Genomic DNA, 113,542 nt, shown 5'->3' with positions numbered 1-113,542 from the left:
CTTCCTGCGACAATTGGCGCTGCAGGCTGACTGGCAGCCGTTCTCCCCGGGCAACCAGTTGCGAGCCGAACAGCTCAGCCAGAAGACCAATCAGTTCAACCTCTCCGGCCGCCGCTATCAGGCGGCGGAGCTGGCCCGGCTGGCCGCCGAGGGGGGCGACGTCTGGCTGGCCAGCCTGCGAGACAGGTTCGCCGATCACGGCATGACGGCCCTGCTGGTGGTGCGCTCGCTCGATGAGGGCAGGGCGCTGCTGGATACCCTGGCCATCAGCTGCCGGGTGCTGGGGCGCGGTTTTGAATACTGGCTGCTGGCGCAACTGGCAAACCATCTGCGGGCACAGGGCGTGACCGAGCTGGTCATCAGCCTGGTTGCCACCACCCGCAACCAGCCGGCACGGGATTTTCTGGCGAGCCTGCCAACCCGGCCGATAACCACTCCAGCGGGGTTGCTGCCGCTGGCGGACGAGGTTTTCCTCAGTCTGGATCTCTGCTCTCTTTCTCTCCCGTTTTTGGAGTTCTACGCCCATGAATGACCTTATCGCGCTGGCACACCAGCAGTTCCCCCAGGCCAGCGTCAATGCACAGTCTGCCCTCGGCAGTTTTCCCGAGTGGGATTCTCTGGGTCACTTCAACCTGCTGTTGCTGGTCGAACAGCACTATGCCGTGCGGTTCGAGCCGCACGAGCTGGCCGAGTTGAAGAGCCTGACCGACATCCAGCAAGCCCTGTTGCACAAAGGAGTTGCCGTGTGAAACAGGCGCTCGAGCAGGCGCTGACCGAGCTGGGGATCCCCAGAGGCGGCGCCCTGATGGTGCACTCGGATGCCATGGTGGTGGCCCAGTTTGCCGGCATGGGCAACGCCGTAGGCATCGCGGCCTTCTGGACATGCCTCGAGCAGTGGCTGGGCGGGCACCTGCTGGTGCCGACCTTCAGCTACAGCCCGATGGCGGACGAGTGCTTCGACCCTGCGCAGACCCCGAGCAAGGTGGGCTTGATGACGGAGCTGTTCCGCCAGCGAGAAGGGGTGGTGCGCACACTGGATCCCGTCTTCAGCATGGCGATCAGCGGCCCGCAGGGGCCTGCACTGGTGGCGCGGGAGTGTCACGACTGCTTCGGTCAGGAGAGCCCGTTCGGCTGGCTGGCTGAGCAGGATGGTTGGCTGCTGGGGCTGGGTTGCCACCCCGACCGCATCACCTTCACCCACTACGTGGAGCAGCGGCTGGCCGTCTCCTACCGCTATCACAAGATGTTTGCTGGCCGGGTGTGCGTAGACGGCGGCGTGCGGGAGTGGCAGGCGGATTACTATGTGCGCGATCTGTCGCTGGCCAGCGAAATCGACCTCTCCCGGCTGGTGGCCCTGTTGCAGGAGCGGGGTGCCTGGCGCCAGACGCTGTGCCAGCGGGTGCCGGTCTGGGCGGTGTCGTGCCGCGACTTCATCCTGGCTGCCAGCGAGTTGCTGGCGGCGGCCCCATACGCCCTGATCCGGGCGGGAGGAGAGTCCCATGCAGTTTGATCACATCGGACTGGTGGTGCCGGACCTGGCGAGCGGTGTGGCCTATTGCCGCGACGTGCTGGGGCTGAGGCGCTGCTCGGTTGCGGTGGAAGATCCGCTGCAACGGGTCTGGGTGCAGTTCGTGCATGACGACCATGGCCTCTGCTACGAGCTGGTCGCCCCGGCCAGCGAGGAGAGCCCGGTCGCCCAGGTGCTCAAGACCCGGCGCAACGTCATCAACCACCTTGCCTATCGGGTGAGCAATCTGCAGGAGAGCGCCGAACGGCTACGCACACAGCGCCACCTGCCCCTCGGACCCAGCCAGCCTGCCATCGCCTTTGGCGGCGCCCACGTCCAGTTTTTCCTGAGCCCCCTTGGCCACATTGTCGAATTGATCGAGGCATCCACCCCATGAGTTTTTCACCCAAGAGTGGCTATCTGCCCACTGACTGGGACGACCAGGCACAAGTCGGTGAGCAACTGCATCGACTGCTCACCCTGCTGTTTCCGCTCAACCGCAGCCTGACCGGGGACGGGGTACGGCAGTCGCTGGCCCTGTGGCGCGAGCACTGTCTGCCCGAGCTGAAGATCCATGAAGTGGCCAGCGGCACCGAGTGCTTCGACTGGACCGTGCCTGACGAGTGGAACGTGCGGGAGGCCTACATAGTGGGGCCGGATGGACGCAGGGTGGTGGATTTCCAGGACCACAACCTGCATCTGGTCGGCTACTCGGAGCCGGTGCGCTGCACCCTCTCGCTGGCCGAACTGCAGCCCCATCTTCACTCTCTGCCCGAGCAACCGGACGCCATTCCCTATGTGACCTCCTACTACAAGCGTCGCTGGGGATTCTGTCTGCCCCATCGGCTGCGTGAGGCGCTGCCGGAGGGGGAATATCAGGTGGTGATCGATGCCACCCTGGCACCGGGCTCGCTCACCTATGGCGACTGGGTGCTGCCGGGGGAGAGCGAGCAGGAGATCCTGCTGTCGAGCTACACCTGTCACCCCTCCATGGCCAACAACGAGCTCTCCGGCCCCTGTGTCGGCGTCTTCCTGATGGCCTGGCTGGCGTCTCTGCCCACACGTCGCTACAGCTACCGGCTGATGCTGGTGCCTGAAACCCTGGGGGCCATCGTCTATCTCTCCCGCCATCTGGACCAGCTCAAGCAGCGCACCTTGGCCGGCTTCAACCTGACCTGCCTTGGCGATGATCGCAGCTACTCCTTCCTGCCCTCACGCCAAGGCAACACGCTGGCGGATCGCATCGGTCGCCATGTGCTGGCTCATCTTGCGCCGGGCTACAAGGCTTACAGCTTCCTGGAACGGGGCTCCAACGAGCGGCAGCTGTGCGCGCCCGGCATCGATCTGCCGGTCACCTCGGTGATGCGCAGCCGATATGGCTGTTATGCCGAGTACCACACCTCGCTCGATGACCTCTCACTGGTAACGCCGGCCGGTCTGGCCGGCGGATTCCTGGCGCTGCGCCGCGCCATCGAGTGTCTGGAGCTGGACGAGCGCTGCGAGGTCACCGTGCTGGGCGAGCCCCAGCTCGGCAAGCGGGGGCTCTATCCGGACTTGTCGACCCGCTATTCGGGCTGGCAGGTGAGAGAGATGATGAATCTGCTGGCCTATAGCGACGGCAAGCTGACCCTGTTCGAGATTGCCGAGACCATAGGGGCGCCGTTCTGGCGGGTAGAGCCGCTGGCGCGGATGCTGCTGGATGCCGGGCTGCTGCGTCGCCTCAGCCCGCAACCGGACTACTCGATCACCAGATAGGCCGGGCCCGGGTTGTGCGGGGTGCGGCGGATGGCGTAGCGATCCAGCCCCAGCACCTCCTTGAGGGCCAGGGTCTCCCCCGGAAAGGCGGGCCAGTTGAGCTCATCGAATGCCAGCACCGAGCCCTTGGTCAGGTGCGGCTTGATGAGCTCGAGGCAGCGGCGGGTCGGCTCGTAGAGGTCAAAGTCAAAATAGGCCAGTGCAACCATGGTCTCCGGCTGACGAGCCAGATAGGCCGGCAGCGTCTCGGTCACATCCCCCTTCACCAGCTCATGCTTGACGATATGGTCCAGCGGACTTTCCGCCTCATGGGCGGCGAGCAGTTGGGCCAGATGCTGCTCATAGCCCGGCGTCACCCCGTAGGCACCGGGCTGGATGGCGGCGTCGCTGCCATCCTGCGGAGCGTGGGAGGGGAAGCCGCTGAAGGTATCGAATCCCACCAGCTTGCGGTTGTAGTTGTAAGGCTCATACATGCCGCGAAACGAGGAGAAGAGCGCCAGGTTCTGACCCCAGCGGGTACCGAAATCCATGATGACGCCGTGGACCGGCACGATCTTCTGATACAGCTCGTGCATGAACAGGATGCGGGAGAGCGACTGGCGCTTGAGGTAGAGGCCCAGGTTGTTCTGCAGCTCGGCCGCGGGCAGCGGGCTGGCGTGCAGCAACTCGCTGAAGGTCTGGCGGCGTGACAGCTCCTGCTCGGAAGCGTTGGACATGGCCTTGATCATCAGTGGTCTCCTGTGGTGGTGTCGCCGGCCGGGGTCGACAGGCAGTGCACCACTTCATATTCGAGGTAGTCAGCCAGTCCCAGCCAGTCCTGGCGCTCCTGGCACTGCAGCAGGGCGGCTACCAGTCCGGGCGGCAGGTTGCCCTGCTCGGTGAGCACCTCTTGCAGCAGTTCCGGCAATGCCTGACTCGCGGCGACCGACTGCCCCAGTCGAAACTGGTGCGCCAGGGCGGTAATGCGGGTGATCTGGCCGTTTTTCATTGCACGTACTCCGGGTGATAGCGGCAGCCGGCGATCTCCGCGCCTTCCCGGCTGCAGTTCCAGAATTGCACCTCGGGGTGGCGCGCTATGTAGCGTTCGAGCTCGGTGCGGTAGGCTGAAAAGTTCGGATTGGTCTTGACCCGCCGGCCATGGCCGTCGAGGGCCCAGCTGAGTGCCAGCGCGGCGCTGGGGCCGAGCGCACCGTCGGCCCAGCCCGAGTGGGTGAGCTCGCCGGGAAAGGCGAAGTCGGTGCCCAGCAGGATGACCTGGCGGCAACCCATCTGCACGGCGAGATCCACGGCGGGATGAATGACGCTGCCGCCCGAGTGCAGCAAGCCTTTGGGGAGCGTTTGCCGCAGCTGCTGATACATGGGGCTGCGGGAGTAGGCGGTCTTGCGGGGCCCCTGCCAGGCCAGCAGGGCTGCCGTGGGAACCGTGGGGTAATAGACCAGGGTGGTCTGGGCCGACTGGGCGGCGGGCAGCCGGTTGCCGTCGATGGCGTCATCTATGGTGACGACGATGTCGGGTCGGATGCCGTGGCCAAGCAAGAACGCCAGTGCGGTATCGACGCTGATCAGCAGGTAGTCCTGCCGACGGCGCTGCAACTGGGCCTGCAGGGTAGCCAGGTTGTGCTGCAGGGTCGGGCCGCTCGCCACGATCAGCGCCTGCTTGCCCTGAGCCAGACCAAACAGGGACGCCACATCGCCGTCGCCGGCCAGCAGCTCGCGGTTTTCGGCCAGCCGCCGGATGACGTCGGGGTGCTCGGCGTCAAATCTGGCCCGGGCGAACGGCAAGTCTATTTCACTCACCAGCCGGTCGCGGATGCGGGCGGCGGCATCTTCCACCAGCAGCAGCTCGGGCGGCAGGGCGAAGAAGGGCAGGCGCACCTCTCCCTCGTCGCCGGCCATCATCAGCTCGACCCTGGGGTCCGCCAGCCAGTCCTGCTGATCCAGCAGCCGCAGCACCAGGGCAAACAGGGCGCCATTCATGATCTTCACTTCCAGCCGCTTGAGGCTGCTGCGCCCCAGCAGAGCGCGCGGCAGATCGCCGAGCCCGGTACCGTAGAGGTGCAGCACCGGCTGCTCTGGCAGGCTGGCGGCCTGCAGCTCGGCTTCCTTCACCCGGTCGTGTCGGCTGGTGAGCTGGATGCCGTGGAGGCTGAGGGTGGAGCCGAGCCCTTCGGTCAGCTCGGCCGGCAGGCTTTCCACGTCCTGTGCCAGCAGACGGGGCCAGAGGGCGGGCCAGCGCTGGCTGATGAGCCTGCCGTGCTGGTTGAAGAGATCATCACTCATCGTTGTCTATCCACTCCCAGCTCAGCGGTTGATTGGCACTCAAGCTGCGGTTGACCCGCTTGCCGATGAGCCGATCGTAATCGGCGGGGGGCAGGCCGAGGGCGGGGCGCACCGACTTGATGTGCGCTGCGGTGAGCACCTCGCCGGCGGCCATCTCCTTGACCAGATAGAGGGAGCGGCGAAACGCACGGTTACCCTGTTCACTGGCGGTGAGCTGGTAATCGGCCACCCCGAGGGCGGCATGGGCGGTATTGACCGAGGCTACCAGCTCGGTGAGTTCGGCCGGTTCCATGGAGAAGGCGCAATCCGGCCCGCCGTCGGCGCGGGCCAGGGTGAAGTGTTTCTCGATGAGGGTGGCCCCGAGCGCGGTGGCGGCGATGGCCGTGGCCGATCCCAAGGTGTGATCGGAGAGCCCCACCTCGACCCCGAAGCGCTGGCGCAACATAGGGATGGTACGCAGGTTGTATTCGGCCGCCGGCGCCGGATAGCCGCTGACGCAGTGCAGCAGGGCCAGCTGGCCGTTGCCGTGCTTGAGCGCCATCTCGACCGCGGCGGCGATCTCGGCCTCGTTCGCCATGCCGGTGGACATGATGAGTGGCTTGCCGGTCTGGGCGGCGTAGCGGATGAGGGGCAAGTCCACCAGCTCGAAGGAGGCGATCTTGTAGGCCGGGCAGTCGAGGGATTCCAGCAGATCCACCGCGCTGAAGTCGAACGGACTGCTGAAGACCGTCAGCCCCAGCTCGCGCCCCTTGGCAAACAGGGCCTGATGCCACTCCCAGGGGGTGTGCGCCCACTGGTAGAGATCATAGAGGTTGTGGCCATCCCACAAGCCGCCATGGATCTGGAACTCGGGCCTGTCACTGTTGAGGGTGATGGTGTCGGGCCGGTAGGTCTGCAGCTTGACCGCACTGGCCCCGGCCTCCTTGGCGGCGGTCATGATGGCCAATGCACGCTCCAGGTTACCGTTATGGTTGGCCGACAGCTCGGCGATCACATAGGGAGCCTGCGCCGGGCCGATGGATTGATGGGCGATCTGCATCTGTGTTCAGACTCCTGTGCCAAGTTGCCAGCCTTGCGGCGCCGGCTGCCAAGGGGCAGGGGGCGCTATCTGCGGTGGCTCGGCAAGATAGAGGGGAAATTGGGAGAAAATTGTCTGCAAGCGATGTGCCAGCTCTTGCCACTGCGTGGGCTGAAGTGGCCGGGTGGCCTGCCATGTCAGCTGCTGGCCGCTCAGGGTCAGGGTGAGTAGCGGCTGGTCATCATGGCGTAGTTGCCACTGTTGGCCATCTGGTATCAGTTGATAATCGGGTTGTGGTAGCAACCAGGCGGTGAGCCGATCCAGCCCCAGCCCGTCCACCTGCTGCTGGCCGCGGCGGCGGTAGTCGTCTGACTGTTGCTCAAGCCGGTGCAGGGCTTGCAGCAGCCGCTCAGGCTCGGCCAGCTCGCTCAGGGTCAGCCGCTCAGCCAGCTGGAAGCGGGCGATCACCTCGTCGTTGAACTGCTGGTTGTCGACGATGGGCACTGCCAGGGTTGGCAGGCCGAGACAGGCCCGCTCCCAGGTCATGCCGCCGGCGGCGCCGATGGCGAAGTCGTGCCGGCTCATCAGGTCGGCCATCTGGTCGCTCTGGCGCAGCAGCACCAGGTCGAGGTCGGCCAGTTCGGCCACTCTCTGCTCCAGCTCGGGCCAGAAGGAATTGGCGCCGCCCGCCACCAGGGTCCACTGGATAGTGCGGGCCCAGGGCAGCCTGGCCAGGCTGTTGAGGGTGACGAGGCTGGCGCCGGCCGGGTCGGCGCCGCCAAAGCAGACAAGGCCCCGTTGCCACTGACTGGCGTGTTGCCGCGCCAGCTGGCGATAGGCGGGGCGCAGCAGGGCATAGTCGGTGCCCAACAGCAGCCGGCAATCGGATGGGGTGAGGAGCTGGTAATCGGCGGTGCGGCGCAAGGGGCCCTGATCCAGCAGCAGCTGGCAGTGGTGCGGCCGGTCGGCCAGATCATCGATCACCAGCACGCGGCCGCAGTGGGCGGCCAGCTGGGTTTCGAGCCGCCGGTCAATCTGGTAGTGATCGAACACCAGCCAATCCGGCAGCAAGCCAGGCAACGGGCCAGCGTCATCGAGCGTGCTCAGGGGATGATGGTGATGGGGCCGCAGCAACGCCAGCAGGTGCGCCGGCAGATCGTGGCAGAGGAAGTGGCATTCGGCCCCGGCGGCGAGCAGCCGATCGGCGATGGCCAGACAGCGCATCAGGTGGCCCAGCCCGATCTCGGCGCCGGCGTCGAGCCGGAAGGCAACCTTAAACGTCATCTTGGGCCAACACTTGATAGAGCAGTTCGGCCAGGTGCCAATCTTCCGGCGTGTCGATGTCGACCACCCTGTGCCTTGGCAATATGTGGCCAATCCCTTCTCCCCCCACCGGGCTGATGCCTCCCAGCCAGGCCGCGCGACTGCCCCAGTAGAACTGGCCGGCATCCTGATAGGCGGGCTCGAGATCCTGGGAGCGTTTCGCCATCTGCTCCGGCCAGAACGGCGTGACTCGGCCTTGCGCGTCCATGCGTACCGCCCGCTGGATCGGGAAGCCGAATTCGGCCACCGTGTAGACGAAGGGGGCCTGGCTGGCGAGCAGGCGGTTGTGGGCGGCGCGCAGGTCGGCGGCCTGGATCAGCGGCACGGTGGCATAGATGCAGCAGTAGTGCTCTGCCTGGATGCCGAGCTGGTCGAGCCGCTGGATGGTGTCGATCACCACAGGTGTGGTGCCGGTATGGTCATCGGCCAGCGTGGCGCCCCGCAGGAAGGGCACGTCAGCCCCGAGGCGGCGGGCCACCTCGGCGATCTCGGGGTCATCGGTGGAGACCACCACCCGACTGAAACAGCCCGAGTCTCTGGCCGCCTCAATGGCGTAGGCAATCATGGGCAAGCCGCAGAAGGGACGGATGTTCTTGCGGGGAATGCGCTTGCTGCCGCCCCGTGCCGGGATGATGGCGATGGCCATGATGCTCTCTCCCTGAGGAGCCCGACGTGGTCGCCGGGCCGGATAATTGATGACAACTCGTTGATTATTTTTGAGATTATACCGAGTTTTCATCTTATATTATTGAGCTTTGCTACGGAATTGCCCGGCGATGGTCGATAACATGGGCAAGTGATGGGACGTCATTGGTATTGAACATGAGTTATGGTGTCGAATTGCGCCCGCTCCAGCCTTGGGATCTGCCCACTCTGCGACGCTGGCGCAACCAGGACGAGGTGCGGTTGCAGATGGTGGAGCAGGCGCTCATCTCCCCCCGCCAGCAACGGCAGTGGTTCGTCAGCAGCCTGGAACGGCCTGACCAGCAGCACTGGGTGCTCTGGTGCCGTGGCCTGCGGGCCGGCTACGTCAACCTGAAAGGGGAGACGAGGCAATCGCTGCAGGGGCAGCCGGTGGCCGATGCCGGCCTCTATCTGGGCCGCTCCAGCGTGCGCCACCCCATGTTGGCCGTCGCCGCCGCCCTGTCACAGCTCGATCAGGGCTTCGATACCTTTGAGCTCGGCTGCATCCGCACTCTGGTGCGCACCGGCAATGACGCCGCTTTGCGACTCAATGCGCAGCTCGGCTATCGCCAACAGGGGCAACAGGGCGACTTCATCGCCCTCGAACTGCAGCCCGCCGACTATTATGCCGCCCGAGAACGGCTACGGAGATTTTTCAGATGACTACAGCGTTGGAACAGGTTTTTGCCGATGCCCTCGGCATCGACGTCGGCAGTATCAGCGACCAGCTGGCCTACAACAGCATTCCCCAGTGGGACTCTGTCGCCCACATGGGCCTGATCGCCCAGCTGGAGGACTGCTACGGCGTGCTGCTCGATACCGATGACATCATCGACATGAGCTCGGTCGCCAAGGCGCGGGAGATCCTCGCCAAGTACGGGGTCGCCCTCTGATGCAGGGGCTGCTGCAAGGCAAGCGGGTGTTGATCACCGGCGCCGGGCGCGGCATCGGGCTCGCCATTGCCCGGTTGTTTGCCGCGCAGGGGGCCGAGCTGTGGCTGGCGGGGCGTGACGAGGCGGCCCTGAGCCGGCTGGCCGATGAACTCGGCGCCGAGTTCGGCGTGCCTTGTCACTATCTCTGTGTCGACGTGGCGCAGCCGCAGGCAGTCAAGCAGGCCTTTCAGCAGCTGTTTGCCCAGACGCGCCAGCTGGACGTGCTGGTCAACAATGCCGGCATTCTGGAAGAGGGGCTGCTCGGTATGGTCAACCAGGCCCAGCTGGAGCAGACCTTCAGTCACAACACCTTCAGCGTGGTCTATTGCAGCCAGTATGCCGCCCGCCTGATGCAGCGCAGCGGTGGCGGCAGCATCATCAATTTGGCCTCCCTGATGGGGCGGGTCGGTGCCGCCGGCCTTTGCAGCTATGCCGGCAGCAAGGCGGCGGTGATCGGCATCACCCAGTCGCTGGCCAAGGAGCTGGCCGCCAGCCGGATCCGGGTCAATGCCATCGCCCCCGGCTTCATCGACACCGAGATGGCCCACGCCATCCCGGACGACAAGTTTGCCGAGCGGCTCGCCAGCATTGCCATGGGGCGCATCGGCACGCCGGACGAAGTGGCCAAGGTCGCGCTGTTTCTCGCCTCCGACCTGGCAAGCTATGTGACCGGTCAGGTCATCGGCGTGGATGGAGGCATGACGGTCTGATGGATCACGCACACGCACTGCTCGCCCACCTGCGGGAAGACAACCCGGCGCCGGCCTGGCGCGACCCGCAAGAGGGCTGGCTCTCCTACGGCGAGCTGGCACGGCGGGTGGCGCGGCTGGCGGCCAGCTATCCGGACGAGCGCAGCCTGGTCTATCTGCCCTTTTTCACCCGCACCGCCCACCTGCTGCACTATCTTGCCGCGCTCAAGCTGGGGCATGTCGTGATGCTGGCAGACCCGGCCCTCCCAACGAGTCAGCGCGATGCCAGCTGCCGGCAGTTTGACGTGAGCTGGCGGGTCAATGACGCCGGCCAGCTGGAGCGGCTTGCCGCGACGACGCCCGCCCTGCACCCTGCGTTGTCAGTAATGCTGCCGACCTCGGGCAGCACCGGCAGCGCCAAGTGGGTGCGTTTGTCGGGGCGCAATCTGGCAGCCAACGCCACCTCCATCGCCGACTATCTGGCGCTGACGGCGGCCGAGCGGGCCATCACCAGCCTGCCGCTGTATTACTCCTACGGTTTGTCGGTGCTCAACAGCCATCTGCTGGTGGGCGCCTCCCTGGTGCAGCACGAGGGGAGCGTGCTGGAACGCGACTTCTGGCAGCAGGTCGATCTGCACGAGGTGAGCAGCTTTGCCGGGGTGCCCTTTACCTATCAGATGCTGGCCCGGCTGCGCTTTGACTGGGCCCGTTACCCCTCGTTGCAGACCCTGACCCAGGCGGGCGGGCGTCTCGAACCCGCGCTGGCGCAGCAGTTTGCCGAGCAGGCCCTGCGGCTGGATCGGCGCTTCTTCGTCATGTACGGCCAGACCGAGGCCACCGCCCGCATGGCCTGGCTGGCGGCACCCGAGGTGGCCGCCTATCCGGATGCCATCGGCCGCGCTATTCCCGGCGGCCAGTTCGCTTTGCGCGCGCTGGAGGGGGGTAAGCCTGGGGAGGGGGAGCTGGTCTATCGCGGCGACAACGTCATGCTGGGTTACGCCGGTGCGGCTGATGATCTGGCGCTGGGTGCCCAGCTGCAGGAGCTGGCCACCGGCGATCTGGCCCGTTGCGATGAGGCGGGCCGCTACTACATCTGCGGCCGGCTCAGCCGTTTTCTCAAGCTGTTCGGCAAGCGGGTCAGCCTGGCGGAGGTCGAGAGCCAGCTCCATCGTTGGGGCTGGACGGGGGCCTGCGGCGGGCGTGACGACTGCCTGTTGGTGGCCGTCGAGCCTCGCGATGACCAGATGGCCGACGGCTTGCAGCGCGAACTGGCGCAGTGGCTGCAGGCCCCGCCGCGGGCGGTGCAGGTGGTGCAGGTGACGCAACTGCCGCGCACCGCCAATCACAAGATTGACTACGCCGCTCTGGCCAGACTGGCGGGGGAGGCGTGATGGAGCACTTGCTGAGCGCGCCGGTCTTCGCCCTGCCCCAGGCCGCCAAACAGGCGCTGCTGCTGGCGCGGCTCAACGCGCTGACTGCGCACCATCGGGCACACTGCACGGCCTATGACAATGTGCTGCAAGCCTTCGGCTGGACGGCTGCGGCGACCGACTACGATGCGCTGCCCTACCTGGCGGCCCGGCTGTTCAAACTGGCCCAATGGCAGAGCGTGCCACAGAGCGAGGTGTTCAAGGTGCTCACCTCGTCGGGCACCACGGGCTCGCCATCACGGATCGTGCTGGACAGGGAGACCGCCGCCCTGCAGAGCAAGGTGCTGGTGAAGATCCTGCAGGAGTTTGTCGGCAAGCAGCGCCTGCCCATGCTGATGGTGGAGCAGCCCGCCCTTATCCAGAGCCGCAGCGGCTTTTCGGCGCGCGGCGCGGGCGCGCTGGGGCTCTCTTTCCTCGGCCGTGACCACACCTATGCCCTCGACGAGCAGATGCGGCCCAACTGGCCTGTCATCGAGGCCTTCTGTGACAAATATGCCGGCCAGCCGGTGCTGCTGTTCGGCTTCACCTTCATGGTCTGGCAATGCCTGCTGGAGCCGCTGCGCGAGCGCGGCCTGCAACTGCCGCTGACACAGGGCATTTTGTTTCACAGCGGTGGCTGGAAGAAGCTGCAGCACCTGGCAGTGGACAATCCCGCTTTCAAGGCCCGCTGCCGTGACCAGCTGGGGCTGGGCCGGGTACACAACTTCTACGGCATGGTGGAGCAGGTGGGCTCCATCTTCGTCGAGTGCGAGCAGGGTCACCTGCATGCTCCCGTGTTTGCCGATGTACAGGTGCGTGACCCGCTAACCCATCAGCCGCTCGGGATTGGCAGCCCAGGCTTGCTGCAGGTGCTTTCCGCCATTCCCGGCAGTTATCCCGGCCACAGCCTGCTGAGCGAGGATCTTGGCGTGCTGCTGGGAGAGGATGATTGCCCTTGTGGCCGCCATGGCCGTTATTTTCACGTAGCGGGACGCCAGCACGGCGCCGAGGTGAGGGGATGCAGCGACACCTTTCAATGACCCCATCCGGGGCGACCACCGGGCTCTGGCAGGAGGGGCCGGTGGTCAGCTTCGTGGCCCCGACGGCGGGCTGGCAGACTTTCTGCCCGCAGCCCTTGCCCTGCTTTGCCCCCGTCATCTGTGACTTCGTGGCGGCGCTGTCGGCCCGCCTGCAACAGGAGGGGCGTCGTCACCCCGATCTGGCTGCGTTCGGTTTCTGGCTGCGACCGCGTCAGCTGGCCAGAGAGCAGCAACGCTTGCAGGGACGAGGGCCGCTGGGGGTCACTTTTCACCTGGTGCCCTCCAATGTGCCGACGGTGGCCTTCTACTCCTGGTTGATGGCTCTGTTGATGGGCAATCCCTGCGTGGTACGGCTGTCGTCACGCCGCGATCCGCAGCAGGAGGCCATGCTGGCGATCCTCAACGAACTGTTCAGCCTTGGTGAATGGCAAGAGATCGCTGCCCGTACTCGCTTCATTCGCTATGACCACGACGAGGGCATCACCGCCTGGCTGTCGGCGCGCTGCCGGCTGCGTATCATCTGGGGCGGCGACGAGACCATTCGCCAGGTGCGGGCCATTCCCCTGGCCCCTATGGCACAGGAAGTGGTGTTTCCGGATCGCCGCTCGATGGCTGTGCTCGACAGCCGCTGGCTGGCCGGACTGGATCCGCAAGAGTGGCAACGGACGCTGGATGCCTTGCAGCAGGACTGTACCCGTTTCAACCAGCAGGCCTGCGCCTCGCCAACCACCCTCTGCTGGCTGGGCGAACCCGATGAGGGGCTGCGCCGCCGCTTGCTGGAAGCCCTGTTTGCCCCCTTTGCCACCGATCCAGCCTTGGCGATGGAGAGGCTCATCCACAGTCAACAAAATGTCGCCGAGCAGGGGGCAATGAAGGTGACCAGCTTGCCCGGCGTCACCTTATTGACTCCGATCAGCACGCTGCGGCTCGCACACGTCGGAGGAGGTACAGTTGCCGAATTTGTGGCCGATACCATGAATGAGCTGCTGGCACAGCCCTGGGACATGCAGACCTGCGTCTGGGTCGGCGGTGACAGGGCCGGGGTCGAGGCGGCGCTGCCGACTGCCTCCACCTGCCGGATTGACCGGGTGGTGGCGCCGGGACAGGCACTCGCATTCGAATGGCTCTGGGATGGTATCGACATGCTGCAACTGTGCAGTCGTGGCCTCAGCCGACGCGAATAATCGGGTGTGGCTCACATAAATCCAGCAGCTTCAATGGATTAGCTTGGTCAGGCATACCTCTTGCAGTAAAACCTGACAGAGAGGGAGAAGGGTTGACAGGGACCGTGCGGTAGCCTTGCCCATTTTCTCCCATCCGCTTCTTTTCTATTCATTTTCCCTTGGATTTCCCTATGAAAGTCAGCGTATTGGTGCCCGTCTACAATCTGGCGCGCTTCATCGAACCCTGCCTGCTCAGCCTGCTCGAGCAGAAGACGGATTTCGAGTTCGAGGTGATCGCCATCGATGACGGCTCAAGTGATGACTCCTGGTCCATCATGCAGCGGCTGGCAAGGCAGTGGCCGGCCCTGCGGGCTCTGCAAAACAAAAAAAACATAGGGGTGTGCCTGACCATACGTGCTTTGCTGGAACAAGCTCGGGGAATGTATATGGTTTATGTCGATGGAGATGATTTGGCTCTCCCCGGCAAGCTGCAGGCGCTAACCAATTATCTGGATAGGCATCCCGATTGTGGTTTCGTTTATCACGAGGCTGAAGTATTTGATAGCGACTCAAATCGTACCACCTCGCTATTCAGCAGGGATTATTACAACGCGAAATATATCCCTGAGCGAGCGGGTCCGGAACACCTGGTGCAGTACGGACTCTTTTTCAATACCAGTTCCTGTGCTTTCCGTCGTCATGAAAGAATGTTGGATGCAGTGAATCTTGATTGCCATGTAGTGAATGACTACTCCTGGCATATTCTCAATTCATTTTATTTGGGAGGAAGAATAGACCGTATTTCGCAGGTGTATGGGCGTTATAGAGTCCATAGCGGTAGCATTTGTGGAACTATTCGTGCTTCAGATGAACGTCGTAAGCTTGCCTTGCAAGATATGCTGGCCGCATGTGATTTGGCGCGTGAGGCAGGAATGGATGAGCTGTTGGTGAAAAAGGGGAAAAGCCATCTTTGGTTTTCCACTGCGCTGTATTTTTTACGCGCCAGAAACTGGGCGTTGTTTGATTCGTTCATCACGGACTCGGTTCAGTCTCAGTGGTTCTTTGATGAGCGTCATGAATTTGCGTGGCAACATAGAAATGAACCGGAACGAGTATATGAAAAAATTTTTGTAAAATAGACAGCATGTCGCATGAACTTGAACAGGTAACCAAATGAAAAAAACGATCCATGTTGCCTTCTGCATTGATAATGGTTTTGCTATTCATTTAGCTGCTTTGATCCATAGTCTAGGGACGCATCTTAAGCACGATTTTCAGCTAAAATGCCACATTTTAGGTCGACTTAATAAAGAAAATATATCTAAATTATCGTCATTAGTTTCCAATGATTTGAATGTTATATTTCATGAAAATATACCTGACTATAAAAAAATTCCTATCAGTAGCCTCTACAATAATCGATTGAATGAGGTTACTTATTATAGATTTGCCATACCTGAAGTCTTGCATAATGTTGAGAAGGTCTTGTTCATTGATGCAGACATGATTGCGGTGGGGGATATCAGTCCACTTTGGTCGGTAGATATGGGGGGCTCCATTGCTGCCGTAGTATCTGATCATATTTTGGGGGGTGATAAAAAGAAGCAGCAGGAGCGAGGAATATTATCTGGTAGATATTTCAATGCAGGCTTTATTTTGATGGATCTTAGCAAATGGCGGGGAAATAATATCAGTCAGCAGGCGTTGGACCTGCTCATTGATAATAATGGTTTTGAGCATAATGATCAGGATGCCTTAAACATTATTTTGCAGAATAAGGTTCTTTATCTCGATGAGAAGTGGAATGCTCAACCTAATCACATTTTACAAAAGGACATGCTCGTACCCATCCTCGTACATTTCTGTGGTCAGGAAAAACCTTGGCACGCATATTGTGCTCACCCTTTTAAAGATAGTTATCTAGCAAGTAGGGCTGAGACTGAGTATGCAGGTGAGCCACTGCAGGCATATCTTGACCAAGATGATATGGATATTTTGTCTCGTCTTAAAAAAATATTCCCTAATGGAGCATGTATCGCCGTCTGGGGGGCTGGCCAGAGAGGGCGGCGCCTGTGCTATGAAATAATAAATAACATGAATGAATACTCAATAATATATATTGTTGATAAAAATGTGGGTGGTGAGTTTATGGGGATAGAGATAAAGCCACATCTTGTAAAAATAGAAGGCGTTGATGCAGTAATAATTGCTTCAATCCCTTATAGAGATGAAATAACAATGGAAATAAATGCTGTGACAACTTATAAATCAGTAATTATTTAGTTCATGGTACAAAAATGGGGCGAAAATGCAAAAAAAAGAGTGGGCGAAAGGGGTTTTATCTGAAGTGCAATTTTGGTCTTCATGGGTAAGAGAGCGTGGGGGATTGTGGCCACGGGATTTTCTTGACAGACTAGATCCTGATCTTCCTCTGCGTGGGACGCTACATGATCTTGTCAGTTCTTGTGATGGAACTGATATTACTATCCTAGATTGTGGCGCTGGGCCACTCACCATCTTAGGAAAGAAGCATACTAATAAAAGAATAAAAATAACGGCGATAGATGCGTTAGCAGACGAATATCATAAATTTAACTATCCATCTCCTCCTCCGATACTGACAGAACTATGTGAAACAGAACATATACTGGATAGCTTTGCTAAGAATTCATTTGATATTACATATGCTAGGAATACATTGGATCATAGCTATGACCCGATTAGATGTATCATGAATATGATAGAAGTTACTAGACCTGGTGGCTATATATATATTCAGCATTCAGCTAATGAGGCTGAGCATGAGAAGTATAACGGAATGCATCAATGGAATTTTTGTATAGAAAATGGAAGTCTATATGTCTGGAATAAGAGGGAGAGAGTGAATATATGTGATTTAATAAGATGTCTTGTATGTGTAGAAGCAATTTCAGAAAATGGCTCTATACATGTTGATGTGATCTTTAGAAAGCTGTAGTAGTTATCATAAGGGTTCAAGTATGCGCGTATCAATAGTAATTCCATGCTAGCAGCAAGAAGAGTATTTAAACCGGGTGCTCGAATCTATTGATAAGCAGGTTTATCAAGATATAGAAATCATTGTGGTTGATAATGGTTCCCTGAGTCTGGTCTATTCATGGGATGCAATGCTGCATTCTTCATGTAAGAGTCTTGGATTTATGGAGCCTGAATATCGGTGGACGAAGTAATATCTCGAAGGATAATATATCCTTTATCGCGAAACATCATGGATTTGAAGTGATCAGCCAGACGGCAATCAATTGGGAGGGGGAACATAGACTGTATTAGTGTGTTGAAAAGGTTATAAGAGTATATGATGCACTTGTGACTTGCTAAAGTTGTGATCACATAAAGACACATTTAAAGTTACCTATACCAAGAGTGTGTTTTTTGGGGTTATGTAAATATTTGCATATATAAGAGACATGTTGTCCTGAATGGAATAGCCTATGTTAATATCCATAATTATCCCCTGTTACCAACAAGAAATATATCTTTCACGGGCGCTTGACTCTATTAAGCTACAAAATTATTATCCTTTGGAAGTGATCGTTGTTGATGATGGTTCAGTCGAACCGATCACCCTTTCTGTGAGAGAGTATGATTTTCCCATAAAATTGATAAGACAATCAAACCAAGGGCTCTCTGCAGCTAGAAATACTGGAATAAAGCACTCCAAAGGAAAGTTGATAAAATTTCTTGATGCTGATGACACGCTTTTACCTGGATGTTTGACCGCGCAAGCTACATGTATGGGCCAATCATCAGGCGCTATCTGTATAATCGGTTATAAAGAGATTGATGAAGAGAATGATACTCATCGTGATGTATATCCTGCCTTTGGTGATGTCATTCCAGCGCTGATGATTGATAACTTAGCTCCGGTACATTCCTTCTTATTTCACAAGCATGATTTGATAGCAGTGGAGGGTTTCAATACCACAACAAGGACCAATGGGGGATGTGAGGACTATGATCTGATATTTAGAATGGCTCTGAATGATTGCTTTTTTGTCAATTTACATAAGATAGGTGTAGCATATCATCGACGAAGTGGTTCAATGTCAACCAACGTCGAAAAAATGAAAAAAGCAATGTTAGATGTATGGTTATATAATATATTAACTTTGCTAAAATCTCACAATAAAATGCATGAATTATACATTCTTCCCATATTGTCGGGATTGTCATTGAGGTTAGACAACAGACCAATAGCTATACCTTGTGAACTTGAGCTCTTAGTTGCTGAAATTATACGATATCTGGCTCATATAGAGAATGGAATTAACCAGGGAGGATTACAACTCTTGCTTGGTTTGATGCAGAGACATGTGGAATTATCTGCGCTTTCTCAATTTCTGAAATCAATATCAACGCCGACAAGCTCATCTCTTTCTATAAAGCCACAAGAACTGCTTGATTATAGAATGTATCTGCTAGGTACAGGCTATAGGTTTGATGACCAGCGACTATATAAGATATTATCTCTTGCCAAGACACACAATCATCGATTCGCCATATATGGTGCGGGTGATATTGGTTATAGAATTTATAGCCTGCTGCAGACAGTAGATCTTACCCCCGCATTTTTATTAGATCGAAATACAACCAGGTCCGATTATAAGTACAATATCCCTCTATTGCCACCAGATAAAATTAACATTATTAATGTTGATGCCATTATTATTGCATCTGATGCCTATTATCAAGAGATATATGAATTACTGATGTCGATCCGTTCTGATATTGAGGTGGTGTAATGCCAGTAGTTATATATCACTACAATAATAGTGTATTTTTACAAATAGATTTACTATTGGTATAAGCACATGGATAAAGAAAACCATGATATATTTTTCTCGGAGCAATGTGCTCTAGTCTCTGTGCTATGTCTATCATTCAATCATGGGAAATACTTGAGATATGCTCTTGATTCTATCGTCATGCAGGAAACCAATTTCAAGTATGAGGTACTGGTACATGATGATGCTTCCCTGGACAACTCGCAGGAGATTATATCTGAGTATGAGAGTAAGTATCCAAATAAAATAAAAAGTTTGAAAAGAAAAAATAATGTCTACTCTAAAGGAGATTTACTCTCCATTTGGAGATTTTTTGTAGAGAATGCTAATGGTAAATTCTATGCATTTTGTGAGGGTGATGATTATTGGTGCTCTAGACATAAGCTTCAAGAGCAGATATCAGCCTTAGCTATGAGTGACGGTTGTGATCTGTCATTTCATCCCACAACAAGACTTGATACAAAGACTGGAAATATCTGTGGAGTTTATGGAAGTTATGATGATAATGTCAATGTTGGTTTTATTCCATTCTCTTTGTTAGGTGAGCTATTCATATCCAGTACTATACATATATCATCGATTATTGTCAGAGCATCCACATTTTCTATGTTTTATGACTTTTTCATTCAACATCCATGGCTTGATGTTGGCGATTACTTCATAAAACTAATGAGTCTCTCTGCTGGGGCAGTCTACTTAAACGAATCTATGTCTGTTTATAGAGAGTCGGTTACAGGATCGTGGACGTCTAATAGAAATAATAACGTGCCACTACAACTATTACACTGTATAAAAATGTTGGCCGCATCAAAAGATATAATGAAGTTACATAACCAAAAATACCATGTACTTGGTCATCGTCATCTTCAAAGATATACTTTGGAACTCCACACTCTTTTGTATGGAATTCAAGAGAAAAGCTATACTGAAAGTTTTTATTCCGGTTTGAAGAGGCAAATAGACTGTGAGCTGGAAAATAGATCGTTGAAAAGAATAATTTACTATGGTGCGGGTAGTATATTTAATTCAATAATAAATTTTGCTGGTGTAAATATTGCTATTGACAAAGGTGTTGTTATGGTAATAGATAATGGGAAAGTGGTCTCTAAGACACCAATTGAGGATTACTTATTTCAGTTTGATGACGTGATTATTATAACACCTTTGTTCAGAGGTTGGTCAATTCGTGATGAACTGATGACAAATTGGGCGCCTAGCTGTCACTATATTGTTCTAGATGATTTACTCTCAGTTAATTTTGTAAACGATACTATCTTTTCTTCGGCAAAAGAATATCTTCGTATAGGACTAAAAATGGAAAGTGTATCAAATTTATCGATGTACTAGTTTTAGGAGAGTCACTGATGAAGATAATTCCCGTAACAAAACCATATTTACCTCCTTTAGAAAAGTTTGTCCCATATCTGGAGAAAATATGGGATAATCACCAATTAACAAATAATGGTCCTTTCCATCAACAGTTGGAAACAGCTCTTTGTGATTTTCTAGGTGTTGAACATCTATCTCTTTTTACAAATGGTACCTTGGCCTTGGTTACTGCACTACAGGCTTTGAGAGTGAAAGGGGAGGTGATTACAACACCATACTCATTTGTCGCAACCAGTCATGCATTAATATGGAATAATCTAACCCCTGTGTTTGTTGATGTTAAACCTGGTACTTTTAACATTGATCCAGACAGAATCGAAGAAGCAATCACACCAAATACAACAGCTATTCTGCCTGTGCACTGCTATTCAACACCTTGTGATATAGATAAAATACAAAACATAGCAGATAACTATGGTCTACATGTAATCTATGATGCTGCCCATGCGTTTGGTACTCTATTCCAAGGAGAGAGCATCTTGAAGCATGGCGATATGTCGGTTCTTAGCTTTCATGCAACAAAAGTATTCAATACTTTTGAAGGCGGCGCCATCATATCCTCATCTTCAAAACTAAAAAAGCGCGTAGATTATCTGAAAAATTTTGGCTTTGCGGATGAGGTCACGATTGTTGCTCCTGGCATAAATGCGAAGATGAGTGAGGTCAATGCTGCATTTGGTTTGTTGCAACTAGAATATGTTAGTGATGCACTGCAGCAACGTAAAGAAGCATTCTTAAAATATTGTAAAGCATTAAATCAGGTTGAAGGGATTACCGTACCTTTACATGGAATGGAAGAACAAATCAATTATTCTTATTTTCCTGTCATCGTGAATGACCGTTATGCCGTGAGTCGAGATACTCTGTATGAAAGGCTAAAAGCTGAGGGAATACATGCTAGGCGATATTTTTATCCATTGATTAGTAATATGCCAATGTATAAAAGCATACCATCTTCATCACCAGCAAACCTCCCATTTGCAAATGAGTTATCAGATAGGGTTATATGCCTACCATTGTACCCTGGTATCGGTGATCATGATCTTGATAGAATCATTGCCCTTGTTAAATCTGGGGTAGGAGGCGTACATGAAAAAAATATCTGAGTTTGACATACATGCTTATAATATTATCAGAGAAAGTGTCAGTTCCTTTCTGAAGGAGCAAGCTGATAAACTAGATTCACCGAATGTTATGCTACTTGATATTGCCCCCCAAGATCACTTAGGTGCAGCAGAACATTTCTTAAAGGCAAAAATAGAAACTGCAGACTTGAATAAAGATGCGAATGCTACCTATACAATTGACATTACAAATAACAACTCAGAAATTATTCCCAATGACAGTTTTGATATCGTTGTATGTACCGAGGTGTTGGAGCATACATTGAATCCATTTTCCGCTATTTCAGAGATTTATAGAATTCTGAAAAAAGATGGTATATTACTACTAACGACTCCTTTTAATTTTAGAATACATGGCCCGTTACCTGACTGTTGGCGATTTACTGAGCATGGAATAAATGCTCTATTAAAAGAGTTTACATCCATAAGTATCACCTCAGTTGAGGATGATATGCGCTTCCTGATGCCATATCATTACACAACCATAGCCATAAAGTGAGCCCATTATGACAAAGGTTTTGGTATTCCCATGTGGTTCTGAAATAGGCTTGGAAGTACAGCGTGCGCTAGGTAAATCTGTTCATTTTACTTTGATTGGTGGTAGTAGCTGCCAAGATCATGGTCGATATTCATATTCCAACTACATAGGTGATATGCCTTATGTAAGTGAGCCAGATTTTATTGAAAAACTAAATGAAATAATAATAGATGAAGATATAAAATATATAATCCCTGCTCATGATGCTGTATTAACATTTTTGTCTGAAAATCAAGAAATTGTGCATGCTGATATCGTCTCCTCCATCTCAGAGACCTGTATTTTATGCCGCTCTAAAAAAGCAACATACGAATACCTATCATCATTAATAAAGACACCACGTATTTATATTGATGATATACCAGAGCAGTTCCCTATATTTATGAAGCCTGATGTGGGGCAGGGTTCAAAAGGAACCAGAATTATTAATAATTCCAAGGAAATGAGCTTTTTCAAGGAATTAGAGCCTGATGCATTGATGTTAGAATATCTCCCGGGGAAAGAATATACCGTCGATTGTTTTACAGATCGCCATGGTAGCTTGAAAGTCTGCTCGGCGCGTGATAGGGGGCGAATTGCAAACGGTATATCTGTGAACACCAAGTTGATCCACAGGCGAGATTTTTTAGAGATTGCAAATATTATCAATGATGCGCTCAAGCTACGGGGTGCTTGGTTTTACCAAGTAAAAGAGAATGCTAAAGAAGAGTTAGTGTTACTTGAGGTTGCTCCGAGAATAGCTGGAACTAGTGCTATTACGGGTGTGAATGGTGCTAATCTTATTGAATTAGCATTGTATGACAGAATGGGTATCGATATTGAAATTTACTGTAACAATCTAGATGTTGAAGTTGATCGTTCGTTATCCTCCAAAATACTGATAAATAATGATTTCGAACATATATATTTAGACTTCGACGAAACTCTTAGCATTGATAATTTGGTCAATTGCGAAGTGATTGCGTTTATATATAAAATGAAGAATGAAAATAAGAAAATATATCTTATCACTAAGCATCATGGAGATATATTTGCAGCCCTTGATAATTTGAAAATATGTCATAGACTCTTCGATGATATCATTCATTTAAATGATTCAGATAACAAAGCGGATTATATTGAACATATCTCATCTATATTTATTGATGATTCTTTTAGTGAACGTAATAATATTTCAAAAAGACTCGGGATACCTTCATTTTCAGTTGATGTAGTTGGGATGCTTATCTGAAATTTAAAGACGCGGTGACTAATTTCACCGCAATCAACAGGAAGATTTTAAATGTCAATGAATGAAAATATCTTCTCTTGCTGATTTTTATAACTACACATATTTGAGAAGTATTTTCTGCATTCCTCTCCCCACCGGAATAAATTTTCTCTATCTTCATCCATAGTCTTTATCAAATCAAGAATATAAGTTGTATTTAAAAGATCAAAGATTACTAGAGATCTACTTGGAATATCGTAATGATGCTGTATTTTGTTAGGATCGGTGGTTGCCAATAAAACACCAGTCAATGCAGCTTCTATTCCTAGTGGCCATCCATTAAATGCAACGCCGGTATCAATACTGACTAAAATATCGACATGTCTATAATAGAACTCCATCAGTTCCATCATTGGCATGGGCTGATAAATAGTAACACCTTCGTTTGCAAATGGGTAGTTACCAATTGCAATGAAGTTTACAGAGTTGGATGGATATTTTTTAGAAAATTCATTTGCTATTTTATGATATATGCTTGCTCCCTTCTCAATGGAATGACCTAGGCTCGCAAAGGCGACTGTGAGTTGTCCACCATGCTTTGCGGATTTCTTATATGGATAAATATCTGTTTTAGTAAAAAAAGTTCCTCCTAAACATTCTAAATAATCAGTGATGCCTTCACTCTCCAGTAGTGAACTGGTTTTGGGATTTGTTGATATCAATTTTACCGAACGTGGGAGATCATGTTGCATAGATTTTGTCCCAGAAAAACCACCACCTGGATATAGGTGGATTGCTTGTTTCTCTCTGGGATATTCAATCAGTCGATTGAATTCACGATAGCAATGAAGGAATATATGATAGATGAGGTCATACTCATTTATATCAAAGCTAGAGTTTTTTGTAAAAACGTAGCTTGCCGGAAATTTTCCATTCCACTTGGTACCATCAACTTTTGTATTGTATTCGTTGAGATTATTATATTTTGGATCGAATATCAGTATGTTGTATCCTTCATAACCTAAAATATCCTTCATCTCTTCAAAATCTATGTTGTATGTTATTCCTGCAAAGCCATCTATTTTGAAGACCATTATGTCGGCATTTTTCTCCTTTATAAACGAGGCTGTTTCACATATTCGCCATAGAGATAGTTTGGTTGGAAATACAACATCAGTGACTAACGTTTTCTTCATGATTATTTATCTATAGCGGAGTTATTAATTAGGAATAAGATCGCATGAATTATCGAGTCTTGTTCTTGTGGCATTAAGTTTGGATATAGTGGGATGGATATTACACTAGAGCTGAAGGCGTCACTCTGTTTCAACCTTGGAGTAGGATGAATCAGGTGGTATGGCTGAGATGATATGGAAATGTAATGAACATTGGCAAGAATACCCATTTTTTGTAGATCTTTAACAAATTTTCTACGGATAGCTGGATCAATTTTCATTACAAAGAGATGTCTAGCACTAGATCTATATGTTCTTGTCTCGATGTGTTGAATGCCAACAGCATGAAGTTCTTTCTGGTACCGTGTCGCGAGGATATTGCGCAGGAGCAGAAACTCTTCTAAGCGAGCCATTTGGCTCAACCCCAATGCAGCATGAATATCGGTCATCCGGTAGTTGAAGCCCAGCATTTGCTGCTCATAGTACCAGGGGCCGTCCGGCTCATTGATGAAGTCTTCCGGATCCCGGGTGATGCCGTGACTGCGCAACATGCTCATGGTTTTGGCAAGCGCAGGGTCATTGGTCATCGCCATGCCGCCCTCGCCGGTGGTGATGATCTTCACCGGGTGGAAGCTGAAGACGGTGATGTCACTGTAGCGGCAGTTGCCGGTGGGTTCACCGTGATAGCGGGCACCGAGGGCATGACAGGCATCCTCGATGATCCGAAAACCGTACTCTTGTCCCAGGCGATGGATCTCCTGCATATCGCAGGGCAGGCCCGCGAAGTGTACCGGGATGACCACCTTGGGCAGACATCCTTGAGCCTTGGCTGCTACTAGCTTGCGCTCCAACTCCATGGCGCACATGTTGCCGGTATCGGGCTCGATGTCGACGAAATCGACTTGGGCTCCGCAATAGAGAGCGCAGTTGGCCGAGGCGACAAAGCTGATGGGGGAGGTCCAGACCCAGTCACCCGGGCCGACACCCAGTGCCAGACAGGCGATATGCAGGGCGGCCGTACCTGAGTTGACCGCCACCCCGAAGCGGGCATCACAGTAATCCGCTACTGTCTGTTCGAAGCGCGGCACCACGGGCCCCTGGGTCAGAAAATCGGACCTTAATACTTCGACCACGGCTTCGATATCCGCTTCGCTGATCGACTGTCTGCCGTATGGGATCATTCCATTACCACCTTGCTGTTCAATTCTTTCAGCTGTTCAACCGTCAGGAAATCCTCGTTGTCACGGGAGTTGTACTCGAATCCCTGAGCCACCATAGTTCCCTTCTCACCTGAGGCGGTGACAGAGAAGTCATTGTTGCGATTGTTGAAGTTGATGGTCGGTCCGATGATGAAGAAGTCGTCGAACTCGAAGGTGTGGTAGGAGTCGTCACAAGGGCACATCACTTCATGCAGTTTTTCACCCGGGCGGATGCCGATGATCTCCTGGTCCAGCTGAGGGGCCATGGCGGTAGCCAGGTCGGTGATCCGCACTGAGGGCAGCTTGGGCACGAAAATCTCACCCCCCTTCATGCGCGGGAAGTTGTTCATCACGAAGTCCACCCCCTGCTGCAGGGTGATCCAGAAACGAGTCATCTCGGTGTGAGTGATGGGGAGGGTGGTGGCGCCCTGATCGATCCGTTTCTGGAAGAAGGGCACCACAGAACCGCGCGACCCCACCACGTTGCCGTAGCGCACCACCGCAAAACGGGTTGGATCCTGGCCGGCGATGTTGTTGGCTGCGACGAACAGCTTGTCAGAGGCCAGCTTGGTGGCGCCATACAGGTTGATGGGGTTGGCGGCCTTGTCGGTGGAGAGGGCGATCACCTTCTTGACCTGATTGAGCAGGGCGGCCTGAATGACGTTCTCGGCCCCGTGGATATTGGTCTTGATGCACTCCATGGGGTTATATTCGGCGGCTGGCACCTGCTTTAGCGCCGCCGCATGCACCACATAGTCGACCCCGCGCATCGCCATGGTGAGCCGATTGGCATCCCGCACGTCGCCGATGAAATAGCGCATGCAGGGGGCATTGAAGACCTGCTGCATCTCGAACTGTTTCAGCTCGTCGCGGGAGTAGATGATCAGCCGTTTCGGCTTGTATCGTTCCAGCACTGTTTTGACCAGCATTTTGCCAAACGAGCCAGTGCCGCCGGTAATCAATAGGGTTTTATTGTCGAACATGACGGATTCTCGCTAGTGATGCCAAGTGACAAGCAATTTATGTGCCTTGGGCCAGTTTAGCCGAAAAGGGTCGGAAGCGGTCTTGTATGATGCCAGTTTTATTCCACTCTGAGGGAACTAACTAGATGATTCATAGAGAAATCCAACCCAGCTCAAACAACTTTATGCGATCTCGGGGGCTTTAACAAAAAGCGGAACACAGGGTTCCGCTTTTTTGACGCCTAGCTGGAGAGCAGCACTCTGGCCGAGTTGGCGGGGATGGTTAGCTGCACCTCGCCCTGTACCACTTCGAATTTGTCGCCGTTGAAGGCGTCGGTGAAGCGGCTGGCGGGACTGGCGGTCTGCCACAGGGGCAGGCTGATGGTGCGCGGCTCGCTGGGGTGACGGTTGCAGGCTACCACCACCTGATCGCTTTGCAGGGTGCGGGCGAACACATAGCTGTGCGGGCCAGCATAGAGGGTCTGGATGTCGCCGCGGCGCAGGGCCGGACGTTGCCGGCGGATCTGGATCAACCGGCGGTAGTGGTCGTGCAGCACGTGATCCCAGGCGGTGGTCTCCCACGGGAAGCAGCGGCGGCAGTCCGGATCGTTGCCACCGGAGAGTCCCACCTCGTCGCCGTAGTAGATGGACGGCACGCCGATGTAGGTGAGCAGCAGGGTGGCCGCGAGCCGCATCCGCTGCTTGTCTTCCCCCAGCAGGTGGAGGAAGCGGGCGGTGTCGTGGCTGTCCAGCAGGTTGAACTGGGCTAGCTGGTTCTTGAACGGGATGTGGGCCCGCGCCAGCTTGAGCCAGCGATCCAGCTCTTCGGCGCTGATCTTGATGGGGTGGTAGGCGATGTCCTGCCCTGCCAGGAAGGCACGAATAGGGTGGGCGAAGCCGTAGTAGTTCATGGCGCCGTCCTCCTGATCCCCTTGCAGCCACTGGCTCGCCTCGAAGAAGTGCTCGCCCAGCACGTAGGCGTCCGGGTTCTCCTGCTTCACCGCGCCGCGAATGGCGCGCACGTGGCCGCGGTTGCCCTCGGCGGTGCCGCGCTCCCCCAGCATGTGGATGACGTCGAAGCGCCAGCCGTCGATCTGGTAGGGGGCGCGCATCCAGTAGCGCAGGATGGCATCGTCGGCGCGATAGACGGCGTCCTGCAACTGTTCGCTGGAGAAGTCGAGCTTGGGCAGGCTGCGGATGCCCTTCCAGCTGACATAATCCCCTTCGTTGTCAAAGGTGTAGAAGCTGCGCCACGGTGAGTCCGGGTTGCTCTGGGCACCCAGTGGGGGGCAGAACCAGGGGGGCTCGGTCGAGGTGTGGTTGACCACCGCATCCAGGATGATCTTCATGCCGCGCTGGTGCAGGTTGCGGGTCAGCTCGGCAAACTGGGCGTTGGTACCCAGATGCGCATCCACCTTGAAGTAGTCCTGGGTGTCGTACTTGTGGTTGCTCGGCGAATCGAAGATGGGGTTGAGATAGAGCGCCGTCACCCCGAGAGATTGCAGGTAGTGCAGCTTGGCGTCGATGCCCGCCAGGTCGCCACCGTAGAATTCGCAGGCGCCGTGGCCCTCTTCGTGGCGGCTGACCGGCTCGCCCCACGCCTTGCTGATCACCGCCTTGCCACGGTACTCGTACTCGTGATGTTTGACGCTGAGCGACGGATCGCCGTTGCAGAAGCGATCGGGGAAGATCTGGTAGAACACCTGGTCCTGCACCCAGGCCGGTGGCTGGTGCAGGCTGTTGAAGCGAAAATGCTGCTCGCGCGGCGGCATGGCGGCACTGACGCCGGCCCCGTGCAGCCACCACTGCTCCTCATCGGTGAGACACTTGAAGCAGTAGAGGTGAATGTCCTGCCCCTTGATGAGCGGCAGGGTCGCCTGCCATACCTGCAGCCGGTCGCGGGTGGAGACCGCCGTCATCGGGATCAGGTACTCCTCGTTGTCCGGCTCGTGGCGCAGCCACACCTCGCGGATCGGGGCATCCAGCTCGCTGAACAGGGTCAGTTGCAGGGCATCGGCGCTCTCTTTGAACCAGGGCGCCACCTGGGGATGAAACAGAAATGGATGGGTCATGATGCTTATTGAGTCAGAAGGTCGGCGAGGGCATTGCCCTGTTCATGCAAGGTTTCGAGCTGGCATGCGAGCGACTTGGGATCCAGCCCCAGCTGGTCAGCCAGTGGCTTGGGAAAGCGGGCGATGATGGCCTGGGCCGGCACTCCCGCGTTCCAGGCGAAGGAGATGAAGACCGCCAGGCGGATCAGCACCGCCTCCTTGCTGACCGGATCGTGGGAGAGGGGATCCAGCTGCTGGGAGATGGCATCGACGAAGGCCTCGGAGAGGTTCCAGCGCCGTGCCAGCTCGGCGCCGAGCTGAGCGTAGTCGTACCCCAGCATCTCGCGCTGGGCCTCGACCCGGCTGCTCCCCTTCTGGATCGCCAGACTGATGAGCTCCGCCTCTTCCGGTAGGGTGCTCTGGATCAGCAGTTCGCCGATGTTGTGGATGAGGGCGCAGGTGAAGGCGGTCTCGGGGTCGAGCACCTTGGCCTCCTGGGCCAGGGTCTTGGCGATGGTGGCTACCTGGAAGGTCTCGGTCCAGAACTTGTTCTTGTCGAAGCTGGGAGGCGCCTTGAAGCTGCCGATGATGCCGGAGGCGACCACCACAGAGCGCAGCCGGTTGAAACCGAGGCGGATCACCGCCTGTTCGATGGAGGTGACTTCGTTGCCGCGGCGCAGGGCGGCCGAGTTGGCCATTCGCAGCACCTTGACGCTGATCACCTGGTCCATGGCGATCTTGGCCGCAATCTCGTCGATGCGGGCATTTTCATCGCTGAAGCTCTGCATCAACTCATGCAGCAGTTGCGGGATAGTGGGGAGTTGTTTGATCTTGTCAAACAGACGGTCCATCGACATGGCTGAGGCAGCCTCCATTGCGAGCACTGCCTCATATTGTGCCACAGGCGGGGCACATGTTCCTGTTTGTGATGCCGGTTTGTGAGCCCTAGAGCACCCAGTCGCGCAGGGTGTATTCCAAACGATGCCGTTTGCCCTGCAGGATCAGGGTCTGGGTAGTGCCGTCCAGGGTGGCCCCTTCGGTGAGGGTGGTCAGTACCGCCTGCTCCACCGCATCGAGCGGAGCCAGACAGGCCATCTCGGTGCTGCCCAGACTGGTCACCCAGAACTTGTTCCCCTCGAGGTGGCCCTGACCGAAGTAGCGATTGCAACCGGCGATGCCGTTGACGGTGAAGTGCTCACCTATCTCGAAATCGGGTGGGTTGTCTCGCGGCGCGGCAACGGGCTGGCCATCCAGCTTGTCGAGCACCCAGTGGTGGTGCTGCAGGTCTTGCGAGGCGAAGCGGGGAGTACTGCTGCAGGCGCTGAGCAGAAGCAGGGCGAGCAGCAGTAGCAAGAATCTGGGCATGAAAGGGCTCCGGTAGTGGGAGTGACAAGCATACCCTCTGTGCGCGCCCTCAGGCAGGGCGAGAGGGAGCGCCCCCGACTGCTTCTGTCGCCCTGTGGGTGGGGCCTGTGTCGTTAAATGGCAACACAGCCCCCATGCCTAGCTGCATTTGGGTCAGATCGGGGTGGGTTGACCGTTGCCAAACAGCCGCTCGGCGTAACGGGCCAGACCGGAGGCGACCGAGCCGAAGTCATCACCCCCTTCCAGCGGCACCTGGGGCAGCTTCTGGCGGATGAAGGCCTGGATCAGCGGGGAGCGAGCGCTGCCGCCGGTGATGAAGACCCGATCCGGCTGCACGCCGGCGGCGGCGATGGCCTCATCCATCAGCTCGCCAATCTTCTCCAGCAGCAGGGCAGAGGCATTGGCCAGCTGTTCGCGGGTCAGCTCCGCCTCCAGCCCTTTTTCCAGCTCGCTCAGCGATTGGTGATTGGACTCCTGCGTCGAGAGGGCGATCTTGCCCTGCTCGGCACGCCACACCAGCTGGTGGCTCAGCTTGTGAGCGCGCAGGCTGGCGAGGCGGCCCAGCTTGCTGCCGGGCTGGCTGTCGAGTTGCAGATCCTGCAGCTGGCGGGCGGTCTCCAGACTGTAGAAGCGGCTCTGGGCGCTGACGTCGTTGATGGCGGCGGCATCCCAAAACAGCGGGTGGGGGAGCGGCTTGCCGGTCTTGAGGGTCTCGTGCATGCCGAGCAGGGGCATCATGCCCTCCACCGTCAGCCGGATGTCGAAGTCGTTGCCGCCGATGCGCTGGCCGCTGTGGCCGAGCAGATCGCCGTCGCGATCGAGCCTGTCGCGGTGACTCGGGCCCATCCGCAGCACCGAGCAGTCGGTGGTGCCGCCGCCGATGTCCACCACCAGCACCACCGCATCCTCGGTCAGGCGGGCCTCGAATTCGAAGCCGGCCGCTACCGGCTCATAGAGAAACTCCACCTGTTCGAACCCGGCGAGCCGGGCCGCCTCGCTCAGGATGGCGATGGCCTGACGGTTGCTCTCTTCTCCCGCCAGCCCCTGGAAGTTGACCGGGCGACCGACCACGGCCCGGCGGATTGGCGCACCGAGCTGCTGTTCCGCCTCGCGCCGCACGTGCAGCATCATGGCGCAGACGATGTCTTCGAACAGGGCGATCTGCGGTGCCTTGAGGCCATAGGCGCCGAGGAAGGATTTCGGCGACTTGAGGTAGTAGCCGTCGTCCGGCTCTTCCAGATAGCGCTCCAGCGCCGCGGCGCCGAAGCTCAGTTCGTCGATCAGCCCCTCTTCACGCATCTGGCGGCGTACCGCCTGGGCCCGGGTGACCACGGGGCCGCGCAGCTTGAGGTACTCGCTCTGCTGGGCGGGTGCCAGCCCTTCTGCCAGCAGGCCGGCGATGGCATCCCGGTGAGGGGCATGCAGGGTGGAGGGAAGGTAGTGGGCACCGCTCAGGTTCAGCAGCCTGGGGCTGCCTTGTTCCATCACGGCGACGGCACAGTTGGAGGTACCGTAATCAAATCCGATAAACATGGGCAGCCAGACTCCTGAGCAAAAAAGGGCTGGTAGCCTACCCGAAGGCGCCGGGTCTCACAACCCGGCGCCTCGCTTATTGCGCGGTGGTTTACTCCACCTCGTTGTCACAGCGACCCTGGCTGTCGATGGCGCGGATGTTGCTGAGGGTGGTGTCGGCGATGGCGTGCAGCGCCTCGCGGGTCAGGAAGGCCTGGTGACCGGTGAACAGCACGTTGTGGCAGGCCGACAGGCGGCGGAACACGTCATCGGTGATCACCTCGTTGGACTTGTCGGCGAAGAAGAGATCTTCTTCTTCCTCGTAGACGTCCAGCCCCAGCGCGCCGATGCGGGCGGTCTTGAGCGCCTCGATGGCGGCGTTGGAGTCGAGGAGGCCGCCCCGGCTGGTGTTGATGATCATCACCCCGTCCTTCATCTTGGCGAACGCCTCCTTGTTCAGCAGGTGGTAGTTCTCCTTGAACAGCGGGCAGTGCAGGCTGATGACGTCGGACTGGCGGAACAGGGTATCGAGATCCACGTACTCGGCACCGAGATCGATGGCCGCCTGGTTCGGATAGGGATCGCTCACCAGCAGGCGCATGCCGAAGCCCTTGAGGATGCGCAGGGTGGCGATGCCGATCTTGCCGGTGCCGATGATGCCGGCGGTGCGACCGTGCATGTTGAAGCCGACCAGCCCCTCCAGCGAGAAGTTGGCGTCACGGGTGCGCTGATAGGCTTTGTGGATGCGACGGTTGAGGGTCATCATCAGGCCCACCGCGTGCTCGGCGACCGCTTCCGGGGAGTAGGCGGGCACTCGCACCACCTTCAGCCCCAGCTCCTTGGCGGCGGCCAGATCCACGTTGTTGTAGCCGGCGCAGCGCAGGGCGATCACCTTGGTGCCGTTGGTGGCCAGCTCGGTCAGCACCTCGCGGTCGGCATCGTCGTTGACGAACAGGCACACCACGGGGAAGCCGTGGGCCAGCCGGGCGGTCTTGGCCTCCAGCCGCACGTCGAAGAACTCCAGTTCATAACCGTACTGGCTGTTGGCCTGATTGAAGTGCTCTTTGTCGTAGCTCTTGGTACTGAAAACGGCGACTCTCATGGTGCGCTCTCCGCAGATAATGATGTAGTTAAATTACAACAAATATGGGCCGTCATCACGGGATAAATGGTGGGGATTCAGCCCCACGGCATGATGGGCACGGCGCTGACCGCGCTCTTGTAAGAGCCATCCACCAGCTTGGTGCTGTAAGTCAGATAGACCAGCGCGTTGCGCTTCTGATCGTAAAAGCGCACCACTTTCTGCTCCTTGAACACCAGCGAGGTGCTGACGTCGAACACCTCTTCCCCCGCCTTCAGCTTGGCGGGCAGGGTGATGGGGCCAATCTGGTGGCATGAGAGGGAGGCGTGGGAGGGATCTTCCGCCAGCCCGAGCCCGCCCTTGACGCCGCCGGTCTTGGGGCGTGCCAGGTAGCAGGCGACGCCGTCGATGCGGGGATCGTCGAACGCCTCCACCAGGATCTTGTGGTTGGGGCCAAACAGCTTGAAGGCGGTGCTCACCTCGCCGACGGGGTCGGCCTTGTCGGCCAGCGCCGGGCCGGCAATCAGTGCGCCCAGCAGCAGGGCGCGAGCTAGGTTCTGAGAATGTCTCATGGTCTCTCCTGTTGGCTTCCCTCAGTAGGGAATGCCCAAACGACGATAGAGGCTGGTCAGCACCCAGGCGGGGCCGATCAGCAAAAACTGCAGGTCGGTGAGGAAGGAGGGGCGCTTGCCCTCGATCTTGTGACCGACGAACTGGGCGATCCAGAGCAGCACGAACCCGGCCAGCGCCGGCCACAGCAAGGGGCCTTGCCAGCTGTGGCAAATGACCAGCCCCAGCGCGGTCAGCACCGTCATGCCCACAAACAGCGCAAACGACAGCCGCAGGTAGAAGGCCAGCACCGGAATGGCCGCCAGCGCGGCCCAGTTGAGCGACGGCGGCATCGGCCCGGCTGGCAGGCACCAGAGCAGGGCCAGGGCGCAGAGATAGATGCCGGGCACCGCCAGCTTGTGGATCGCCACATTGACCGGGTGCCGGTGGCTTTGGCCGTACAGTTCAAACCACTCCTCGATTCCCTTCATGGCACCTCCCTGGCGCACTGTTGGTGCCACCCCGGTTGAGGCGGCCGACTCTTATCCCTGCGGGGGATACTCCCAATATTGGGCCGGAATGGATTTTAGCAACGGTGTCATGTCGGGATTGGGCAGGGAGATGGTGACCCGCCGTTCGAGATTGGCACTGGCCAGGGCCTCGCGGATCTTGGGGTTCTCCCGAAAGAACTTCATGAAGCTGCCGTCGGCATAGGCCCGCTCAAGCCCGGTCTGGATCGCCTTGGCCAGCTTGGGGGATTCCGGGCTGACGAAGAAGAACTCCGCGAAGGGATAGCGGATCAGCAGGTGCTGATCGATGACCAGGTTGGGATATTGCGCCACCAGCTCGCTGCGCTCGGCGAAGATCTCCACCAGATTGCGCGGGAAGAAGTCCAGCTTGTCGCCGTCGTTGATCAGCCGAAACAGGTTACTGTAGCGCCCCGAGTAGGTGGGGATGCCGGCGTTTTCGAGGATCTTGTTGTCGGCCCAGCCCACCCCTTGCGCCGCCTTCAGCTGCTTGAGATCGGCCAGCGAGTTGATCTGGTTGAACTTCTCCTGGGCATCGGCGTGGATGAAGGAGAGCCGCAGCCCTTCCAACCCGCGAAACAGCGGGATCGGCACGGCGATGAGCGAGGATTCGAGGGCACTGGAGGTGCCCATCCAGAACACATTGATGGTTTGGCCCTTGCTCAGCTGTTGCTGCAGGCTGTACTGGTTGAGGTTGAGTTCGACCTGCTTGATGCGAAACGGCTGGCCAGCATGGGTCAGCGCCAGTTCCAGCAGCTTGAGCTGGTACTCTTTGTCGAGGTCGTTGATCGGCCGGCTGGGAACCTTGACCGTGAGGGTCTGTGCTTGTGCCAGCAACGGCAGACACAAGCACAGTTTGAGGAACCATTTCACTCTCTGCTCTCCTGTAGATTCCGGGCTTGCCCGGAGTCTAACAGAACTTGTCACTCTGTTGCTGCGTAGCCGTGATCCGCCAGGGTGAGCAGCCTGGTGTCCTCATTGTCACCTGCATGCCCACTCCGCTGGCGACGCTCGCCGCACGAATGTGAGCAGGCAGCGAGGCATCAGGCGACGCGACGATACACGTGGGTATCGTTGAACTCCTTGGTGCTCTGGCATTCGACGCAGAAGCGGGACTCGGGCCGAGCCTGCAACCGCTTGAGGGAGATCTCGTCACCGCAGGATTCGCAGTAACCGAAATCCCCTTCGCTGATGCGCTTGAGGGCACCACGCAGCTTGCGCAGATGCAGCTTGTCATGCTCGATGCGGTTCAGCTCCAGACGACGGGCTTCCTCGATGCTGGCACGGTCAATTTCATCAGCCATCTCGTTGGTATCGGTGGCGATGGCCTGGCTGGCCTGGGAGTTGAGGCGATCTTCGAGTTCGAGGATCTGGCGCTCGATCTGTCCCTTGTAAAAGGCCAGTTGGTCTTCAGTCATGAAATCACACATACGATTTACTACCAGTCAGTTTACTAACCCAATTATCCCTGTTTATGGGGGCTGTCTGCCTGCAGACCAAGCCCTGTGTCCTGAATTTGCACCAAATCCAAGCAGGAGAGTGCAAATCAGGGCGGGCCTTGTACCAAAAAAATGCAGGCATGCAAAGCAAAGAGGACAAGTATTGTGCGCCCTTGCAAAAAAATGACCCGATTCAGACAGGGTCTGACTGAGAACATGGGGGATCCTGCACGCTTGTTGGCACCGGGCTTGCAGTGAGTCGTTACCACGCCAGGGTGTTTAGTATTTGTCCCCGCGATGGTCATTATATGCGCCGTTATTTATAGTTTTTTAAACACCACCGCTTGACATTGCCCCTGATGGCGGGCTTTTATGGTGGTGTTGATTACAATTTGATAACAAGGGTGTTCCATATATTAGACACCCTTGCCAATGGCAACCGTAGAGTCGGGGTTTAACATGGACAGTATCAAGGGCTGGATGGAGAGCAATCGCATCACGGAAGTGGAGTGCCTGTTTCCGGATTTCACCGGCAATGCCCGAGGCAAGATCATTCCAGCCAACAAGTTTCTGCGCGAGGGGGGCATGCGCCTGCCCGAGGTCATCTTCACCCAGACGGTGACCGGCGAGTATCCGGATGACGACAGCATGATCGACCCGCTGGAGCGGGACATGCAGCTCTATCCCGATCCCAACACCATTCGTTTCGTACCCTGGGCGCTGGAGCCGACCGCCCAGGTGATCCACGACTGTTTCGACATCAATGGCAAGCTGATCGACATCGCGCCGCGCTCCGTGCTGCGTCGGGTCCTGTCATTTTACGAGAAGCAGGGCTGGAAGCCGGTGGTGGCCCCCGAGCTGGAATTCTATCTGGTCAAGCGCAACGAAGACCCCGACTATCCGCTGGTGCCGCCGGTAGGGCGCAACGGCCGCCCCGAGACGGCCCGCCAATCGTTCAGCATCGACGCGGTCAACGAATTCGACCCCATCTTTGAAGACATGTACGACTACTGCGAGGCGCAGGAGCTGGAGGTGGACACCCTGATCCACGAGTCCGGCGCTGCCCAGATGGAGATCAACTTCCTGCACGGCGACGCCGTCGATCTGGCGGATCAGGTGTTCCTGTTCAAGCGCACCATGCGGGAAGCGGCCCACCGCCACGGGATTTACGCCACCTTCATGGCCAAGCCGATGAGCGACGAGCCCGGCTCCGCCATGCACATCCACCAGAGTCTGGAAGATGTGAACGGCCGCAACCTGTTCGGCACCGAGAACGGCGGCCACTCCGAGCTGTTCATGCACTTCATCGCCGGCCTGCAGAAATACACCCCGGCGGTGACCGCGCTGCTGGCCCCCAACGTCAACTCCTACCGTCGCCTCACCTTTGGCGAGAGCGCGCCGCGCAACGTGCAGTGGGGGGTGGAGAACCGCACCTGCGGGCTGCGGGTGCCCTTCTCCGAGGCCAGTGCCCGCCGGGTGGAGAACCGCTTCGCCGGCGCCGATGCCAACCCTTATCTGGCGCTGGCTGCCACCCTGGCCTGCGGCTACCTCGGCATGATGGAGAAGCTGGAACCGCTGCCGGAGATGAAGTCGAGCGCCTATGAGCTGCCCTACAGCCTGCCCCGCTCGCTGGAGGAGGCGTTGAGCCACCTGGAACAGTGCGACCCCATCAAGGAGATGCTGGGCGAGCGCTTTACCCGGGCCTTCGTGGCGGTCAAACGCAAGGAATATGAGACCTACTTCGGGGTGATCAGCCGCTGGGAACGGGAGTTCCTGCTGCTGAACGTGTGACCCGGATGCGCGTCGGTCGCGCATCACCCTGCCCGGAGGGGCCGCAGGCCCCTCCCGCGTGAATCGAGACAGTTGGGGCGTAGGCACTGCATGACACCCGGTGCGTCACCGTGACCGGGGGGGAGAGTTTGCCCCTCATCAACTGACCAACAAACATCGCTTAAATCGAAGGAACCGAGGAGCAAGCAATGCAGCATACCACCCGTGAGTGGCAGCAACTGGAAGCCAGCCATCACCTGCATCCGTTTACCGATTTTCAGGCACTGAACAAGAAAGGCAGCCGCATCATCACCCGGGCCGAGGGCGTCTATCTGGAAGACTCCGAAGGCAAGCGCATTCTGGATGGCATGGCCGGCCTGTGGTGCGTCAACCTGGGCTATGGTCGCCAGGAGCTGGTGGACGCCGCCACCCGCCAGATGCAGCAACTGCCCTACTACAACCTCTTCTTCCAGACCAGCCATCCGCCCGCTGCCGAGCTGGCGACCCTGCTGGCCGAGATCACGCCGCCGCACCTCAACCACGTCTTCTTCACCGGTTCGGGCTCCGAGTGCAACGATACCGTGCTGCGCATGGTGCGCCACTACTGGGCCAGCAAGGGGCAGCCGGACAAACAGGTGATCATCAGCCGCCACAACGCCTACCACGGCTCCACCGTGGCGGGGGCGAGCCTGGGTGGCATGAAGGGGATGCATGCCCAGGGCGGGCTGCCGATCCCCGGTATCGTGCACATCGACCAGCCCTATCACTTCGGCGAGGGGCAGGGGATGAGCGCCCACGAATTCGGGCTGGCCCGTGCCCGTCAGCTGGAGGAGAAGATTCTGGAGCTGGGGGTGGACCAGGTGGCCGCCTTTATCGGCGAGCCGATCCAGGGCGCCGGCGGCGTCATCATCCCGCCCGACAGCTACTGGCCGGAGATCCAGCGCATCTGCGACAAGTACGGCATCCTGCTGATCGCCGACGAGGTGATCTGCGGCTTTGGTCGCACCGGTCACTGGTTCGCCAGCGAAGGCTTCGGCATCAAGCCGGATCTCATGTGCCTGGCCAAGGGCATCACCTCCGGCTATCTGCCGATGGGGGCCGTGATGGTGGGGGACAGGGTCGCCAAGGTACTGGTGGAAGAGGGAGGCGAGTTCAACCACGGCTTCACCTATTCCGGCCATCCGGTGGCCTGCGCCGTGGCGATTGCCAACATTACGCTTATGCAAAACGAAAGCATAGTTAAGCGAGTTCATGATACCATCGGCCCCTATTTGCAGCGCCGCTGGGCGGAGCTGGCGGACCATCCGCTGGTGGGCGAAACCCGTGGCAAAGGCCTGGTGGCCGCGCTGGAAATAGTGCAGGACAAGCAGACCAACAGCCGCTTCCCGGCTGGGCTGCAGGCCGGTATGACCTGTCGGGAGTTCTGCTTTAACAATGGCTTGGTGATGAGGGCGGTCGGCGATACCATGATCATATCGCCCCCCTTGGTGATCACCGAGGAACAGGTGGATGAATTGGTCAATCTGGCCAGGCTCAGTCTCGATCTGACGGCGGCAAAGCTGCGGGGATAGGCGGGCGCCGGGCAGGTTGGCTTGCGCATACAATTTGCTTAGGAGACAAGGACGATGTCTTTCAAAACGGGAATGATTGCAGCCTCTGTGGCACTGGTCATGATGAGTACCGGGGCGATGGCCGAGGACAAGGTGTTGCACGTCTACAACTGGAGCGACTATATCGCGCCAAACACGCTGGAAGACTTCCAGAAAGAGACGGGCATCAAGGTGGTCTACGACGTGTTCGACAGCAACGAGGTGCTGGAAGCCAAGTTGCTGGCCGGCAGTTCGGGCTATGACATCGTCGTGCCGTCCAACCCCTTCCTGGCCAAGCAGATCAAGGCGGGCGTGTTCCAGAAGCTGGACAAGTCCAAGCTCTCCAACTGGCAAAACCTGGATACCTCGTTGCTCAAGGCGCTCGAACCGAGCGACCCGGGTAACCAGTACTCCATTCCTTACCTGTGGGGCACCATCGGTTATGCCTACAACCCGGAGAAGGTGAAAGCCGTGCTGGGTGACAAGGCGCCGGTGGATTCCTGGGATCTGGTGTTCAAACCGGAAAACATGGCCAAGTTGAAGGAGTGCGGTGTCTCCTTCCTCGACTCGCCGACCGAAATGCTGCCGGCCGCCCTGCAATACTTGGGCTTCAAGCCGGACAGCCAGAAGCCGGACGAGCTGAAGAAGGCGGAGGAGCTGTTCCTCTCCATCCGTCCCTATACCGCCTACTTCCACTCCTCCAAATACATTTCGGATCTGGCCAACGGCAACCTGTGCGTGGCGGTCGGTTACTCCGGTGACTTGCAGCAGTCCAAGTCACGGGCGATAGAGGCCAAGAACGGCGTCAACCTGACCTACATGATCCCGAAAGAGGGGGCAGGCAGCTTCTTCGACATGCTGGCCATCCCGGCCGATGCCAAGAACGTGGAGGCGGCCCATGTGTTCCTGAACTACCTGATGAAGCCGGAGGTGATCGCCAAGATCTCCGACGCCGTCAGCTACCCGAGCGGCAACAAGGCTTCCGTGCCGCTGGTGTCCGAGAAGATCCGCAACGATCCGGGCATCTACCCGAGCGACGAGACGCTGGCCAAGATCTACACCTTCCCGGATCTGCCGGCCAAGGTGCAGCGTCTGATGACGCGTAGCTGGACCAAGATCAAGTCAGGCAAGTAAGTGACGAGTGCCCCTCCCGGTCCGCAGTTCGGCCGGGAGGGAGGTGACCCACCCGACAGGTTGGACGGCGCGTAAGGATGCGCGACTGGCAAATCACACATTAAGAGGACTGAGTAAGTGCACACAACCAAGATAGTGACGATGGCCCTGGCTCTGGGGTTGGCAAATGTGGCTCAGGCAGCCCCTGTGGTCCACTTTTACAACTGGTCCGACTATATCGGCGAGACCACCCTCAGCGACTTTCAGCGGGCGACCGGGATCCAGACCGTCTATGACGTGTTTGATTCCAACGAGACCCTCGAAGGCAAGCTGCTGACCGGACGCACCGGTTACGATCTGGTGGTGCCCTCCAACAATTTCCTGGCCAAACAGATCAAGGCGGGGGCCTTCCAGAAGCTGGATCCCGCCCTGCTGCCCAATCTGGCCAACCTGGATCCCGTGCTGCTCAAGCAGCTCGACAAGGTGGATCCGGGTCATCAGTACGCCGTGCCCTACCTGTGGGGCACCAACGGCATCGGTTACAACATCGACAAGGTCAAGGCCGTGCTGGGGGTCGACAAGATTGACTCCTGGGCCGTGATCTTCGAACCGGAAAACATGCAGAAACTGGCCCGTTGCGGGGTCGCCTTTCTCGACTCGGCAGACGAGATGATCCCGGCGGCGCTCAACTATCTGGGGCTCAACCCCAATAGCCAGGATCCGGCGGATCTCAAGCGCGCCGAGGAGCAGCTGCTCAAGGTGCGTCCCTACGTGGCCTATTTCCACTCCTCCAAGTACATCGGCGATCTCGCCAACGGCGACATCTGCGTGGCGGCCGGTTTCTCCGGCGACATCCTGCAGGCGGCGGCCCGTGCCGATGAAGCCGGCAAGGGGATCAAGATCGCCTACAGCATACCGAAGGAAGGGGGTAACCTCTGGTTCGACATGATGGCGATCCCGGCCGATGCCACCAACGTGAAAGAGGCGCACGCCCTCATCAACTACGTGTTGCAGCCCGAGGTGATTGCCCAGATCAGCAATCATGTGGGCTACGCGAACCCCAACGCCAAGGCGGGGGAGTTCATGGAGGAACACGTGCGCAATGACGAGTCCGTCTATCCACCCCAGGCGGTGCTGGAGCGGCTGTATGTGCAGCAGGCACATCCCCGCGCGGTGCAGCGCCTGATCACCCGGAGTTGGACCAAGATCAAGTCCGGAACCTAACCTTGGCGCCCATCCCGGGGCGCCAGACTGTTTTATGGATCGGCCCCGGCCGGTATTACCTTTGGGAGTTTGGTAATGGCGATAGCCTCCAGTGCCTACAAGAAAGCCCTCGAGGGCAGCCAGCAACGCAAAGAAGTGCTGGTCAAGATAGACAGGGTAAGCAAGCAGTTCGATGAAACGCTGGCGGTCGACAACGTGTCCCTCAATATCCACAAGGGCGAGATCTTCGCCCTGCTGGGCGGGTCCGGCTCCGGCAAGTCGACCCTGCTGCGGATGCTGGCGGGGTTCGAGCGTCCCACCGAGGGACGCTTGTTCCTCGACGGGGTCGACATCACCGACATGCCGCCCTATGAACGCCCCATCAACATGATGTTCCAGTCCTACGCCCTGTTCCCCCACATGACGGTGGCGCAGAACATCGCCTTCGGCCTCAAGCAGGATGGCCTGCCCAAGGCGGAGGTCGATGCCCGGGTGGAGGAGATGCTCAAGCTGGTGCAGATGACCCAGTATGCCCGCCGCAAGCCCCATCAGCTCTCCGGTGGCCAGCGTCAGCGGGTGGCGCTGGCGCGCTCGCTGGCCAAGCGGCCCAAGCTGCTGCTGCTGGATGAGCCCATGGGGGCGCTGGACAAGAAGCTGCGCTCCCAGATGCAGCTCGAGCTGGTCGAGATCATCGAACGGGTCGGGGTAACCTGCGTCATGGTGACTCACGACCAGGAAGAGGCAATGACCATGGCCGAGCGGATTGCCATCATGCACCTTGGCTGCATCGAACAGATCGGCAGCCCAATGGACATCTATGAAACCCCAGCCAGCCGGCTGGTGTGCGAGTTCATCGGCAACGTCAACCTGTTTGACGGTCTGCTGGTGGAGGATGAGCAGGACCACGCCACCATCGCTTGTGCCGATCTGGAGCAGCCCATCTATGTGGGCCACGGCATCAGCTCCCGCGCCGAGAACAAGAAGGTCACCTACGCCCTGCGGCCGGAAAAACTGCTGATGAGCCTGCAAAAGCCGGTGGAGATCGAGCATCCGGACTTCAACTGGACCAAGGGCGAAGTCTATGACATCGCCTATCTGGGCGGTCATTCGGTTTATCACATCCAGTTGCCTTCGGGCAAAATCGTTCAGGCTTTCATCGCCAATGCCGAACGCCACGGCAAGCGGCCGACCTGGGATGACCAGGTGTTCCTCTACTGGGAAGATGACAGCGGCGTGGTGCTGCAATCATGATGGCATTGAGACGACTGAAGGCACTGGGGGGGCGGCAGCTGGTGATCGGCATCCCGTTCTTCTGGCTGTTCCTGTTCTTCCTGCTGCCCTTCATCATAGTGGTGAAGATCAGCTTCGCCGAAGCGGACGTGGCGATCCCGCCCTACACCGACGTGGTGAGCTGGGCCGACGATCAGCTCACCATCTTGCTGCACATGGGCAACTACCTGTTGCTGCAGGAGGATGAGCTCTACATCGCGGCCTATCTCGGTTCCCTCAAGATGGCCTTCATCAGCACAGTGCTCTGTCTGCTGATCGGCTATCCGATGGCCTACTCCATCGCCCGGGCCAACAAGGAGACCCAGACTGTTCTGCTGCTGCTCATCATGATGCCGACCTGGACCGCGATCCTGATCCGGGTCTACGCCTGGATGGGCATTCTCAGCAACAACGGCCTGCTCAACAGCCTGTTGATGGGCATTGGCCTCATCAACGAACCGCTGCAGATCCTCAACACCAACCTGGCGGTCTACATCGGCATCGTTTACTCCTACCTGCCGTTCATGGTGCTGCCGCTCTACGCCAATCTGGTCAAGCACGACCAGAGTCTGCTGGAGGCGGCCTCCGACCTCGGTGCCCGCAACCTGACCCGGTTCTGGCAGATCACGGTGCCGCTCTCCAAGAACGGCATCATCGCCGGCTGCATGCTGGTGTTCATCCCGGTGGTGGGCGAGTTCGTCATTCCGGAGCTGCTAGGCGGCCCCGAGACCCTGATGATCGGCAAGGTGCTGTGGCAGGAGTTCTTCAACAACCGTGACTGGCCGGTGGCGTCCGCCCTGGCGGTAGTGATGCTGGCGGTGCTGATCATTCCGATCATCCTGTTCAACCGCAACCAGGCCAAAGAGCTGGAGGGTAAAGTATGAGGCGCTTTGGTTTTGCCAAGCTGATGCTGTGGCTGGGGCTGCTGTTCATCTACCTGCCGATGATCATCATGGTGATCTACTCCTTCAACGCCTCCAAGCTGGTGACGGTATGGGGTGGCTGGTCGCTGAAGTGGTATTTCGGCCTGCTCGACAACAAGCAGTTGATAGGTTCGGTGCTGCGTTCGCTGGAGATCGCCTTTTATACCGCCATCGCGGCGGTGGCGTTGGGGACGGTGGCGGCCTTCGTGCTGACCCGGATCCCGCACTTCCGTGGCCGGACCCTGTTCGGCGGCATGGTGACGGCGCCGCTGGTGATGCCCGAGGTGATCACCGGTCTCTCCCTGCTGCTGCTGTTCGTGGCCATGGCCCAGCTGGTGGGCTGGCCCGCCGAGCGGGGCATGGTGACCATCTGGATCGCCCACACCACCTTCTGTACTGCCTATGTGGCGATCGTGGTGTCGGCCCGCCTGCGGGAACTGGATCTCTCCATCGAGGAGGCGGCCATGGATCTGGGGGCCAAGCCCTGGAAGGTGTTCTTCCTGATCACCATCCCGATGATCGCCCCCTCGCTGGCGGCGGGCGGCATGATGTCGTTTGCCCTGTCGCTGGATGACCTGGTGCTGGCGAGCTTCGTCTCCGGCCCGGGCTCGACCACCCTGCCGATGGAGGTGTTCTCAGCGGTGCGGCTCGGGGTGAAACCCGAGATCAACGCGGTGGCCAGCCTGATCCTGCTGTCGGTATCGTTGTTCACCTTCGGCAGCTGGTATCTGATGGCCAAGGCGGAGAAACGTCGCCGCGCCGAGATCGCCATGACCACCCAGATGCAGGCAGTCGCCTGACCTCGTGTTAAGATCCGCATTCTCTCGTCAATCCGGAGGATGAGAATGCGGATCTCCATCTTTAGCGGCCAGGGTACCGAACTGGTTCCCGGCCTTGTCAGTGCCATCCACAAACAAGCCACCTCCATACCGCTCTGGTGCGGTCCCAATGGTCTGGCTGGCGACGAACAGTGCGACCAGCGCCACCATGGTGGCCCTGATCGGGCGCTGCACTACTATCCCGCCGATCACTACCCCTGGTGGCACAACTGGCAGACGGCGCTGGGCCTGCCGGCCCCGCGTACTCCCTGGCAACCGGCTGCCTTCGGCGAGAACCTCTCCGGGGTCGGGCTGACCGAGGCGCAGGCCTGCCTCGGCGATGTCTATCGACTCGGCGAGGCGCTGATCCAGATAAGCCAGCCCAGATCCCCCTGCTTCAAGCTCAACCAGCGTTTCGGCTATGGCCAGATGTCGCAGGTGATGCAGCTCAGCGGCCGCTGCGGCTGGCTGTTGCGGGTGCTGGAGGAGGGAATGGTGATGCCGCAGGAGCGGCTGGAGCTGGCGGACAGGCCCTACCCTGAGCTGACGGTAAAGCGCACCGCTGACATCCTGTTCAACCAGCTGCGCAACGAGGCGGACCTGCTGTTGCTGCTGGGAAATCCGGCCCTCTCGCCCAACTGGCGCAAGCATGCGGCAGACTGGCTGGAGCATGGTGTGGTCGCTGACTGGCGTCGCCGCTTGCTCGGCCCGGCCGAATTCCAGCTCGCCTCGTCATAAGCGTTGCCAGGCCATTTTTTGGCCGCTGACGGCTCAGGACGGATGGAACTGACGAATAGTTGAGCGAACAGCCATTTTTTTCCTTCCAAACGTAAAAAAGGCTTGTGTCGAGTCGGGGCTTTCGGTAAATTCCCGTCCCGCAGACATCGGTGTGTAGCGCAGCTTGGTAGCGCACTTCGTTCGGGACGAAGGGGTCGGAGGTTCGAATCCTCTCACACCGACCACATTAGAAAAGGCCGCTCAATAGAGCGGCCTTTTCGCATTTGGCATTCGCGCAAATGGAGGCGATATTCAGGCTGGCGGCTTGCTAGGGTAACTGCAATGCTCCTCTGTCCCTCTGTCCCTCTGTCCCTCTGTCCCTCTGTCCCTCTGTCCCTCTGTCCCTCTGTCCCTCTGTCCCTCTGTCCCTCTGTCCCTCTGTCCCTCTGTCCCTCTGTCCCTCTGTCCCTCTGTCTCTCTGTTTCATCCATCTTGTCAGTTCCGTTGCTCGGCACTGGGCAATAAAAGGGCCACCGCTCGGTGGCCCAGGGTGGAGTCTGATCCTGACTCCGGCACTCTAGATTGTGGCAATCTCTGGTTGGGTTCTGTCTATGGTGCCCTCCTTGCGCGCCAGGCGCCTGTTAGATATGCCAGTGCTGATGCCGCAATGCCTTGAAGCCGTGCTGAGGTTGCAAGGCCGCGTGCTTGGGGTACTCACTAATGAAATGTTCGATTCCCTCCATCAGTTGTTCACGTAATGAAGACACGGGCTCATGCCAGGCTTGCAGGCATAGATGGCCGGGGATCAGCTGCTCCTGATAATCTTCCAGCAGCTGTTCTGGCCAGGGCTCAATACCGGAATTGCGTTGCAGCAAATAGTGGGCGGCGGGTTCACGGGCATAGATGAACTGAATTTGGGCCAGGTCGCGTTGGCTTAGCGTTTGACTGTTGATATGACAAGTCAGGTATTTTCCCGTCTTCAGGTCCAAGAAGTGACCGCGTTGCCGACAGGCTATGATGCGATACCAAGGCAGGGGCGAACAGAGAGAGTATCCCTCAAGCTCCTGTTCCAGCCAGTGGCGACACTCGGGTGTCTGCACCTCGTCGAGCATGGACTCGAGCTGCCTCAACAAGGCTCTGGATGGTTTGGTGGCCAGTTTCGCACTCATCGCCTGCAATCCTCCCTCTGCACACAATCCCGACTTTCAGTATGAACCCGGTGGCGGCAGAGGGGGTAAGGTTTCTAATGATTAAAATCAGATTAGCAGCGTGGTTTTTATGCAACAGGCTGGCTCAGCCCACCAGGTAGGTACCGGTGCCGAAGGCGATATGAGTCCCTTCTTCGTTGTGCAGTTCCATGCGGGCAACCGCGACCTTGCTGCCGGCCCGGATGATGTGGGCGGTGGCGATAAACTCGTTGCCGCGCCCCGGCCGCAGGTAGTCCACTCGCAGATCGATGGTACCAAGGCGGGAGAAGCGCTCCTTGAGGTAGCTGGGGGAGAAGTCTTCCAGCTCGTCGATGCAGGAGGCGGCGACTATCATGCCGCCGGCCACATCGAGCAGGCTGGCGGTGACCCCGCCATGCAGGATGTTGTGGAAGGGATTGCCGATCAGCTTCTCCTCCATCTTGATGCGCAGCTCCACCTTGTCGAAGTCGTAGTGCGTCACCTGCATGCCGATCAGCTTGTTGAACGGCATCCTCTCGGCGAACAGGTTGGCAATGCCACTGAGCGCCATCTTCTTGAGCATCTGTTTCATTCCTTGAGTCCGATCCCTGGCAGTACGACCGAGTAAAAACTCCAGCCAGTCTGCAACACTTCCTTAACAGTCGCAATGGCAGGTTTATTGTGGGCGGCGGCTGCTTTAGAATGGCGACCCCAAAGGAGAGCCCATGACCGCCATTGCCGAAACCCTGCCTGACCCCCAGCCAGAGAATCCGCTTGCCCTGCTGCAGGCGGTGTTCGGCTATCAGCAATTCCGGCCGGGCCAGCTCGAAATTATCGAGCAGATCGTGGCGGGGCGCGATGCGCTGGTGCTCAAGCCGACCGGTGGCGGCAAGTCGCTCTGCTACCAGATCCCGGCGCTGCTGCGGCCCGGGCTCGGGGTGGTGGTCTCTCCTCTCATTTCGCTGATGAAGGATCAGGTGGACAGCCTGCGCGCCAACGGCGTGGCGGCGGTCTACATCAACTCGGCCCTCAGCCGGGAGGAGATGATCCAGAACTTCGCCGCCATGCGGCGCGGCGAGATAAAAATCGTCTATGTCTCCCCCGAACGCCTGCTGCAGCACGAGTTTATGGATCGGCTGGCGGAGCTGCCGCTCGGCCTGTTTGCCATCGACGAGGCGCACTGCGTCTCCCAGTGGGGGCACGATTTTCGGCCGGAATACGCGGCGCTGGGCCGGCTCAAGCAGTGGTTCCCGCAGGTGCCCGTGGTGGCGCTCACCGCCACCGCCGACGAGGCGACCCGCAGCGACATGCTGCATCGGCTGGAACTCCACGACCCCTTTATCCACACCGCCAGCTTCGATCGGCCCAATATCCGCTACAGCCTGGTGGAGAAGTTCAAGGCGGCGGAGCAGCTGCTGCGCTACGTGCAGAGCCAGAAGGGCAACTGCGGCATCGTCTACTGTTCCAGCCGCAACCGGGTGGAGGAGGTGGCCGAGCGGCTCTCTCGCCACGGCTGCAAGGCGGCGCCCTATCATGCCGGTTTGCCGCTCGAGCTGCGCCAGCGCACGCAGGAATCTTTCCTCAAGGACGACATCGAGATAGTGGTGGCGACGGTGGCGTTCGGCATGGGCATCGACAAGCCCAACGTGCGCTTCGTGGTGCACTACGACATCCCCAAGAACATCGAGTCCTACTATCAGGAAACCGGCCGGGCCGGCCGTGACGGTACCCCGGCCGAGGCGCTGCTGCTGTACGATCCCGCCGACATCGGTCGGGTGCGCCGGCTGCTCGACAACATCGGAAACCCCCAGCAGTTGCAGGTGGAGCAGTACAAGCTCAATGTAATGGCGGCCTTCGCCGAGGCGCAGACCTGCCGCCGCCAGGTGCTGCTTAACTACTTCGGCGAGTACAACGACAAGCCGTGCGGCAACTGTGACATCTGCCTCGACCCACCCCAGAGTTATGACGGCACCGAAGATGCCCAGAAGGCGCTCTCCTGCGTCTGGCGGGTGGGGCAGAACTTCGGGGTGGGTTATGTGGTGGAGGTGCTGCGCGGGTCGCTGAACCAGCGCATCAAGGATCACGGCCACGACAAGCTGTCGACCTACGGCATCGGCAAGGATCAGAGCCACGAGTACTGGATGAGCGTCATCCGCCAGCTGATCCACAAGGGGCTGCTGACCCAGAATATCACCCGCAATCTGGTGCTGCAGTTGACCGAGGCGGCCCGTCCCGTGCTGCGCGGCGAGGTGAAGCTGGATCTGGCGGTGCCGCGTCTGCAGCCCATCTCCAGCCGCAAGGAGAAGCGCAACGGCCTGCTCGACAACGCCAACTACGACAAGCGGTTGTTCAAGGAGCTGCGCGCCCTGCGCAAGCAGATCGCCGAGGATGAAGAGGTGCCGCCCTACGTGGTGTTCAACGACGCCACCCTGGTCGAGATGGCGCAGCTGATGCCGATGACCGAAGCGGAAATGCTGGCGGTCAACGGCGTGGGTCACCGCAAGCTGGAACGCTTCGGCGAAGCCTTTATGGACCTGATCATCGACTACTGCCGTCGGTAGGAACTTGGTGAAGTAACGCCGGGCAGAAGCTTCGCCAACGGGCGGCGCCTGTCTGCCGGGCGCGCCGGTTATTTGAGGCTGGCGTAATAGGCCGCCAGGTTCTCCATGTCCGCATCGGTGAGCGGCGCCATGAAGGGCACCATCAGGGGTTCCTTGCGGCTGCCATCCTTGAAGGCCTTCAGCTGTTTCACCAGATAGGCGGCGTTTTGTCCCGCCAGATGGGGATAGTTGGGAATAAGAGCCTTGCCTTCGACCCCGTGACAGGCGGTGCAGACGGCGGCCTTGGCCTTGCCGGCCTCGACATCCGCTGCCTGGGCCGGCCCCCACAACAACAGCAACAGGGGCAGGGCGCCCAACCATCTTTGCATCTTCTTCTCCTTGAAATGAAATAGCGCATCGTCCGTTAGCCAGTGCTGGCCGACGGCGGTATAAAGAGTGACACGAGCATACGCAGGGACGAACCGCACCACCATGAAGCTGATCAACACTTTTGCCACCGAACTGCCCTGGGCCTGCGAGCCCGTCGCACCCCAGCCACTGCATTCCCCCGGCCTGCTGCACCTCAACCGTGTGCTGCTCGGCGAGCTGGGGCTGGGGGCGGTGAGTGAGGCCGACTGGCTGACCTGCTGTGGCCATGGGCTGCCCTTGCCCGGCATGCAGCCGGTAGCCCAGGTCTATGCGGGCCACCAGTTCGGCGGCTACAGCCCGCGTCTTGGCGATGGTCGTGCCCTGCTGCTGGGGGAGCAGCAGGCGCCGGATGGCAGCCGCTGGGACCTGCACCTGAAAGGGGCGGGCAAGACCCCCTTCTCCCGTTTCGGCGATGGTCGCGCCGTGCTCCGTTCCAGCATTCGCGAGTATTTGGCGTCCGAGGCGCTGCATGCCCTCGGTATCCCCACCACCCGGGCACTGGTGCTGGTGGGCAGCCAGGAGCCGGTCTACCGCGAACAGGTGGAGACAGGTGCGACCGTGCTGCGTACCGCCCCGAGTCATCTGCGCTTCGGCCACGTCGAGTATTTCGCCTGGAGCGGGCAGGGGGAGCGGATCCCGGTCCTTATCGACTATCTGCTGCGCCACCATTTCCCCGAGCTGGCCGATGGTGCCGAGCTGTTTGCCGAAGTGGTGCGCCGCACCGCGCGGCTCATCGCCAAGTGGCAGGCGGCAGGCTTCTGTCACGGGGTGATGAACACCGACAACATGTCGCTGCTCGGGCTGACACTGGATTACGGCCCCTACGGTTTCATCGATGCCTATGTGCCGGACTTTGTCTGCAACCACTCGGATCCGGGCGGTCGCTATGCACTGGATCAGCAGCCAGCGGTCGGTTACTGGAATTTGCAAAAGCTGGCGCAGGCGCTGGCCGGCTACGTCGATGGGGACGCGCTGGCGGCGGCCCTGGCCCAGTACGAACACCAGTTGATGCTGCACTACTCCGAACTGATGCGCGCCAAACTGGGGCTGACGGTGTGGGAAGAGGACGATCCGGCGCTGTTTCGCGAGTTGTTCCGGCTGCTGGCGGTACACGGGGTGGATTACCACCTGTTTCTGCGCCGTCTCGGTGAGGTGACGCAAGAGGGGGCGTGGCCCGCCAGCCTGCTGGCCTTGCTGCCGGATCCTGCCGCCTGGCAAGGGTGGCTTGAGGCCTATCGGGCGCGCCTGGCCCGGGAAGGGAGCGAGGATGGCGTGCGCAAGGGGCAGATGGATGCGGTCAACCCCAAGTATGTGCTGCGCAACGCGCTGGCCCAGCGGGTGATCGAGGCCGCCGAGCAGGGCGACATGGCGCCGTTCGAGCGGCTGTTTGCGGCCCTGCAGCACCCCTATGATGAGCAACCCGAATACGAGGAGCTCGCTACTCCGCAACCAGCATGGTATTGCGGTGGCGAGCTCTCTTGCAGTAGTTGAGGAACCGCGGATGAACTGGCGTATCGCGCAGACAGACAGGGATGCCGGGGTGGTGACGCTGGTGAACCCCGCGCTCGACTGGGACAGCTTTCCGACCCTGGCCGAGGCTCTGTTGCAGGAGTGGGAGCTGGTGGCGCTCGAGCGGGAGTGCGGCGCCGATCGTCACAGCTGGCTGCTGGAGTTCGAGGGGAGTCGCTTTCGGCTCGAGTACGAACACTACAGCGGCTGCTGGCTGGCGGCGGAGCAGCCGGCCGATGCCGAGGTATTGCTCTGGCTGGTTCGTCAGCATCAGGGCTGAGCAGGGGCGGCAGCCTCAACCAACCGCATAAAGATTGAACTATCAGTGTGGGGGCGTATAATCTCGCCCCTCAATTATCGCCAATGGTGGCGGTATGGGTTCCCTAACCCCATTAACCAAAAAGGTCACAATATGAATCTGACCCCTGCTCAGCACCAGACGGCGCTGGTGCGCCTCTCGTTGTTTCACATCCTGATCATTGCCAGCAGCAACTATCTGGTGCAGCTGCCGATCACCATCTTCGGCTTCCACACTACCTGGGGTGCCTTCAGCTTCCCGTTCATCTTTCTGGCCACCGACCTGACGGTGCGGATCTTCGGTGCCGGTCTGGCGCGCAAGATCATCCAGACCGTGATGTTGCCGGCGCTGGCCATCTCCTATGCCCTGTCGGTGCTGTTCTTCGAGGGCAGCTTCCAGGGCGTCGGCAACCTGGCCGAATTCAATCTCTTTGTTGCCCGGATTGCGTTAGCCAGCTTTATGGCCTATCTGGTGGGCCAGTTCATGGACGTGGTGGTGTTCAACCGACTGCGGTTGTTGAAAGCCTGGTGGGTGGCACCGGCTGCCTCCACCCTGTTCGGCAACCTGGTGGACACCATCGCTTTCTTTACCATCGCCTTCTGGCGCAGCACGGATCCCTTCATGGCCGAGCACTGGGTCGAGATTGCCACCGTGGACTACGTGTTCAAGCTGCTGATAAGCCTGGGATTGTTTGTGCCGCTCTACGGCGTGCTGCTGCGTTATCTCAGCCGCAAGCTGGTGGGCGAGGCCGGATTGGCCAGCCTGCAAACGGCCACCCGGCAAGCCTGACGAGATTGACCACCCACTGCGGTGGTCAATTTTTTTGCATTTTTGGCAAATAAGAGTTGCCAAGTTAAATGAGAATGATTATTGTTACCTTGTTTTCCGGGAAAGACTTCATTCGTTCCAACGTGATGGACTTCTTGTGAAGGCACGACATTGCTCACATTGCTTCCAGTTAAGGGGCCAGTTTTTACTGGCCCTCTTTTTTTGCATGTTTTCGGCCAGCGACGGGTATAAAAAATGGGAGCCTTGGCTCCCATTTTCACTCTGCTCTGCTTACTCGATGTCGAGTGCATCGGGGGAGAGGATCACCCCTGTGGTATCGGCGTAGAGGTGGTCGTCCGGCAGGAAGGTGACACCGCCGAAGTTGACCGGCAGATCGGTCTCGCCCACGTCCTTGCTGTCGGCACCCACCGGAATGGCTGCCAGCGCTTGAATGCCGATATCCAAGTCTTCCAGAATGTCGACCTCGCGCACGCAGCCGTAGCAGACGATCCCTTCCCACTCGTTTTCGGCCGCCGTGGTGGCGATCTCGCTGTCGATAAGGGCGCGGCGCATGGAGCCACCGCCATCGATCAGCAACACCCGACCGACGCCGTTCTCTTTGACGAGTTCACGGATCAGGCCGTTTGATTCGAAGCATTTAACTGTGGTGATGACGCCGCCGAACGAGGCGCGGCCGCCGAAGGAGCAGAGCATGGGTTCGAGCACATCCACCATGTCCTGATAGATGTCGCACAGTTCTGAAGTGTTGTATTCCATTGTGTCAAATCCACCGCTGGAAACAGGTGGGATCCAGTATAAGGAGTGGGACCGGCATTTCAATGAATATTCCTTGAACAACAACGGGGATAACGTTTTCCGCATAAGCTCAATGCAGTCCATCCCGTGCTTGTGAGAGGTTCATCGTGCTGATCCGTCATAAATTGATCCTGAATACCGCGCTGGTCGCCGTTGCCATGCTGGTATTGAGCGGCCTGTTTCTCTACTCCAACCAGGTGAGTCGTCATCTGACCGAGGCCCAGCGCAACGTGGACGGGCTCGAGATCGCCATGCTCAACCTGCGACGGGCCGAGAAGGATTTCCTGATCCGCAAGGATCCGGCCTTCGTGACCCGCTTCAACGAGGTGCTGGCCAATTTTCACCAGCTCAACCAGACCCTGGGTCAGGATGACAACCTCAGTGCCGTGCAGGGCGAGCTGACCCGGCTGGATCAGCAGATGGGGGCCTATGGCAAGGCCTTCAACGATCTGGTGGCCCAGCAGCAGATCATCGGGCTGGGGCCGGAAGACGGCCTCTACGGGCGTTTGAGAACCGCGGTGCATCAGGTGGAAGAGGGGCTCAAGCAGCTGGATGAGCAGGGGCTGCTCATCACCATGTTGCAGCTGCGGCGGGCGGAGAAAGACTTCATGCTGCGCTCCGACATCCAGTATCTGGAACGCTTCCAGACCCTGCACAAGGATTTCCAGCAGCGGCTGGCAACCCTGCCGGAGGCTGATCGCGGCAAGCTGGAGCAGGCCAGCGAGCAGTACCGGCAGGACTTCGTCGCGCTGGTGCAGGGCATGCAAGTGCTGGGGTTGAGTGAAGATGAGGGGCTGCGCAATGAGATGCGGGGCCTGGTGCACCAGACCGAGCAGGGCTTTACCGCCGTCGGCAAGCACATCGCCGATGAGCTGGTACGGCAGACCTCGCGCCTCAATACCCTGATGCTGGTCTGCGGCGGCATCATCATAGTGCTGATCGGCATCATGAGCATGCTGCTGGGGCGCAGCATCGACCGCCCCATCTCGCGGGTGAACGACACCGTCAACCGCATCCGGCAAGACAACGACCTGCGCCTCAAGATAGAGCTGCAGGGGGCGGACGAGATGGCCCAGCTGGCAGGCAATCTGGACGTGATGCTGGGGGGCTTTCGCCACCTCATCGGCGACGTGAAGCAGAGCGTGCACACCCTGACCGAGGCGGCGGATCACCTCTCCGGCAACGTGCGCCGCACCAGCGAGGGGGCCGCTCGCCAGTTGCAGGAGACCGACATGGTGGCGACCGCCTCCACCGAGATGGGCTCCACCATAGAGGAGATCGCCCGCAACACCGAGCAGGCCGCCAACAATGCCCAGACTACCAACAACAAGGCGATGGAGGGACGCAGTGCGGTGGAGAACACCGTCAGCCAGATCCGCTCCCTGGCCGACAATCTGGAGAACTCCTCCCGCGAGGTGGCGCAGCTGCAGCAGGAGAGCGAAACCATCGGCTCCGTGCTGGACGTGATCCGCGGCATCGCCGAGCAGACCAACCTGCTTGCCCTCAATGCGGCCATCGAGGCGGCGCGGGCGGGGGATCAGGGGCGCGGCTTTGCGGTGGTGGCGGACGAGGTGCGCAGCCTCGCCATCCGCACCCAGAAGTCGACCCAGGAGATCGCCGGTATCATCAGTTCGCTGCAGAAGCAGACCGGCAACATAGTGGGCATGATGGCGACCTGCCGCGAGCAGGGCAACAGCAGCTCGGAGCAGGCCAGTATGGCGGGCGAACTGCTGGAGCAGATCACCCAGGACGTCACCCACATCATGGACATGAGCACCCAGATTGCCGCCGCCATCGAGCAGCAGAGCCTGGTGGCCAACGAGGTGAACCGCAACGTCAACAACATCCGCGACATCGCCCAGGAGTCGAGCCTGATGGCGGAGGAGAATGCCAAGTCGAGCCACGGCCTGACCGAGCAGGCCAAGCTGCTCAACCAGGCGGTGGCCAAATACCGGGTGTAGCGGCCGCGCCGAATGAACAAGGGAGCCATAAAGGCTCCCTTTTTATTGCCAAGCGGATCAAAGCAGGAACAGAGTAGCCAGCCCCAGGAAGATGAAGAAGCCGCCGGTGTCGGTGATGGCGGTGATCATCACGCTGGCCCCCACCGCCGGGTCGCGGCCCAGCCGGCTCATGGTCATGGGGATGATGACCCCCATCAGCGCCGCCACCAGCAGGTTGAGCATCATGGCGAGCGTCATCACCGCGCCCAGCGCCGCATCCTGATAGAGGATGTAGGTGGCCACCCCCATGGTGCCGCCCCACACCAGGCCGTTGATCAGGGCCACCCCCAGTTCGCGCCACAGCAGGAAGGAGACGTTGCCGGTCTGGATATGCTGCAGCGCCAGGGCCCGCACTATCATGGTGATGGTCTGGTTGCCGGTGTTGCCGCCGATGCCGGCGACGATGGGCATCAGCGCCGCCAGTGCCACCAGTTGGGAGATGGTGTGCTCGAACAGACCGATCACCCGCGATGCCACGAAGGCGGTGCAGAGGTTGATGGCGAGCCAGGCCCAGCGGGTCTTGACCGCCTTGGAGACGGGCGCGAACACGTCCTCCTCTTCACTGATCCCCCCATCCGACGCAGGTCGGTGTCGCTCTCCTCATAGACCAGGTCCACCACCTCGGCGACGGTGAGCCGGCCCATCAGCTTGCCGCGGCCGTCGATGACGGCGGCGGAGACCAGGTCGTCCCGCTCGAAGGTACGGGCGGCGGCTTCATCGTTGTCTTCCGGATCGAAGGTGACCGGATCCTTCTCCATTACGTCGCGCACCAGGGTCTCGGGTCTGTGCAGCAGCACTGTGGTGAGCGGCAGCTCCCCCTGCAGCCGGTTGCGCCGGTCGGTGACGAACAGCTTGTCGGTGTTGGCGGGGATCTTGCCGCGCAGGCGCAGGTAGCGCTGCACCGTGGCCAGGCTCACCTCGGCCCGCACCGTGATGAGCTCGAAGTCCATCATGGCGCCGACCGTGTGCTTGCCATAGCGGATCACCTCCCGCACCCGGTCGCGCTGGGCCGGGGCCATGGAGGTGAGCAGCCGCCCCATCAGGTTGCGCGGCAGGTATTGGCCCAGATAGATCTGATCGTCGATGTCGAGGGTGCGCAGGGCGTGCAGCAGCTCCTTGTCGCTCATGCCGCTGATCAGGCTGTCCCACACCGTCTCCGATGCCTCCACCAGGATCTGGCCGTGCTTCTCCTCGTCCACCTGCTGCCACAGCACGTGACGCTCGTCCGGCGGCAGGGATTCCAGCGCATCGGCGATATCGGCGGCGGGCAGGCTGTTGACCAGCCGGGTGAGCTCGCTGGTCTGATCCCGCAGAGTGGCATCCTGTACCCCTTGCGGGTCGAGCAGGCTGTCGGTGAGGGCATCATCGGCCAGCAGCAGGGTGAGAATGCGCGATCTGTCTTGTTCACGCTGTTTGGCGCTGTTCTTGGCGGGGAGGGACATGAAGCAGAATTCCTGATTTCGGTGGTCCGGCTGACACACCCCATAGGATACCAGACTCAAAACAAGAGGTTATGACAGTAAATTCAGAAAAAGAAACGCCACCCGAAGGTGGCGTTGACATAGATGCAGCGATCAGGCCGAGGCCAGGGCCGCGTCGGCGGCGCCTCCTTGCCCGAACCAGGCAAGCTGGTCCGCCAGGGTCACCACAGATCCCACCATGATGAGGGCCGGGCTCTCGATCCCCACCGCCAGTTCGGGCAGCTGGTCGAGGGTACCGCGAATGACCCGCTGACTTGGCTGGGTGCCGCGCTCGATCAGCGCCACCGGGGTGTCGCCCGCCTTGCCGTGGGTCAGCAGCTGCTCGCGGATGGTGGCACAGGAGGAGAGCCCCATGTAGAACACCAGGGTCTGCTTGTCTTTGGCCAGCAGCGGCCAGTCGAGATCCTGGGCGCCGCCCTTGCCGTGGGCGGTGACGAAGCGCACGCTCTGGGCGTGATCGCGGTGGGTCAGTGGAATGCCGGCGTAGGCCGCGCAGCCGCTGGCCGCGGTGATCCCCGGCACCACCTGAAAGCCGATGCCGCTGCCCACCAGCGTCTCCAGCTCCTCGCCGCCACGGCCGAAGATGAAGGGGTCGCCCCCCTTCAGCCGCACCACCCGCTGGCCCTTCTTCGCCTCCTGCAGCAACAGCTGGTTGATCCCCTCCTGCGGTACGCAGTGGTTGCCCGCCTGCTTGCCGACGAAGATGCGCTTCGCATCCCGGCGCACCAGCGCCATCACCTCGTCGGAGACCAGCCGGTCATAGACCACCACGTCCGCCTGCTGCATCTGGCGCAGGGCGTGCAGGGTGAGCAGGCCCGGATCGCCGGGGCCGGCTCCCACCAGTACCACCTCGCCAGCGGTCTGGCTCTCGTCGGCAAACAGGCTGTCGGCCAGCTGATTGGCAGAGGCGCTATCGCCCCGTGCCAGCGCCTGCCCGAGCCGGTCCGCCCCGAGCAGCCGCTCCCAGAAGCGGCGCCGCTCGCCCATGCTGGCGAAGCGAGCCTTGACCCGCTCCCGCAGGCTGCCGGCGAAGGCCGCGACGGCACCCAGATGCTGGGGCAGCAGGGCTTCGAGTTTTTCCCGCAGCAAGCGGGCCAGCACCGGGGCCTTGCCGCCGGAGGAGATGGCCACCATCAGCGGCGAGCGGTCGATGATCGACGGCATGATGAAGCTGGAGCGTTTCGGGTCATCCACCACGTTGGCAAAGATCCGCGCCTGATTGGCGCTCTGGTAGACCAGGGCGTTCACCTCGCGCCGATCGGTGGCGGCCACCACCAGCCACTTGCCCGTCAGTTGTGCCGGCGCGAATTCACCGGCCAGCCACTCGATGCTGCCGTTGGCAGCCAGTTCCGCCAGCTCGGGGTCGAGCTCGGGCGCGACCACGGTGAGCTGGGCACCGGCATCCAGCAGCAGGCGCGCCTTGCGCTCCGCTACCTCGCCGCCGCCGACCAGCAGCACGGGTTTGTTGTCGAGTCGGCAAAAGATGGGCAAGTAGTCCATGGGGCCTCCTGATCAGGCGGTTTGGGTCTGGCTGGCAGTGGTGGTGGTCTCGCTCACCGCGACCGGGCGCTCAGCCTTGGGGGTGGCATACCAGTAGCCGAGGCCCATGAAGAGGGCGTCGGAGACGGTGTTGCCCAGGGTCACCCACAGCAGGTTGTGGCCGATGCCGCCCAGGGTGTAGGCCTCGGAGTGGGCACCGAACCAGGAGAGGGCGAACAGGGTCATGTTGGCGACCGAGTGCTCGTAGCCGGAGGCGATGAAGGCCAGCAGGCACCACCAGATGGCGATGAACTTGGCGGCACCCTCGGTGCGCAGCGCCATCCAGATGGCGAGGCAGACCAGCCAGTTGCACAGCACGCCCTTCATGAACAGGGTCAGCGCCGGTGCCTGGGTCTTGGCCAGCGCCACCTTGTGCGCCAGGCTGCCCGCATCCGGCAGCAGGCTGCCGCCGTAGGAGTAGATCAGCGCCACCGCGATGGAGCCGAGCAGGTTGCCGGCCCAGGTCTGGGGCAGGATGCGCAGCAGATCCCCCATGGAAATCTTGCCGGTCTTCACCCCGAAGGTGAGGAACATGGTGTGGCCGGTAAACAGCTCGGAGCCGGCGATGATCACCAGCGTCAGGGCGATACCGAAGGTGGCCCCCATCACCAGCGGCCGGATGGCGGGATCCACCAGATTGCCGAGGGTGAAGATAAGGATGATGCCAAGGCCCACATAGGCCCCCGCCATGGCGGAGCTGAGCCAGAAGCCGAGCTTGTCGCTGCGCTCGAAGCGATTGATGCGGGCCGCGTTGGCGGCGCACTTGTTGATGGTTTCGGTATACATCTTTGTTTCCTTCAAGAGGGCCGCCCGCGGGCAGCCCTGATATGCATGGTGTTAGACGGTGACCCAGACTTGTTGGTCGCGCACTTCAACGGGATAGCTTTGCACCGACATGGCGGCGTTCTCGAGGCAGTGGCCGTCGCGCAGACGGAAGTGCTGCTTCTTGAGCGGGCTGGCGACCCAGAGCTCACCTTCGTGTTCACCGACGATGCCACGCGACAGCACGTTGGCGGCGAAGAAGGGATCCCGGTTGTCGATGGCGAACACCTCGGCCGCCGCGCTCGGGCGGAACAGGGCGATCTGGCGCCCCTCGAGCAGAGCACAGACGCCGGTGCCAGGGAGTATGTCGTTGAGTTGGCAGGCTAATTTCATGATTGAACCTCCACATCGAGCGAAACAGGCATATTCTGGCGGCCCTCAATGAGTGCGCATACACCGGTTCCCGGCATGATGTCGTTGAGTTGGCAGGCTAATTTCATCATTTGGTCTCCACCTCGATCTGGTAGACGGGGATGCGCTCGGCCGGGGTGGCCGGTCGGTGCTGGTCGCGCTCGCTGACGAACTGAACGTCCGGGTCGCGCTTGTCGCTGTTGATGAAGTGGCTGAAACGCTTGAGCGCTTCCTCTTCATTGAGGGTGCGCGACCATTCGCACTCGTAGCTGTCGATGAGGGTCTGGATATCGCGCTCCAGCGTCTCGGCCAGCCCCAGCTTGTCGTCGACGATCACTTCGCGCAGGTAGTCGACGCCCCCTTCCAGATTGCCAAGCCAGACCGAGGTGCGCTGCAGTTTGTCGGCGCTGGTGACGTAGAACATCATGAAACGGTCGATCAGCTTGATCAGGGTTTCACGGTCGAGGTCAGATGCCAGCAGGTCGGCGTGGCGCGGCTTCATGCCGCCGTTGCCGCCCACATAGAGGTTCCAGCCTGCGTCGGTGGCGATGATGCCGACGTCCTTGCCCTGGGCTTCCGCACATTCGCGGGTACAGCCGGAGACACCGAACTTCATCTTGTGGGGGGTGCGAATACCCTTGTAGCGGTTCTCGAGGAAGACCCCGAGGCCGACGCTGTCCTGCACGCCAAAGCGGCACCAGGTGCTGCCGACGCAGGTCTTGGCCATGCGCAGCGCTTTGGCGTAGGCCTGACCGGTCTCGAAACCGGCCGCCAGCAGTTTGCGCCAGATGGCGGGCAGATCATCCTTCTGGGCTCCGAACAGACCGATGCGCTGGGCGCCGGTGATCTTGGTGTAGAGCTTGTAGTCGCGGGCCACTTCGGCCACCGCCAGCAGCCCTTCCGGGGTCACTTCACCGCCGGCCATGCGCGGGATGACGGAGTAGCTGCCGTCCTTCTGCATGTTGCCGAGGAAGATGTCGTTGGTGTCCTGCAACTGGGTATTGAGCGGGCTCAGCACATAGTCGTTCCAGCAGGAGGCGAGGATGGAGCCGACGGTCGGTTTGCACACCTCGCAGCCATGGCCGTGGCCGTGCTTGGCCAGCAGCTCGTCGAAGCTCTTGATCCCCTCCACCTTGACCAGGTGGAACAGCTCCTGACGGGAGTAGGGGAAGTGGCCGCAGAGGTGGTTGTTGACCTCGATGCCCTGCTTCACCAGCTCGGCGTTGAGCACCTGGCTGATGAGCGGCACGCAGCCGCCACAGCCGGTACCAGCCTTGGTGTGCTGCTTGATGGCGGCCAGCGTGGTGTGACCCTCGGCCACCGCCTTGGCGATGTCGCCCTTGGAGACGTCAAAGCAGGAGCAGATCTGGGCACTTTCCGGCAGGGCATCCACCCCCAGGGTCGGCTTGGCCCCGGCGTAGGCGGGCAGGATCAGGGTGTCCGGGTGGTTCGGCAGCGGCAGGGCGTTGAGCATCATCTGCAGCAGGTTGCCGTAATCTTCCACGTCACCCACCAGCACGGCGCCGAGCAATCGGCTGTTGTCTTCGCTCACCACTATCTTCTTGTAGACGCCGGCCTGGTCATCCTGAAACACATAGCTGTGGCTGCCCGGGGTGCGGCCGTGGGCATCACCGATGGAGCCGACGGAGACACCGAGCAGCTTGAGCTTGGCGCTCATGTCCGCTCCCTCAAAGCGGCTGTCGCCGCCGAGCAGATGGTCGACGGTGATCTGGGCCATCTTGTAGCCCGGCGCCACCAGCCCGAAGAAGCGGCCCTGCCAGGCGGCGCACTCGCCGATGGCATAGATGTCGGGGTCGGAGGTGAGGCAGTGATCGTCGATCAGCACGCCGCCACGGTCGGCAATGGCCAGTTCACAGTAACGGCCCAGGGTATCCTGCGGGCGGATGCCGGTGGAGAAGACCACCACGTCCACTTCCAGCTGGCTGCCGTCGGCGAAGGCGAGGCGGTGCTGGGCGTCGCGACCGCCGTGCATCAGGATTTCGCTGGTGCTCTTGCTGGTGTGCACCTGCACGCCCATGGATTCAATCTTGCGGCGCAGCAGCTGGCCGCCCTGACCATCGAGCTGCTCTGCCATCAGCACAGGAGCAAACTCCACCACGTGGGTCTCGAGACCCAGTGCCTTGAGGGCACCGGCGGCTTCGAGGCCAAGCAGGCCGCCCCCGATCACCACCCCGCTCTTGCCGCTTTTGGCGGCGCTGCGGATGGCTTTCAGATCCTCGATGGTGCGATAGACGAAGCACTCGTGGTGCTGGCTGCCCTGGATGGGCGGGACCCAGGGGTAGGAGCCGGTGGCCAGCACCAGCTTGTCGTACTCGACCACAGTGCCCTTGTTGGAGTGCACTTCGCGGTTGGCCCTGTCGATTTTTTTCACCGCTTCGCCGAGCAGCAGGCGGATGCCGTGCTTGTCGTAGAAACCGGGTTTGACGAGGGAGAGATCTTCGCTGGTGTGATGGGAGAAGTAGGAGGAGAGATGGACGCGATCGTAGGCGGGACGGGGTTCTGCACCGAAGACGGTGATCTCGTAGCGGCCCGGGTCGGCCCGCTCGATCAGCTCTTCGATGAAGCGGTGCCCCACCATGCCGTTGCCCACAACGACCAGTCTGACTTTGCTCATAGTTGCCTCAAGTTTGGAGTAATAAAACATCATTCTGAGGCTAGGCTACCCAGTCGGCAGGGGCAGACGATTGATGCAAATCAAGTGTCTATTTATATATCCCCTCAGGGGTAATTCCTGATAATTCAAAGCTATGCATAAATAGGTATACCAGTGGTGCAATTGGTGGCGGAATGCGGATCGGGAGCGCCGCCGCAGGAGCGGCCTGGCTGACCACGCAAAGCAATGTCCAGACTGCCAAAAGACGCGAAAGATTCCTTCATTGGCAGTCTGGCGAGGAGAGGGGCCTACGGCAGGGGGCGGTAGGGGCTTTGGGCGCAGGTGTCGCGAATGAGGGTGCGCAGCCAGCGGTGGGCCGGATCCGCGTCCAGCCGGGGGTGCCAGAGCAGGGCGACCCGGATCCCGGGCAGCGTGAAGGGCAGGGGCCGTGCAACCAGATCGCCCAGCAGGGCGGCGCAGTGATGCTCCGGCACCGTGGCCACCAGATCGCTGCCGCGCACCAGCGCCAGCGCGGTGGCAAAGCCGGGGACCAGAGTGGCGACGGTGCGGGTCAACCCCAGCTTGGCCAGCGCCTCATCGACCGGGCTGTGGGGCTGGCCGCGGCGGGATACCAGCACGTGGCGCGCCTCGGCGTAGCGGCTGGCGGTCAGCGGGCCATCGCACAGTGGATGGCCCGGCCGCACCACCGCGACGAAGTGGTCCTGAAACAGTGCCTGGGTACGCAGCTCGGGCGCCGTGGTGGCGCTGATGACCCCGGTCTCGAAATCCAGCTCGCCGCTGCGCAGGGGGCCGCTCTCCTTGTCGGGTTTGGCCAGAAAGTGCAGCCGCACCCCAGGCGCCTCGGCGGCGAGCCGGCTCAGCAGGGCGGCGCCGAACAGTTCCACCAGCCCCTCGCTGGCGCGCAGGGTGAAGGTGCGCTCCAGCCGCGCCGGGTCGACCTCCAGCCGGGGGCGTAGCACCTCCTCGGCCTCCTGCACCAGCCGGCCGACCTGCTCGCGCAGCAGCAACGCCCTGGGGGTGGGTACCAGGCCGCGGCCGGCCCGCACCAGCAGCGGGTCGCCGGTGGTCTCCCGCAGCCTGGCCAGGGCCCGGCTCATGGCGGAGGGGCTCAAGCCCAGTCGCCTGGCCGCGCCCGCCACGCTGCCTTCGTCCAGCAGGGCATCCAGGGTGATCAGCAGGTTGAGGTCGAGAGTGCTCATGTGCATGCCTTCATCGAGGTGGGAACAAAGGGGCCAGCTTCATCATACCCGAGAACGGGCTCCCTCATATGGCGTCCGCTGCATTGATAAGCTGCAACTGGTGCGTCTTCCGCCTGTTCATCGGTCCCACTAGCCTTGTCGTCATCACCCCCTTGTGGAGCCCGGATCATGTCACCCTTCACCCATGTTTTGCCTCCCGCTGCACGCCGCCTCGGTCTGCTGGCGCTTGGCCTCGCTACCCTGTTGCCCATGCTGGCGGGGAGCATGGCCAGCATGCTGCTGCCGGCACTGGGCGCGGACTTTGCCGTTCCCTTCGCCAGTCTGCAGTGGGTGCTGGTGGCCTATCTGCTTGGGCTCACCTGCCTGACGGTGGTGGCGGGCCGGTTGGGGGACAGGTTTGGCCGGCGCCGCCTGCTGCTGTGGGGCATGGGGCTGTTTGTGCTGGCCAGCCTGCTCTGCGCGCTGGCGCCGACCATCGGCTGGCTGCTTGCCGCCCGGGTGCTGCAGGGGGCGGGTGCGGCCTGCATGCTGGTGCTGTCGCTGGCCATGGTGGGCCAGCTGGTGTCGCCGGCCCGGCGCGGCCGGGGCATGGGGTTGCTCGGTACCCTCTCGGCCTGCGGCACGGCCCTCGGCCCCTCGTTTGGCGGTCTGCTGCTGGATGTTGCCGGCTGGCAGCTGGCCTTTCTCGCGCTGCTGCCGATCGGCCTGCTGGCACTGGTCTGCGGCCTGACCGGTCTGCCTCGGGATGAGGCGTGCACAGAGGAGGAGAGGCTCAATCTGGCGAGTCTGTCGCTCTTGCTGGTGGCGCTGCTCTGCTACGGGCTGGCCCTTACCTCGACGGGGGCGCTGGCCCTCTGGCTGGGGGGCGGGGCGCTGCTGGCCATCGCCTGGCTGGTGCGCAGCGAACTGGGCGCTGCCGCCCCCCTGTTGCCGCTGGCGCTGCTGGGGACCCGTCGGCTGCGCGGTGGTCTGGCGGCCAGTGCACTGGTGGCCGGTATCATGGTGCTGACCCTGCTGATCGGCCCCTTCTATCTGCAGGGGGCATTCGGGCTCGACCCGCTCACCAGCGGGTTGCTCATCTCGGGCGGGCCCCTGCTGGCGGCACTGACCGGGCTGCCCGCCGGCTGGCTGGTGGACAGGGTCGGCGCCATCACAGTGGTGCGGCTGGGATTGCTGCTGATGAGCGGCGCCGCGGCCTTGCTGGCGGTACTGAGCCCAGCCCTTGGCCCGCTCGGCTATCTGCTGCCGATCCTGTTGCTGACCGCAGGCTACGCCCTGTTTCAGACTGCCAACAACAGCGCCGTGATCGGTGGCTGCGGCGGACAGGCCCGCGGGGCCGTGGCCGGGTTGCTGACCCTGGCGCGCAATCTGGGTCAGCTGACGGGGGCGGCCGGGCTCGGCGCCCTGTTTGCCGGTCTGGCGGGAGGGGGCGATCCGGTCGTCGCCAGTGCCAGCGAGCTGCATTTTGCCATGCAGGCCAGCTTCGCCCTGAGCGGCGTGTTGCTGCTGGCCGCGCTCTGGCTGGCGGGAAGAGACCAGTGCAATGCGCCGGGCGAAGCGACCCGGGCAGGCTGCGAGTCGGGAGGGGGCTGAAAACGAAGACGCCTCCACAGGGGAGGCGTCTTGTTATGAGATTGAGCGGTTCGCTTACAGGAGATTAAACCGCTCAGCTCCTCGTTCTCGATTTACAGGATAAAGCGGCTCAGATCCTCGTCTTCAATCAGCTTGCCGAGGTGGGCGTTGACGTAGTCGGTGTCGATGACGAAGGTCTCGCCGGACTTCTCGGAGGCGTCGTAGGAGATGTCTTCCATCAGGCGCTCCATCACGGTGTGCAGGCGGCGGGCGCCGATGTTCTCGGTGCGCTCGTTGACCTGCCAGGCCGCTTCGGCCAGACGGCGGATGCCATCCTTGGTGAACTCGATCTTGACCCCTTCGGTAGCCATCAGCGCCTGGTACTGATCGGTCAGCGAGGCATTCGGCTCGGTCAGGATCCGCTCGAAGTCATCGGTGGTCAGCGCGGTCAGCTCGACCCGGATCGGCAGGCGGCCCTGCAGCTCGGGGATGAGGTCAGACGGCTTGGCGATCTGGAAGGCGCCGGAGGCGACGAACAGGATGTGGTCGGTCTTGACCATGCCGTGTTTGGTGTTGACGGTGCAGCCCTCGACCAGCGGCAGCAGGTCGCGCTGTACCCCTTCACGGGAGACATCGGGGCCCGAGCTCTCGCCACGCTTGCAGATCTTGTCGATCTCGTCGAGGAAGACGATACCGTTGTTCTCGACCGCGGCGATGGCTTTCTGCTTCAGCTCTTCCGGATTGACCAGACGGGCCGCTTCCTCTTCGATCAGCGCTTTCATGGCCTCTTTGACCTTGATCTTGCGCTTCTTCTTCTGGTTCTGGCCCAGGTTCTGGAACAGCCCCTGCAGCTGGTTGGCCATCTCTTCCATGCCCGGCGGGGTCATGATTTCGACGCCCATCGGCGAGGCGGAGAGTTCCAGTTCGATCTCCTTGTCATCCAGCTGGCCTTCCCGCAGTTTCTTGCGGAAGATCTGGCGGGTGTTGGAGTTGTCGGCTTTCTCTTCCTCGCCCCAGCTGTTGCGCGGGTTGGGCAGCAGGGCGTCGAGGATGCGCTCTTCGGCGGCTTCCTCGGCGCGGTATTTCATCTTCTCCATCTCGGTTTCGCGCACCAGCTTGATGGCGGCATCGGTCAGATCGCGAATGATGCTGTCCACTTCCTTGCCGACATAGCCCACTTCGGTGAACTTGGTCGCTTCCACCTTGATGAAGGGGGCGTTGGCCAGCTTGGCCAGACGACGGGCGATCTCGGTCTTGCCGACGCCGGTCGGGCCGATCATCAGGATGTTTTTCGGGGTCACTTCATGGCGCATCTCTTCATCGAGTTGCATCCGGCGCCAGCGGTTGCGCAGGGCGACGGCGACCGCGCGCTTGGCGTCGGCCTGGCCGATGATGTGACGATCCAGCTCGTGGACGATTTCTCTCGGGGTCATCTCGGACATGATGGCGTTCCTGTATCCGGGGCGGGCAGGGCCCACCCCTTGGAAAATGGGGTTTGGCTGGCGGCCTTATTTGGAGGCCCTATTTCGCCGACTTATTTAGCTGAATAATCCAGCACTTCGATGGTGTGGTTGCCGTTGGTGAACACACAGATGTCGCCCGCAATCTTGAGGGACTTCTCGACGATGCTCTTGGCATCGAGCTCGGTGTTCTCCAGCAGGGCGATGGCGGCGGACTGGGCGAAGTTGCCGCCGCTGCCGATGGCGATGAGATCGTGTTCCGGCTGCACCACGTCACCGTTGCCGGTGATGATGAAGGATTTGTGCTCGTCGGCGACGGCCAGCAGGGCCTCGAGGCGGCGCAGGGTGCGATCGGTGCGCCAGTCCTTGGCCAGCGCCACGGCGGCGCGCTCCAGGTTGCCCTGATGGGCCTGCAGTTTGGCTTCGAAGCGCTCGAGCAGGGTGAAGGCGTCGGCGGTGCCGCCGGCGAAACCAGCCAGTACCTTGCCGTTGTAGAGGCGATGAACCTTGCGGGCATTGCCCTTCATGACGGTGTTGCCAAGGGAGACCTGGCCATCGCCACCGATGACGACCTGACCGTTGCGGCGAACTGAAACTATGGTAGTCACTTTACTTACCTCGCTTGAGCCGAATGACGGCCTGACTGTGCATGGCAAGAAAGATGGGGATGGCAAACCGGCTTTTCAAGCCTGCAGTGTGGCGAGACCAACGGGGTGGGAGAGGCGCGGAGGCAAGTGGCACCAAAAGAAACAGGGCCGGGTGTTGCCACCCGGCCCTGTGGGTATGGACGCGGCGATCAGCCCTTCTTGGGGATGCAGCCGCTGATGCCGGAGCCCTGCAGCTTGCGGTTGGCCGCATCGGCCGCCGCCTTGCCGCTGAAGGGACCGACCATCACTTTGTAGACGGCGCCACCGGCCCCGTTGACCACCTGCAGGCTGGAAGAGAGCCCGGCGGTGAAGGCGATGCGCGCCTTGAGCGATTCGGCGGAATCCTGCGAGCGCAGCGCGGCGCACTGCATCATGTAGCGTTCGTTGTCGGCCGTTGCAGGCGGGGTTGCCGCCTTGGCCTTGGCGGCCTCGGCCCGTTCCCGCTCCAGTTCGGCACGCAGCTCCCGCTCCATCCGATCCCGTTCGGCCTTGCGGTCGATCACCTGCTCCTGGGCACTGGCCACCGGTGCGCCGGTCGCCGGCTTGGCCGGTTGTACCGGTTGTGGCTTGTAGGGCTGCACCTGGCCGATGGGGGTGCCCGGCTGGGGAATGTCGGTCGGCACCGGTTGCGGCAGCTTCTCCGGCTGCAGGGTCATGGTTTCCGCCGGCGGTGGCGGCAGCACGCCCGGCTGGGGCGGCGGCTCGGTGATATCGACCTGCTTGTTCTCCAGCCGTTCGATATAGCTCCACTTCTCCTGCGGCAGACCGTTGTTCTGTGCCTTGGGCTTGTTGGCTTTCACCTGCTCTTCGATGGTCGGGGCATCATGACCCTTGCCACTGATGGTGTAGAGGAAGCCTCCGAACCCTGCCAGCAGCGCCCCGGCCAGCAGGGCCGGGATAACAGGAAAGCGGCGAGGTGCCGCTTTCTTGGTGTTGCGACCACCAGCCCGACGTCGCGGGCGGCTGCCGACATAATCCCGGGTCGCCATCTATTACATGCGCTCCAGGGTGTGGATGCCCAGTACGCCCAGACCCAGCTTGAGGACCTTGGCGGTGGCGGCGCACAGCAGCAGACGGCTCTGACGGGTCGCTTCGTCGACGCCATCCTTGTTGATCGGGCAGGCTTCGTAGAAGGTCATGAAGTTGCCGGACAGCTCGTACAGATAGGTACAGAGCAGGTGCGGCATGCCCTTGTCCGCCACGCCGTTGACCGCGTCGGAGAACTGGATCAGCTTCTGGGCCAGCACCTCTTCCGCTTCCTCGTTCAGCACCACATGACCGCTCAGGGTGTCGGCATCGACGCCGGCCTTGCGGAAGATGGACTGGATGCGGGTGTAGGCGTACTGCAGGTACGGCGCCGTGTTGCCTTCAAAGGAGAGCATCAGATCCCAGTCGAAGATGTAGTCGGTGGTACGGTTCTTGGAGAGATCCGCATACTTGACCGCGCCCATGGCGATGGCGTGCACCACCTGGGCCTTCTCTTCGGCGGAGAGGTCGCTGTTGCGGCTCTCCAGCAGGGCGCTGGCGCGCTCTTCGGCTTCGTTCAGCAGTTCGACCAGCTTGACGGTACCGCCGGAACGGGTCTTGTAGGGACGGCCGTCCTTGCCCAGCATCATGCCGAAGGCGTGGTGCTCGAGCGGTACGGATTCCGGTACATAGCCCGCCTTGCGGGTGATGGTCCAGGCCTGCATCAGGTGCTGGTGCTGACGGGAGTCGATGAAGTACATCACCCGGTCGGCGCCCAGGGTTTCGTAACGGTATTTGGCACAGGCGATGTCGGTGGTGGTGTAGAGGAAGCCGCCATCGCTCTTCTGGATGATGACGCCCATGGGCTCGCCATCCTTGTTCTTGTACTCGTCCAGGAAGACGACGGTGGCGCCTTCGCTCTCGACTGCCAGGCCGCGCGCTTTCAGATCGGCGACGATCTCCGGCAGCATGTCGTTGTACATGGACTCGCCCATGATGTCCTTGTTGGTCAGGGAGACATTCAGGCGGTCGTAGTTGCGCTGGTTCTGCTCCATGGTCATGTCGACCAGCTTCTTCCACATGGTGCGGCAGTACTCATCGCCGCCCTGCAGCTTGACCACGTAGTTGCGCGCGCGCTCGGCGAAGGCTTCGTCTTCGTCGTAGTGACGCTTGGCCTGGGTGTAGAAGGCTTCCAGATCGCGCAGCTCCATGTCGGAGGCATGCTCGTTGGCCATCTTCTCCAGATAGGCGATCAGCATGCCGAACTGGGTACCCCAGTCGCCGATGTGGTTGGCACGCACCACCTTGTGGCCGAGGAACTCCAGCGCGCGGGCGGCCACGTCACCGAGGACGGTGGAGCGGATGTGGTGCACCGCCATCTCCTTGGCCACGTTGGGGGCGGAGTAGTCCACCACCACGGTCTGCGGCACCGGCAGCTTCACGTTGGCGTTGGCAGAGACGACCATGGCCTCCACCTGGCCGGCCAGCCAGCTCGGGTCGAAGAAGAAGTTGATGAAGCCGGGGCCGGCGATCTCGACCTTGGCGATCAGATCGGAGGCGGGCAGGTGCTCGATGATGGCAGCGGCCAGCTCACGGGGATTCTTGCGGGCCGGTTTGGCCAGCAGCATGGCCAGGTTGGTGGCCAGGTCGCCGTGAGCCTTCTCCTTGCATCGGTCTACTTGCACGCGGGCTTCCAGGTCCGCCGGCAGGACGCCCGCTGACTTCAGATTGGCTACCGTTTGTTCAAGTAGATGATGAATATGCTCTTTCATAACTGACCACCAAGGTTGCGCGTCGAAAAATGACTGATATATAAGGGCGTGAATTTTACCCGCATCGGCCCGAGAAAACTATAGGGACGGCCCGCCGGAGTTGGACGGGCGGATATTTCACTGCATTTGGCACCGTAATCCAGAATATTGGACGGAAATTGTGGTGCTTATCCATTTCTACTGCATATCGAAGCGGCTTGTCCAGGCTATTTTCCCCTGATTGTTAAGGGGTTTTTTATTCCAACTCGTTCTGAATGATCTGCCCCGTCGGCACGGTCGTATCAACAGGGACCTGTTACCGAGGAATCTGTCGATGAAACTGGCGCTGTTTCCCCTCTCGGCCCATCTGCTGCCCGGTGGCATCATGCCGCTGCGCATCTTCGAGCCCAGATACCAGCGCATGATCGCCCAGGCGGGAGATCAGGGCTTCGCCCTCTGCATGCTGGATCCCCGCCAGCCCGATGCGCTGCGCAACATGTACCCCATCGCCACCCGGGTGAGGATCGTCGACTTCGATCAACTGCCGGACGGCCTGCTCGGCATCACTGTGCTTGGCATGGAGCGGGTCAGGATCACCGATCTGTGGCAGGAGGCTGACGGCTTGCGGCTTGGGGAGGTGGAGCAATTGCCCCCCTGGCGCACCGGCCGGCTCAATGCCGACCAGCACTCGCTGGCCAGGGCGCTGCAGGAGGTGTTCGAGGACTATCCGGAATACGCGGCCCTCTATCGCAACCCCGACTGGGGTGATGCCAGCTGGGTGGCCCAGCGCTGGCTGGAGGTGCTGCCCATCCCGGTGGAGCAGAAGCAGTGGCTGGTGGCGGCGGAAGACAACCAGCCGGCGCTCTCCCTGCTGAGCGGGTTGCTGGTCGCCAGCCACTGAGCCCTCTTTGATACGGCGCCAGTGATCCTTTTGCTGCGGCGCACGTATTGGCACTCATCACCCTCTTCAAGGTACGGCGCCATGGCATATACTGGCCAATCACAATCGACTCCGCACAGGATATCGCCCCCCATGGATGACCCCGCCGGCGATCTGAAATCCCTGTTGGTGCGGGTGGCCGAGCATGGCGACAAGGCCGCCTTCGCCACCCTGTTCCAGCACTTTGCCCCGCGCATCCGCAGCTACGGGCTGCGCCACCTCGGCAGCGAGGCCAACGCCATGGAGCTGGTGCAGGAGACCATGCTGCTGGTGTGGCAGAAGGCCCGGCTCTATCACCCCGACAAGGGGGCTGCCACCACCTGGATCTACACCGTGATGCGCAATCAGGGCTTCGACATGCTGCGCCGACGCCGCGCCAGCAAGGAAGAACTCTGTGCCGAAGAGCTGTGGCCCATGCTGGAGTTCAGGGCGGAAGAGGAGCACCTGAGCGGCGGCGAAGACGCCGTGCTGACCCGCCAGATGGCCCATTACGTCGGCACCTTGCCGGAACCGCAGCAGCAGGTGGTGCGCGGCATCTACCTGCAGGAGCTCTCCCAGCAGGAGCTGGCAGACCGGCTCGGCGTGCCGCTCGGCACCATCAAATCCCGCCTCAGACTGGCATTACAAAAATTGAAGGAACAAGTGGAGCAAGGCCATGATTAAAGCCCATCCCGTTCAGGCCATGTTGCGCGCCTTTGCCGCCGACGAACTGCCCCTGCCGCTGGCCGTCGGCGTTTCCGCTCACTGCGAGCTCTGCCCCGATTGTGCGGCCCGGCTGCGGGCCTGCGAAGAGGAGCTGGCCCGGCAATACCTGGCGCCCACCGAAGAGTGCGAGCCCTTGCCGGCGGCGTTCGATGCCATGCTGGCCGGCATCCTGCAGCAGCCGGTGGCCAGTGCGGCCGCGTTGAGTCAGTCGACGGCGGTCCAGCCCGAGCTGCAGGTGGCGGGCCAGTCGTACCGGTTGCCGCGGGTGCTGGCCCGTCACCACGCCCCCAGCTGGCGTCACATCGGCGCCATCCGGCAGGTGAGCCTGCCGCTCGACGAGCAGGGGGCCCGCGCCAGCCTGCTGCACATAGAGGCGGGTGGCCGCATCCCGGAGCACACCCACAAGGGCTACGAGCTGACCCTGCTGCTGGCAGGCACCATCGAAGATGGCGACACCCGCTATCAGGCCGGGGACTTCATCTGGCGCGATGCCAGCCATGCCCACAGTCCGCACACCCCGGACGGCTGCCTCTGCTACACGGTGCAGGATGCGCCGGTCCAGTTCACCAAGGGGTTGTCGCGGCTGCTGAACGGCATCAGCCATCGCCTCTACTGAGTCATGGCGGCAATAAAAAAGGGACCCTCTAGGTCCCTTTTTGCATGGTGTCGCGGCCGGATCAGGCGACGAACACCAGATAGACGGCGAAGGCCACCACGAAGCGGTAGATGGCGAACGGGATGAAGTCGAGGCGACGGATCAGCGCCAGGAAGGTCTTGATGGCGATCATGGCCACCACGAAGGCGGTGATGAAGCCCACCGCGAACATGGGGAAGTCGGCCATGGAGAGCAGATCCCGGCTCTTGTAGAGATCCAGTCCGCTGGCCGCCACCATCATGGGTACCGCCAGGATGAAGGAGAACTCGGCCGCAGCCTGACGGCTGATCCCCATCAGCATGCCGCCGCTGATGGTGGCACCGGAGCGGGAGAAACCAGGCCAGAGCGCCAGGCACTGGAACAGACCGATGCCGAGCGCCTGCTTGTAGCTGATGTCGTCCAGGGTTTCGGAGCGCACTGCCGGGCGGAACTTCTCGGCGATGATCAGCAGGATGCCGCCGGCCACCAGGGCGTACATCACGGTTTGTGGGCCGAACAGATGAGCCTTGATCCAGCTGTGGATGGCGAGGCCGATGATCACGGCGGGCAGCATGCCGAGGATGATGTGCACCAGCGAGAGGGTGGCGTGTCCCTGCGCCGGTTTTTGGCCGAAGTGGATGCCGATCAGGCCAAACAGGCGGCGCCAGAACACGGCGACCACCGCCAGGATGGAGCCCATCTGGATCACCACTTCGAAGGTGGCAGCCTTGGGGCCGTCGAAGCCAAGCAGGTGGCCGACGATGATCATGTGGCCGGTGGAGGAGACGGGGAGGAACTCGGTCAGGCCCTCCACTATGCCCAGCACGAAGGCGACAAACAGGGCGTAAGACTCTGTCATGTTTCAGATCTCTTGATTATTGGTCCGGATGAAGTCGGCCCCGAGCCGAGCCAGGGGCGACCAATGATGGAGGAAAATCGGGCGGGCAACCAGTGAATATTGTGTCGGTGCCAGGCCGCGCCGGCGGGATCGACGGCGGGGTCATGGGTTTTCGTTCGGGTCATATTTGTTCGCTGTCGGCATCGGCCCCGATCAGGCGGTGCCCTGGCTGGCCAGGATCCCCTCGATTTGCTGCAGCAGCGCCGCATCCAGCGGGGGTTGGGCCTGGGCTTCCACCGCGCTGACAATCTGTTGCGGGCTGCTGGCACCGATCAGGGCGCAGCTCACCACAGCGTCGCGCAGCACCCACTGCAGCGCCAGTTGCGACAGCGGTTGGCCCCGCTGCTGCGCCAGCGCATGCAGGGCTCGGATGGTGGCCAGCTTGCCGGCGGTGATCTGCTCGGGCTTGAGGAAGGGGCTGGCACTGGCGGCGCGCGAATCCGCTGGAATGCCGGCCAGGTAGCGATCGCTCAGCAGCCCGCCGGCCAGTGGGGAGAAGGCGACCACCCCCATGCCGTGCTCGCGGCAGACCGGCAGGGTGTCGGCTTCAATATCGCGCTGGAACAGGGAGTATTTGAGCTGATTGACCAGACAGGGGGTGCCCAGCTCCGCCAGCCGGGCGGCGGCCTGTGCGGCGAGCGGGGCCGGGTAGTTGGAGAGGCCGACGTAGAGCGCCTTGCCCTGACGCACCATCAGGGCCAGCGCCTGACAGGTCTCTTCCAGCGGAGTGCGCGGATCCGGCCTGTGGTGGTAGAAGATGTCCACGTAGTCGAGGCCGAGCCGGCGCAGGCTCTGGTGCAGGCTGGCAAACAGGTATTTGGCGCTGCCGCCGTCGCCGTAGGGGCCATCCCACATGATGTACCCCGCCTTGCTGGCGATGATGAGCTCGTCCCGATAGGGAGCCAGGCTCCCCTTTAGCAGCTTGCCGAAGGTGAGCTCGGCCGACCCCGGCGGCGGTCCGTAGTTGTTGGCCAGATCGAAGTGGGTGATACCCAGATCGAACGCCTGGTGCACCATGGCTTTTGCGGTGGCGGGATCGCACTCGGCGCCGAAGTTGTGCCATAGGCCGAGACCGATGCCGGGCAGGCGCAGGCCGTGGCGACCGGCGGGTCGATAGGGCTGGCGCTGGTAGCGGTCGGGGGCGGCGAGGTAGTGATCATCCATAACGACTCCTTGCGTGAACTTGTGTGCGAGCGGATGTGACGGGTGACCCCGAGCCCTCTTCATCCGCCATGTCGGTGTGGAGCAGAGTGCACGGGGCCAGCGTGTAGCCAGAGTGCCGCGAAACGGTGACGCCGCCCCGGCTGCGCCTGCGGTGGTCCGCGCAGGCCGGGTGGAGGGCGCCGGGGTCAGCTGGCGGCGATAAAGCGATAACGGGTCTGGTGACGATAGGTCTGCCCCGGCAACAGCCAGGGATCCCCCAGCTCGGGCCGGTTGGGGCTGTCCGGCAGCTGCTGGGCCTCCAGACAGAAGCCGGCGTGATCCTGATGGAGTCGGCCATCGCGTGCCGGCGTATTGGCCAGCCAGTTGCCGGTGTAGAACTGCAGCGAGGGCTGGTTGGTGTAGACCTCCATGACCAGCTGGCGATCCCCCGAGACCACCCGCGCCGCCCACTCGGCGCTCGGCCCGTTGAGCACAAAGGCGTGATCATACCCCTTGGCCTGTTGCTGCTGGGGGTGGCTCAGCCAATCTTGTCCGATCAGGCGCTCGTGGCGCAGATCGAACGGCCCCTCCACCGGTGCGAGCGCGAGCGGCAGCCCGCTTTGGTCGGTCGGCAGGAAACGGTCGGCATTGAGGCGGATGAGGTGATTGTGCACATCGCCGTCGGCGGCTTGTCCATCGAGATTGAAGTAGGTGTGGCTGGTGAGGCTGACCGGGGTCGCGGCATCCGTGCTGGCGACGAAATCCACCACCAGATCGTACTGCTCCAGCCGGTACTCCAGCGTGACCCGCAGGTTGCCGGGAAAGCCCTGATCCCCCGCCCGGGAGAGCAGGGTCAGTCTGACCCGGTCCGCCTCCCGCTCCTTGATCTGCCAGTGCTGGCGATGAAACCCCGCCCGTCCGCCGTGCAGGCAGTGGGGCGGCTGGTTGGCATCCAGCGGCCAGCGCTGGCCGTCGCGCAGCAGCTCGGCGTTGCCGATGCGGTTGGCAAAGCGGCCCGCCACCGCCCCCAGCCACACCTGCTGGGTGGGGTAGGCCTCATCGGCGCAGCCCAGCAGCACTTCGCGGCGCCCGCCCGCCACCGGCAGGGTGAGGGAGGTGAGGGTGGCGCCAAAATCGAGGCCGCGCAGGCGCAGCCCCTCATCGTTTTCCAGCTCGAACGGGATCATGGCATCGCTCATAGTGTGCCTGCACCTGTGTTGCCGATCCGGCAGACGTTGCCGTCGGCCTGCATCCTCAATGGGCTCATAGTTTTCCCGCCCCTGCGCTGGCGCGGCAGACGTAGCTGTCGGCCTTGAGGCCGAAGCGGGCCGGATACTCGGCATCGACCGCGGCGATCACCTCGGCCACTTTGTCGGGGTGCAGCAGGGCGACCACGCAGCCACCGAAGCCGCCGCCGGTCATCCGCACACCGCCCTCGGTGCCGATCCTGGCCTTGATGATCTCCACCAGACCGTCGATGGCGGGCACGGTAATTTCGAAGTCATCGCGCATGGCGGCGTGGGAGTCGGCCATCAGCTCGCCGAGGCGCACCAGATCCCCTTGCGCCAGCGCGTCGGCGGCGGCCAGGGTGCGGCTGTTGTCGCCCACCACGTGACGGGCACGGCGATAGCAGACCTCATCCAGCCCGGCCTTGCCCGCTTCCAGCGCCGCCAGATCCAGATCGCGCAGCGCCTTGACCCCGTAGTGACGGGCGGCGGCTTCGCACTGCTGGCGCCGGGTGTTGTATTCGCTGTCCACCAGACCGCGGCGTACATTGGAGTTGACGATCAGCACCGCCAAGTCGGTGGGCATGGGGATGAGCCGGGTTTCCAGCGAGCGGCAGTCGAGCAGCAGGGCGTGATCCTGTTTGCCGCTGGCGGAGATCATCTGGTCCATGATGCCGCAGTTGCAGCCGACGAACTGGTTCTCCGCCTGCTGGCCGTTGAGGGCAATCTCGGCCTGCGTGATGGCGAGCCCCAGCGCCTCCTTGAAGGCCTGGCCGATGGCCACTTCCAGCGAGGCGGAAGAGGAGAGGCCGGCCCCCTGCGGCACGTTGCCGGAGACCACCAGATTGAGGCCGCGCAGCGGATAGCCTCGCTCCTGCAGGTATTTCACCACCCCGCGGATGTAGTCGCTCCAGCGCTGGTCGGCATGGTGGTCGATGGGCTGGTCGAGAGCGAACAGGTCGCGCTGGTTGCCGTAGTCGGCGGCGATCACGTGCACCAGGCTGTCATCGCGCAGGCCGATGGCGACGCAAGTCTCGTAGTCGATGGCGCAGGGCAGCACGAAGCCATCGTTGTAGTCGGTGTGCTCGCCGATGAGGTTGACGCGGCCGGGGGCCCGTACCAGCAAGTCGGGTTGTTGCTCAAACTGCTTGGCAAACACGGCGCTGACGCGCTGGCTCGGGGTCATAGGGCCTCCTCGTTGGCCTGATTGGTCTGGTTGTAATGAATGGGGGAAAGCGCCCGCAGCCGTTCCGCTGCTTGTTCCGGCGTCAGATCGCGTTGGGTTTCGGCCAGCATCTCGAAGCCCACCATGAATTTGCGCACCGTAGCGGAGCGCAGCAGGGGCGGATAGAAGTGGGCATGCAGTTGCCACGCCTCTGGGCAGTCGGAGCGGGGCGGGGCAAAGTGCCAGCCCATGGAGTAGGGGAAGCTGCACTCGAACAGGTTGTCGTAGCGGCTGGTGAGCTCCTTGAGCGCGATGGCCAGATCCTGCTGCAGCTCGGGAGTGAGGTCGAGCAGAGAGGGAACGTGGCGCTTGGGCAGCAGCAGGGTTTCGAACGGCCAGGCCGCCCAGAAGGGCACCACGGCGAGCCAGTGGGCGGTCTCCACCACGATGCGGGAACGATCTTGCAGCTCCCGCTCCACGTAGTCGACCAGCAGCGGGCGGCCTTGCTCCGCCAGCCAGTCGCGCTGGTGCTGCTCTTCGCGGGCTATTTCATTGGGCAGGAAGTCGCTGCCCCACAGCTGACCGTGGGGATGAGGGTTGGAGCAACCCATGACGGCGCCCTTGTTTTCAAACACCTGCACCCACTCCCACTGGGCCGACAGCTCGGCCACCTGCTCCATCCAGGTGGTGATCACCTGCTCGATGGCAGGCAGGGGCAGTTCGGGCAGGGTCTTGCCGTGATCCGGCGAGAAGCAGATGACCCGGCTGGTGCCACGGGCGGCTTCCAGCTTGAGCAGGGGATCCTGCTGGCCACTGGCGGCCGGGGTGTCCTGCATCAGGGCGGCGAAGTCGTTGGTAAAGACGAAGGTGTCCCGATAGTCGGGATTCTGGTCGCCGGTGACGCGCTTGTTGCCGGCACAGAGGAAGCAGTCGGGGTCATGGGCCAGGCTCGGCGCCTGGCTCACCTTCTCGACCTGGCCCTGCCAGGGGCGCTTGGCTCTGTGAGGGGAGACCAGCACGTATTGGCCGGTCAGCGGGTTGAAACGACGGTGGGGGTGATCAACCGGGTTGAACATCATCACTCCTCAAGCTCAATAAAAGGAATTGCGGGCAGTGATGAGGGCGGGGGTGCCTCTCATCTGTGGCCCTTCTCCCGCGACGGGAGAAGGGTGCAAAGCGGACATCACGCCTCGTACCCCTGGGGGTTGGCGGATTGCCAGCGCCAGCTGTCGGCGCACATGGCGGCCAGATCCCGCCGGGCACGCCAGCCCAGCTCGCGTTCGGCCTTGGCGGGATCGGCCCAGCATTCGGCGATGTCGCCGGGACGTCTTGGTTCGATGCGATAGGGTAAGGTGCGGCCGCTGGCCGTCTCGAACGCCGTGACCATCTGCAGCACGCTCTGGCCCTGGCCCGTGCCCAGGTTGTAGACGTGCACGCCACCCTTGCTGGCGCAGTGCTGCAGCGCCTTGACGTGCCCTTCGGCGAGATCCATCACGTGGATGTAGTCGCGCACGCCGGTGCCGTCGACGGTGGGGTAATCGTTACCAAAGATGGAAAGGCAGTCGCGCCGGCCAATGGCGACCTGGGTCAAAAACGGCATGAGGTTGTTGGGGATCCCCTGGGGATCTTCCCCCATGGTGCCCGACTCGTGGGCGCCGACCGGGTTGAAGTAGCGCAGCAGGGTCATGCTCCAGTGCGGCTCGGCCCGTTGCAGATCCTCGAGGATCTCTTCGATGATCAGCTTGGAACGACCGTAGGGGTTGGTGGCGCTGCGTGGGAAATCTTCCCGGATGGGGGTGCTGGCCGGGTCGCCGTAGACGGTGGCCGACGAACTGAACACCAGGTTATGGACGCCGGCCCGCTGCATCGCCTGCAGCAATACCAGGGTGCCGCTCAGGTTGTTCTCGTAGTATGCGAGGGGGAGGCGGGTGGATTCGCCGACCGCCTTGAGGGCGGCGAAGTGGATCACTGCGTCGATCCGTTGCTCGCTGAAGATGCGATCCAGCAGAGCCGGGTCACGGATGTCCCCCTGATAGAAGCGGGGCTCGCGCCCGCTGATGGCGGCGATGCGAGCCAGTACGCCCGCCTTGCTGTTGCAGAGGTTGTCCACCACCACGGGCTCCATGCCAGCCGCTTGCAGTGCCAGGCAGGTGTGGCTGCCGATGTAGCCGCAGCCGCCGGTGACCAGTACTTTCATCCTCATCTCCACGCTGAAAAAAGCCTGTGAAGGAGTCTAGCCGAGGGGCCGGCGGGCAAACTGTGAACTGGCTAACAAATATGTGTAAACGATTACACTTGTTTTGGTGGTCATCATTTCAGCAATATGGTTTTCCCCCCTGTTATCAGTGACATTGCTCGGTATAATGGCGCCATCCCGAGCCGTGAAATAAGTGAAAATAGCATGAGTACCATCAAGGATGTCGCCCGTTTGGCCAACGTATCGGTGGCAACGGTTTCACGGGTGATGAACAACTCACCCAAGGCCAGTGCCGCTTCCCGCGAGGTGGTACAGAAGGCCATGGCCGAACTGGGCTACACCCCCAATGCCAACGCACGGGCACTGGTCAGCCAGACCTGTGACACCATGGGGGTGCTGGTGGGCGACGTGGCGGATCCCTTCTTCGGCGCCCTGGTCAAGGGGGTGGCCGCGGTGGCGGTGGAACAGGGCCTGCACCTGTTGATGGGTAATGGTTTTCACAAGGCACGGCAGGAGCGCGAATCCATCGAACTGCTGATCGGCAAGCGCTGCGAGGCGCTGGTGGTGCACAGCAAGGCGCTGAGCGACGAGGAGCTGATCGACTACGCGCTGCGGGTGCCCGGCATGGTGTTGATCAACCGCGACATCCCGGCACTCAAGGGGCGCTGCATCGCCCTCAACAACCGGCAGGGGGCCGCCACGGCGACCCGCCATCTGCTGGAGCTGGGCCACCGCCACATCGCCTTCCTCAGTTCGGATCACGCCATCGAAGATGCCATCCTGCGGCTGCAGGGCTATCAGGATGCGCTGGCCGAGGCGGGGCTGCGCGCCGATCCCGAGCTGGTGGAGAGCGGCATGCCCAACGAGGAGGGCGGCGAGCGCGCCATGCTCAACCTGCTGGCCAAGGGGCTGCCCATCACGGCCGTGGTGGCCTACAACGACGCCATGGCGGCGGGGGCCATCTCGGTGCTGGCGGACAACGGCCTCAAGGTGCCGGAGGAGGTGTCGGTGGTGGGTTTCGATGACATCATCTATGCCAGATACCTGCGCCCCAAGCTCTCCACCATGCGCTACCCGGTTGAACTGATGGCTGCCCAGGCGGCCAAACTGGCACTGCAGCTGGCGGCGGGGGAAAGCGAGGCGGTGCAGAGCCGCATTTACACCCCGACCCTGATCAACCGCCACTCGGTGGCTCCCGTTCGAAGCTGATCCCTTTCATTTACCTCCGTTTATCGCTCCGGATCGCCGTTTTTGCGGCGCGTGATCCGGAGCCTTCGCCTTTTACCTGCATTTAGCGCATTTTTACCCTGTTTTACTTAACAAATTCAGTGTAATCGTTTACATCTGTGTGAGCGAGATCGCCGATCACCGGGCAAAACTCCCCTACACTGCATACGTTTTCGGCGTTCATGCAGGGAGAGAGAATAATGCTCAGGGAGATAGTGGCCCGTCAGGACTGGCAGACCCAGGCAATTACCGCAGTGAATCGGTTGTCTGCCCATACCCCCTTGTTCAGCTGGCGCAGCGAAGCCGCGGCGCGAGATGATCTCGCCTCGCCATCGCGCACCCTGCTGGATGGGGAGTGGTGTTTCTCCTTCTTCGCGGCGCCCGAGCTGGTGCCGGAGCACTGGCTGGTCGAGGATCTGCCGGATGCCTGTGCCATCAAGGTGCCGGGCAACTGGCAGCTGGATGCGGCCTATCCAGGGTTGCGGCCTGCGACAGACGTGCCCATCTACACCAATATCAAATATCCCTTCCCGTGCGATCCACCACGGGTGCCGGCCGAGAATCCCACCGGCTGCTACTCCCGCGAGTTCAGCGTGCCGGCCGACTGGCTCGCCAGCGGCCAGACCCGGATCATCTTTGACGGGGTGGACAGCGCTTTTCACCTCTTCTGCAACGGTCGCTGGGTCGGTTACTCCCAGGACAGCCGGCTGCCTGCCGAATTTGACCTGACCTCTTTCCTCTGCGGCGGTGACAACCGGCTAGCAGTGCTGGTGCTGCGCTGGTCCGACGGCTCCTATCTGGAAGATCAGGACATGTGGCGCATGAGCGGCATCTTCCGCTCCGTCAGCCTGCTGCACAAACCGGCCCGTCATCTGGTGGACATTAGGGTCACCCCAGAGCTGGACGCCTGCTATCGCGATGGCCGCCTCAAGATCGCGCTGCAGGCGGCCAATGGGGCCGGTCTGTCGGTGGCGGCCTGCCTCTATGACGGCGTTGAGCGGGTGGCGACCCTGCGCCAGCCGATCGGCACGCAAGCCATTGACGAGAAAGGGGCGTATGACGATCGCGCCGAGTGCTGGCTCGAGGTGGCGGCCCCGCGCAAGTGGAGTGCCGAGACCCCCCACCTCTATCGCCTTACCCTGACCCTGCTGGACGAGCAGGGGGAGCCCATCGAGAGCGAAGCCTATGACGTGGGCTTTCGGGCGGTGGAGATCCGTGGCGGCCTGCTGCGGGTCAACGGCCAGCCGCTGCTCATTCGCGGCGCCAACCGTCACGAACACGATGCGGCCAGCGGTCATGTGGTGACCCCCGCCGCCATCGAGCAGGATCTGCTGTTGATGAAGCGGCACAACTTCAACGCGGTGCGTTGCTCTCATTACCCCAATCACCCCGAGCTTTATCGGCTGTGCGACCGGCTCGGCCTCTACGTGGTGGACGAGGCGAACCTGGAGACCCATGGCATGACCCCCATGGGGCGGCTGGCGCGGGATCCCGCCTGGAGCAACGCCTTCCTGGAGCGGGTGACCCGCATGGTGGCCCGCGACTTCAACCACCCCAGCATCATCATCTGGTCCCTTGGCAACGAGTCGGGCTACGGCCCGGCCCACGATGCCATGTATGGCTGGGTCAAGCGGGCGGATCCGAGCCGTCCGGTGCAATACGAAGGGGGTGGGGCCGATACGCCGGCCACCGACATCATCTGCCCCATGTATGCCCGCACCCATCAGGATCAGCCTTTCCCAGCGGTGCCCAAGTGGGCGCTGGCCAAGTGGATCGGCCTGCCGGGAGAGACCCGCCCGCTGATCCTGTGTGAATACGCCCACGCCATGGGCAACAGCCTGGGGGGCTATGCCCACTACTGGCAGGCATTTCGCGATCATCCGCGGTTGCAGGGTGGTTTCGTCTGGGATTGGGTCGATCAGGGACTGGACAAGCTGACCGACGATGGCCGTCATTTCTGGGCCTATGGCGGTGATTTCGGCGATACCCCGAATGATCGCCAGTTCTGCTGCAACGGTTTGGTGTTCCCTGACCGCACCCCCCATCCTGCCCTGTTTGAGGCAAAACGTGCCCAGCAGCCGTTCGGGTTGAGGCTGCTCGAGCGCCAGCCGCTGACGGTCGAGATCCGCAGCGAATACCTGTTTCGCGAGACGGACAACGAGCGGTTGCAGTGGCGGCTGTGCGAAGACGGCGTGGTGGTGAGCCAGGGTGAATGCCCACTTACCCTGGCACCGCAGGGAAGCGTGACGCTGACTCTGCTGGAGTGGTTGCCGGCCTTTGCGCCGGGGGCGCTCGCCTGGTTGGATCTCGCCATCGTACAGCCCGCCGCCACGCCCTGGTCTGCGGCCGGTCACGAGGTGGCGCGCCAGCAATGCATGTTGCCTGCCCCCCTGTCACTGCCTGTCGCACGCACGCCGGCCACCTTCATCGAGCTGGCGGATGGCTGGCAGATCCGGGCGGCCACCAGCGAGTGGCGACTGGACAAGGCCAGCGGCCGCATCCAAAGCTGGTGCAAGCTGGGCCGTGAGCAACTGAAAGAGGCCATCGCCGATCACTTCTATCGGGCACCGCTCGACAACGACATCGGTACCAGCGAGGCGGACCACGCCGATCCCAACGCCTGGATTGCTCGCTGGCAGGAGGCCGGGCTCAATGAGTTGCAGCACCGCTGCCTCGACCTGGTAGTGAGCCCTGACCAAGGGGTCGTGACTGTGCGTCACGGCTACTTCGTCGGCGAGGCGCTCAAGCTGCTGACCCGCTGGCGTCACGAGTTCGATCAGGATGGAGCCATGCGCCTCGCCATCGAGGTGGAGGTGGCAGCCGAGATGCCCTCCCTGCCGCGCATCGGCGCCCGGCTCTGGCTGACCGACGAGGTACTGGCGACAGGGGAGGAGGTGAGCTGGCTGGGGCGCGGTCCGCACGAGAACTACCCGGATCGCCTGCTGGCTGCCGACCTCGGTCGCTGGCAGTCGTCGCTCGATGCGCTGCACACAGCGTATGTGTTCCCGACCGATAACGGGCTGCGCTGTGACACCCGCCAGCTGCAACTGGGTACTGTCGAGGTCGAGGGGCTGCTCCATTTCAGCTTGAGCCGCTTCAGTCAGCAGCAGCTGGCACAGGCCCGCCACCAGACCGATCTGGTGGCCGAGGGAGGGCTGCACCTCTGTCTCGATGGCTTTCATATGGGGATTGGGGGCGATGATTCCTGGAGCCAGAGCGTGCGGCCGGAATATTGGTTGCAGCCGGGCGGCTACTATTGGAACTGTGTTCTACGCTGAATCTGAGCGATTGCTTAACAAGAAATAGCCTCGTTCAGGGCTTAAGTCTTGATGGGTAACTATAACTGCATGATTTTTAATTGATTTGTTGCTATGTAACAGAATGTAAACGTTTTCATTTTGTTGTCATGATCACAGATTGTCATACAACAAACTGATTACATTAGGCTGGCGCCAGTTCACTTGGTGTACAGCATTCCCTACAAAAACAGATAGAGAGATCGGAGCATAACAATGAAAAAGATCACGACCATTGCCGCCGTACTGATGAGCCTGATGGCTGGAGCCACCGCTCATGCCGAAACCCGCATCGGGGTGACCGTCTACAAATACGACGACAACTTCATGGCGGTAGTGCGCAAGGCAATCGAGAAGGAAGCGGCGGCCAACCCGGGGGTGGAGCTGCTGATGAATGACTCCCAGAATGACCAGTCCAAGCAGAACGATCAGGTCGACGTACTGCTGGCCAAAGGCGTGAAGGCGCTGGCCATCAACCTGGTTGACCCGGCGGCGGCCCCGGTCGTGATCGAGAAGGCCCGTGGCGAGGACGTGCCCGTGGTGTTCTACAACAAGGAGCCGAGCGCTGCCGATCTCGCCAGCTATGACAAGGCTTACTACGTGGGTACCGACTCCAAGGAGTCAGGCATCATCCAGGGTCAGTTGATCGCCAAGCACTGGAAAGCCAACCCGGCCTGGGATCTGAACAAGGACGGCGTCATCCAGTTCGTGCTGCTGAAAGGGGAGCCGGGTCACCCCGATGCCGAAGCCCGTACCACCTACGTCATCAAGACCCTGAACGACGGCGGCATCAAGACCGAGCAGCTGCACATGGACACTGGTATGTGGGATACCGCCATGGCCAAGGACAAGATGGACGCCTGGATCTCCGGCCCCAACGCCAACAAGATCGAAGTGGTCATTGCCAACAACGATGGCATGGCGATGGGTGCCGTCGAGTCGCTGAAGGCCCAGGGCAAGACCACCATCCCGGTATTCGGGGTTGATGCCCTGCCGGAAGCGCTGGCACTGGTCAAGAGCGGTGCCATGGCCGGTACCGTGCTGAACGATGCCGCCAACCAGGCCAAGGCGACCTACGAGCTGACCAAGAACCTGGCGGAAGGCAAAGCGGCCGGTGAAGGCACCAAGTGGAACATCGTCAACAAGGTTGTGCGCGTTCCCTACGTTGGTGTCGATGCTGACAACCTGTCCAAATTCGAATAATTCCCTCCTCCCGGGCAAGGGGTCTCCCCTTGCCCTCAGTTTCAACCAGATGTGATGGCTGATATGACAACACAGCAACAATCAGAATGGCTGTTGGAGATGATTGACGTCAGTAAAAGCTTTCCCGGCGTCAAGGCACTCGATAATGTCAATTTACGGGTCCGTCCTCATTCTGTGCATGCGTTGATGGGCGAGAACGGGGCAGGAAAATCCACGTTGCTCAAGTGCCTGTTCGGCATTTACGAGAAGGATCAGGGCAAGATCTTCTTCAAGGGGCAGGAGATCAACTTCACCTCCTCCAAAGAGGCGCTGGAGAATGGCGTCTCCATGGTGCATCAGGAGCTGAACCTGGTGCTGCAACGCTCGGTGATGGACAACATGTGGCTCGGTCGCTATCCCACCAAGGGGCTGTTCGTCGACCACGGCAAGATGTATCAGGACACCAAGCATATCTTCGACGAGCTGGACATCGACATCGACCCAAGGGTCAAGGTCGGCACCCTCTCCGTCTCCCAGATGCAGATGATCGAGATCGCCAAGGCGTTCTCCTATGACGCCAAGATCGTCATCATGGACGAGCCCACCTCCTCGCTGACCGAGAAAGAGGTGAGCCATCTCTTCAAGATCATCAACAAGCTCAAGGAGAAGGGCTGCGGCATCGTCTACATCTCCCACAAGATGGAAGAGATCTTCCAGCTGTGTGACGAGATCACCATATTGCGGGATGGCCAGTGGGTGGCAACCCAGCCGCTCAAGGGCATGACCATGGATCAGATCATCGGCATGATGGTCGGCCGTGAGTTGACCCAGCGCTTCCCGGAGAAGACCAACCAGCCGAAAGAGGTGATCCTCGAAGTCGAGCACCTGACGGCGAAGAACCAACCCTCCATTCAGGACATCAGCTTCAACCTGCACAAGGGGGAGATCCTCGGCATCGCCGGACTGGTGGGGGCCAAGCGTACCGACATCGTCGAGACACTGTTCGGCATCCGTGATCGCAGTGAAGGTGTCATCAAGCTGCACGGTCAGCCGGTGGCGAACCACAATGCCCACGAGGCAATCCGCAACGGCTTTGCACTGGTGACCGAGGAGCGGCGCTCCACCGGCATCTATTCGCGTCTCGACATCGCCTTCAACTCCCTGATCGCCAACATGGACAACTACAAGGGTTCCATGGGGCTGCTCAGCGACAACAAGATGAAGAGCGATACCCAGTGGGTCATCGACTCCATGCGGGTCAAGACACCGACCCAGCAGACCCAGATCGGTTCCCTCTCGGGGGGCAACCAGCAGAAGGTGATCATCGGCCGCTGGCTGCTGACCCAGCCGGAGATCCTGATGCTGGATGAACCGACTCGCGGCATCGACGTGGGGGCCAAGTTCGAGATTTACCAGCTCATCCTGGAGCTGGCGAAGAAGGACAAGGGCATCATCATCATCTCGTCGGAAATGCCCGAACTGCTCGGCATCACGGATCGCATCATGGTCATGAGCAATGGCCGGGTCGCCGGGATCGTCAATACCAAAGAAACTGACCAGAGCGAGATACTGCGCCTGGCATCTCTGTACCTCTAGAGACAGGAAGACATTTATGGAGTCGGCTAAAAATTTCAATCTGATGCGGGCGCTCAAGGAGAACGGCATCTATGTGGTGCTGCTGGTGCTGCTCATGATCATCGTGATCAAGGAACCCTCCTTCCTGAGTCTCACCAACTTCAGCAACATCCTGACCCAGTCTTCGGTACGGGTCATCATAGCGCTGGGGGTGGCAGGCATCATCATCACCCAGGGGACGGATCTGTCGGCCGGTCGTCAGGTCGGCCTGGCGGCGCTCATTGCGGCGACCATGCTGCAGGCGCTGACCAACGTCAACAAGGTGTTTCCCAGCCTGGGCGAAGTGCCCATTCCGGCGGTGATCCTGCTGGTGTGCGTGGTGGGGGCCCTGATTGGTCTGGTCAACGGCCTTATCGTGGCTTATCTGAACGTCACCCCGTTCATTACCACCCTGGGGACTATGATCATCGTCTACGGCATCAACTCCCTCTACTTTGACTCTGTAGGGGCTTCGCCGGTGGCCGGTTTTGACCCTCGTTTCTCGAGCTTCGCGCAGGGGTTCATCAAGCTGGGTGGCTTCAAGCTATCCTATCTGACCTTCTATGCCGCCATTGCCAGCGTGTTCGTCTGGGTGCTGTGGAACAAGACCCGCTTTGGCAAGAACATCTTTGCCATCGGCGGCAACCCGGAAGCCGCCAAGGTCTCCGGCGTCAACGTGGCGGTCAACCTGGTGATGATCTATGCGCTGGCTGGGGTGTTCTACGCCTTCGGCGGCATGCTGGAAGCGGGCCGGATCGGCAGTGCCACCAACAACCTCGGCTTCATGTATGAACTGGATGCCATCGCCGCCTGCGTGGTGGGTGGGGTGTCGTTTGCCGGCGGGGTGGGCACGGTCGCCGGGGTGATCACCGGGGTACTCATCTTTACATTGATCAACTATGGTTTGACCTATATCGGGGTCAGCCCTTACTGGCAGTTCATCATCAAGGGCGGCATCATCATTCTGGCGGTGGCGTTGGACTCCATGAAGTACGCCAAGAAGAAATAACGATTGGCAGAGAGGGTTGGCAGTGCCAGCCCTCTCTTCTGGAGGGATCCCATGCCATTCAAGGTCAAGATTTACGTCTTGCTGCTGCTGGCCATTCTGGTCACCATCGGCACTGCCTGGTTCAGCGTCAATCACTTCATCAGCGCCTATATCCGTACTCAGGCCACCCAGAACATCAACGAGCAGATCACCCTGGTCAAAGAGAAGCTGGCCAGCGACATCAATCAAAAAATCCTGTTGGCGGCCAACCTCAACTTCGGGGTCACCAACGTCAAGAAGACGCTGGAAGAGACCGGCTTTCACAATATCGTCAAGGTTATTGGCGACATGGCGTTCGACGTGAGCGGGGTCATCAACGATACGGCCAAGGTCGATGCGCTGCGCAAGCTGATCCCCGCCGCCAACAACCAGATCACCGTCAGCCCGCTGCAGCAGGTGGATGGCAAGCCCGTCATCTCGATTCTGGTGCCGCGAGGGGCCGACTCTGCCTACCTTTATTACCTCGACATGAGCGAGTTCAAGAACCTGCTTGAGAAGGTGAGCGACGAGGGGCGTTACTTCTCGCTGGCCGATGGCCAGGGCAATGTGCTCTACAGCAGCAAGCCGCAGGGAGAGAACGAGGCTCGTCCCAATCCGCTGGATATCCGTGGCAGCAGCTGGACGCTGACCGGCTACATCGATCTAGACTACATCCGCACCATGACCCAGGCGCTCAACGGCCAGATCATCATGGCGTTGCTCGGGGTGGCGGTGGTGGTGATGGTGCTCGCCGTACTGGCGCTCAATCTGGCCTACCGTCCCATCCTTTCGCTGCGGGATCTGGTGCTGGAGCTCTCCCGTGGCAGCGGCGATCTGACCCGTCGGCTGGCGGTAACCAGTACCGATGATCTGGGCCAGATTTCGGCCGGCATCAACCGCTTTATCGAGCGGCTGCAGGAGATGATGAACGAGGTACGGCAGGCCAGCGGCCAGCTCAACAGCGGTATCGAGGGGCTGGCGAGCCAGACCGGGGCTGCCCAGTCCCTGCTGGCGGATCATGTGCGCGAGACCGAACAGGTGGTGACCGCCATCAACGAGATGAGCCGCACCGCGGTCTCTGTCTCTGAGAGTGCGGCCAGCACAGCCCAGCTCACCGGCCAGAGCCAGCAGCTGGCGAGCCAGTCCCGTCAGGTGGTGGATCAGGCCATGGCCAGCGTGATGGCGCTGGTGGACGAGGTGGAGGCCACTGCCCGCTCCATCGAAGCCATGCAGCAGGATGTGCAGCAGATTGGCTCCGTGCTGGGCGTGATCGGCAGCATAGCCGAGCAGACCAACCTGCTGGCCCTCAACGCCGCCATCGAGGCGGCCCGCGCCGGCGAACAGGGGCGCGGTTTTGCTGTGGTGGCCGACGAGGTGCGCTCCCTTGCCGCTCGCACCCAGCAGAGCACGGCGGAGATCCAGACCATGCTGGCCAGTCTGCAGCGGGGTACCCAGACGGTGGTGGATGCCATGAGCAACACCAAGCAGAGTTGCCAGGGCGCCGCCGAGAACACCACCCGGGTCAATGAATCGCTGGATCTGATGGCGGGAGAGGTGGTGGAGATCAACGATCTTATCAGCCATATCGCCACGGCGGCGGAACAACAGAGCGCGGTAGCCGAAGAGATCAATCGCAACATGAGTGCAATTGCCGAGGTGATCCGCCAGCTGACTCACAACGGGGAGGAGACGGTAGCCAGCTCTGCCGCGATGCAGCAGACCTACGACAGGCTGCGGGAGATTGTGGGCCACTTCCGGCTCGAGTAGATGCCGGAGGCTGGCCATCGAAGAAAAATAGCCAAAAAAGATGGGGGCGACTTGCGTCGCCCCCGATAGTCTTATCGCTCATGTCCTTGAACGAAGTTGCTCCCTGCAATCCCTGACTATACCTCTTCCTTTAGGTTTCCCCTTCCCAATCCTTTGGGGTGTCCTTTAGCCATCATGGCCTGACGAGTCATCCATTCCCGTCGCACTTTCTCCGTCCTGGGAGGTGTCCTTTACCACATCCTGTGGTGAGTCCATTTGCCCAACCCTGGCAGCCAGTCTTCCTGACCGACTTCATTGCGTCCGTGCAGGAGTAACTATAAGGATTTCACGGGGCACGACAACGGTAGATTGAAAAACGTTTTTACGCATCTCGTTACGAAGGAAACTTGTTTCGATATATTTCATTTTAAATCAGTGGTTTGGTTTATTTGTGTTCAGGTTTTTTGATCCTATCTTCCGACTATCGCGAGGGCTTTTTCGGTGCTTTGCTCACGAAGTGAATGGCGAATGTCTCACACGCCGTTTAACCGGGGTTCAGAAAGGGATAAGGGGAGCAGAGCGCGGGGACTGGGGGCGAATCAGTGTCACGACTGTCGTGTCAGTTGTGTTCCTGTAGCCGTTCATAGATGGTTTGGCGCTCTTCCGGGCTCAAGGAGGAGAAGTAATGGGTAAACAGACGCAGCAACAGGGATTTGTTCATGCCGTCCTGCTGGGTCAGGCTGCCAAGTTCATCGATGGCCGTGGTACTCAGGGAAAAGGTCGCTTTTTTGTAGCTGGGTTTCAGGTGCTCACCATTCTCGATGAAGGCGAGTGCTGTGAGGGCTTCCTCCCGATGCAGAGTCAGCTCCAGGCTGACAACCTTGGGTTTGCCCTTGGCGTAGAAGTCAGCATCTTCGATGAACTCGTCAATAGTGAACTTCTTCTGATGATGCAGATTGTGTTTCTTCTTCAGGTCGGCAAGGCCCATCTCACACCCCCAGCTCCAGAAACTCCTTGGCGATGGCCCGGATCTCTTCGGCCGATTTGCCATCCGGTTCTATTTCCATCACCGACAACCCCTTCTCCTCGCTGTCGTCGTAGACATTGCGGCCATAGGTAATGGAGTTGAGTACGTCGACACCGAAGGAAGAGCACACCTCCTTGGCCTCCAGGATCCGTTTCACCTGATTGGGGAGGGCAGGGCACTGGGTCAGCACCACGGCTGCCCGCAGGCTGGGGTTGACCATCTTGCAGGTGGTGATGAGGTCTTCCATGTGCGGCAAGGTCTTGAGGTCGCGGCGTTTGGGGCGCAGCGGGATCAGGGCGTGGGTGGCAACCGCCATGGTGGAACGCAGAGCCCGGTTGTCCTGGCCGCCGCAATCGACGATGAGATAGTCATAGCGGTTCTTCAGGCTGAGCAGGTCGTTGCGGATGTTGCCGTAGAGCTGAACACAATTTATCTGGGGCAGGTCCGGATTGTCATTGCGCTCCTGGATCCAGTCCGAGGTGGTGCGCTGTGGATCGCAATCGACCAGCAACACCTCGCCATGAAACTGGGTCCTGAGGTAAACCGCCAGATTCTGGGCCAGGCAACTCTTGCCGCTCCCCCCTTTTTCGCCACCGACCAGCAGGATCATGACCGTCTCCTATCCCTATGAAAAACAGCTGCATTGAGTATAGGAGGGGGTTGGGCCATGACAAGCCAAGAGGAGGTGGCCTCCTCTTGGGCTCTCACTCTCAGTAGTGCTGGCTGCCGCCATACCATTGACATACATAGGCCGGTACCAGCATCTGGGGAGCCTTATCGACCTGGCATACCACCAGCGGCATGGCCGGCGCCCCTTCTGCACTGACCAGTGCAGGGGTCATGGGCAGCAGCAGGCTTGCAAACAACAGCAGTGATTTGATCTTCATGGTTAGCTCCTTGGTGATAAAACGGGTGTGATCCTGATCACTTTCTGAGTTAAGCCGAGGTGGTTGGTGACGCAAGGTGCTGAAATAAATTCAACTAATGAAAAAAGTTTGAAAAGAGCCGATGGCAGGCGTCCTGAAAAATGAGCGGCCAAGATGCGGACTGGGTGCATATCCATATAAATGATGAGCCGGCAGGTGCGCCGCAGCGGGCCTGCGCGAGCGGGTTGGACGAGATGCCATGATCTGGGACAACAAACAGATTATTCAGTGAGCAGGCAGGCAATGACTATTTATTTCCCCGTATCACCGCTTTGAAATCTCATAAAATTCAATTTTTTGCATATTAAATTCAATGAATGTTGATTTTGTTTTTATCTCTTTGAAATTTAAGGTTTTTTGTTTTTATATATATCCCTTAGTAGATATGGCGGATGAATGAAACAAGAAGAAATATGAAAAATATACGATGAAAAGTGCGTATTTAAACGAAGGTGATGAATGGGAGATTGTCAGTTCTGTTATCCCTATCAAAGAATAAACCGTGATTTTATTCAGTTATAAGTGAATGTGATCAATGTCTAAGTTTGGCGTGATTGGCAGGTCTAACCTCGGTCTCGAAAGGCAAGGGCAGGATAGAACACAAGCCGATTACCCTACATAAAGAATATCCCGCCTTAGCCACGAGCATGAATAGAAGGAATCTATTCAATCACTCGCAGGGACCACTGCTAGACGGAATATAATCATGAGCAAATTTTATGTAGGTTCTGAAGTTGGCCAATTGCGCCGTGTCATGTTGCACCGCCCCAACCTCAGTCTGAAGCGTCTGACTCCTTCCAACTGCCAGGATCTGCTGTTCGATGACGTCCTGTCGGTGGAACGTGCCGGTCAGGAGCACGACAAATTCGCTCAGGTACTGCGCGATCAGAATGTCGAAGTTTTCCTGCTGACCAATCTGCTGGCCGAAACCCTGGACGTGCCGGAAGCCAAAACCTGGCTGCTGCAACATCAGGTCTCCGACTATCGCCTCGGCACCTCCTTTGCCAACGACGTGCGCTGCTTCCTGGCAGACATGCCGCACCGTGAACTGGCCCGCATTCTCTCCGGCGGCCTGACCTACTCCGAGATGCCCTACAGCGGCGTCAACATGGTCGTCGGCATGCACGCCCCAACCGACTTCATCATCGAGCCGCTGCCCAACCACCTCTTTACCCGTGACACCTCCTGCTGGGTCTATGGTGGCGTTTCCATCAACCCCATGGCCAAGGCCGCCCGTCGTCGCGAGACCAACCACGTGAAGGCCATCTACCGCTGGCACCCGCAGTTCGCCGGTCAGGACTTCATCAAATACTTCGGTGATGAAGATCGCGACTACGACAACTCCACCATCGAGGGTGGTGACGTGCTGGTCATCGGCCGCGGTTCCGTGCTCATCGGCATGTCCGAGCGCACCACACCGCAAGGGGTCGAGCATCTGGCTCGCGGCCTGTTCAAACACGGCCAGGCCAAACAGGTCATCGCCATGCAATTGCCGAAACACCGCAGCTGCATGCACCTCGATACCGTCATGACCCACATGGACATAGACACCTTCTCCGTCTATCCGGAAGTCATCCGTAAGGATGTGAACTGCTGGAGCCTGACTCCGGGCGGCGCCACCGGCATGAACATCAAGGAAGAGGGTTACTTCGTCACCGCCATCGAGAAGGCACTGGGTGTCGATCAGCTCAAGCTCATCACCACAGGTGGTGACACCTTCGAGGCCGAGCGCGAGCAGTGGAACGATGCCAACAACGTACTGACCGTACGCCCCGGCGTGGTGGTGGGTTACGAGCGCAATACCTACACCAACGAGAAGTACGACAAGGCAGGCATCACAGTGCTGCCCATCCCGGGTGAAGAGCTGGGACGTGGTCGCGGCGGCGCCCGCTGCATGAGCTGCCCGATGGAACGCGACGGCATCTAACAAGACGGCGTGGCGCCGGCAAGAGGCCGGCGCCACAGATACCAAGACTCGAGAGTAACACTCATGAAAAAACCAACTGTCGTCGTCGCCCTGGGTGGCAATGCTCTGCTCCGTCGTGGCGAGCCGCTCGAAGCTGACATCCAGCGCAAGAACATCGCTACTGCGGCCAAAACCATCGCCCTGATCGCTCAGGAGTACAACGTGGTGCTGGTGCATGGCAACGGCCCGCAAGTCGGCCTGCTGGCCTTGCAAAACAGTGCCTACACCAAGGTATCCCCCTATCCGCTGGATGTGCTGGGTGCCGAGTCTCAGGGCATGATCGGCTACATGCTGATCCAGGAGCTGAAGAACCTGATGCCGAGCCGCAACGTCACCGCGTTGCTGACCCAGGTGCAGGTCGATCCCAAGGATCCGGCGTTTGCCAATCCGACCAAATTTATCGGCCCCGTCTACGAAGAGGCTGAAGCCCGCACCCTGGCAGAAGAGAAGCACTGGGTGGTCAAGGCTGACGGCAAGTTCTTCCGCCGTGTAGTGCCGTCCCCGCTGCCCCAGCGCATCGTCGAAGGCGACGCCATCGAAACCCTGATCGCCCAGGGTCACCTCATCATCTGTACCGGTGGTGGTGGCATCCCGGTGACCTGGGATGGCCAGAGCCTGACCGGCATCGAAGCCGTCATCGACAAGGACATGTCAGCCGCCTATCTGGCCAAGCAGATCAAGGCCGACGCCCTGCTGATCCTGACCGATGCCGATGCCGTCTATCTGGACTGGGGCAAACCGACTCAGCGTCCGCTGCGGATCACCAGCCCGGACGAGCTGGCTGGGGTCAAGTTCGATGCTGGCTCCATGGGGCCGAAAGTCGAAGCCTCCTGTGAATTTGTCAAAGCGACCGGCGGCATGGTCGGCATCGGTTCGCTGGAAGATGGCCTGGCCATCCTCAAGGGCGAAGCCGGTACCAATATCGTCGCCACCCGTACCGTGAATGCGTAATTGAAACTCGGCCCTCTGGGGTCTGCACAAATCTGTACTGAAGAATGCGTAGTCAACACTACTGCCTAAATTGGTCTGAACAAATATAGAGAGAACTCATCATGGCTTTTAATCTGCGTAACCGTAACTTCCTGAAATTGCTGGACTTCACCCCGCGCGAAATCCAATACATGATCGATCTGGCCATCGACCTGAAGAAAGCCAAATACGGTGGCTATGAGCGTAAACACCTGACCGGCAAAAACATTGCCCTGATCTTCGAGAAGACCTCCACCCGTACCCGTTGTGCGTTTGAAGTGGCGGCCTTCGACCAGGGCGCGCAAGTCTCCTACCTCGGCCCAAGCGGTTCCCAGATCGGTCACAAGGAGTCCATGAAGGACACCGCCCGGGTACTGGGTCGCATGTATGACGGCATCGAATACCGTGGCTACGGTCAGGAGATCGTGGAAGAGCTGGGTGCCTATGCCGGTGTACCGGTCTGGAACGGCCTGACCAACGAATTCCACCCGACCCAGATCCTGGCCGACTTCATGACCATGCTGGAGCACGGCAAGGGCAAGCGTCTGGATCAAATCAAGTTCGCCTACCTGGGTGATGCCCGCAACAACATGGGCAACTCCCTGATGGTCGGCGCCGCCAAAATGGGCATGGACATCCGCCTGGTTGCGCCGAAAGCCTTCTGGCCGGAAGAAGAGTTGGTTGCCAAGTGCCGCCTGATCGCCGAAGAAACCGGCGCACGCATCACCCTGACCGAAGACGTCAAAGAGGGTGTGCTGGGTACCGACTTCCTCTACACCGACGTCTGGGTTTCCATGGGTGAAGCGAAAGAAGCCTGGGATCAGCGCGTCAAACTGATGACCCCGTATCAGGTCAACATGGATGTCATCAACGCCACCAAGAACCCGGATGTGAAGTTCATGCACTGCCTGCCGGCGTTCCACAACGATGAGACCACCATGGGCAAGGAAGTGGCTGACAAATATGGCATGAAAGGCCTGGAAGTAACCGAGGACGTGTTCGAATCCGAGCACAGCATCGTGTTCGACGAGGCCGAAAACCGGATGCACACCATCAAGGCAGTGATGGTTGCTACGCTGGGCGACTAAGGTCGCAGTAGTGGTGCCGGGGGGTGACCCCCGGCTTTTCGACCATGTGACAGCGGCATAATACCTCTAACCCTACGACCCGCAGCCTGCATGGATACCACACCCACAGAAGGAAGCTGGACCATGACCAAATTCAAGTTCCCGTCAGCCTACACGATACTGTTCGTGCTGATCGCCCTGGTGGCCGCCCTGAGCTGGATAGTGCCGGCCGGCAAATATGAAATGACCATGAACGAAGCCCTCGGCAAGGAAGTGCCGGTGGCGGGTACCTACAAACTGGTGGAGGGCAATCCCCAGGGGATCGTCGACGTGCTGCTGGCACCTATCGACGGTCTTTATAACCATGACACCTATCAGGCAGGCGCCATCGACGTCTCCCTGTTCATCCTGATCATCGGTGGTTTTCTTGGCATTGTGACCAAGACCGGTGCCATCGATGCCGGTATCGAGCGTGTAACCGACCGTCTGCGCGGCCGGGAAGAGTGGATGATCCCGATCCTGATGGCGCTGTTCGCTGCGGGCGGTACCATCTACGGCATGGCGGAAGAGTCGCTGCCGTTCTACACCCTGCTGGTGCCGGTGATGATGGCCGCTCGCTTTGACCCGGTCGTGGCTGCCGCAACCGTGTTGCTGGGGGCCGGTATCGGTACCCTGGGCTCTACCATCAACCCGTTCGCCACCGTGATTGCCGCCAACGCAGCCGGTATCTCCTTCACCGACGGCATCTGGTTGCGCGTTGCCATGCTGGTTGCCGGCTGGCTGCTGTGCGTGGCCTATGTGATGCGTTACGCCAAGATGGTGCGCAACGACCCGAGCAAATCCCTGGTGGCTGACAAGTGGGAAGAGAACCGTGCCCACTTCCTCGGCAACAAGAGTGACCAGATGCTGGAGTTCACCCTGACCCGTAAAATCGTGCTGGGTATCTTCGTCGCCGCCTTCGCAGTGATGATCTACGGGGTGGCCGTGCTGGGCTGGTGGATGGCGCAGATCTCCGGCGTGTTCCTGGCTGCCGCCATCATCGTCGGTGTCATCTCCCGCATGAGTGAAGAGGAGCTGACCTCCAACTTCATCGACGGTGCCCGCGACCTGCTCGGCGTTGCCCTCATCATCGGTATTGCCCGCGGTATCGTGGTGGTGATGGACAACGGCATGATCACTCACACCATCTTGCACAGCGCAGAAGGGATCGTGACCGGCCTCTCCACCGTGGTGTTCATCAACGTGATGTTCGTGCTGGAAGTGGTGCTCTCCTTCCTGGTGCCGTCCTCCTCCGGTCTGGCCGTGCTGACCATGCCGATCATGGCGCCGCTGGCCGACTTCGCCAACGTGGGTCGCGAGCTGGTGGTCACCGCCTATCAGTCCGCTTCCGGCTTGGTGAACCTGGTGACCCCGACCTCCGCCGTGGTCATGGGTGGCCTGGCGATTGCCAAGGTGCCCTATGTACGCTGGCTGAAATGGGTGGCGCCGCTGCTCGGCCTGCTGACCGTGCTGATCGTGGTCTGCCTGAGCCTGGGTGCAGTGCTCTGATCCACAACGAAGAGAAAGCTGAAAACGGGAGCCAGTGGCTCCCGTTTTTTTATGGCTGACTTATGACGACTCAAGTAGTGGGGAGGGGAGAACGGATGAGGATGAACAGTTTTGGCGAAGATCAGCGGCAACAAAAAGGCGACCTTCTGGTCGCCTCGATCTCTTCGTGGGAGAGGGCTTAGCGGGCTTGGGCCAGAGTGCGCACCACGGCGGCGTGGGCCTGACGGGTGCGGCTGATGTGGCGCGGGGCGACCAGCACCACGTCGTTGCCGGCGACGGCGCCCATGATCTCGGGATTGGCGTTGCGATCCAGCAGGCGGGCCACCACGGTGGCGGCGCCAGGGGTGGTGTGGATCAGCACCATCTGCTGGTTGTGCACCACTTCGCGCACCATGTCGTGGATGGAGCGGGTACTGCCGGCGGGCTCCAGCTGCTCGTCCACCAGGGTGTAGACCTTCTTGCCGTTGGCATTCTGGGCCTTGGCCACGCCGAGCCGGCGCAGCAGACGGGAGATGGTGGACTGGCTGATGTCGGCGAAACCGCGCTCCGACAGCTCGCGCCGGATCTCCTCCTGGGTGCTGTAGCAGTGCTGGCCGATGATCTGGCGACAGGCATCCAGCTGGGCCAGATCGTGCTCTTGTTCCACGGGACGACTGCGGGTTTTGACCACGGCGAATTCCTTTGATGATGACCGACGGTAAACGCTCGATATCTGCCGCATTCGCTGAATATCAGCAAAAAATACTGGCAATCAATGCACTGGCAGGAAATGAGCGGGAATAGCTCTGTTTGGATGGCAAATTATAACCAACTGGTTATTTGGTGATGTGACAGGGGTCAAAAATGGGCCCCTTGGGGCCCACCTGGATATCTTTTGAGTCTGGCTATCAGTAGCGTTCGCTGACGATGTCCTGGGTGAAGGACTTCTCGCAGTATTTGCACTTCATCCGCACCACGCCTTTCACCTCACGCACCCGGAAGTAGCTGTCCACCGGCTCGTTGTGGGAGATGCAGTTGGAGTTGGGGCAGTGGAATACCCCGGCGATGAACTCCGGCAGCTCCAGCTGGTGTTTCTTCACCACGGCGAAGTCTTCGATGATGTTGACGGTCGCCTTGGGGGCGAACAGCGCCAGCTGGTTGGCCTGCTGTTCGGTCAGGCGGGTGTTCTCGATCTTGATGAGATCCTTCTTGCCCAGCGCGCCGGATTTCAGGTTGAAACCGACGGTGATGCGCTCCTGGGTCTCGATCAGCTGGAACAGCTTGAGGATCTTGATGCCCTGGCCGGCGGGGACGTGGTCGATGACGGAGCCGTGACGGATGGCTTCGACTTGCAGTTGGTTCTTCTCGGACATGATATACCCCTTTCCCTTAGACGGTTTCGTTCAGTACCAGAGCCAGCAGCGCCTGGCGTGCATAAACCCCGTTCTCCGCCTGCTGGAAGTAGTAGGCGTGGGGAGTCTTGTCGACCGCGACGTCGATCTCGTCGACGCGGGGCAGGGGGTGCAGGATCTTCATGGTGGGCTTGGCGCCTTCCAGGGTGGCCACTTCCAGCACGAACTTGGCGGCCATGTGCTTGTATTCGGTCTCGTCGAAGCGCTCTTTCTGAACCCGGGTCATGTAGAGGATGTCGAGCTCCGGCATCACCTCTTCCATGGTCTCGTGCACGCTGAACTGGATGCCTTTCTCTTCCAGCTCCTCGCAGATGTAGTCCGGCATCGCCAGCGCTTCCGGCGAGATGAAGAAGAAGCGGCAGTTGAACAGGCTGAGGGCCTGGGCCAGCGAGTGCACGGTGCGGCCGTACTTGAGGTCACCGACGAAGGCGACGTTGAGGCCGTCCAGCTTGCCTTGCGTCTCGTGGATGGAGAAGAGGTCGAGCAGGGTCTGGGTCGGATGCTGGTTGGAACCGTCACCGCCGTTGATGACCGGTACCCGGGAGAACTCGGAAGCGAGGCGGGCGGCGCCCTCTTTCGGGTGACGCATCACTACCGCATCGGTGTAGGAGCCGATGATCTTGATGGAGTCGGCCAGGGTCTCGCCCTTCTTGGCGCTGGTGTTACCACCGTCGGCGAAGCCGATGATGTTGCCACCCAGGCGCTGGACCGCGGTCTCGAACGACAGGCGGGTACGGGTGGAGGCTTCGAAGAAGCAGCTGGCAACCAGCTTGTCTTTCAGCAAGCGGGTGTCGGGCTCGGCCTTCAACCGCTGTGCGGTTGCGACCACCAGTTCCATGTCGGGCCGGGTCAGGTCCGAAATGGAGATGACATGTTTCTTATAGAGTGGATTGGTCATCGTCTGCATTCCCTTTGACATCAATGAAGGTTTTTCGGGCACAAAAAAAAGCCCCTGAAACAGGGGCTTTTTTTAAAAACAATTGGGGATCTGTGGGTCGGGAACCGGAAACAACGGGGCCGCTCTGGTGCGCTCCACCCGTCTGCAAGGCTGTTTTTTTCAGCAAAAACTGCATCGTCCTGTCCTGACCTTTTTTCAAACCGGACAGATTATAGAGTCGCATTTTGAATTGTCAAAAATTTATTTCAAAGGCAAGATTTGCACGGAAAAACGTTTAACTGTCGTGAACTGGCCGGCAAACCCACACCTGGTGTTCGGCCTGCAATGGCTGCGCATCTTCGGCCATGCTGCGCAGATAGGCGAGTCTGTGGTGCCCCTCCAGCAGACAATAGGGTTGTGGCAGCGGGTGACCGTCCGGGTAGCTGCTGCCCACCGCCGATGCCAGCACTATGATGGGTTCGGACCAGGTACCCTGGCTCAGCATGTACTCCCCGAGCCAGGAGCGACGGACGTAACGGTTGTGCCTCAGCATCTCGCCCCAGCGTTCGACCACCTCCATATGGCGAGAGCCGGTCTGCTCGATGATCTTGGCGGTCGGCCAGCTTTCATACTCGAACTGGTGGCGGGCGAGATCGATAAAGCTCCAGTTGGATTCAAAACCGCGCCAATGGCGGTAAATCCACTGGGAGAGCACATTGTCGGGAATGAAGGGCACCAGCGGGGCGACCCGTGCCAGATAGTCCGGCAGGGCCTCGGTTTTGCTCTCATCCCGGAAGTTGAGCGGTGCAAGTTGTTGAAGTAACCGATAATTGAGCATGAGCAGCCTCCTCATTGCCTGGCCACCTCTTCACCCTACCCCCATTGCCGCTGCTTTCCTACCCAAACAAGGCTGTAAATACAGCGAGTTACCCCCTTTGGCTGCAAAAAGTGACGAGATTTGCTCGTCCTTTGTGCAATCGCACCGAAAGTGAGAAAAAAGCCTTTACCTTTGATCCCGGCTTTGTATAATTCGCCTCGTTTGTTGCAGGGGCGTAGTTCCAATTGGTAGAACAGCGGTCTCCAAAACCGATGGTTGCGGGTTCGAGTCCTGCCGCCCCTGCCATTTTTCAGAGAAGCCAGCTCATTGAGCTGGCTTTTCGCTTTTCCGGGTCTCCCGTTTTTTCCCGTCGTCCCTTGTCCCGCCTGCTGTAGCAGGGCGCTCCCTCCCGTTGTACTCGTTCATCCCGACCGCTAGTCGTTGTTGCGCCGGTTTGCCCTGTCGTTTCTGGCAATCGTCCCGCCGCGCTCCCTGTGCTACATAACAGGGTCGGTGCCCTGGCATGCCGTTGGCAGGCCGGCACTCAATGCTCAAGCCGTGGATTGTGGGCGTGAACATCAGCTGAGGAGAGCGAACCATGAACAAGGCAGTTGAAACCCGATTGAACAAGTCCCGTCCCGGTGGCTGGATCCCCCGCGATGGCGCCCATATCGAGCGCTGGATCCGGCGGATCAAGCACTACGTGACCCAGCAGCCGCGGGCGCTGGTGCCACCCATCGCCGAGCTGCGGGATCTGGTCCATGCCGACCCTGCGCTGCATGCCCAGGCCGAAGCCATGTTCAAGGAAGCCTGGCGCCACAAGCACCTGACCCCGCTCAGTCAGCCAGAGGTACGCTCGTTCGAGGAGTTCCTGGGGCTGCTCAACGGCATCATGACCACGGCGCCCGAGGCGTATCAGGACATCCCCAGCCACGAGCCATCCGGTCTCATCGGCTTTCCCATCAATGCCCTGCTCGACTGGCCCATGGCCACCCAGGCCGGCTATCACTTCTTTGCCAACGCCCTGATCAACCAGCAGTTCAAGAAGATCCTCGACTACTGGGCCCAGTTCCTGCAAAGCCCGGCTTCACGCTACGTGCTGAATGAGCCGGTCAGCCGGCTGGATCAGGAGACCCTGGTGGTGCCCTGGCTCGGCAAGGTGGCCAAGGCCGAGATGGTCAAGGTGGCGAACGAGGCGGTCGGGGAGGGGCCCAACCCTACTCCGGGCAGCTTCGAGCAGATCTTCGAGTGCGAGCCGGCGGCCGAATACCACGGGTTCAGCTGCTGGGACGACTTCTTCACCCGACGTTTTCGGGTCGGAGTGCGGCCGGTATCTGCGCCGACGGATGACTGTGTCATCGTCAACGCCTGCGAATCGGCGCCGCTGCAGGTACGCAAAGAGGTGAGCCGCAGCGATCAGTTCTGGCTCAAGGGGCAGCCCTATTCGCTGGACAACATGCTCGATTTTGACGATCTGGCACCCCGTTTCGAAGGCGGCACCGTCTACCAGGCCTTCCTCAGTGCGCTCAGCTACCACCGCTGGCACAGCCCGGTGAGCGGCACCATCCGCAAGGTGCGCATCGTCAACGGCACCTACTATCTGGAAAACCAGTTCGAAGGCTTTGCCGACCCGCAGGGGGCGGATCCCAGCGCCCCCAACAATTCCCAGCCGTTCCTCACCTCGGTGGCGACCCGGGCACTCATCTTCATCGAGGCCGACAACCCCAAAATCGGCCTGATGTGCGTGGTGCCGGTGGGGATGGCCGAGGTGTCGAGCTGCGAGATCACGGTGCAGGCGGGGGATCGGGTGCAGAAGGGGGATCCGCTCGGCATGTTCCACTTCGGCGGCTCCACCCACTGCCTGCTGTTCCGCCCCGGGGTCAGGCTGGAGTTCGACTTCCATGGCCAGACCCCCGGGCTGGATGCGACCAATATGCGGCTCAATACCGCCATTGCCCGGGTCAAGTAGCCCTGCCGGGTAGAGTATGGGAGGCCGCCTGCGGGCGGCCTTGTTGTTGTCATGGGGAGCTGCTTTTTGGCCCCCTAATGCGGGTTGTCAGCAGCATGGAATAGCGATCCAGTAATGACGAGTAGCGGGTTCTGTTGTTGATAGATGTAAAAATACTGGGATTCACTAAAGTCTGTTCAGCATGTGGCCGATAGCCTTGATTAAATAAGGGTCTCTCCCTGGCCCGTCACAACAACAAGGATCCGTAGTCATGACACTTTCGTTGCGCGGCAAGCTGCTGGCCACCAGTCTGGGGGTGGTGCTGCTGATGGCCTCACTGCTCGGCATCGTTGCCTTTCACACCCTCAAATCCCGCACCATGAGCGCCATCCAGAGCGAGGCGGTCAACTATGGTCACGCCTACTCGGTCGCCATCGGCGACTGGATGGCGGATCGCAAGAACACGGTGCATGCGCTGGTGAACCTGATCGCCGACAATCCGCAGGCCGAGTTGGTGCCGCACCTGAAGCAGGCTTACACCTCGGGTGGGTTCGGGCTCACCTACTTTGGCTCGACCCAGGGGGTGATGACCCGCCAGGACCCCTCCCTCAACACCGGCAACTATGACCCGCGCGAGCGGCCCTGGTATCAGGACGCGGTGAAGGCAGGGCAGCTCATCGTCACCGCTCCCTATGTCAGCGTCACCATGCAGAAGCTGGTGGTCACCCTCTCCGAGCCGGTGCTGCATCAGGGTGAACTGGTCGGCGCCGTGGGGGCCAACCTGGCGCTCGACAAGCTGATCGACGAGGTGCTGGCGATGCAGGTGCAGGGCGAGGGGTACGCCATGCTGCTCGACAGCAGCGGCCTCATCGTCGGCCATCCCAACAAGGAGCTGGCGCTCAAGCAGATTGGTGAGCTCTCTCCCGACCTGTCGGCGGCCACCTTCCAGCAGTGGGGCCGCGAGAACAACGAGCTGCACGCCGCCACCCTCGACGGGCGCGACGTGCTGCTGGCGGTGCAGCCGGTGGCTGGCACCGACTGGCTGCTGGCCATGGTGATGTATCGCGACGTGCTGGAGGCGCCGCTCGCCTCCCTGCTGTGGCAGCTGGTGGGGCTGACTCTGGTGCTGATGCTGGTGTTCAGCGCCCTGCTCACCGCCATGTTCAAGTATCTGTTTGCCGATCTGGGCCGGGTGGCCGGTGCGCTGCACGACATCGCTCACGGCGAGGGGGACCTCACGGTGCACATCAACACTCGCAGCAAGGATGAGGTGGGTCAGCTGGCGGAGAGCTTCAACCAGTTCGTGGCGCGGCTGCACGGCATCGTCAGCCGGCTGCGGGACGTCACCGTCGAGCTGGCGGCCCAGTCCCGTGCCCAGGCGGCAGGGGCCCAGTCCCGCAGTCAGCGGGTGCGCCAGCAGCAGGACGAGATCGTGATGGTGGCGACCGCGGTGACCGAGATGGCCTCCGCCACCCAGGAGATCGCCGGCAACGCCGAGTTTGCCGCCACCACCTCGGGCGATGCGGTCAAGCTGGCGGTCGCCGGCCAGTCGCAGGTCGGTCAGAGCCAGCGCAGCATCACGGGGCTGGCGGACGAGGTGGCCGACGCCAGCCAGATCATCGTGGAGCTGGATGCCCACGCCCAGAAGATCAGCGGCATTCTGGCCACCATCAGCGGCATCGCCGAGCAGACCAACCTGCTGGCGCTCAACGCCGCCATCGAGGCGGCCCGGGCCGGCGAGCAGGGCCGCGGCTTTGCGGTGGTGGCGGACGAGGTGCGGGTGCTGTCACGCCGCACCCACGACTCCACTGACGAGATCCAGCAGATGATCGAGACCCTGCAGCAGACCACCCGCCGGGCGGTGAGCGGCATGGAGACCAGCCGCCAGCTGGCGGGCACCAGCGTGGAGGATGCAGAGTCTGCCAACCTGAGCCTGGGGCAGATCAACGAGGCGATCGGCGCCATCAGCGACATGGCGACCCAGATTGCGGCGGCGGCCGAAGAGCAGACTTCGGTCACCAGCGAGATCAGCCGCAACACCGAAAACATCCGTCACGTCTCCCAGGAGCTGGCCGAGCAGGCCAATCAGGAGGCGGCGCAGGCGGCCGAGCTGAAGGGGTTGACCGAGCGACTGGAGCAGGAGATCGGCCGTTTCCGGCTCTGATCATCAGGCGAACGTCCATGAAAAAGGGCAGCCCGCAGGCTGCCCTTTCTTGTTTTGCGACAGGCTCAATGGGTCTGCTTGACCCAGATCAGCTGATCGGTGGCAAAACCCAGCGATGCCGCCTTGGCGACCAGCGCATCCACGTTGGCCTTGGGCGGATTGGGTGAGCGGGCGAGGATCCAGAGATAGTCGTGGTTGTAGCTGGTCACCAGCGAGAGCTGGTAATCGGGGTCCAGCTCGATGACGTTGTAGCCGCCGTAGAAGGGGCCGAAGAAGCTCACCTTGAGCCGTGCCTCGTCCGGTTTGTCGACGAAGTAGGCCTTGCCCTCGGCTTCACGCCAGCTGCCGTCACTCTGCTTGCCGCGGTTGAGTACCTTGACCCCGCCGTCGTCGCGCAGGCTGTAGGTGGCGCTCACCTGCTCCAGTCCGCGCTCGAAACTATGGTCGAGGCGGGCAATCTCGTACCAGGTGCCGAGGTAGCGGTCGAGCTGGAAGCCGGTAACGGGGCGGATGCCGTCGGCGAGGCCGGTACAGGCCGTCAGCAGACAGGCGGTGAGCAGGCAAAGCAGTGCACGCATGAACAATTCCTCTCTGGTTATCCCTCTATGATGCGCAGCTGGCCTTCCCGAAAGCGGGAGGCCTGATCCGTCGGCGTGCTGCCGAAGAAGCGCTTGTACTCCCGGCTGAACTGGGAGTTGCTCTCGTAGCCGACCCTGGTCGCCGCGGTGCCCGCCTTGATGCCGTCGTGCAGCATCATCATCCGCGCCTTGTGGAGGCGAAACGACTTGATGTACTGCAGCGGCGAGGTGGCGGTGACCGCCTTGAAGTGGTGGTGGAAGGCGGAGACGCTCATGTTCACCTCCCGCGCCAGCTCCTCCATGGTCAGGTTGTCGGCGTAACGCGACTCTATCATACGCAGCACCCGGGCAATCTGGCCCACATGGTTGTGGCGATTGGCGAGCGCCTGCAGCGCCGGGCCACCCCCTTCGTGCAGGGCGTAGAACAGCATCTCCCGCACCGTCTGCGGCCCCAGTACCCGGGCGTGGTGGGGCTTGTCCATCAGATCGATCAGCCGCTCGGCAGCGCAGAACATGGCCTCCGACAGCGGCACCGAGTGCACGCCGCTCTTTTGCGGGGCGGGGGCGGGCAGGGCATCCCCCAGCTCCAGCAGCAACTCCTGCAGGGTCACCAGGTTGATCTCGAGGGAGAAGCCGATGAGGGGTTGCTCAGGGGAGGCGAAGCACTCGCACTCGCAGGGCAGCGGCAGGGTCATCAGCAGGTAGTGGTTGGGGTCGTAGCGAAACACCTGGTCCGCCAGATAGCCCACCTTGTGCCCCTGCAGGATCACGATCATCCGCGGCTGATAGAGCACCGGGGTGCGGCCGTGGTATTCGGTGGTGTAGATGAGGCTCACTTGATCCACCGGGGAGGGGGTGATGCCGGGGGCGGTGACGTGGCGGGCCAGCTTGGCGGCGAGATCGGTGTAGCGGGTCTGCATGGGATACTCTTGGGTTCTGTTTTGGCTGCTTTGTAGGAATAGGCAAAAATAAAGCAGGATGTTGCCTTGATGGTATTGGTTGTCTGGAGAAAAATGCAATCACATTTTTGCGGCCAAGCCGCCAGATACTCACAAAGGCAATGTCGATGAACAACTTTACCCTGCATACCCCGACCAAGATCCTGTTCGGCAAGGGCCAGGTCGCCCAGCTGCGTGAACAGCTGCCGCGCGATGCCCGCATCCTCATCACCTACGGTGGCGGCAGCGTGGTACGCAGCGGCCTGCTGACCCAGATCCGCAGCGAGCTGGCAGGCATGACCCTGTTTGAATTCGGTGGCATTGAGCCCAACCCCACCTATGAAACCCTGATGGGAGCGGTCGAGCTGGCCCGCGCCGAGCGGGTCGACTTTCTGCTGGCCGTCGGCGGCGGCTCCGTGCTCGACGGCACCAAGTTCATCGCCGCGGCCGCCCACTATGATCCGGCCCGGGATCCCTGGCACATCCTCGAGACCGTGGGCAATGAAGTGCGCTCCGCCATCCCGCTCGGCGCCGTGCTGACCCTGCCGGCCACCGGCTCCGAGATGAACATGGGCGCCGTGGTGACCCGTCGCAGCAGCGGCGACAAGGTGCACTTCTTCTCGCCGTTCGTGATGCCGCGTTTCGCCGTGCTCGATCCGGTGCTGACCTACACCCTGCCGGCCCGTCAGGTGGCCAACGGGGTGGTGGATGCCTTCATCCACATCCTGGAGCAGTACCTCACCTATCCGGTCAACGCCAAGGTGCAGGATCGCTTCGCCGAAGGTCTGCTGCTGACCCTGCTGGAAGAGGGCCCCAAGGCGCTGGTGGAACCGGAAAACTACGAGGTGCGCGCCAACATTATGTGGAGCGCCACCCTGGCGCTGAACGGCCTGATCGGGGCCGGTGTACCGCAGGACTGGGCGACCCACATGCTGGGCCACGAGATCACCGCCTTGCACGGCCTCGACCACGCCCAGACCCTGGCAGTGGTGCTGCCGGCCCTGCTGCAGGCCAAGCGCCAGCAGAAACACGCCAAACTGCTGCAATACGCCGAGCGAGTGTGGGATCTGCGCAGCGGCAGTGAAGCGGAGCGCATCGATGGCGCCATCGCCGCCACCCGCGACTTCTTCGAGCGGATGGGGGTCAAGACCCGGCTGCGGGATTACGGCGTGGCGGACGCAGGAATTGATACCCTGCTCGGCAAGCTGGCAGAACACGGCATGACCGCCATCGGCGAGCACGGCGATATCGACCTGGTGCAGAGTCAGCATATTTATGAGGCGGCCTGGTAAGCGGGGCGCACTGGCCCGTCACCATCGAAACGATTAAATAGCAGGGGCCGGATCCGCTCATTTGGCGGGTAGCCGGCCCCTTGTCTGTTACAAAACAGTTACTTTTTTCGTTTTCGGCCCGATATCTGTGATCCGTGCGGATTTCGTAAGAACAAAAAGCGCTAAGATAGAGGGCCGGTAAAACATTTTTTTTGACTGGTTGGATCACTTTTTCCAGCGCTTTTTACTGGTATAAGTCGCTAATTTGGTTTGTTTTTTTAAATCATGGTCCGGGATGGGCTGAATTCTGTACGCGCCCCGCCGGGACTGCGGTTGTAATAAAACTCCAAAATTTGATACTAATCACCTTCGCGCCTGAAAAGCGGGGGCCTGGCCATGACAGGAGGTTGAGGTAAAGCCTACTGATTTTCATAACAAAGGGCCCGTGACCTGTACTTTGGTCATGTCTTGTTTCGCCAGAAATGCGACACTGGGCAGCGATTGTTTATTAACCATCAGGGAATAGTCATGCAGATTGGAATACCGAGAGAGAGTCTCGCCGGTGAGACCCGGGTCGCAGCGACCCCGGCCACCGTTGAGCAGCTGAAAAAGCTCGGCTTCGAGGTCGCCATCGAGGCCGGTGCCGGCCTGCTGGCCAGCTTCGATGATGCCGCCTTCGAGGCTGCCGGTGCCAGCGTGGTGCCGAGCGTCTGGCAAGCCGACCTCATCTTCAAGGTCAATGCGCCGACCGATGCCGAGATCGCACAAATTAAAGATGGTGCCACCCTGGTGAGCTTCATCTGGCCTGCCCAGAACCCTGAGCTGGTCAAGAAGCTGTCCGCGCGCAACATCAATGTGATGGCGATGGACATGGTGCCGCGGATCTCCCGTGCCCAGTCCCTCGATGCCCTCTCCTCCATGGCCAACATCGGTGGCTATCGCGCCGTGGTGGAAGCCGCGCACCAGTTTGGTCGCTTCTTCACCGGCCAAATCACCGCAGCCGGCAAGGTGCCGCCCGCCAAGGTACTGGTGATCGGTGCCGGCGTCGCTGGTCTGGCCGCCATCGGTACTGCCGGTTCCCTCGGTGCCATCGTGCGTGCGTTCGATACCCGTCTGGAAGTGGCCGAGCAGATCGAGTCCATGGGTGGCGAGTTCCTCAAGCTGGACTTCGGTGGCGAGGATGGCTCCTCCTCCGACGGTTACGCCAAGGTGATGAGCGAAGAGTTCATCGCGGCCGAGATGGCGCTGTTTGCCCAGCAAGCCAAGGAAGTGGACATCATCATCACTACCGCCCTGATCCCGGGCAAGCCGGCACCCAAGCTGATCACCAAAGAGATGGTGGACAGCATGAAGCCGGGCTCGGTGATCGTGGACATGGCTGCCCAGGCTGGCGGCAACTGCGAATACACTGTGCCGGGTGAACTGCATGTCACCGGCAACGGCGTCAAGGTGATCGGTTACACCGATCTGCCGGGCCGCCTGCCTGCCCAATCCTCCCAGCTCTACGGTACCAACCTGGTCAACCTGATGAAGCTGATGTGCAAGGAGAAGGACGGCAACGTCGCCATCAACTTCGAAGACGTGGTGCAGCGCAACATGACGGTGATCCAGGCCGGTGAAGTGACCTTCCCGCCGCCCGCCATCTCGGTCTCCGCCGCCCCGCAAAAACCGGCTGCCGCCAAACCGGCCGCCAAGAAGGAAGCGGCCAAGCCCTCCAACAAGAAGTTCGTGTTCGGTGCCCTCGGCATCGCCGCCTTCGGTTGGGTTGCTGCCGTGGCGCCTGCGGCGTTCCTCTCCCACTTCACCGTATTCATCCTGGCCTGCGTGGTCGGTTACTACGTGGTATGGAACGTCTCTCACGCCCTGCACACGCCGCTGATGTCGGTCACCAATGCCATCTCCGGCATTATCGTGGTCGGTGCCCTGCTGCAGATTGGGCAAGGGTCGACCCTGGTCACCGCATTGGCCTTCGTCGCCGTGCTGATTGCCAGTATCAACATCTTCGGTGGCTTCACCGTCACTCAGCGCATGCTGAAGATGTTCCGTAAGGATTAAGGGGGTTTAACGTGTCTCAAGGACTGGTAACAGCATCCTATATCGTTGCCGCCGTGCTCTTCATCCTCAGTCTCGCGGGACTGTCGAAGCAAGAGACGGCCAAGCATGGCAACCTGTTCGGTATCGCGGGGATGGCCATCGCCCTGCTCGCGACCGTGTTCAACCCGGAAACCAGTGGCGTGCACTGGATCATTCTGGCCATGGTGATCGGCGGTGCCATCGGCGTGCGTCTGGCGCTCAAGGTCGAGATGACCGAGATGCCCGAGCTGGTGGCCGTGCTGCACAGCTTCGTGGGTATGGCGGCAGTGCTGGTGGGCTTCAACAGCTTCATCGATCTGCACCCCTCCGCACCGGCTGAAGTGGTCGTGTCCGTCGGTTCCAACCTGGATGCCACCCTGGCAGCCGCCCGTGCGGCGTTCGAGCAGGCGGCCAGCGTCGCCCAGGTCGAGCACCTCTCCGGCGCCATGCTGAACATCCACCTGGTCGAAATCTTCCTCGGCGTCTTCATCGGTGCGGTGACCTTCACCGGTTCCGTGGTGGCGTTTGGCAAGCTGCGTGGCCTCATCTCCTCCAAGCCGCTGATGCTGCCGCACCGCCACAAGCTGAACCTGCTGGCCGTGGTCGCCTCGCTGGCGCTGATGGTCTACTTCGTCAACGCGGGCGGTTCTACCTTCGCCCTGCTGGTGATGACCCTGATCGCCTTCGCCTTCGGCTGGCACCTGGTGGCCTCCATCGGGGGCGCCGACATGCCGGTGGTGGTCTCCATGCTGAACTCCTACTCCGGTTGGGCGGCAGCGGCGGCGGGCTTCATGCTCTCCAATGACCTGCTGATCGTGGTGGGTGCGCTGGTGGGTTCCTCCGGTGCGATCCTCTCCTACATCATGTGCAAGGCGATGAACCGCTCCTTCATTTCGGTGATCGCCGGTGGCTTCGGCTCCGACGGCGTGGCCTCCACGGCCGACCAGGAGATGGGCGAATACCGCGAAACCAGCGCCGAAGACGTGGCTGACCTGCTGAAGAACTCCAGCTCCGTCATCATCACCCCGGGCTACGGCATGGCGGTGGCGCAGGCCCAGTACCCGGTGGCTGAAATCACCCAGAAGCTGCGTGATCGCGGCGTCAAGGTGCGCTTCGGTATCCACCCGGTGGCCGGTCGTCTGCCAGGCCACATGAACGTGCTGCTGGCGGAAGCGAAAGTCCCGTATGACATAGTTCTGGAAATGGACGAGATCAACGAAGACTTCAGCGATACCGACACCGTGCTGGTGATCGGTGCCAACGACACCGTCAACCCGGCCGCCATGGAAGATCCGGGCAGCCCCATCGCCGGCATGCCGGTGCTGGAAGTGTGGAAGGCGCAGAACGTCATCGGCTTCAAGCGCTCCATGAACACTGGCTATGCCGGTGTGCAGAACCCGCTGTTCTTCAAGGAGAACACCCAGATGCTGTTTGGCGATGCCAAGGCCAGCGTCGAGGCTATCCTGAAAGCGCTGTAAGCGCCGGAGAGGAAAGCAAAAAAGGAGGCTCCGGCCTCCTTTTTTATTACTCACTTTTTGGTATATCCTCAGCCAATACACAGAGGAGATCACTGCATGGTGTGGCGTAAAGGATGGATCCTGCTTTGCCTCTGGTGGGGGTGGGCGGCACAGGCGAGCGAGCCACCGACCCTGACCCTGCTGACCGAGCTGTGGCCGCCCTATGTGATGCGGCTCGATGACGGCAGCCTGGGCGGTGCCGATCTGGAGCTGGCCCGCACCGTGCTCAAGCGGATGGGTTACCGGACCACGGTCAAGGTACTGCCCTGGAAGCGGGTGCTGCAGGAGGCCAGGTTCCAGCGCGGTGATGCCATCGTCGATGCCTTCTTCGAAGAGCGCCGGCTGGAGTGGTTGCACTATCCGGATGAACCCCTCTCCCAGAGTGGAGAAGTGCTCTTCTTCCCCTTTGCCAGACCCGTCGACTTCCAGGGGCTGGCCAGCCTCAAAGGGCTGCGTATCGGTACCCAGGCCGACTACGCCTATGGCGAGGAGTTCCTCACCTCGGCCCTGTTTACCCGGGTGGCCATGACCGGGGAGAGCAACATGATCAAGCAGTTGCACCTGATGATGGCGGGGCGGCTCGATGGGGTCGTGATGAACCAGATGGTGGGCCGTTACCTGCTCAAGGGGCAGGGGCTGCAGGATCAGGTCGGCCACAGCGAAAAACGGGTGAGCGAGAGCAACCGCAATTTCCTCGCTTTCACCCACAGGCCCGGCAATGAACGGCTGGCCTATCAGTTCTCCCTCGCCCTCAAGGCCTTCAAGCAGACCCCCGAATATCAATCCCTGTTGACCCGTTACGGGCTCTGACTCCTTCCGCTGCCGGCTGAACCAGGTCGGCAGCGACCTGCCGTGCGCTTGTTCACATTTTGTGGCACTTCACCGCCAGTTGGGCATAATGCCTGCGCAAAAAGCGAATCAGCTCAAATTTATTTGAGTCCTATTGCTTTAGAGTTACCAAAAGTTGATCGGATTGCCCAACGACTCAGGCGGCCCCGATCATCGGCTCGGCCCTCGACCGGCTGCAGCCGACCCGGCATCTCCCGCCATACTGGTTATATGTCGCTCCGCCATTGTGGAGCGGACAGCACAATGACAAGCCCGCATCGGGCACCGTGAACATGAGACACATCGCAATGAAAGCACAATGGACCGACTTTATTACCCTGCTCAAGCGTGAAGTGGTGCCGGCCCTTGGCTGCACCGAGCCCATGTCGGTGGCGCTGGCGGCGGCCAACTGCCGCAAGCTGCTGGGGCAGGTGCCGACCCGCGTCAGCGTCTGGGTCAGCGGCAATCTGTTCAAGAACGGCATGGGGGTCGGCGTGCCGGGTACCGGCATGATAGGTCTGCCGGTGGCGGCCGCCGTCGGCATCACCGGCGGCAACCCGGATGCCGGGCTGGAGGTGCTCAAGACTCTCACGCCGGAGCAGGTCGACGCCGCCAAGGCCCTGCTGCCCGCCATCAAGGTGGATGTGAAGGACGTGCCGGACGTGCTCTACGCCGAGGTGCTGGCAGAGGTGGAGGGGCACAGCGCCCGGGTGGTGATCTGTACCGATCATACCCGCATCATCCTGATGGAGCGTGACGGCGAGGTGCTGATGGCGCAGGACAGCGCCCCCGGCGTGCAGATCCAGGCCGTCCCTTCCAGCAAGCCAGCCATGACCCTGCGCGAGATTGTCGAGTTCGCCCTGCAGGTACCGCTGGCCGAGATCGACTTCATCCGCGAGGCGGCCACCATGAACCAGGCGCTGGCAGATGAAGGGTTGCAGGGGTATGGCCTGCGCATCGGCAAGATCCTCACCGAGCAGGTGGAGCGAAAGCTGCTCTCCGATGACCTGATGACCCTGGCCATGCGCTTGTCGTCCGCCGCCTCCGATGCGCGGATGGATGGCGCCATGCTGCCCGCCATGTCCAACTCGGGCTCCGGCAACCAGGGCATTGCCGCCACCATGCCGGTGGTGGCGGCCGCCCGCTTCCTCCAGGCGAGCGATGAGCAGCTGACCCGGGCGCTGGTGATGAGCCACCTGGTGGCCATCTACATCAAGACCTACCAGAACAAGCTGTCGGCCCTCTGCGCCGCCAGCACCGCCGCCATGGGGGCGGGGGCCGCCATCACCTGGCTGCTGGGCGGCCAGTTCGAGCAAATTAGTCACTGTATCAACAACATGATCGGCGACGTTTCCGGTATCATCTGCGACGGCGCGGGCAGCGCCTGTTCCATGAAGGTCTCTACCTCCACCTCGGCGGCGGTCAAATCGTCGCTGATGGCCATCAACAACCTGCACGTGCCCCAGAGCGAAGGCATCGTCTCCGATGATGTGGATCAGACCATAGCCAACCTGGGTCGCCTCTCCAAACAGGGGATGCTGGATACCGATATCGAGATCATCAACATCATGCGGGCCAAGCAACAAGGCAAGGCCGAGTGATGCAAGAGGGTGGCGCAGGCCACCCTCCGTTTTTCTGCCTGTTGACGCCACCCCGGCCACACCGGGGGGCGGGCCGCCACGATGCGGCACGTTTCAGGGGAGAGTGCGCACTGGGCACTCGCCCGTACACCTCGGGCCCGGCCCGATCATTTGGGGAATATCGTCATGACTCTTAGCGTTATAGGTAATCTGGCCATCCTGGTCATGTTGCTGCTGTTTCTCTATCGGTTGCAGCAAACCCACGTCAGCTTCACCCGCCGGGTCTTCTCGGGGCTGGGGCTGGGCATCCTGTTTGGCGCCGCCCTGCAGTTGCTCTACGGCGCCGGTTCCGACGTGCTGGTACAGACCGGCGACTACCTGGACATCGTCGGCAGCGGCTATGTGAAGCTGCTGCAGATGATCATCACGCCGCTCATCATGGTCTCCATCATCGGCGCCATCCTGAAGCTCAACGGCGGCACCGCGCTCGGCAAGATCAGCGCCATGACCATAGGCGTGCTGATCTTCACCACCATGATTGCCGCCGGGGCCGGCATCCTGATGTCCAACCTGTTCGGCCTGACTGCCGAGGGGCTCACCGCCGGCGCCGCCGAGACCGCCCGCGGCGCGGCCCTGCAGACCACCCTCGGCAGCGTCGAGAGCATGTCCTTTGCCAAGATGGTGCTGGAGTTCATCCCGGCCAACCCCTTCCTCGACATGACGGGCGCGCGCAAGACCTCCACCATCGCCGTGGTGATCTTCTCCATCTTCATCGGCCTCTCCGCCACCGGCATCGCCCGCAAGAAGCCGGAGATCTTCGCGAGCTTCGGCCACTTCATGCAGGTTGCCCACGTCATCGTGATGCGGATGGTGACCCTGGTGCTGCGCCTCACCCCCTACGGCGTGCTGGCGCTGATGACCAAGGTGGTGTCCGGCTCCAACTATGCTGACATCCTCAATCTGCTCAGCTTCGTCATGGCTTCCTACGGCGCCATCGCCATCATGTTTGCGGTGCACCTGCTGCTGGTGAGCCTGGTGGGCATCAACCCGGCTCGCTATCTGAAGAAGATCATGCCGGTGCTGGCCTTTGCCTTCACCTCCCGCACCAGTGCGGGCTCCATCCCGATGAACGTGCAAACCCAGACCAAGGCGCTCGGCATTCCTGAGGGGATCGCCAACTTCGCCGCCTCGTTCGGTTCGACCATCGGCCAGAACGGCTGCGCCGGCATCTATCCGGCCATGCTGGCGGTGATGATTGCGCCAACCGTGGGGGTCAACCCCATGGATCCCGGCTTCATCATGACCCTGATCGCCATCATCACCGTCAGCTCGTTCGGGGTGGCCGGCATTGGCGGCGGTGCCACCTTCGCCGCCTTGATCGTGCTCTCCGCGCTGGACTTCCCGGTGGCGCTGGCCGGTCTGCTCATCTCCATCGAGCCGCTGATCGACATGGGCCGTACCGCCCTCAACGTCTCCGGCTCCATCACCGCCGGTACCGTCACCAGCCGTTTGCTGGGGGAGACCGACATGGCGGTATTCAACAGCGAGCATGAGGTGTGTCTGGACGGCGAGGAGTCCACCATCTGATCCGCCTGTCCGGGGAAGTCGACTCTGCCCCGGCGAGCAACCAATGAAGAGAGCGGGGAGGGCATGCCCTCCCCGTTGCATGGAAAGGAGTGAGTATGAGAATCGTGATCATCGGTGGCGAAGCCGCCGGCATGAGTGCGGCCGCCAAGGCGCGCCGGCTGGCCAAAGAGGCCGAGATAGTGGTGTATGAGGCATCCGAGGTGATCTCCTTCGGCGCCTGCGGTCTGCCCTACTTCGTTGGCGACGAGTTTCAGGAGCCCGGCTACATGGCCGAGTTCACCCCGGCGCAGTTCGCCGCCAAGGGGATCGAGGTCAAGACCGGTCACCGGGTGCTGGGCCTGGATGCCGCCGCGCAGACGCTGACCGTCGAGCACAACGGCGATACCTTCACCGATAGCTACGATCGGCTGATGATCGCCACCGGCGCCCGCGAAGTGATGCCCCCCATCCCCGGCCTGCAGCAGGAGGGGGTATTCGGTCTGCGCCGGATGGCCGACGGACTGGCCCTCAAGGCCGCCGTGCAGGACAAGGCCAACAGCCGTGCCCTGGTGATCGGCTCCGGCTTTATCGGGCTGGAGGTGGTGGAGGCACTGGTCCATCAGGGTAAAGAAGTGCGTCTGATCGAGCTGGCGGATCGGGTCATTCCCGACGCGTTTGATGGCGAGATCACCCAGCACATCGAGACCGAGCTGCGTGAACAGGGGGTCTCTCTCCATCTTGGCGAGCGAGTTGAAGCGCTGCTGGGAGAGGGCCGGGTGACCGGCGTGCGCACCAGCCATGGCGAGTACGAGGCCGACATAGTGGTGGTCTGCACCGGGGTCAAACCCAACACCGAGTTCCTGGCCGATACCGGCATCGAGCGGCTCGGCAACGGCGCCATCAAGGTGGACCGGCAGGGGCGTAGCTCGCTGGCCAACGTCTGGTCGGCCGGTGACTGTGCCAGCGTCTGGCACAGTGTGAAGCAGCAGCAGGTCTATGTGCCGCTCGCCACCATCGCCAACAAGCTGGGCCGCATGGTGGGCGAGAACCTGGCCGGTGCCGAGCAGGAGTTCCCGGGCACCCTCGGTTCTGCGGCGCTCAAGGTGCTGGGGCTGGAGGTGGGCCGTACCGGCCTCTCCGAGCAGGAGGCCAAGGCGATGGGCATCGACTATCGCACCGTGGTGATCAAGGACAAGTGCCACACCAACTACTGCCCTGGCCAGTCCGACATTCACGTCAAGCTGGTCTACGAGGCGGGCAGCAAGCGGCTACTGGGGGGCCAGATCCTCGGTCGCAAGGGGGCGGTGCACCGCATCGACGCGCTGGCGGTCGCCATCACCATGGGGGTGACCACCGAGCAGCTCGGCATGCTGGACTTTGCCTATGCGCCGCCCTT

The 113,542-nt window shown here is 60.3% G+C and carries 103 protein-coding genes, 2 tRNA genes and 2 pseudogenes (2 of these 107 cut by a window edge); 58 read left to right on the top strand and 49 right to left on the bottom strand.

Translation table 11 applies throughout. The features are described from left to right. The 5 genes in view from E5E97_RS03635 to E5E97_RS03615 are tightly spaced (each overlapping or abutting the next) and all read left to right on the top strand, a layout consistent with a single transcriptional unit that may run on beyond the window. A protein-coding gene (locus E5E97_RS03635) for an HAD family hydrolase (protein WP_162901766.1) crosses the window boundary here: on the top strand, positions 1 to 532 show its end. 1,151 nt of this gene lie to the left of the window's left edge; 532 of the gene's 1,683 nt are visible here — the last part of the coding sequence; the start codon falls outside the window, past its left edge; its stop codon occupies positions 530 to 532. Further along, positions 525 to 749 carry an acyl carrier protein gene (locus E5E97_RS03630; protein ID WP_043164031.1) on the top strand — a complete coding sequence of 75 codons (225 nt, stop codon included), beginning with the start codon at positions 525 to 527 and terminating at the stop codon, positions 747 to 749. The genes E5E97_RS03635 and E5E97_RS03630 overlap by 8 nt, the downstream gene beginning before the upstream one ends. Next, a complete protein-coding gene (locus E5E97_RS03625) occupies positions 746 to 1,510 on the top strand; it encodes an AAC(3) family N-acetyltransferase (protein ID WP_118880132.1) in 765 nt (254 codons plus the stop codon). Before E5E97_RS03630 ends, E5E97_RS03625 begins: the two co-directional genes overlap by 4 nt. Beyond that, on the top strand, positions 1,500 to 1,904 hold the full coding sequence (locus tag E5E97_RS03620) for a VOC family protein (RefSeq protein WP_118880133.1): 405 nt from the start codon (positions 1,500 to 1,502) through the stop codon (positions 1,902 to 1,904). The genes E5E97_RS03625 and E5E97_RS03620 overlap by 11 nt, the downstream gene beginning before the upstream one ends. Next, positions 1,901 to 3,262, top strand: a complete 1,362-nt coding sequence (locus tag E5E97_RS03615) for a DUF4910 domain-containing protein (protein ID WP_076362173.1) — start codon at positions 1,901 to 1,903, stop codon at positions 3,260 to 3,262. The genes E5E97_RS03620 and E5E97_RS03615 overlap by 4 nt, the downstream gene beginning before the upstream one ends. Here the strand turns inward: E5E97_RS03615 and E5E97_RS03610 are convergent. From E5E97_RS03610 to pseF, 6 genes are read right to left on the bottom strand one after another with little or no spacing between them, the layout of a single operon-like run. After that, complete coding sequence (locus tag E5E97_RS03610) at positions 3,244 to 3,990, bottom strand: crotonobetainyl-CoA--carnitine CoA-transferase (protein ID WP_017779498.1); 747 nt, start codon at positions 3,988 to 3,990, stop codon at positions 3,244 to 3,246. The genes E5E97_RS03615 and E5E97_RS03610 overlap by 19 nt on opposite strands. Further along, on the bottom strand, positions 3,990 to 4,250 hold the full coding sequence (locus E5E97_RS03605) for a hypothetical protein (RefSeq protein ID WP_118880134.1): 261 nt from the start codon (positions 4,248 to 4,250) through the stop codon (positions 3,990 to 3,992). The genes E5E97_RS03610 and E5E97_RS03605 overlap by 1 nt, the downstream gene beginning before the upstream one ends. Beyond that, entirely contained in the window at positions 4,247 to 5,542 is a 1,296-nt protein-coding gene (locus E5E97_RS03600) for a motility associated factor glycosyltransferase family protein (RefSeq protein WP_118880135.1), read from the bottom strand. Before E5E97_RS03600 ends, E5E97_RS03605 begins: the two co-directional genes overlap by 4 nt. Further along, positions 5,535 to 6,581: a pseudaminic acid synthase gene (gene pseI / locus E5E97_RS03595; protein WP_118880136.1), complete on the bottom strand. Its 1,047-nt coding sequence runs from the start codon at positions 6,579 to 6,581 to the stop codon at positions 5,535 to 5,537. Before pseI ends, E5E97_RS03600 begins: the two co-directional genes overlap by 8 nt. Positions 6,582 to 6,587: 6 nt before the next feature. Continuing rightward, positions 6,588 to 7,844 carry a UDP-2,4-diacetamido-2,4,6-trideoxy-beta-L-altropyranose hydrolase gene (pseG, locus tag E5E97_RS03590; protein ID WP_171279880.1) on the bottom strand — a complete coding sequence of 419 codons (1,257 nt, stop codon included), beginning with the start codon at positions 7,842 to 7,844 and terminating at the stop codon, positions 6,588 to 6,590. Continuing rightward, positions 7,834 to 8,529, bottom strand: a complete 696-nt coding sequence (gene pseF / locus E5E97_RS03585; RefSeq protein ID WP_171279879.1) for a pseudaminic acid cytidylyltransferase — start codon at positions 8,527 to 8,529, stop codon at positions 7,834 to 7,836. Before pseF ends, pseG begins: the two co-directional genes overlap by 11 nt. A gap of 164 nt (positions 8,530 to 8,693) precedes the next feature. On the opposite strand from pseF, the gene E5E97_RS03580 reads away from it, so the two are divergent. The 15 genes from E5E97_RS03580 (at position 8,694) to E5E97_RS03515 (ending at position 22,905) form a co-directional block, all read left to right on the top strand. Next, positions 8,694 to 9,230: a GNAT family N-acetyltransferase gene (locus E5E97_RS03580; protein WP_011707834.1), complete on the top strand. Its 537-nt coding sequence runs from the start codon at positions 8,694 to 8,696 to the stop codon at positions 9,228 to 9,230. Further along, on the top strand, positions 9,227 to 9,460 hold the full coding sequence (locus tag E5E97_RS03575; RefSeq protein ID WP_011707833.1) for an acyl carrier protein: 234 nt from the start codon (positions 9,227 to 9,229) through the stop codon (positions 9,458 to 9,460). Before E5E97_RS03580 ends, E5E97_RS03575 begins: the two co-directional genes overlap by 4 nt. Further along, on the top strand, positions 9,460 to 10,209 hold the full coding sequence (locus E5E97_RS03570) for an SDR family NAD(P)-dependent oxidoreductase (protein ID WP_171279878.1): 750 nt from the start codon (positions 9,460 to 9,462) through the stop codon (positions 10,207 to 10,209). Before E5E97_RS03575 ends, E5E97_RS03570 begins: the two co-directional genes overlap by 1 nt. After that, positions 10,209 to 11,579, top strand: a complete 1,371-nt coding sequence (locus tag E5E97_RS03565; protein ID WP_171279877.1) for an AMP-binding protein — start codon at positions 10,209 to 10,211, stop codon at positions 11,577 to 11,579. The genes E5E97_RS03570 and E5E97_RS03565 overlap by 1 nt, the downstream gene beginning before the upstream one ends. Next, positions 11,579 to 12,637, top strand: a complete 1,059-nt coding sequence (locus tag E5E97_RS03560; RefSeq protein ID WP_171279876.1) for an acyl-protein synthetase — start codon at positions 11,579 to 11,581, stop codon at positions 12,635 to 12,637. Before E5E97_RS03565 ends, E5E97_RS03560 begins: the two co-directional genes overlap by 1 nt. Beyond that, complete coding sequence (locus E5E97_RS03555) at positions 12,634 to 13,821, top strand: acyl-CoA reductase (protein ID WP_171279875.1); 1,188 nt, start codon at positions 12,634 to 12,636, stop codon at positions 13,819 to 13,821. The genes E5E97_RS03560 and E5E97_RS03555 overlap by 4 nt, the downstream gene beginning before the upstream one ends. A 170-nt stretch (positions 13,822 to 13,991) precedes the next feature. Further along, a complete protein-coding gene (locus E5E97_RS03550) occupies positions 13,992 to 14,939 on the top strand; it encodes a glycosyltransferase family A protein (RefSeq protein ID WP_171279874.1) in 948 nt (315 codons plus the stop codon). 34 nt (positions 14,940 to 14,973) lie between these two features. Further along, a complete protein-coding gene (locus tag E5E97_RS03545; protein WP_118880145.1) occupies positions 14,974 to 16,083 on the top strand; it encodes a glycosyltransferase in 1,110 nt (369 codons plus the stop codon). A gap of 25 nt (positions 16,084 to 16,108) precedes the next feature. Continuing rightward, on the top strand, positions 16,109 to 16,777 hold the full coding sequence (locus tag E5E97_RS03540) for a methyltransferase domain-containing protein (protein WP_118880146.1): 669 nt from the start codon (positions 16,109 to 16,111) through the stop codon (positions 16,775 to 16,777). A gap of 76 nt (positions 16,778 to 16,853) precedes the next feature. Next, the gene (locus E5E97_RS23740) at positions 16,854 to 17,009 is read left to right on the top strand and encodes a hypothetical protein (protein ID WP_367396482.1); all 156 of its coding nucleotides are present in this window, start codon (positions 16,854 to 16,856) and stop codon (positions 17,007 to 17,009) included. A gap of 261 nt (positions 17,010 to 17,270) precedes the next feature. Then, positions 17,271 to 18,581 (top strand): glycosyltransferase family A protein, encoded by a 1,311-nt coding sequence (locus E5E97_RS03535; protein ID WP_118880147.1) that lies wholly within the window; start codon positions 17,271 to 17,273, stop codon positions 18,579 to 18,581. 69 nt (positions 18,582 to 18,650) lie between these two features. Next, positions 18,651 to 19,970: a glycosyltransferase gene (locus tag E5E97_RS03530; protein WP_118880148.1), complete on the top strand. Its 1,320-nt coding sequence runs from the start codon at positions 18,651 to 18,653 to the stop codon at positions 19,968 to 19,970. A 17-nt stretch (positions 19,971 to 19,987) separates the two neighbouring features. Beyond that, positions 19,988 to 21,118, top strand: a complete 1,131-nt coding sequence (locus tag E5E97_RS03525; protein ID WP_274382112.1) for a DegT/DnrJ/EryC1/StrS aminotransferase family protein — start codon at positions 19,988 to 19,990, stop codon at positions 21,116 to 21,118. After that, complete coding sequence (locus tag E5E97_RS03520) at positions 21,102 to 21,635, top strand: class I SAM-dependent methyltransferase (protein WP_118880150.1); 534 nt, start codon at positions 21,102 to 21,104, stop codon at positions 21,633 to 21,635. Before E5E97_RS03525 ends, E5E97_RS03520 begins: the two co-directional genes overlap by 17 nt. A gap of 7 nt (positions 21,636 to 21,642) precedes the next feature. Continuing rightward, complete coding sequence (locus E5E97_RS03515) at positions 21,643 to 22,905, top strand: ATP-grasp domain-containing protein (protein ID WP_118880151.1); 1,263 nt, start codon at positions 21,643 to 21,645, stop codon at positions 22,903 to 22,905. 47 nt (positions 22,906 to 22,952) lie between these two features. On the opposite strand, the gene E5E97_RS03510 is transcribed toward E5E97_RS03515, so the two are convergent. The 12 genes from E5E97_RS03510 to E5E97_RS03455 form a co-directional block, all read right to left on the bottom strand. Next, on the bottom strand, positions 22,953 to 24,080 hold the full coding sequence (locus E5E97_RS03510; protein ID WP_162901769.1) for a hypothetical protein: 1,128 nt from the start codon (positions 24,078 to 24,080) through the stop codon (positions 22,953 to 22,955). Between the two features lie 2 nt (positions 24,081 to 24,082). Next, positions 24,083 to 25,240, bottom strand: coding sequence for a UDP-4-amino-4,6-dideoxy-N-acetyl-beta-L-altrosamine transaminase (pseC, locus tag E5E97_RS03505; protein WP_118880153.1), 1,158 nt, complete (start codon positions 25,238 to 25,240; stop codon positions 24,083 to 24,085). Next, positions 25,237 to 26,241 (bottom strand): UDP-N-acetylglucosamine 4,6-dehydratase (inverting), encoded by a 1,005-nt coding sequence (pseB, locus tag E5E97_RS03500; RefSeq protein WP_118880154.1) that lies wholly within the window; start codon positions 26,239 to 26,241, stop codon positions 25,237 to 25,239. The genes pseC and pseB overlap by 4 nt, the downstream gene beginning before the upstream one ends. 221 nt (positions 26,242 to 26,462) lie before the next feature. Beyond that, entirely contained in the window at positions 26,463 to 28,292 is a 1,830-nt protein-coding gene (malZ, locus tag E5E97_RS03495; protein ID WP_171279873.1) for a maltodextrin glucosidase, read from the bottom strand. A 5-nt stretch (positions 28,293 to 28,297) separates the two neighbouring features. After that, positions 28,298 to 29,146, bottom strand: a complete 849-nt coding sequence (locus tag E5E97_RS03490) for an HDOD domain-containing protein (protein WP_118880155.1) — start codon at positions 29,144 to 29,146, stop codon at positions 28,298 to 28,300. 70 nt (positions 29,147 to 29,216) lie between these two features. Continuing rightward, entirely contained in the window at positions 29,217 to 29,636 is a 420-nt protein-coding gene (locus E5E97_RS03485; protein ID WP_016352339.1) for an META domain-containing protein, read from the bottom strand. 153 nt (positions 29,637 to 29,789) lie between these two features. Further along, a complete protein-coding gene (gene yegD, locus E5E97_RS03480) occupies positions 29,790 to 31,169 on the bottom strand; it encodes a molecular chaperone (RefSeq protein ID WP_118880156.1) in 1,380 nt (459 codons plus the stop codon). Between the two features lie 91 nt (positions 31,170 to 31,260). Further along, entirely contained in the window at positions 31,261 to 32,250 is a 990-nt protein-coding gene (locus tag E5E97_RS03475; protein ID WP_024945568.1) for a 2-hydroxyacid dehydrogenase, read from the bottom strand. Between the two features lie 77 nt (positions 32,251 to 32,327). Further along, positions 32,328 to 32,801: a CreA family protein gene (locus E5E97_RS03470; RefSeq protein WP_118880157.1), complete on the bottom strand. Its 474-nt coding sequence runs from the start codon at positions 32,799 to 32,801 to the stop codon at positions 32,328 to 32,330. Between the two features lie 21 nt (positions 32,802 to 32,822). Next, a complete protein-coding gene (locus E5E97_RS03465; RefSeq protein WP_118880158.1) occupies positions 32,823 to 33,269 on the bottom strand; it encodes a DUF962 domain-containing protein in 447 nt (148 codons plus the stop codon). A 51-nt stretch (positions 33,270 to 33,320) separates the two neighbouring features. Next, the gene (locus tag E5E97_RS03460; protein WP_017409742.1) at positions 33,321 to 34,178 is read right to left on the bottom strand and encodes a hypothetical protein; all 858 of its coding nucleotides are present in this window, start codon (positions 34,176 to 34,178) and stop codon (positions 33,321 to 33,323) included. Between the two features lie 170 nt (positions 34,179 to 34,348). Beyond that, on the bottom strand, positions 34,349 to 34,735 hold the full coding sequence (locus E5E97_RS03455) for a TraR/DksA C4-type zinc finger protein (protein WP_010635769.1): 387 nt from the start codon (positions 34,733 to 34,735) through the stop codon (positions 34,349 to 34,351). Positions 34,736 to 35,203: 468 nt separating this feature from the next. On the opposite strand from E5E97_RS03455, the gene E5E97_RS03450 reads away from it, so the two are divergent. The 9 genes from E5E97_RS03450 to E5E97_RS03410 all read left to right on the top strand — a co-directional run bounded on the left by E5E97_RS03450 (position 35,204) and on the right by E5E97_RS03410 (position 44,391). Further along, entirely contained in the window at positions 35,204 to 36,535 is a 1,332-nt protein-coding gene (locus E5E97_RS03450) for a glutamine synthetase family protein (RefSeq protein WP_011707799.1), read from the top strand. A gap of 188 nt (positions 36,536 to 36,723) precedes the next feature. Then, on the top strand, positions 36,724 to 38,085 hold the full coding sequence (locus tag E5E97_RS03445; RefSeq protein ID WP_042067130.1) for an aspartate aminotransferase family protein: 1,362 nt from the start codon (positions 36,724 to 36,726) through the stop codon (positions 38,083 to 38,085). Positions 38,086 to 38,139: 54 nt separating this feature from the next. Beyond that, positions 38,140 to 39,237 (top strand): polyamine ABC transporter substrate-binding protein, encoded by a 1,098-nt coding sequence (locus E5E97_RS03440; RefSeq protein ID WP_171279872.1) that lies wholly within the window; start codon positions 38,140 to 38,142, stop codon positions 39,235 to 39,237. A 117-nt stretch (positions 39,238 to 39,354) separates the two neighbouring features. Beyond that, positions 39,355 to 40,440, top strand: coding sequence for a polyamine ABC transporter substrate-binding protein (locus E5E97_RS03435; protein WP_011707796.1), 1,086 nt, complete (start codon positions 39,355 to 39,357; stop codon positions 40,438 to 40,440). 75 nt (positions 40,441 to 40,515) lie between these two features. After that, positions 40,516 to 41,670, top strand: a complete 1,155-nt coding sequence (potA, locus tag E5E97_RS03430; protein WP_011707795.1) for a polyamine ABC transporter ATP-binding protein — start codon at positions 40,516 to 40,518, stop codon at positions 41,668 to 41,670. Further along, positions 41,667 to 42,572 (top strand): ABC transporter permease subunit, encoded by a 906-nt coding sequence (locus E5E97_RS03425; RefSeq protein WP_017409743.1) that lies wholly within the window; start codon positions 41,667 to 41,669, stop codon positions 42,570 to 42,572. Before potA ends, E5E97_RS03425 begins: the two co-directional genes overlap by 4 nt. Beyond that, entirely contained in the window at positions 42,569 to 43,411 is an 843-nt protein-coding gene (locus E5E97_RS03420) for an ABC transporter permease subunit (RefSeq protein ID WP_011707793.1), read from the top strand. The genes E5E97_RS03425 and E5E97_RS03420 overlap by 4 nt, the downstream gene beginning before the upstream one ends. 45 nt (positions 43,412 to 43,456) lie before the next feature. Next, positions 43,457 to 44,167 (top strand): MOSC domain-containing protein, encoded by a 711-nt coding sequence (locus E5E97_RS03415; RefSeq protein ID WP_171279871.1) that lies wholly within the window; start codon positions 43,457 to 43,459, stop codon positions 44,165 to 44,167. A gap of 147 nt (positions 44,168 to 44,314) precedes the next feature. Next, positions 44,315 to 44,391, top strand: a tRNA-Pro gene (locus E5E97_RS03410). A 396-nt stretch (positions 44,392 to 44,787) separates the two neighbouring features. Here E5E97_RS03410 and E5E97_RS03405 read toward each other — a convergent pair. Beyond that, on the bottom strand, positions 44,788 to 45,315 hold the full coding sequence (locus E5E97_RS03405; RefSeq protein ID WP_011707791.1) for a hypothetical protein: 528 nt from the start codon (positions 45,313 to 45,315) through the stop codon (positions 44,788 to 44,790). Positions 45,316 to 45,439: 124 nt separating this feature from the next. Further along, positions 45,440 to 45,904, bottom strand: a complete 465-nt coding sequence (locus E5E97_RS03400) for a thioesterase family protein (RefSeq protein WP_029306122.1) — start codon at positions 45,902 to 45,904, stop codon at positions 45,440 to 45,442. Positions 45,905 to 46,037: 133 nt separating this feature from the next. Here E5E97_RS03400 and recQ point away from each other — a divergent pair, with 133 nt between their 5' ends. Continuing rightward, complete coding sequence (recQ, locus tag E5E97_RS03395) at positions 46,038 to 47,873, top strand: ATP-dependent DNA helicase RecQ (RefSeq protein WP_171279870.1); 1,836 nt, start codon at positions 46,038 to 46,040, stop codon at positions 47,871 to 47,873. A gap of 68 nt (positions 47,874 to 47,941) precedes the next feature. On the opposite strand, the gene E5E97_RS03390 is transcribed toward recQ, so the two are convergent. Beyond that, a complete protein-coding gene (locus E5E97_RS03390) occupies positions 47,942 to 48,241 on the bottom strand; it encodes a cytochrome c (protein ID WP_102989830.1) in 300 nt (99 codons plus the stop codon). Between the two features lie 103 nt (positions 48,242 to 48,344). On the opposite strand from E5E97_RS03390, the gene E5E97_RS03385 reads away from it, so the two are divergent. The 3 genes from E5E97_RS03385 to E5E97_RS03375 all read left to right on the top strand — a co-directional run bounded on the left by E5E97_RS03385 (position 48,345) and on the right by E5E97_RS03375 (position 50,877). Next, positions 48,345 to 49,772, top strand: coding sequence for a YdiU family protein (locus E5E97_RS03385; RefSeq protein WP_171279869.1), 1,428 nt, complete (start codon positions 48,345 to 48,347; stop codon positions 49,770 to 49,772). Between the two features lie 10 nt (positions 49,773 to 49,782). After that, complete coding sequence (locus tag E5E97_RS03380) at positions 49,783 to 50,070, top strand: DUF3630 family protein (protein ID WP_171279868.1); 288 nt, start codon at positions 49,783 to 49,785, stop codon at positions 50,068 to 50,070. Positions 50,071 to 50,202: 132 nt separating this feature from the next. Beyond that, positions 50,203 to 50,877, top strand: a complete 675-nt coding sequence (locus E5E97_RS03375) for a 7-cyano-7-deazaguanine/7-aminomethyl-7-deazaguanine transporter (protein ID WP_118880163.1) — start codon at positions 50,203 to 50,205, stop codon at positions 50,875 to 50,877. A gap of 270 nt (positions 50,878 to 51,147) precedes the next feature. Here the strand turns inward: E5E97_RS03375 and rraA are convergent, their stop codons facing one another. Beyond that, positions 51,148 to 51,633, bottom strand: a complete 486-nt coding sequence (gene rraA / locus E5E97_RS03370) for a ribonuclease E activity regulator RraA (protein WP_005306574.1) — start codon at positions 51,631 to 51,633, stop codon at positions 51,148 to 51,150. A 146-nt stretch (positions 51,634 to 51,779) separates the two neighbouring features. Here rraA and E5E97_RS03365 point away from each other — a divergent pair, with 146 nt between their 5' ends. Beyond that, entirely contained in the window at positions 51,780 to 53,633 is a 1,854-nt protein-coding gene (locus tag E5E97_RS03365) for a methyl-accepting chemotaxis protein (RefSeq protein ID WP_017409750.1), read from the top strand. Positions 53,634 to 53,690: 57 nt separating this feature from the next. Here E5E97_RS03365 and mgtE read toward each other — a convergent pair. The 7 genes and pseudogenes from mgtE to E5E97_RS03335 form a co-directional block, all read right to left on the bottom strand. Beyond that, positions 53,691 to 55,114 (bottom strand): annotated as a pseudogene (mgtE, locus tag E5E97_RS03360) (magnesium transporter). 132 nt (positions 55,115 to 55,246) lie between these two features. After that, on the bottom strand, positions 55,247 to 56,653 hold the full coding sequence (gene cysG / locus E5E97_RS03355) for a siroheme synthase CysG (protein WP_171279867.1): 1,407 nt from the start codon (positions 56,651 to 56,653) through the stop codon (positions 55,247 to 55,249). Between the two features lie 12 nt (positions 56,654 to 56,665). Continuing rightward, entirely contained in the window at positions 56,666 to 57,478 is an 813-nt protein-coding gene (gene nirC, locus E5E97_RS03350) for a nitrite transporter NirC (protein ID WP_171279866.1), read from the bottom strand. A gap of 51 nt (positions 57,479 to 57,529) precedes the next feature. Further along, positions 57,530 to 57,847 (bottom strand): nitrite reductase small subunit NirD, encoded by a 318-nt coding sequence (gene nirD / locus E5E97_RS03345; protein ID WP_011707780.1) that lies wholly within the window; start codon positions 57,845 to 57,847, stop codon positions 57,530 to 57,532. Positions 57,848 to 57,882: 35 nt separating this feature from the next. Beyond that, positions 57,883 to 57,954: pseudogene (nirD, locus tag E5E97_RS23410) on the bottom strand (nitrite reductase small subunit); the annotation flags it as partial. Continuing rightward, entirely contained in the window at positions 57,954 to 60,500 is a 2,547-nt protein-coding gene (gene nirB / locus E5E97_RS03340; RefSeq protein ID WP_171279865.1) for a nitrite reductase large subunit NirB, read from the bottom strand. The gene nirB and the pseudogene nirD (E5E97_RS23410), both read right to left, overlap by 1 nt. Positions 60,501 to 60,787: 287 nt before the next feature. After that, positions 60,788 to 61,699, bottom strand: coding sequence for a LysR family transcriptional regulator (locus E5E97_RS03335; protein ID WP_171279864.1), 912 nt, complete (start codon positions 61,697 to 61,699; stop codon positions 60,788 to 60,790). 168 nt (positions 61,700 to 61,867) lie between these two features. Here E5E97_RS03335 and E5E97_RS03330 point away from each other — a divergent pair, with 168 nt between their 5' ends. After that, a complete protein-coding gene (locus tag E5E97_RS03330) occupies positions 61,868 to 63,292 on the top strand; it encodes an MFS transporter (RefSeq protein ID WP_171279863.1) in 1,425 nt (474 codons plus the stop codon). 92 nt (positions 63,293 to 63,384) lie between these two features. Here the strand turns inward: E5E97_RS03330 and hslU are convergent, their stop codons facing one another. The 4 genes from hslU to argS form a co-directional block, all read right to left on the bottom strand. Then, positions 63,385 to 64,713, bottom strand: a complete 1,329-nt coding sequence (gene hslU / locus E5E97_RS03325; RefSeq protein ID WP_024945162.1) for an HslU--HslV peptidase ATPase subunit — start codon at positions 64,711 to 64,713, stop codon at positions 63,385 to 63,387. Between the two features lie 92 nt (positions 64,714 to 64,805). After that, positions 64,806 to 65,339, bottom strand: a complete 534-nt coding sequence (gene hslV / locus E5E97_RS03320; protein ID WP_171279862.1) for an ATP-dependent protease subunit HslV — start codon at positions 65,337 to 65,339, stop codon at positions 64,806 to 64,808. A 188-nt stretch (positions 65,340 to 65,527) separates the two neighbouring features. After that, complete coding sequence (locus E5E97_RS03315; protein WP_011707775.1) at positions 65,528 to 66,367, bottom strand: SPOR domain-containing protein; 840 nt, start codon at positions 66,365 to 66,367, stop codon at positions 65,528 to 65,530. A 3-nt stretch (positions 66,368 to 66,370) separates the two neighbouring features. Continuing rightward, positions 66,371 to 68,116: an arginine--tRNA ligase gene (gene argS, locus E5E97_RS03310; protein WP_118880170.1), complete on the bottom strand. Its 1,746-nt coding sequence runs from the start codon at positions 68,114 to 68,116 to the stop codon at positions 66,371 to 66,373. A gap of 313 nt (positions 68,117 to 68,429) precedes the next feature. On the opposite strand from argS, the gene E5E97_RS03305 reads away from it, so the two are divergent. The 3 genes from E5E97_RS03305 to E5E97_RS03295 all read left to right on the top strand — a co-directional run bounded on the left by E5E97_RS03305 (position 68,430) and on the right by E5E97_RS03295 (position 70,356). Further along, positions 68,430 to 68,996, top strand: a complete 567-nt coding sequence (locus E5E97_RS03305) for an LON peptidase substrate-binding domain-containing protein (RefSeq protein WP_043164119.1) — start codon at positions 68,430 to 68,432, stop codon at positions 68,994 to 68,996. Positions 68,997 to 69,128: 132 nt separating this feature from the next. Then, positions 69,129 to 69,698: a sigma-70 family RNA polymerase sigma factor gene (locus tag E5E97_RS03300; RefSeq protein WP_016352315.1), complete on the top strand. Its 570-nt coding sequence runs from the start codon at positions 69,129 to 69,131 to the stop codon at positions 69,696 to 69,698. Beyond that, positions 69,691 to 70,356 (top strand): ChrR family anti-sigma-E factor, encoded by a 666-nt coding sequence (locus E5E97_RS03295; protein WP_073352138.1) that lies wholly within the window; start codon positions 69,691 to 69,693, stop codon positions 70,354 to 70,356. Before E5E97_RS03300 ends, E5E97_RS03295 begins: the two co-directional genes overlap by 8 nt. Positions 70,357 to 70,417: 61 nt before the next feature. Here E5E97_RS03295 and bacA read toward each other — a convergent pair whose 3' ends face one another. The 6 genes from bacA to galE all read right to left on the bottom strand — a co-directional run bounded on the left by bacA (position 70,418) and on the right by galE (position 77,003). Continuing rightward, the gene (gene bacA / locus E5E97_RS03290; RefSeq protein ID WP_011707770.1) at positions 70,418 to 71,233 is read right to left on the bottom strand and encodes an undecaprenyl-diphosphate phosphatase; all 816 of its coding nucleotides are present in this window, start codon (positions 71,231 to 71,233) and stop codon (positions 70,418 to 70,420) included. A 192-nt stretch (positions 71,234 to 71,425) separates the two neighbouring features. Further along, a complete protein-coding gene (locus E5E97_RS03285; protein WP_118880173.1) occupies positions 71,426 to 72,436 on the bottom strand; it encodes an aldo/keto reductase in 1,011 nt (336 codons plus the stop codon). 185 nt (positions 72,437 to 72,621) lie between these two features. Further along, entirely contained in the window at positions 72,622 to 73,614 is a 993-nt protein-coding gene (gene galM, locus E5E97_RS03280; RefSeq protein ID WP_171279861.1) for a galactose-1-epimerase, read from the bottom strand. A gap of 64 nt (positions 73,615 to 73,678) precedes the next feature. Next, positions 73,679 to 74,827: a galactokinase gene (gene galK / locus E5E97_RS03275; RefSeq protein WP_118880175.1), complete on the bottom strand. Its 1,149-nt coding sequence runs from the start codon at positions 74,825 to 74,827 to the stop codon at positions 73,679 to 73,681. Next, positions 74,824 to 75,882: a UDP-glucose--hexose-1-phosphate uridylyltransferase gene (locus E5E97_RS03270; protein WP_118880176.1), complete on the bottom strand. Its 1,059-nt coding sequence runs from the start codon at positions 75,880 to 75,882 to the stop codon at positions 74,824 to 74,826. Before E5E97_RS03270 ends, galK begins: the two co-directional genes overlap by 4 nt. 107 nt (positions 75,883 to 75,989) lie before the next feature. Then, positions 75,990 to 77,003 (bottom strand): UDP-glucose 4-epimerase GalE, encoded by a 1,014-nt coding sequence (gene galE / locus E5E97_RS03265; protein ID WP_118880177.1) that lies wholly within the window; start codon positions 77,001 to 77,003, stop codon positions 75,990 to 75,992. 204 nt (positions 77,004 to 77,207) lie between these two features. Between galE and E5E97_RS03260 the strand changes: the two genes are divergently transcribed. The 6 genes from E5E97_RS03260 (at position 77,208) to E5E97_RS03235 (ending at position 87,116) form a co-directional block, all read left to right on the top strand. Next, a complete protein-coding gene (locus E5E97_RS03260; protein WP_011707764.1) occupies positions 77,208 to 78,212 on the top strand; it encodes a substrate-binding domain-containing protein in 1,005 nt (334 codons plus the stop codon). Positions 78,213 to 78,430: 218 nt separating this feature from the next. Beyond that, on the top strand, positions 78,431 to 81,508 hold the full coding sequence (locus tag E5E97_RS03255; RefSeq protein ID WP_118880178.1) for a beta-galactosidase: 3,078 nt from the start codon (positions 78,431 to 78,433) through the stop codon (positions 81,506 to 81,508). A 234-nt stretch (positions 81,509 to 81,742) separates the two neighbouring features. Then, positions 81,743 to 82,729, top strand: coding sequence for a galactose/glucose ABC transporter substrate-binding protein MglB (mglB, locus tag E5E97_RS03250; RefSeq protein WP_118880179.1), 987 nt, complete (start codon positions 81,743 to 81,745; stop codon positions 82,727 to 82,729). A gap of 54 nt (positions 82,730 to 82,783) precedes the next feature. Beyond that, positions 82,784 to 84,304 carry a galactose/methyl galactoside ABC transporter ATP-binding protein MglA gene (mglA, locus tag E5E97_RS03245; protein WP_118880180.1) on the top strand — a complete coding sequence of 507 codons (1,521 nt, stop codon included), beginning with the start codon at positions 82,784 to 82,786 and terminating at the stop codon, positions 84,302 to 84,304. A 16-nt stretch (positions 84,305 to 84,320) separates the two neighbouring features. Next, positions 84,321 to 85,331, top strand: a complete 1,011-nt coding sequence (mglC, locus tag E5E97_RS03240; RefSeq protein ID WP_011707760.1) for a galactose/methyl galactoside ABC transporter permease MglC — start codon at positions 84,321 to 84,323, stop codon at positions 85,329 to 85,331. A 51-nt stretch (positions 85,332 to 85,382) separates the two neighbouring features. Further along, positions 85,383 to 87,116 (top strand): methyl-accepting chemotaxis protein, encoded by a 1,734-nt coding sequence (locus tag E5E97_RS03235; protein ID WP_171279860.1) that lies wholly within the window; start codon positions 85,383 to 85,385, stop codon positions 87,114 to 87,116. A gap of 598 nt (positions 87,117 to 87,714) precedes the next feature. On the opposite strand, the gene E5E97_RS03230 is transcribed toward E5E97_RS03235, so the two are convergent. The 3 genes from E5E97_RS03230 to E5E97_RS03220 form a co-directional block, all read right to left on the bottom strand. Then, positions 87,715 to 88,083 (bottom strand): hypothetical protein, encoded by a 369-nt coding sequence (locus E5E97_RS03230; RefSeq protein WP_017409768.1) that lies wholly within the window; start codon positions 88,081 to 88,083, stop codon positions 87,715 to 87,717. Position 88,084: 1 nt separating this feature from the next. After that, positions 88,085 to 88,732: an AAA family ATPase gene (locus E5E97_RS03225; protein ID WP_011707757.1), complete on the bottom strand. Its 648-nt coding sequence runs from the start codon at positions 88,730 to 88,732 to the stop codon at positions 88,085 to 88,087. A 100-nt stretch (positions 88,733 to 88,832) separates the two neighbouring features. Then, positions 88,833 to 89,009: a hypothetical protein gene (locus E5E97_RS03220; protein WP_017409769.1), complete on the bottom strand. Its 177-nt coding sequence runs from the start codon at positions 89,007 to 89,009 to the stop codon at positions 88,833 to 88,835. Positions 89,010 to 89,754: 745 nt separating this feature from the next. Between E5E97_RS03220 and arcA the strand changes: the two genes are divergently transcribed. The 4 genes from arcA to E5E97_RS03200 all read left to right on the top strand — a co-directional run bounded on the left by arcA (position 89,755) and on the right by E5E97_RS03200 (position 94,598). Continuing rightward, the gene (gene arcA, locus E5E97_RS03215; RefSeq protein WP_011707755.1) at positions 89,755 to 90,975 is read left to right on the top strand and encodes an arginine deiminase; all 1,221 of its coding nucleotides are present in this window, start codon (positions 89,755 to 89,757) and stop codon (positions 90,973 to 90,975) included. Positions 90,976 to 91,038: 63 nt separating this feature from the next. Then, the gene (gene arcC / locus E5E97_RS03210) at positions 91,039 to 91,965 is read left to right on the top strand and encodes a carbamate kinase (RefSeq protein WP_011707754.1); all 927 of its coding nucleotides are present in this window, start codon (positions 91,039 to 91,041) and stop codon (positions 91,963 to 91,965) included. 101 nt (positions 91,966 to 92,066) lie between these two features. Continuing rightward, the gene (gene argF / locus E5E97_RS03205; protein ID WP_017409770.1) at positions 92,067 to 93,071 is read left to right on the top strand and encodes an ornithine carbamoyltransferase; all 1,005 of its coding nucleotides are present in this window, start codon (positions 92,067 to 92,069) and stop codon (positions 93,069 to 93,071) included. A 123-nt stretch (positions 93,072 to 93,194) separates the two neighbouring features. After that, on the top strand, positions 93,195 to 94,598 hold the full coding sequence (locus tag E5E97_RS03200) for a YfcC family protein (protein WP_011707752.1): 1,404 nt from the start codon (positions 93,195 to 93,197) through the stop codon (positions 94,596 to 94,598). Between the two features lie 178 nt (positions 94,599 to 94,776). Here E5E97_RS03200 and E5E97_RS03195 read toward each other — a convergent pair whose 3' ends face one another. From E5E97_RS03195 to E5E97_RS03175, 5 genes are all read right to left on the bottom strand, one after another. Then, a complete protein-coding gene (locus E5E97_RS03195) occupies positions 94,777 to 95,268 on the bottom strand; it encodes an arginine repressor (RefSeq protein WP_162901775.1) in 492 nt (163 codons plus the stop codon). A 217-nt stretch (positions 95,269 to 95,485) separates the two neighbouring features. Further along, positions 95,486 to 95,950: an aspartate carbamoyltransferase regulatory subunit gene (gene pyrI, locus E5E97_RS03190; RefSeq protein WP_011707750.1), complete on the bottom strand. Its 465-nt coding sequence runs from the start codon at positions 95,948 to 95,950 to the stop codon at positions 95,486 to 95,488. 16 nt (positions 95,951 to 95,966) lie between these two features. Then, on the bottom strand, positions 95,967 to 96,887 hold the full coding sequence (gene pyrB / locus E5E97_RS03185) for an aspartate carbamoyltransferase (protein WP_016352301.1): 921 nt from the start codon (positions 96,885 to 96,887) through the stop codon (positions 95,967 to 95,969). Next, positions 96,868 to 97,062, bottom strand: a complete 195-nt coding sequence (locus E5E97_RS03180) for a hypothetical protein (RefSeq protein WP_123785055.1) — start codon at positions 97,060 to 97,062, stop codon at positions 96,868 to 96,870. Before E5E97_RS03180 ends, pyrB begins: the two co-directional genes overlap by 20 nt. 99 nt (positions 97,063 to 97,161) lie before the next feature. Then, positions 97,162 to 97,704, bottom strand: coding sequence for a hypothetical protein (locus tag E5E97_RS03175; RefSeq protein ID WP_118880184.1), 543 nt, complete (start codon positions 97,702 to 97,704; stop codon positions 97,162 to 97,164). 208 nt (positions 97,705 to 97,912) lie between these two features. On the opposite strand from E5E97_RS03175, the gene E5E97_RS03170 reads away from it, so the two are divergent. From E5E97_RS03170 to E5E97_RS03160, 3 genes are all read left to right on the top strand, one after another. Further along, positions 97,913 to 97,989: transfer RNA gene (locus E5E97_RS03170), tRNA-Trp, on the top strand. 292 nt (positions 97,990 to 98,281) lie between these two features. After that, a complete protein-coding gene (locus E5E97_RS03165; RefSeq protein ID WP_118880185.1) occupies positions 98,282 to 99,652 on the top strand; it encodes a phosphatidylserine decarboxylase family protein in 1,371 nt (456 codons plus the stop codon). Positions 99,653 to 99,902: 250 nt separating this feature from the next. After that, entirely contained in the window at positions 99,903 to 101,795 is a 1,893-nt protein-coding gene (locus E5E97_RS03160) for a methyl-accepting chemotaxis protein (RefSeq protein WP_024945177.1), read from the top strand. A gap of 65 nt (positions 101,796 to 101,860) precedes the next feature. Here the strand turns inward: E5E97_RS03160 and E5E97_RS03155 are convergent, their stop codons facing one another. Together E5E97_RS03155 and E5E97_RS03150 are read right to left on the bottom strand one after the other, a co-directional pair. After that, entirely contained in the window at positions 101,861 to 102,373 is a 513-nt protein-coding gene (locus E5E97_RS03155; RefSeq protein WP_118880186.1) for a lipocalin family protein, read from the bottom strand. 17 nt (positions 102,374 to 102,390) lie between these two features. Beyond that, on the bottom strand, positions 102,391 to 103,293 hold the full coding sequence (locus tag E5E97_RS03150) for an AraC family transcriptional regulator (RefSeq protein WP_010635812.1): 903 nt from the start codon (positions 103,291 to 103,293) through the stop codon (positions 102,391 to 102,393). A gap of 146 nt (positions 103,294 to 103,439) precedes the next feature. Between E5E97_RS03150 and yqhD the strand changes: the two genes are divergently transcribed. From yqhD to E5E97_RS03115, 7 genes are all read left to right on the top strand, one after another. After that, entirely contained in the window at positions 103,440 to 104,603 is a 1,164-nt protein-coding gene (gene yqhD, locus E5E97_RS03145; RefSeq protein ID WP_171279859.1) for an alcohol dehydrogenase, read from the top strand. Positions 104,604 to 105,110: 507 nt separating this feature from the next. Further along, positions 105,111 to 106,637, top strand: coding sequence for a Re/Si-specific NAD(P)(+) transhydrogenase subunit alpha (gene pntA / locus E5E97_RS03140; RefSeq protein WP_011707743.1), 1,527 nt, complete (start codon positions 105,111 to 105,113; stop codon positions 106,635 to 106,637). An 11-nt stretch (positions 106,638 to 106,648) separates the two neighbouring features. Beyond that, complete coding sequence (gene pntB, locus E5E97_RS03135) at positions 106,649 to 108,133, top strand: Re/Si-specific NAD(P)(+) transhydrogenase subunit beta (RefSeq protein ID WP_011707742.1); 1,485 nt, start codon at positions 106,649 to 106,651, stop codon at positions 108,131 to 108,133. Between the two features lie 96 nt (positions 108,134 to 108,229). Further along, positions 108,230 to 108,982, top strand: coding sequence for an ABC transporter substrate-binding protein (locus E5E97_RS03130; protein WP_118880190.1), 753 nt, complete (start codon positions 108,230 to 108,232; stop codon positions 108,980 to 108,982). 311 nt (positions 108,983 to 109,293) lie between these two features. Then, complete coding sequence (locus E5E97_RS03125) at positions 109,294 to 110,601, top strand: serine dehydratase subunit alpha family protein (protein WP_162901777.1); 1,308 nt, start codon at positions 109,294 to 109,296, stop codon at positions 110,599 to 110,601. Between the two features lie 165 nt (positions 110,602 to 110,766). Then, positions 110,767 to 112,167 (top strand): L-cystine transporter, encoded by a 1,401-nt coding sequence (locus E5E97_RS03120; protein WP_011707739.1) that lies wholly within the window; start codon positions 110,767 to 110,769, stop codon positions 112,165 to 112,167. 95 nt (positions 112,168 to 112,262) lie between these two features. Continuing rightward, positions 112,263 to 113,542, top strand: partial view of a CoA-disulfide reductase gene (locus E5E97_RS03115; RefSeq protein WP_171279858.1) — the 5' portion only. Its footprint extends 49 nt past the window's final position; only the first 1,280 of its 1,329 coding nucleotides appear in the window; it begins with the start codon at positions 112,263 to 112,265; its stop codon lies off the right edge, out of view.

The organism is Aeromonas sp. 2692-1 (assembly GCF_013085505.1).
Lineage (GTDB): Bacteria > Pseudomonadota > Gammaproteobacteria > Enterobacterales > Aeromonadaceae > Aeromonas > Aeromonas hydrophila.
Note: the sequence above shows the minus strand (reverse complement) of the source record. Positions and strands in the feature narration are given on the sequence as shown.

Excerpts from the sequence above, each read along its gene's own strand:
- E5E97_RS03630 (WP_043164031.1), top strand. The coding sequence starts at position 525 with ATGAATGACCTTATCGCGCTGGCACACCAGCAGTTCCCCCAGGCCAGC.
- E5E97_RS03620 (WP_118880133.1), top strand. The coding sequence starts at position 1,500 with ATGCAGTTTGATCACATCGGACTGGTGGTGCCGGACCTGGCGAGCGGT.
- E5E97_RS03615 (WP_076362173.1), top strand. The coding sequence starts at position 1,901 with ATGAGTTTTTCACCCAAGAGTGGCTATCTGCCCACTGACTGGGACGAC.
- E5E97_RS03610 (WP_017779498.1), bottom strand. The coding sequence starts at position 3,990 with ATGATCAAGGCCATGTCCAACGCTTCCGAGCAGGAGCTGTCACGCCGC.
- E5E97_RS03605 (WP_118880134.1), bottom strand. The coding sequence starts at position 4,250 with ATGAAAAACGGCCAGATCACCCGCATTACCGCCCTGGCGCACCAGTTT.
- E5E97_RS03600 (WP_118880135.1), bottom strand. The coding sequence starts at position 5,542 with ATGAGTGATGATCTCTTCAACCAGCACGGCAGGCTCATCAGCCAGCGC.
- pseI (WP_118880136.1), bottom strand. The coding sequence starts at position 6,581 with ATGCAGATCGCCCATCAATCCATCGGCCCGGCGCAGGCTCCCTATGTG.
- pseG (WP_171279880.1), bottom strand. The coding sequence starts at position 7,844 with ATGACGTTTAAGGTTGCCTTCCGGCTCGACGCCGGCGCCGAGATCGGG.
- pseF (WP_171279879.1), bottom strand. The coding sequence starts at position 8,529 with ATGGCCATCGCCATCATCCCGGCACGGGGCGGCAGCAAGCGCATTCCC.
- E5E97_RS03575 (WP_011707833.1), top strand. The coding sequence starts at position 9,227 with ATGACTACAGCGTTGGAACAGGTTTTTGCCGATGCCCTCGGCATCGAC.
- E5E97_RS03570 (WP_171279878.1), top strand. The coding sequence starts at position 9,460 with ATGCAGGGGCTGCTGCAAGGCAAGCGGGTGTTGATCACCGGCGCCGGG.
- E5E97_RS03565 (WP_171279877.1), top strand. The coding sequence starts at position 10,209 with ATGGATCACGCACACGCACTGCTCGCCCACCTGCGGGAAGACAACCCG.
- E5E97_RS03560 (WP_171279876.1), top strand. The coding sequence starts at position 11,579 with ATGGAGCACTTGCTGAGCGCGCCGGTCTTCGCCCTGCCCCAGGCCGCC.
- E5E97_RS03555 (WP_171279875.1), top strand. The coding sequence starts at position 12,634 with ATGACCCCATCCGGGGCGACCACCGGGCTCTGGCAGGAGGGGCCGGTG.
- E5E97_RS03550 (WP_171279874.1), top strand. The coding sequence starts at position 13,992 with ATGAAAGTCAGCGTATTGGTGCCCGTCTACAATCTGGCGCGCTTCATC.
- E5E97_RS03545 (WP_118880145.1), top strand. The coding sequence starts at position 14,974 with ATGAAAAAAACGATCCATGTTGCCTTCTGCATTGATAATGGTTTTGCT.
- E5E97_RS03540 (WP_118880146.1), top strand. The coding sequence starts at position 16,109 with ATGCAAAAAAAAGAGTGGGCGAAAGGGGTTTTATCTGAAGTGCAATTT.
- E5E97_RS03535 (WP_118880147.1), top strand. The coding sequence starts at position 17,271 with ATGTTAATATCCATAATTATCCCCTGTTACCAACAAGAAATATATCTT.
- E5E97_RS03530 (WP_118880148.1), top strand. The coding sequence starts at position 18,651 with ATGGATAAAGAAAACCATGATATATTTTTCTCGGAGCAATGTGCTCTA.
- E5E97_RS03525 (WP_274382112.1), top strand. The coding sequence starts at position 19,988 with ATGAAGATAATTCCCGTAACAAAACCATATTTACCTCCTTTAGAAAAG.
- E5E97_RS03520 (WP_118880150.1), top strand. The coding sequence starts at position 21,102 with ATGAAAAAAATATCTGAGTTTGACATACATGCTTATAATATTATCAGA.
- E5E97_RS03515 (WP_118880151.1), top strand. The coding sequence starts at position 21,643 with ATGACAAAGGTTTTGGTATTCCCATGTGGTTCTGAAATAGGCTTGGAA.
- E5E97_RS03510 (WP_162901769.1), bottom strand. The coding sequence starts at position 24,080 with ATGAAGAAAACGTTAGTCACTGATGTTGTATTTCCAACCAAACTATCT.
- pseC (WP_118880153.1), bottom strand. The coding sequence starts at position 25,240 with ATGATCCCATACGGCAGACAGTCGATCAGCGAAGCGGATATCGAAGCC.
- pseB (WP_118880154.1), bottom strand. The coding sequence starts at position 26,241 with ATGTTCGACAATAAAACCCTATTGATTACCGGCGGCACTGGCTCGTTT.
- malZ (WP_171279873.1), bottom strand. The coding sequence starts at position 28,292 with ATGACCCATCCATTTCTGTTTCATCCCCAGGTGGCGCCCTGGTTCAAA.
- E5E97_RS03490 (WP_118880155.1), bottom strand. The coding sequence starts at position 29,146 with ATGGAGGCTGCCTCAGCCATGTCGATGGACCGTCTGTTTGACAAGATC.
- E5E97_RS03485 (WP_016352339.1), bottom strand. The coding sequence starts at position 29,636 with ATGCCCAGATTCTTGCTACTGCTGCTCGCCCTGCTTCTGCTCAGCGCC.
- yegD (WP_118880156.1), bottom strand. The coding sequence starts at position 31,169 with ATGTTTATCGGATTTGATTACGGTACCTCCAACTGTGCCGTCGCCGTG.
- E5E97_RS03475 (WP_024945568.1), bottom strand. The coding sequence starts at position 32,250 with ATGAGAGTCGCCGTTTTCAGTACCAAGAGCTACGACAAAGAGCACTTC.
- E5E97_RS03470 (WP_118880157.1), bottom strand. The coding sequence starts at position 32,801 with ATGAGACATTCTCAGAACCTAGCTCGCGCCCTGCTGCTGGGCGCACTG.
- E5E97_RS03465 (WP_118880158.1), bottom strand. The coding sequence starts at position 33,269 with ATGAAGGGAATCGAGGAGTGGTTTGAACTGTACGGCCAAAGCCACCGG.
- E5E97_RS03455 (WP_010635769.1), bottom strand. The coding sequence starts at position 34,735 with ATGTGTGATTTCATGACTGAAGACCAACTGGCCTTTTACAAGGGACAG.
- E5E97_RS03450 (WP_011707799.1), top strand. The coding sequence starts at position 35,204 with ATGGACAGTATCAAGGGCTGGATGGAGAGCAATCGCATCACGGAAGTG.
- E5E97_RS03445 (WP_042067130.1), top strand. The coding sequence starts at position 36,724 with ATGCAGCATACCACCCGTGAGTGGCAGCAACTGGAAGCCAGCCATCAC.
- E5E97_RS03440 (WP_171279872.1), top strand. The coding sequence starts at position 38,140 with ATGTCTTTCAAAACGGGAATGATTGCAGCCTCTGTGGCACTGGTCATG.
- potA (WP_011707795.1), top strand. The coding sequence starts at position 40,516 with ATGGCGATAGCCTCCAGTGCCTACAAGAAAGCCCTCGAGGGCAGCCAG.
- E5E97_RS03425 (WP_017409743.1), top strand. The coding sequence starts at position 41,667 with ATGATGGCATTGAGACGACTGAAGGCACTGGGGGGGCGGCAGCTGGTG.
- E5E97_RS03420 (WP_011707793.1), top strand. The coding sequence starts at position 42,569 with ATGAGGCGCTTTGGTTTTGCCAAGCTGATGCTGTGGCTGGGGCTGCTG.
- E5E97_RS03415 (WP_171279871.1), top strand. The coding sequence starts at position 43,457 with ATGCGGATCTCCATCTTTAGCGGCCAGGGTACCGAACTGGTTCCCGGC.
- E5E97_RS03405 (WP_011707791.1), bottom strand. The coding sequence starts at position 45,315 with ATGAGTGCGAAACTGGCCACCAAACCATCCAGAGCCTTGTTGAGGCAG.
- E5E97_RS03400 (WP_029306122.1), bottom strand. The coding sequence starts at position 45,904 with ATGAAACAGATGCTCAAGAAGATGGCGCTCAGTGGCATTGCCAACCTG.
- recQ (WP_171279870.1), top strand. The coding sequence starts at position 46,038 with ATGACCGCCATTGCCGAAACCCTGCCTGACCCCCAGCCAGAGAATCCG.
- E5E97_RS03390 (WP_102989830.1), bottom strand. The coding sequence starts at position 48,241 with ATGCAAAGATGGTTGGGCGCCCTGCCCCTGTTGCTGTTGTTGTGGGGG.
- E5E97_RS03385 (WP_171279869.1), top strand. The coding sequence starts at position 48,345 with ATGAAGCTGATCAACACTTTTGCCACCGAACTGCCCTGGGCCTGCGAG.
- E5E97_RS03380 (WP_171279868.1), top strand. The coding sequence starts at position 49,783 with ATGAACTGGCGTATCGCGCAGACAGACAGGGATGCCGGGGTGGTGACG.
- E5E97_RS03375 (WP_118880163.1), top strand. The coding sequence starts at position 50,203 with ATGAATCTGACCCCTGCTCAGCACCAGACGGCGCTGGTGCGCCTCTCG.
- rraA (WP_005306574.1), bottom strand. The coding sequence starts at position 51,633 with ATGGAATACAACACTTCAGAACTGTGCGACATCTATCAGGACATGGTG.
- cysG (WP_171279867.1), bottom strand. The coding sequence starts at position 56,653 with ATGGACTACTTGCCCATCTTTTGCCGACTCGACAACAAACCCGTGCTG.
- nirC (WP_171279866.1), bottom strand. The coding sequence starts at position 57,478 with ATGTATACCGAAACCATCAACAAGTGCGCCGCCAACGCGGCCCGCATC.
- nirD (WP_011707780.1), bottom strand. The coding sequence starts at position 57,847 with ATGAAATTAGCCTGCCAACTCAACGACATACTCCCTGGCACCGGCGTC.
- nirB (WP_171279865.1), bottom strand. The coding sequence starts at position 60,500 with ATGAGCAAAGTCAGACTGGTCGTTGTGGGCAACGGCATGGTGGGGCAC.
- E5E97_RS03335 (WP_171279864.1), bottom strand. The coding sequence starts at position 61,699 with ATGAGCACTCTCGACCTCAACCTGCTGATCACCCTGGATGCCCTGCTG.
- E5E97_RS03330 (WP_171279863.1), top strand. The coding sequence starts at position 61,868 with ATGTCACCCTTCACCCATGTTTTGCCTCCCGCTGCACGCCGCCTCGGT.
- hslU (WP_024945162.1), bottom strand. The coding sequence starts at position 64,713 with ATGTCCGAGATGACCCCGAGAGAAATCGTCCACGAGCTGGATCGTCAC.
- E5E97_RS03315 (WP_011707775.1), bottom strand. The coding sequence starts at position 66,367 with ATGGCGACCCGGGATTATGTCGGCAGCCGCCCGCGACGTCGGGCTGGT.
- argS (WP_118880170.1), bottom strand. The coding sequence starts at position 68,116 with ATGAAAGAGCATATTCATCATCTACTTGAACAAACGGTAGCCAATCTG.
- E5E97_RS03305 (WP_043164119.1), top strand. The coding sequence starts at position 68,430 with ATGAAACTGGCGCTGTTTCCCCTCTCGGCCCATCTGCTGCCCGGTGGC.
- E5E97_RS03300 (WP_016352315.1), top strand. The coding sequence starts at position 69,129 with ATGGATGACCCCGCCGGCGATCTGAAATCCCTGTTGGTGCGGGTGGCC.
- E5E97_RS03295 (WP_073352138.1), top strand. The coding sequence starts at position 69,691 with ATGATTAAAGCCCATCCCGTTCAGGCCATGTTGCGCGCCTTTGCCGCC.
- bacA (WP_011707770.1), bottom strand. The coding sequence starts at position 71,233 with ATGACAGAGTCTTACGCCCTGTTTGTCGCCTTCGTGCTGGGCATAGTG.
- E5E97_RS03285 (WP_118880173.1), bottom strand. The coding sequence starts at position 72,436 with ATGGATGATCACTACCTCGCCGCCCCCGACCGCTACCAGCGCCAGCCC.
- galM (WP_171279861.1), bottom strand. The coding sequence starts at position 73,614 with ATGAGCGATGCCATGATCCCGTTCGAGCTGGAAAACGATGAGGGGCTG.
- galK (WP_118880175.1), bottom strand. The coding sequence starts at position 74,827 with ATGACCCCGAGCCAGCGCGTCAGCGCCGTGTTTGCCAAGCAGTTTGAG.
- E5E97_RS03270 (WP_118880176.1), bottom strand. The coding sequence starts at position 75,882 with ATGTTCAACCCGGTTGATCACCCCCACCGTCGTTTCAACCCGCTGACC.
- galE (WP_118880177.1), bottom strand. The coding sequence starts at position 77,003 with ATGAAAGTACTGGTCACCGGCGGCTGCGGCTACATCGGCAGCCACACC.
- E5E97_RS03260 (WP_011707764.1), top strand. The coding sequence starts at position 77,208 with ATGAGTACCATCAAGGATGTCGCCCGTTTGGCCAACGTATCGGTGGCA.
- E5E97_RS03255 (WP_118880178.1), top strand. The coding sequence starts at position 78,431 with ATGCTCAGGGAGATAGTGGCCCGTCAGGACTGGCAGACCCAGGCAATT.
- mglB (WP_118880179.1), top strand. The coding sequence starts at position 81,743 with ATGAAAAAGATCACGACCATTGCCGCCGTACTGATGAGCCTGATGGCT.
- mglA (WP_118880180.1), top strand. The coding sequence starts at position 82,784 with ATGGCTGATATGACAACACAGCAACAATCAGAATGGCTGTTGGAGATG.
- mglC (WP_011707760.1), top strand. The coding sequence starts at position 84,321 with ATGGAGTCGGCTAAAAATTTCAATCTGATGCGGGCGCTCAAGGAGAAC.
- E5E97_RS03235 (WP_171279860.1), top strand. The coding sequence starts at position 85,383 with ATGCCATTCAAGGTCAAGATTTACGTCTTGCTGCTGCTGGCCATTCTG.
- E5E97_RS03230 (WP_017409768.1), bottom strand. The coding sequence starts at position 88,083 with ATGGGCCTTGCCGACCTGAAGAAGAAACACAATCTGCATCATCAGAAG.
- E5E97_RS03225 (WP_011707757.1), bottom strand. The coding sequence starts at position 88,732 with ATGATCCTGCTGGTCGGTGGCGAAAAAGGGGGGAGCGGCAAGAGTTGC.
- E5E97_RS03220 (WP_017409769.1), bottom strand. The coding sequence starts at position 89,009 with ATGAAGATCAAATCACTGCTGTTGTTTGCAAGCCTGCTGCTGCCCATG.
- arcA (WP_011707755.1), top strand. The coding sequence starts at position 89,755 with ATGAGCAAATTTTATGTAGGTTCTGAAGTTGGCCAATTGCGCCGTGTC.
- arcC (WP_011707754.1), top strand. The coding sequence starts at position 91,039 with ATGAAAAAACCAACTGTCGTCGTCGCCCTGGGTGGCAATGCTCTGCTC.
- argF (WP_017409770.1), top strand. The coding sequence starts at position 92,067 with ATGGCTTTTAATCTGCGTAACCGTAACTTCCTGAAATTGCTGGACTTC.
- E5E97_RS03200 (WP_011707752.1), top strand. The coding sequence starts at position 93,195 with ATGACCAAATTCAAGTTCCCGTCAGCCTACACGATACTGTTCGTGCTG.
- pyrI (WP_011707750.1), bottom strand. The coding sequence starts at position 95,950 with ATGTCCGAGAAGAACCAACTGCAAGTCGAAGCCATCCGTCACGGCTCC.
- pyrB (WP_016352301.1), bottom strand. The coding sequence starts at position 96,887 with ATGACCAATCCACTCTATAAGAAACATGTCATCTCCATTTCGGACCTG.
- E5E97_RS03180 (WP_123785055.1), bottom strand. The coding sequence starts at position 97,062 with ATGCAGTTTTTGCTGAAAAAAACAGCCTTGCAGACGGGTGGAGCGCAC.
- E5E97_RS03175 (WP_118880184.1), bottom strand. The coding sequence starts at position 97,704 with ATGCTCAATTATCGGTTACTTCAACAACTTGCACCGCTCAACTTCCGG.
- E5E97_RS03165 (WP_118880185.1), top strand. The coding sequence starts at position 98,282 with ATGAACAAGGCAGTTGAAACCCGATTGAACAAGTCCCGTCCCGGTGGC.
- E5E97_RS03160 (WP_024945177.1), top strand. The coding sequence starts at position 99,903 with ATGACACTTTCGTTGCGCGGCAAGCTGCTGGCCACCAGTCTGGGGGTG.
- E5E97_RS03155 (WP_118880186.1), bottom strand. The coding sequence starts at position 102,373 with ATGCGTGCACTGCTTTGCCTGCTCACCGCCTGTCTGCTGACGGCCTGT.
- E5E97_RS03150 (WP_010635812.1), bottom strand. The coding sequence starts at position 103,293 with ATGCAGACCCGCTACACCGATCTCGCCGCCAAGCTGGCCCGCCACGTC.
- yqhD (WP_171279859.1), top strand. The coding sequence starts at position 103,440 with ATGAACAACTTTACCCTGCATACCCCGACCAAGATCCTGTTCGGCAAG.
- pntA (WP_011707743.1), top strand. The coding sequence starts at position 105,111 with ATGCAGATTGGAATACCGAGAGAGAGTCTCGCCGGTGAGACCCGGGTC.
- E5E97_RS03130 (WP_118880190.1), top strand. The coding sequence starts at position 108,230 with ATGGTGTGGCGTAAAGGATGGATCCTGCTTTGCCTCTGGTGGGGGTGG.
- E5E97_RS03125 (WP_162901777.1), top strand. The coding sequence starts at position 109,294 with ATGAGACACATCGCAATGAAAGCACAATGGACCGACTTTATTACCCTG.
- E5E97_RS03120 (WP_011707739.1), top strand. The coding sequence starts at position 110,767 with ATGACTCTTAGCGTTATAGGTAATCTGGCCATCCTGGTCATGTTGCTG.